Below are 96,799 nucleotides of genomic sequence, written 5' to 3'. Positions count from 1 at the left end.
ACGGCGTCGCCGTCGTACTTCACGACGGCCCCCAAGAAGTAGCCACGGCCTCGGCGACCTGGTCGCGGAGGTGAGCGGCCGGCGTCGGGCCCCCTGGTCCGACGCCGGCCGCTCGGCTCTCGCGGGCTCGTCGCCTGCCGCTCAGAGCACCTCGCGCAGGCGGGCGGCGAAGGCGTCGGGCTCGCCCGTCTGGCCGTACTCACCGCCCAGGAAACCCCCGTGGTCGCTGGGGAAGAGCACGGGCTCCGTGCCGAGCAGCGCGGCGACGGCGTCGGCGCCACGGGCGGCGAGCTGGGCGCCGGACTCCTCGCCGCGCGCGACGACGACCCGCGTCCCGGCGGCGCGGATCGCGTCGGTGTCCGGGACGTAGCCGGGGAGCGTGGCCAGGTTCACGCCGAGGAGCACGTCGTCGCGCGAGCCGTCGTCCTCGGTGGGCAGCCCGAACATGGCCGGGTCAGGCGTGTTCTGCTCCGCCCAGTCCTGGGGGATCGGTCCTTCGTGCGACACGATGGTGATGAACTGCGCCATCGCGGGCCCCAGACCCTTGGCCAGGTACGTCCGGTGGATGTCGATCATGGCTGCGTGCGCCGCGTCGCCGTCGGGCAGCACCCGGGGGACCGGCGGCTCGTGCGCCACGAGGGTGCGCACGTCATCCGGGTGGGCCTCGACCCAGGCGAGGGCGTTCACCGCGCCGCCGCTCGACGCGAAGACGTCCACCGGTCCGCCGCCCAGCTCGGCGACGAGCCGGTGCAGGTCGTCGGCGTGCGTGTGCGGTGTGGCGGGGGACGTGCCCGCCTCGACCGTGCTCCGCTCGATGCCGCGCGGGTCGTACGTGACCACCGTGCGGTCGGTGAAGTGGGTCGCGAGGGTCGTGAAGCCCGCCGCGCCCATCGGCGAGCCGACGAGGAGGAGGGGCGTCTCGTCGCCTGCCGTCTCGGCGGGCCGCACGTCGTAGGTGAGCACGGCGCCCGGGACGTCGAGCGTGGCGGTCTTCGGGTCGGTCATGGTGACTCCTCTGCCGGTCTGCCGGGCACTGCTGTGCCCCTGGGAGAAGAGACCGGGGCCATGTGCCGAACTCATCGGTTGCCGGCAATTCACCCCGGTGCGAGGGAGCGGGCGACGGCGGCCGCATGGGACCCTCGAACCATGAACCGCAGCGTCGTGCGCCCGGTGCGCCGGGCCACCGTCCTCCTCGCCGCAGCAGCCCTCACGGCGGCGCTCGCCGCCTGCAGCCCGCAGGACGTGGTGGAGGGTGCGGTCGAGAACGCCGTCGAGCAGCAGACCGGCGAGGACGTGGACGTCCAGACCGGCGGCAGCCTGCCCGCCGACTTCCCCGAGGACGTGGTCCCGCTCGTCGACGGCAAGATCTCCCACGGCGTCGGCAGCGACACGGGCACGGGCAAGATGTGGATCGTCGCCCTGGAGTACGACGGCACGGCGGACGAGGCCACCACCGCCGCGCGTGACGCGCTCACCGCCGCGGGCTTCGCCGAGCCGGAGGGCATGACCGGGATGGGGCTCCTCGAGAAGGACGACTACCAGGTCCTCGTGGTCTCGGCGGACCAGAGCGGCGTCACCGCGCTCAGCTACACCGTGACCCAGAAGACGGCGGGCTAGATCTCGCGGGGGTACGGGCGTGGCGCCCGTACCCTTGATGCGTGAGTCAGACCGCGCCCCCCGACCTGTCCCGCTTCCGCAAGCAGCCCGTCTCGTTCGTGCGGCGCAGCGGCAGGCTGACGGACAAGCAGCAGCGCGCCTGGGACACCCGGCGTGACGCGTACCTGATCGACGTGCCGCGGGCGATCGCCCGTACCTCGGTCGAGAGCGGCTGGGAGCTCGACGTCGCGGGAGCCTTCGGGCGGACCGCGCCGCTGGTCCTGGAGATCGGCTCGGGCCTGGGGGAGTGCGTCGCGGCGGCTGCGGCGTCCGGTCCCGACCGCGACTTCCTCGCCGTCGAGGTCTACGAGCCCGGTCTGGCGCAGACCGTCGTGCGCGCGGAGCGCGCGGGCCGCGAGCTCGCGCAGGAAGGACTCCCGAACCTGCGCCTCGTGCAGGCGAACGCCGCCGAGCTGCTGGACAGCGCCCTGCCCGAGGGTTCTCTCGACGAGCTGTGGGTGTTCTTCCCCGACCCCTGGCACAAGTCGCGGCACCACAAGCGCCGCCTCGTCAACGCGTCGTTCGCGCAGCTCGCCGCCCGGGCGCTGCGCCCCGGGGGGACGTGGCGGCTCGCCACGGACTGGGCGGAGTACGCGGAGCAGATGGTCGAGGTGATCGAGGCCTCGGGCCACTTCCGCAACGCGCACGGGGCCGGCGCTGCCGCGCCGCGGTTCCCGGGGCGGGTCCTGACGAGCTTCGAGCGCAAGGCGCACGCTGCGGGGCGCGGGATCACGGACCTGGAGTACGTCCGGGGCTGAGCCCGCGCACGCCCGTGTTACGGCTTGGTCAAATATTCAAACTCGCGGTGGCAAACGTTTGCTATCGCAGGGTGATCTACGGCACATTGTCCCCGGGCGCGAAGTACGCGCCCGGCCGCGCGTTGGCCGCGTGGCCCGCATGAGCCAATGGAGGCGTCATGAGCGACGTGCAGGCGGAAGAACCCGCCGAGACGGCCTATCAACGAGTACAGAGTTCGGACGAGTTCCAGGGTCTGCGCCGTACCTTCCGGAACTTCGTCTTCCCGATGACCGCGCTGTTCCTCGTCTGGTACTTCCTGTACGCGATCCTCGCGGCCTACGCGCACGACTTCATGAGCACGCCGGTGATCGGCAACATCAACGTCGGCCTGATCTTCGGCCTCCTGCAGTTCGTGTCGACCTTCGCCATCACGATGATCTACGCCCGGTGGGCCAACCAGAAGCTGGACGCCCGCGCCGCAGCCATCCGTGACGAGATCGAGGGAGAGGCAGCATGAGCCCCGTCATCCTGGCCGCCGCCCCGGCCACCGACATCGGTAACCCGACCCTCAACATCGCCATCTTCGGCGCCTTCGTCGCGGTGACGCTGTTCATCGTCTTCCGGGTGTCGAAGCAGAACAAGTCCGCCGCGGACTTCTACGCCGCAGGCCGCAGCTTCACCGGCCCGCAGAACGGCACCGCCATCGCGGGCGACTACCTGTCGGCCGCGAGCTTCCTCGGCATCGCGGGCGCCATCGCCATCAACGGCTACGACGGCTTCCTGTACTCGATCGGCTTCCTCGTCGCCTGGCTCGTGGCCCTCCTGCTCGTCGCCGAGCTCCTGCGCAACACCGGCAAGTTCACCATGGCCGACGTGCTGTCGTTCCGCCTCAAGCAGCGCCCCGTGCGCATGGCTGCGGCCCTCGCGACCCTCACGGTGGTCTTCTTCTACCTGCTCGCGCAGATGGCGGGCGCGGGCGGCCTGGTCGCCCTGCTCCTCGGTATCGAGGACAAGCCCGGCCAGAGCGTCGTCATCGCTGTCGTCGGTGCGCTGATGATCCTGTACGTGCTGGTGGGCGGCATGAAGGGCACCACCTGGGTGCAGATCATCAAGGCCGTGCTGCTCATCGCCGGTGCGGGCATCATCACGATCTGGGTGCTCGCGAAGTACGGCTTCAACCTGTCCGGCCTGCTGCAGGCCGCGGTCGACAACTCGGGTGACGCCGGCCGGACGATCCTCGAACCGGGCATGCAGTACGGCGTCTCCGAGACGTCCAAGCTCGACTTCCTGTCGCTCGCGCTGGCGCTCGTGCTCGGCACGGCCGGTCTGCCGCACGTCCTGACCCGCTTCTACACGGTGCCGGACGGCAAGGAGGCCCGCCGCTCGGTGGTCTGGGCCATCTGGCTGATCGGCATCTTCTACCTGTTCACGCTGGTTCTCGGCTACGGTGCCGCCGCGCTCGTCGGGCCGGAGGCCATCCTCGCGGCACCGGGCAAGGCCAACTCGGCGGCCCCGCTCCTGGCGTTCGCGCTCGGTGGCGAGATCCTGCTCGGCATCATCTCGGCGGTCGCGTTCGCCACGATCCTCGCGGTGGTCGCGGGCCTCACCATCACCGCCGCGACGAGCTTTGCGCACGACATCTACGCCTCGATCATCAAGAAGGGGCAGGTCGCGCCCGACGGCGAGATCAAGGTCGCACGCTGGACCGTCGTCGTCATCGGTGCTGTGGCGATCGTCGGCGGCATCTTCGCCAACGGTCAGAACATCGCGTTCCTCGTGGCGCTGGCCTTCGCCGTGGCGGCGTCGGCCAACCTGCCGACGATCGTGTACTCGCTCTTCTGGAAGCGGTTCAACACGTCGGGTGCGCTCTGGTCGATGTACGGCGGCCTGATCTCGTGCATCGGCCTGATCCTCTTCTCGCCGGTCGTGTCGGGCAAGGTCAACCCCGACGGGACCTCCGCGTCGATGATCCTCGACACGTCGGTGAACTTTGCGATCTTCCCGCTGTCCAACCCGGGCATCGTGTCGATCCCGCTCGCCTTCGTGCTCGGCATCGTGGGCACGTACCTGAGCAAGGAGAAGCACCACCCGGAGAAGTTCGCCGAGATGGAGGTGCGGTCGCTCACGGGCGCCGGGTCGGAGAAGGCTACGACCCACTGACCCCCTCGCCGAGACAGTGCCTCCGTCCGACGGAGGCACTGTCTCGGCGTTCTGCTGCCTGGAGCCCGGCCCGGTCAGACCAGGCCCTTCTCCTCCAGCCAGTCCGTCGCGATGGTCGCGGCCGGGAGCTGCTCCTCGACACTGCGCGAGTTGAGCCCGACGAGCTCCTCCGCGGTCATGGTGTCGCTGATCTCGTCGATGATCGCGGCGGCCTCGTCGTCCACGTCGTCGCTCGCGAGCGGCACCACGTGGGACGCGAGGAACAGGCCCTTGGTGTCCTCGAGGGCGACGAGCCCGTTCTTCTGGATCGACGGGTCGGCGGTGTAGATGATCGCCATCTGGATGTCACCGTCCTCGAGGGCCTTGACGGTCAGCGGGCCGCCGCTGTCCTCGATGGGGGTGTAGCCCACCTCGATGCCGTAGGTCTCGGCCAGGCCGCGCGGGCCGTTGGGCCGGGTCTCGCCCTCGGAGTTGCCGCCGAGGGTGAGCGGCTCGGTGACCTTGGCGAGGTCGTCGATGGTGGCCAGGCCCCACTGCTCGGCGAACTCGCTCGTGACGACGTACGCGTCCTGGTCGGTGGCCGGGGACTGGTCGAGCACCCGGAGACCCTCGGGGGTGGACTCGCCCAGCTCGGCGTAGACGTCGTCCGCCAGGCGCGCCGACGTGTCGGGAACCCAGTACTGCAGGAGCGGGCCCGTGTACTCGGGGAACAGGTCGATGCTCCCGGCCTCGATCTCCGGGAGGTAGGCCTCACGCTGCCCGATGCGGAACTGACGGTCGACCGTGTAGCCGCCCGCCTCGAGGGCCTGCGCGTAGACCTCGGCGATGATCTCGTTGGAGTAGTAGTCCTGGGAGCCGATGACGATGGTCTCGCCCGTGCTGCCGGCCGGCTCCTCGGTCAGCGGGTCTTCGGACGAGCACCCTGCGAGGAGCGCGACTCCGAGCAGGGTGGTGATGCCCGTGCGGAGGGTGTGGCGGTTCATCCGTGTCCTTTCGTTCGTCACGCGCGTGCGCGACGTTCGTGCGTGGGCGCCGCGGCCCGTGCGGCGGCACGCTGGATCGAGGCCAGGACGGCCTCGAGCACGAGGGCCAGCGCGATCACGAGCAGCGCGCCGGCGAGCATCTGTGGGTAGTCGCGGGTCTTGAGCCCGGCGAAGAGGTAGCGGCCGAGTCCGGTGTCGGACACGTAGGCGGCCAGGGTGGCCGTGGCAACGACCTGCAGCGTGGCGGCCCGGACCCCGCCCAGCAGCACCGGCATCGCGAGCGGCAGCTCCACCTGGCGGATCACCTGGGCCTCGCTCATCCCCGACGCGCGGGCGGCGTCGACGACGTCGGGCGCCACCGCCTCCACGCCGGCGTACGCGCCGGCCAGGAGCGACGGGATCGCGAGCACGACCAGCGCGGCGAGCGGCGCCTCCAGCCCGATGCCCATCATCAGGCCCAGGATCGTCAGCAGGCCCAGCGTGGGGACTGCTCGGGCTGCCCCGGCCACGGCGACGACGACGGCGCGTCCCCGGCGGGTGTGCCCCACGAGCACGCCGACGGGGAGCGCGACGGCCGCCGACGCCGCGACGACCGCCACCGTGACGGCGAGGTGCTGGGCGAGACGGGCAGGGATCCCGGCAGACCCCGACCAGTGGGCGGGGTCGGCGAGCCAGGCGAGCGCCTCGGTGAAGAGGTTCATCGGGCGGCCTCCCCGGTCGTGAGGCGGCTCGCGGCGCGCCCGCCCGCCGTCGGCCGCCCGCCCCCTGGCCGGGGCAGGACGCCCAGCGCCGGTGCCGCGCCGAGCCGGGTCCAGGGCGTGAGCGCGCGTCCCACGAGGAGGCAGGCGACGTCGAGCACGAGCGCGAGCACGACGGTCGTGACGATGCCGGTCACGACCTCGGCAGTGATGCCGCGCTGGAACCCGTCGGTGAAGAGGGAACCGAGGCTCGGGATGCCCACGAGGGCGCCGATCGTCGCGAGGCCGACGGTGCTCACCGTGACCACGCGCACCCCCGAGACCAGCACGGGCACGGCGAGGGGCAGCTCCACGCGCCAGAAGAGCGCGCGGGGGGAGTGCCCGAGGGAGACCGCCGCCTGGCGCACCGGGTCGCTGATCGAGGAGAAGGCGTCGGCGGCGGTGCGGACGAGCAGCGCCGTGCCGTAGACGGTCAGCGCGACGACCAGCGTGGCGGGCGACCGCAGGGGGATGCCGAGGACCGCCGGGATGACGATCAGCAGCGGCAGGGCCGGGACGGCGTACAGGATGCTCGCGCCGCTCAGCAGCGCGCCTCCTGCACGGGGCGACCGCTGCGCCAGCCGGCCGAGGGGCACCGCCAGGACGATGCTGAGGACGATGGCCGGGACCGACACGGCGAGGTGCCGCACGGTCAGGTCGACGACCTGTGGCCAGGCCGCGCTGAGCCAGGTCATGACGCCAGCACGCCTGCCGGGCGGCCGTTCGCGTCGACGACGAGACGCCGGCCGTCCACGTCCACGGTGGTGAGCAGCCGCTCGGGGCGGTCGGCTCCGACGAAGTCCCGGACGAAGCCGTCGGCGGGCCGGGTGAGGATCTCGCTGGGCGTGCCCGCCTGGGCGACGCGGCCGCCCTCGCGCAGGACCACCACCTCGTCGGCCACCCGGAACGCCTCGTCGATGTCGTGGGTGACCAGCACGATCGTCTTGCCCAGCTCGGCCTGGAGCCGCAGCAGCTCGTCCTGCAGCTCGCGCCGCACGATGGGGTCGACGGCGCCGAACGGCTCGTCCATGAGCAGGATGTTCGGGTCGGCGGCCAAGGCGCGCGCCACCCCCACGCGCTGCTGCTGCCCGCCGGAGAGCTGGGAGGGATAGCGGGGGCCGAGCGACGGGTCGAGCCCCACCCGGGCGAGCAGCTCGGTAGCCGCCGAACGGGCGGCCCGGCGAGGGGTGCCCGAGAGGACGGGGACCGTGGCGATGTTGTCGAGCACCGTGCGGTGCGGGAGCAGGCCGCCGGCCTGGAGCACGTAGCCGATCGACCGCCGCAGCACCACCGGGTCCAGGGTGCGCACGTCCTCGTCGTCGATGAGGACCGAGCCCGACGTGGGGTCGACCATCCGGTTGACCATCCGCAGGAGCGTCGTCTTGCCGGACCCGGACGAGCCGACGAGCGCCACGATCTTGTGCGACGGCACGAAGTGGCTGAAGTCGTCCACCGCGACGGTGCCGTCGGGATAGACCTTCCGGACGGCGCGGAACTCGATCGGCATGTCGACCACGGTATAGCTCCGAACGCCCGTTCGGGTGGTTCGATTCGTGCGTTTCGCTCCTGCCGAACATCGCGGCTCGAGTTAGACCGTGTACTCGTCCATCGCGTCGACCAGCGTCCGTGCGTGGCGCACGAGGAAGGCGCTCTGCTGCGGGCTGAGGAAGGACGTCCCGTAGTGCGCTGACTGCTTCTCCTCGAGGATCTTCCGTAGGCGGCTCGCGTGTGCATGGCCACCCGGCCGCACGAGTTCGAGGAGATCGGCGGCACGCATGTGGTCGCGGTCCTGGGCGCACTCCTGCAGCTTGCTACCGCAGATCGCGTCCGATGCCGCGATGGCAGCGAGGACGGCGAGGGCTCCGGCGACGTGGCGATCGGCGGCGTCCTCGCCCATGACCAGCTCGGCGACCTCCTGGTACTTGCGGGCGGCGGCCGCGCGGACTCGGACATCCCCCGTCGACATCGAACGCGTTCGGGGAGGGCTCTTAGGGCTCATCGGGGTCCTCTGAAGTAGGTACGTACATCCGGTCCGACGATCGTCTCGGCGTCTGACCTGAAGGACTCGATGATCGGATCGTCGACCTCGACCGCGTGGAGAAGGCGCCCCGGGTCGGTGAGGTAGACCTGGACACGCTGACCTGTCTTGCGCTCCAGGTCGCGAAGGCTGTCAGCCAGCTCTTGCGCGGGATCCGCGAACGAGTCAGGCGCGACGACGAGGAAGTCGATGTCCGAGTCGAGCCTCGCCTCCCTCCGTGCGACTGAGCCGAAGAGCGCGACTGAGACAGGCCATTCGGACTCAGGGCCTGCGAGCTCGAAGTGCTTGGCGGCGATGCGTTTGACGTCGTCACGGAGGTCCTGCCACGGGCGGAGAGCGTTGAACGCCGCATCGATTGCGGGGAAGGCGTAGTGCGCGCGATTGAGGCTGTAGAGCAGGGCTTGGCCAGCCTGTTCCACCGTGACGATGCCCTGCTCCGCAAGGCGCAGCAGAGCCTGCTGGACTCCACGGTCCGAGCCCTTCCTCGCAACCCGGTGGACCTGCGCGCCGGTCATCGAGCCGGTGGTTCCCCAGAGTGAGCGCAGGACGACAGGGTCCAGAGAGGAGCCGAACACGTGCTCCGGATGGTTCCAGTCCATCTCTATCCCGAACTATTGTGCGGATACCCGAAGGATTCTTCGGTTATCCGAAGAATAGTTCGGATCGGCTCGGGGCGCGACCTGATCGCGGCCGACGACGGACGATGCGACAACCCCACGACCTGACTGGCAGGATGCGTCGGGACTCGCAGGAAGGTGAGGTAACGGACAGTGCTGAGCATCAACCGGCGCATCGCGGACGAGCTGGGCGTGAGGGAGTCGCAGGTGGCCGCCGCGGTCGGCCTGCTGGACGACGGGGCCACGGTGCCCTTCATCGCCCGCTACCGCAAGGAGGTCACGGGCACGCTCGACGACGCCCAGCTGCGCACGCTGGAGGAGCGCCTGCGCTACCTGCGCGAGCTCGAGGAGCGGCGGGCGGCGATCCTGGCGTCGATCGAGGAGCAGGGCAAGCTCGACGACGCCCTGCGCGCCCAGATCCTCACCGCCGACACGAAGGCCCGGCTCGAGGACATCTACCTCCCGTTCAAGCCGAAGCGGCGCACCAAGGCGCAGATCGCCCGGGAGAACGGGCTGCAGCCCCTCGCCGACGCCCTGCTGGCCGACGCGTCGCTCGACCCCGCCGAGGCCGCCGCACCGTACGTCACCGGCGAGGTCGCCGACACCGCCGCGGCGCTCGACGGCGCGCGCGCCATCCTGATCGAGCGGATGGGCGAGGACGCCGACCTCATCGGCACGCTGCGTGAGCGGCTGTGGTCCAGCGGCCGCATGGTCTCCAAGGTCCGCGAGGGCAAGGAGGAGGCGGGCGCCAAGTTCGCCGACTACTTCGACTTCTCGCAGGCGCTCTCCAGCCTCCCGTCGCACCGCGTCCTCGCCATGTTCCGTGGTGAGAAGGAGGACGTGCTCGACCTGACGATCGAGCCGGAGGAGCCCACCGAGCCCGGCGTCCCGTCCAGCTTCGAGGGCGAGATCGCGCGCCGGTTCGGTATCGCGGCGCAGGGCCGTCCGGCGGACCGCTGGCTCGTGGACACCGTCCGCTGGGCCTGGCGCACGCGCATCCTGGTGCACCTCGGGATCGACGCCCGCCTGCGGCTGCGTTCCGAGGCCGAGGACGAGGCGGTCCGCATCTTCGCGGCGAACCTCCGCGACCTGCTCCTCGCCGCCCCCGCGGGCACCCGTTCCACGATGGGCCTGGACCCGGGGCTGCGCACGGGCGTGAAGGTCGCCGTGGTGGACGCCACCGGCAAGGTGGTCGCCACCGACACGATCTACCCGCACGTGCCGGCGAACCGCTGGGACGAGTCGCTCGCGAAGCTGGGCGCGCTCTGCGCCAAGCACAACGTCGACCTCATCGCCATCGGCAACGGGACGGCGTCGCGCGAGACGGAGAAGCTGGCCGCGGAGCTCATCAAGAAGGCGCCGCAGCTCGGCCTCACCAAGGCCGTGGTGTCGGAGGCCGGGGCGTCGGTGTACTCGGCGTCGGCGTACGCGTCGGCCGAGCTTCCCGACCTCGACGTGTCGCTGCGCGGCGCCGTGTCGATCGCGCGCCGCCTCCAGGACCCTCTGGCCGAGCTCGTGAAGATCGACCCCAAGTCGATCGGCGTGGGCCAGTACCAGCACGACATCACCGAGACCAAGCTGTCGCGCTCGCTCGACGCGGTGGTCGAGGACTGCGTGAACGGCGTGGGCGTGGACCTCAACACGGCGTCCGTCCCGCTGCTCGCCCGCGTCTCCGGCATCACGACCAGCCTGGCGGAGAACATCGTGGCCTACCGGGACGCGAACGGGGCCTTTCCCTCCCGCGCGGCCCTGAAGAACGTCCCTCGCCTCGGGCCCAAGGCGTTCGAGCAGTGCGCCGGGTTCCTCCGGGTCACGGGGGGCGAGGAGCCGCTCGACGCGTCGTCGGTGCACCCGGAGGCGTACCCGCTCGCGCGGCGGATCGTGTCGGCCGCCGGGGCGGACGTCCGGTCGCTCTTCGGCAACGCGGGCGCCCTGCGGACCCTCAAGCCCACGGAGTTCGTGGACTCGACCTTCGGTCTCCCGACGGTCACCGACATCTTCGCCGAGCTGGAGAAGCCGGGGCGTGACCCGCGTCCCGCGTTCACCACGGCGTCGTTCGCGGACGGGGTCGAGACCCTGTCCGACCTGGTCCCGGGCATGATCCTCGAGGGCCAGGTCACCAACGTGGCGGCGTTCGGCGCGTTCGTGGACGTGGGCGTGCACCAGGACGGCCTCGTCCACGTGTCAGCCATGTCCAAGTCGTTCGTGAACGACCCGCGCGAGGTCGTGAAGTCGGGCGACATCGTCAAGGTGAAGGTCCTCGACGTGGACCTCCAGCGCAAGCGCATCGCCCTGACCCTGCGTCTCGACGACGAGGTGTCGGTGGTCCCGGGCGGCGGCGCGGGCTCCGGCGGGGCGTCGTCGGGCGGCGCGGGCTCCTCGGGCGGCGGCCGCGGCGACGGCGGACGCGGCCGGCGCGACGGCTCCGGCCCGCGGGGCGGGCGCGACGGGCGGCCGGGCGGGTCCGGTGGCCGCGGCGGCCGCGAGCCCGCCCCGGCGAACACGGCGATGGCGGAGGCCCTGCGCCGCGCGGGCCTGGCCTGACCGGGTAGGTCCGCCTCGAGAACGTCATCAGGTGTCGCTTCCGGCGCGGAGGCGGCACCTGAGGACGTTCTCGAACCGGACAGCCCAGGGTGCCCGACGACGGCGCGCGGCCCGGGCGTGGTGAACCTCGGCCCGGCGGGGCAGGATGGCGGCATGGATCCTGCTGAGGAGCTCTTCGACGTCGTCGTGATCGGGGGCGGCCCCGTGGGGGAGAACGCCGCCGACCGCGCCTCCCGGACCGGCCTGACGGTCGCGCTGGTCGAGGCCGAGCTGGTGGGAGGGGAGTGCTCCTACTGGGCGTGCATGCCCTCCAAGGTGCTGCTCCGCCCGGGTGCCGCTCGTGCCCTGGTCCGCGACGTCCCGGGTCTCGCCGACCCTGGCGCGCCCGACCCCGCGGCAGTCCTCGCCTGGCGCGACCAGGTGACGCACGACTGGGACGACGCGGGCCAGGTCGAGTGGGTCGAGGGTGCCGGGCTCACGCTGGTCCGGGGCCACGGGCGCCTTGCGGGAGAGCGGCTGGTGGAGGTGCTGCCGCCCGACGACGCGTCCGACGCCGGGCAGCAGGCCGGGCCAGGGGCGGCGCAGGACCGACGGCTGCTGCGCGCGCGGCACGCCGTCGTCGCGGCGACGGGGAGCGTCCCCGTGCTGCCGGAGGTCCCCGGTCTGGTCGAGGCAGAGCCGTGGTCCAGCCGGGAGGCGACGTCGGCCAAGGACGTCCCGGAGTCGCTCGTGGTGCTCGGCGGGGGCGTGGTCGCCACGGAGATGGCCACCGCCTACGCCGACCTCGGCGCCCAGGTGACGATCCTGGCGCGCGGCGGCCTGCTCGGCGCGGCGGAGCCGTTCGCCGGGGAGGCGGTCGCGGCGGCGCTCCGCGAGGCCGGCGTGGACGTTCGCCTGGGCGTCGAGGCGCGGTCGGTCCAGCGGGCCGACGACGGGACGGTCACGGTGACCCTGTCCTCGACCGAGGGCGGGGCCGACGACGCCACCGTGACCGCCGCCGAGCTCCTGGTGGCGACGGGACGCGTGCCCCGGACCGGAGACCTGGGCGTCGGCACCGTCGGGCTGGAGCCCACCGGGCCGCTCGACGTCGACGAGTCGATGCAGGTGCGCGGCGTGGCCGGCGGCTGGCTGTACGCCTGCGGCGACGTGACGGGCCGCGCGCCCACCACCCACCAGGGCAAGTACCAGGCCCGCGTGGCAGGAGACGTGATCGCGGCGCGGTACGGGACCGGCGGCGGGGAGGACGCGCCGACGCGGGGAGACCGGGCCCCCGGCGTCGGGCAGGAGGGTGCGCGCTGGAGCCGGTATGCCGCGACCGCGGACCACGTGGCCCGCACCCAGGTGGTGTTCACGCGCCCGCAGGTCGCGTGGGTGGGGTACACCGAGCGCGAGGCCCGCGACGCGGGGCTGCCCGCCCGGGCGGTGTCGTACGACCTGGCCTCGGTGGCCGGTGCCACCGTGACCGGCCGCGGGTACGCCGGAGAGGCCCAGGTGCTCGTCGACACCGAGCGTCGCGTCCTGGTGGGGGCCACGTTCGTGGGGCCGGACGCGGGCGAGCTGCTGCACGCCGCGACGATCGCGATCGTGGGCGAGGTGCCGCTCGACCGGCTCTGGCACGCCGTCCCCGCCTACCCCACGGTGAGCGAGGTCTGGCTGCGCTTCCTCGAGTCGTACGGGCTCTGACGTCCGTCGCGACGGGGGCTGGACGGGCGGGAGGCCGCCCGCAGATAGTCTGGCTCCCGTGACTTCGAACGCCCGTGTTGCCCTGGCCACCTGCTCCGCGCTGCCCGACCTGGACGCCGACGACCGTCCCCTCCTCGGTGCCCTCGTCGCCCGTGGCGTGGCCGCCGAGGCCGTCGTCTGGGACGACCCCGCGGTGGACTGGTCGTCCTACGACCTCGTCGTCGTGCGCTCCACCTGGGACTACTCGCCCCGCCGCGACGAGTTCCTGGCGTGGGCCGACTCCGTGCCGCACCTCCTGAACAGCGCCGACGTGCTCCGCTGGAACACCGACAAGCGCTACCTGCGGGTGCTCGAGGAGGCGGGGGTCCCGGTCATCCCCACCATCTGGCTGGACCCCGAGCGCCACCTCTCGAAGCGTGCGATCCACACGCGCATGCCCGCGTTCGGCGACTTCGTGGTGAAGCCGGTCGTCAGCGCGGGGGCCCAGGACACCGGCCGCTACCAGCCCATCTCGGCCGAGTCGCGCGCGCTGGCCATCAAGCACGCGAACGAGCTGCTCATCAGCGGCCGCTGGGCGATGATCCAGCCCTACGTCACCAGCGTCGACACGGCGGGCGAGACGTGCCTCGTCTTCGTGGACGGCGAGCTCACGCACGCCGCGCGGAAGAACGCGCTCCTGACCGGGCCGTCGCGCCCCGCGCAGAACCTGTACCAGGAGGAGGTCATGACGCCGTTCGAGGCGTCCGAGGCGCAGGTCGAGGTGGCCCGCCGTGCGCTGGCCGCTGCCGTGCAGGAGCTGGGCACCAGCGAGCCGCTGCTCTACGCCCGCGTGGACCTGGTCACGCGTGACGACGGCACCCCGATGGTCATCGAGCTCGAGCTCACCGAGCCGTCGCTCTGGATGCAGTTCTCGGGCGACGCCAAGGCGGCCGAGCGGCTGGCGGACGCGATCGTGGCCCGCCTGGCCTGATCCCTCGTGTGCCGCCGCACCGCGGCGGCACGCGAAAGGCCCCCTCGCCGCAGCGAGGGGGCCTTTTCCATGGGGTGAGTAACGGGACTTGAACCCGCGACCCCCTGGACCACAACCAGGTGCTCTACCAGCTGAGCTATACCCACCATGTCGTACTCGATCTGGACGAGAATCCGATGACCTCGACCGTCGAAAAGTGTACATGCTCCGGCGGTCGGCGCAGACCCGATTACGAGGTGGTGGACCGCTTCGTGACGGAGGTCTCGGTCACGCTCGCCGCCACGGCGCGCGCGGTGGCCGTGTCGGGGCCGGGCTGGGGGACGAACAGCGCCTCACGGTAGTAGCGCAGCTCGTCGATGCTCTCCAGGATGTCGGCGAGCGCGCGGTGCCCGCCACCCTTCTTGGGCGAGGCGAAGTAGACGCGCGGGTACCAGCGGCGGGCGAGCTCCTTGATCGAGGAGACGTCGATGATCCGGTAGTGCAGGTAGCCCACCAGGTCGGGCATGTCGCGGTCCAGGAACATCTTGTCGGTACCCACGGAGTTGCCCGCCAGCGGGGCCTTGCCGGGCTCGGTGACCCACTCGCGCACGTACTCCAGCACACGCTTCTCCGCCTCGGCGAGGGTGACCCCGCCGGAGAGCTCGTCGAGGAGGCCCGACGTGGTGTGCATGGTGCGGACGAAGTCGTTCATCTGCTCCAGGGCCGCTGCCGGCGGGGCGATGAGGACGTCCACGCCGTCGCCCAGCACGTTGAGCTCGGAGTCGGTGACGACCGCGGCGACCTCGACCAGCGCGTCGGCGCGCGTGTCCAGGCCGGTCATCTCGCAGTCGATCCACACGATGCGGTCGTTCGGGGTTGCACTCACGGGCACACTCTAGGCCGACCGGCCAGGGTCGGGCGCCGGGACGCCGCCGGCCGGGACCGTCCGGGCCGGGATGCGAGAAGGCCCCTCCTCGTCGCGGTGGCGACGGGGGAGGGGCCTGTCGGGTGAGACCTGGCCGGGGTGCCGGGGCACCGGAGGCTCAGGCGGTCCGGGCGGGCTTGCGGGTGCTGGCCGCACCGCGCCGACGACGGTCGAGCCGTCGCTGGGCGCTCGCCGAGCGCTCGGCGTCGCGGACCTGCTCGCGCTGCTCGATCCGGACGGAGTCGAAGATGGCCTGGAGATACATGGTGTGTGTGTCCTTCGGGTCGATCCGCTGGGTGCGCGGGTCTGGTGGTGGGCCCAGGTCGGGCCGGGTGCGGCGGAGTGTTTCCGTCGTGTTACATCCTCACCGGAATCGGGCATGTCCACAACGTGACGTCGAGCACGGTGTGCCCGATATAGGGCGGGATGGCGCGCGCGAATGCCCGGCTTTCTGCCGGATTGGGGTGGCGCGATCCCTACTCTCGCAGGTTACGGCTGTGTTGCGCACGACATTTTCCGGAGGGCTCTCCGGGCCGCTCGGGGGGCGGTGACGGATCGATCAAGGTTCCTTGCTAAAGAACCCTTGCGCAAGGTGTCTTTAGCGTCCTAGGATGGGCGTCATGTCCGAGACCGTCGCGAGCAACCCCGAGAACATCCGGGCGCTCACCCACCCCATCCGGCTCAAGCTGCTCAACCTGTTCGGACCGGAGCAGGAGCTCACCGCGACCGAGTGCGCCGAGCGCATCGGGGAGTCCGTGGCGAGCTGCTCGTTCCACCTGCGCCAGCTGGAGAAGTACGGCTTCGTCGAGCGGGCCGAGCCGCGCGGGAAGGAGCGCCCGTGGCGCTCCTCCGGCAGCTTCAGCGTGCGGCCCGACTTCGCGGTCCCCGGGTCCGTGGACGCCGCCAAGGCGTTCGCCACCGTCTACCTCGCCGAGCAGTTCGCACGGATCCAGGGGTGGGTCGCGGCGGTGGACGGGGCCGACGCCGCCGAGGTCCTCGCGACGACCCAGACCAGCCAGGCGTTCTGGGCCACCCGTGAAGAGCTGGACCAGCTGTCGCGGGAGCTCGACCGGATCACCGACCGGTTCGCCGGGCGCAGCGACCCGGCGCAGCGACCCGAGGGCGCTCTCCGCGCCCACTTCTTCGGCGCCACCTACTTCGAGACCGAGGAGCGAGCATGAGCACTCCCGTCGACCCCGCGGCCGACACCGGGGCCACGACCCCCGGCGTCTCGGACGCTGCCGACCCCAAGGCCGCCCTGCGGACCCCGGTCTTCCGGACCCTGACCGTCGGCTGGGCGCTCTCGAACTTCGCCGACTCGGTCCTCACGCTCATCCTGGCGGTCTGGGTCACCGATCTCACGGGCAATGCCGCCCTGGGCGGCGCCACCTTCGCCCTGCTCGGCATCCCTGCCCTCGCCTCGCCGTTCCTCGGCCAGCTCGCCGACCGCTTCTCCCGCCGCCGGCTCATCGCCCTCGCCTACGCCGGTGGCGCGGCGTCCCTGGTTCCCCTGCTGTGGGTGCACGACGCGAGCCAGGTCTGGGTGGTCTACCTGGTGACGGTCCTGTACTCGTCGGTCGCCTACGTGACCGGGGCCTGCCAGTCCGGTCTGCTGCGGGACCTGATGCCGGACGAGGCCCTGGGGCACGCCAACGGGCGGCTGTCGATGATCGACCAGACGTTCCGGATCGGCATGCCGTTCGTCGGGGCCGGCGTCTACGCGTTCGCCGGCCCGGTACCGCTCGTGGTCAGCACGATCCTCGCCTTCGCCGGCGCGGCAGGTGTCTTCGCCCTGGTGCGCCTCACGGAGTCGGCGCACGAGCCCGCCGCCGAGGTCGAGCCGTACCTCGCGCGGCTCACCGCAGGCTTCCGTCACCTGTTCGGCACGCAGCCGCTCGCCGGCCTCACGGTGGCGACGCTCGGGGCCATGGCGGCGACCGGCCTCATCAACGCGGTCGCCTTCGCCCTCCTGGAGGGCGTGGGCATCCCCAGCGCCTGGCTCGGTCCGGTCACCGTGCTGCAGGGCATCGCCGGGTTCGTCGCCGGGCTCGTCACGCCGCGGCTCATGGACCGCTTCGGCCGGGTTCCCGTGCTCGCGGGCGGGCTCGTGGTGGCCGGGCTCGGCATGGCGCTGATGACGCTCGAGGTGCTGGTCGTGACGGTCGCGGCCATGGCGCCGCTGGGGTTCGGCATCACGATGACCGTCATCGTCTACGTGACGGAGCGCCAGATCAGCACCCCGGCGCGCCTGCAGGGCCGCACGGCAGCGGCGAGCCACCTGCTCAACAACTTCCCCGCGGTGATCTTCACGCTCCTGGGCGCGGCCCTGCTCGCCGTGGTCGACTACCGGGTCCTCGTGGCGGTGAACGCGGCGGCGCTCATCGCCTTCGGCCTGTTCGCGGCACGCCTGCGCCGCGCCTGACCCCGCTCGGGGAGGGGCAGGGCGTCAGGCCTCGCCCGGCAGCGCCTTGCGGATCACGAGCCGGGTCCAGCCACCCAGGAAGACCCGGTCGCCGTCGGCCACCTCGCGGCGCTGGCCGGGGGTGATCGGGTCGTCGGGCAGCGGCTCGCCCGCGGCGGCGACGTACGTCCCGTTCGCCGACTGCAGGTCTTCCACCCACCAGCGCTGCCCGTCCGACGACAGCTGGCAGTGCCGGCGGGACACCCCCGCGTCGGTGCCGCAGTCGATGTCGGGATGGATGCCCCGGGACTTGGACGGCCGGCCCACGAGCAGGCTGCGCTGCCGCAGCGTCACCAGGCCCGGCAGGCCCGGCGACGGCATGGGGTCCTCGGGTCGTTCGTGCGCGTACCAGTCCGGATCGATCCAGACCTCGGCCACCCAGGTGTCGGGGCCGGGAACGGCGGGCGCCGCGAGCCCGCCTGTGCCCGACGACGGCGCCTCGCCTCCCCCGGCGGACCCGCCAGGTCCCGGGGTCGCGCCAGAACCCTGGCCCGCGCCCGCCGGGGGCGGCGGGCTCACGACGGCCTGGCCGCTCTCCGGGGAGACCTCGGCCGGGTCGGCCGGTGCCCCCGGTGCGTGCACCGGGCCCGCACCGGGCCGGCCGAGGTCATCGAGGTCCAGGGCGGACGGCGGCGGGGTGGGGACGGCCGGCGTGCCGGTGGTGAAGTCGTATCCGCAGTTCTCGCAGAACAAGGACCCGGAGGGGGACAGCTCGTCGCACTGCGGGCACGTCACCGGGCCGCTGCCGCCCGAGCCGGCCGCCGAGGGCGCGGCCCCGCCCGCCGCCGGACCCGCCGCGGGGCCCGGTGCCGGGCCCGACGGCGCCGCGGACGCAGCCGCCGCGATCGGCGCACCGCAGACGTCGCAGTAGTCCGTCGACGTGCTGGTGTGGCCCTCCGGGCAGACGACGCTCATGACTTCCGGACCCGGGTGGTCTTGGTCGACGCGGTGTCCAGGGCCATCTCGTCGAGCTTGGCGGTGTTGCGCTTCAGCCGGACGGTGCCCTGCTCCTCGTTCTCCACCTCCACGATCTTGCGCAGGCGCGAGGTGGCCTCGTCGTTGCCCGTCTCGGCGGCGAGCTGGACCGCACGGCCGAGCTTGACGGTGGCCGTCGCTTCGTCGCCCGCGGCCTTCGCGGCGAGACCTTCCTGGATCACGGACGCCAGCTCCGCCTGGCCGGTGTAGTGCGCGACCTCGGGGCTGATGCGCGTGGTGAGCGCGTCGTCGTCGGACCACCTGGCCTTGACCAGGCCGGACGCGACCACCTCGCCGCCGACCGCGAGCTGGACGCGGGCCGCGAGCTGCTCGGAGCCCACCGGGCGCGACGCGACGCGGACCGCGACGTGATAGTCGCGGGACTCGTCGCCCCAGGCGCCCGTGGGGTACGCGCCGGTGAGGGGGTTGACCTCGCTGCGCCGCGCGGTGAGGTCTTCCACGGTGGGGGCGACCTGGCGCACGAACAGCACCTGCGCGCCCTGGGGCGCCCAGACCCGGAGGTCGGCCGCCGCGACGCCGCGCGACATGGACTTCTGAACCAGCGCGGCGAAGTCCTCCGCGATGTCCTCAGGCTGCGCGATGAGGTCCACGGTGCCGAGCAGTGCGGTGGAGATCTTCCGGAGCTCCTCCACGACCCAGCGGTCGCCGACACCCCGGGCGTCGCACTGGAAGTGGCCCGTGACCTGCTGGATCACGCGGTCGAGGTTGACCGTCGCCTCGGACTCGTTCTTGCCGTCGGTCAGGAGGATCGCGTGCTTCTGCGTGGCGGGGACCGTGGCGAACAGGTCGTCGGCCAGGCGCAGCCACGTGGAGATGGCGGTGCCGCCGCCGGGCGCCATGCGGGCGATCGCCCGCTTGGCCTCCTCACGCGCCCCGGGCTCCATGGCCACCATCGAGACGCGCGCGTTGGGGTAGGGGAAGATCCGCTCGGCCACGTGCGAGCCGCCGACCACGGCGAACCACGTGCCGTCGGCGATCTGGTCCACGGCCACCGCCGCGGCGTGCTTGGCCGACTCCATGTTGCGGCCCTGCATCGAGCCCGACGTGTCGACGATGATGATCTCGGCGGTGGAGCCGTCGCTGGTGGAGCCGACGCCCCCCGCGGTCCCCGCCCCCGAGCACGTGACGGTCACGATCGCGTGCACGTCCGTGGCGCCGTCGGAGAGGAACTCGTTCTGGAAGACCTCGGCGGTGAAATCGGCCACTGTGGGCTCCTTCGGGTTCAGGTGACTAGCAGGCTATCGAAGTCGGACGGTCACGGTGCGGCGGGAGCCGGCTGGCCCGTGGAGATCTGGTCGCGCCCCGTGGGGACGAGGCGTGCGAGCGCGGCGGTGATGTTGTCGCGCCCGCCCTGCTCGTTGGCCCAGCGCACCAGCGCGCCCGACATGGCGAGCGGCTCTCCGGCGTGCTCCTGCTCGACCCGGTGCACCAGGTCGAGCATGTCGCCCGCGGGCGAGCAGTAGTTCCAGAGCCCGTCCGAGCAGACGAGCAGCCAGCCGGGTCCCCGGGCCACCGTCGCGGCGCAGTGGGCGTCGGCGTCCGGGGCGTCCGGACCCAGCCACCGGGTGATGGCGTGCGCCTGCGGCGCGTTCTCGGCCTGCTCGCGCGGGATGCCGGCGGCGATCATCTCCTGCGCCCACGAGTCGTCGACGCTGAGCTGCTCGGCCTCGCCGGAGTCGGGGAGCCAGTAGACGCGCGAGTCGCCGATCCAGCCCGCGACCACCAGGTCGCCGTCCACGACGGCCGTCGCGAACGTGCACGACGGCGGCTCGCGGACCGGGTCCTGGGGGGAGCGCCCGGCCGCGATCGTCGCGGCGGCCTCCACGACCGCCGCGCTCGCCGCCCGCGACGAGGCCACGAGCGCGTCCGTCCAGCCGGCGATGCGCGCGGACGTGCCGCCGGCCACGGGCGCGCCCGATGCCGGGGAACCGCCCGGGCCGTAGGTCACCAGCACGTCGCGCGCCGCTCGCGACGCGGCCAGCGAGGCGACGTCGGAGTCCGGCGCGCTCGACACGCCGTCGCACACCACGAGCGCCGCGAAGCGGTCCGGGCTGGTGCCGGGGGCGGGTCCCGTCGCGAGCGCCATCGCGTCCTCGTTGCGCGCGTGCCGGATGCCCCGGTCGCACACGCCGGCCACCCAGGACGCGGGCTGCTCCTCGAAGTGGTCCCGCTCGGACTGTGCGGGCGTGCCGCACGCCTCGCAGTACCCGTCGGCCGCGACGCGGCCCCCGCAGGAGGCGCAGGGCCGGGCCGCGGCCACCACGCCGGAGTCGGGGTCGGGGTCGAGCACGGTGGCCGACGGCGGCGCCGCTGCCTCCTGGGCCTCGCCCGGGCGTGCCGTCAGGCCCGGGTGCGGGGGCCCGCCGGGGGCGCCGTCGGGTGCCGGAGGCGTGAGGCTGGTGCCGCAGCCCTCGCAGAACCGTGCTCCCGGTGCAGCGACCTCGCCGCACTGGGGGCACGTGACGACCGCGGCCGTGTCGGTGCTCATCTCGCTGCCTGTCTCCTTGCTGGTGGGATCGCTCATCGCAGCGTCCAGCGCCGGACGGCGTTGGCCCGGTCGACGAGCGTGACGCGCTCCGCCCGGTCCTCGCTGAGGTGCGCCAGGTGGCGCAGCGCCTGTTCGAGGCCGTCCCGGAGTGCCGGTTCCGTGGCCTCCGCGTCACCGACCCGCAGCCCCGGCTGGGCGCCCTCGCGGATCACCAGGTCTAGCGCCGAGGTGAGGGCGTCGACCGTGACGAGGGTGCGCTGGCGGTCGGGCACGGGAGCGCCCTCCAGCCCCGACACGCCGTCGGCCAGCGCGGGGAGCCCTCCGCCGGAGCCGACGAGGATCCGCGCGCGCTGGAGCCGCGAGTCACCGTAGGAGCTGCGCGTGGGGCCCACGAGGTCGAGCGCCCGGAGGGCGCCCTCGTGGTCGTCCGCACCGGAACGGATGCGGGCCAGGCCGAACGCGGCCGGGCCGATGTAGTTGGCGTCCGAGCGGGCGCAGACCATGTAGAGCTGCTCGGCGATGCCGGGCTCGCCCGAGAGCTCGCAGGCGGTGGCCAGCGCCAGTTTGGGTGCGAGCTCACCCGGGACCTGGCCGTAGACGGCGTTGAACGAGGCGCGTGCCCCGGTCGGGTCGCCGGTCGCCATGAGGTGCAGGCCCTGCATCCAGGCCGCGCGCCACTCCCAGGGGTCCTCCTCGAGGATCGCGGCCACGACCTGGGCCACCTGGTCGCCCCGGCGGGCCTCGATGGCCGCCCGCGCCGTGGCGAGCCGGACCTCGACGGTCTGCTCCGGAGCTCGTTCCAGGGCGGCGATCCGCGCCTCCGGGTCGGCCACGTTGACGCCGACGAGCCAGCTGGCCATCGGGTCGCCCGGGTCCACCTTGAGGGTGGGGAGCTGGTCCCACGAGAGGGGGTGGTCGGCCTCGTCGGTGAGCGGGGCGTCGAACAGCACGGACGTGGCCGACGCCGTCGCGGCGTGACCCGCTCCCTTGTCGGTGGCCACGACCTCGCGGAGGACGCCGAGCAGTTGGCCGCGGGCCTCGTCCACGGTGGCGAACCGGTCGGCCGGCTCCGGGGCGCACGCCTTGGCGAGCCAGCGGTAGAACGAGTCGTACTTCTGGAAGACGGGCGTCTCGGAGACGGGCGGGAGCGACGCCGCGTAGACGGTGGTGTTCCCGCGGAAGTCGAGCACCAGGGACGCGAGCGTGCGGCCGAGCGTGAAGATGTCGGACGCCACCGACGGGCCCAGCTCGGGCACCTCCGGCGCCTGGTAGCCCACCGTGCCGAAGATCGCCGACGTCAGGTCGTCGGCACGCCGGACGCCGCCCAGGTCGATCAGCTTCACGCCGTCGCCCTGCGCGATGATGTTGTCGGGCTTGAAGTCGCAGTACAGCAGGTCGTGGTCGTGGAGGTAGGAGAACGCGGGCAGCACCTCGAGCAGGTACGCGATCGCCTGGTCCACGGGGAACGGGTCGTTGACACCGTTGTTGGCGTCGCGCCGCTCCGCGAGCATCTGCTTGAGGGAGCGCCCGCCCACGTACTCCATGACCGTGTAGCCCGCGCCCTCGTGCAGCGCGAAGTTGTAGATCTCGACGATCAGCGGGTGCTCCACCTCGGCGAGGAACTGGCGCTCGGCCACCGCCGCCTCGTACGCGTCCTTGTCGCCCGAGTTCAGCAGGCCCTTGAGCACCACCCACCGGCCGTTGACGTTACGGTCACGCGCCAGGTAGATCCAGCCGAGGCCGCCGTGCGCCAGGCAGCCCACCACCTCGTACTGGCCGCCCACCAGGTCGCCCGGGTTCAGCGTGGGCGTGAAGTCGTAACGGGTGCCGCAGTGCCCGCAGAACCCCGCGGAGCGGCCGGGCACGCCCTCGCGCGACCGGCCCACGGGCTCACCGCACGAGGGGCAGTACCGCTTGCTCTCGGCCAGCTCCGGGACCGCCATGACAGCTTGGAGGGGGTCGGTCACCGGCGCCGGGGGGACCGTCGTCAGGCCCGCGCCGAGGCGGTGACCGCGCAGCCGGGTGGAGCCCGTCCCGATCCTGCGTGTCGCCCGCGTGCCGCCCGCCGTGGTGCGGGCGGAGCCGATCGCCACGCTCGCCAGCCGCGCCGAGCTCGTGCGCCCGGTGGCGGCCTCGCCCATGGGCGAGATCGCCGACGTGCCGAGCCCGGCGGTGCCCAGCCCTGACGTGCCCAGCGCGGCCGCGCCGCCCACCGGCGTGGTGGAGCTGCCTGCGGGGGCGGCCGACGCCGCCCCCGCGCCGCTGCCGCCCGCGGGCGACCCGCAGACGTTGCAGTAGCCGTCCTCGATGGTGCCGGTGCAGCCCGGCTCGACGCAGGTCTCGGTCGTCATCGGTGTCCTTCCGGGAGGTCGCGCACGAGGACCTCCAGCTGGTCGACGAAGTGGCGGGCGAGCGCCAGGTCGCACGGAGTGGTCTCGAGGGCCTCGCGGGCCTCCGCGGTGCCGGCGACCACGGTCGCCGAGGCCGCGCGGCCGTTGCGGTCGGCACGGTTCAGGAGCCCCTTGACGCGGAACCGCAGCTCGGCGCGCTCGCGGAGGGGCGAGGTGTACGCCTCTTCGCACGCGTCGAGGGCGCGCTCCACGGCGCCGAGGCGCTCCACGTAGGTAGCGAGGGCGTCCCGGTCGGTCGGCACCTCGCCCAGGCGGTGCACGTCGGGGACGGCGAGGCGCGGCGGCGCCACGATCTCGCGGCGGCACCGCTCGGCGACCTCCGCGAGGACGGGTGCCCTGGCCGCCAGGGTCTCGCGCAGCGCGACGGCGCGCTCCCGGTCCCGGGCGAGCGACCGGCGTCGGGCACCGGCAACGATCAGGTCGCGCTCCGTGCGGGCGATCTCCGCCTCGAGCTCGGCGAGCGGCCCGGTCACGTCGGCGCCCCGGGCCGCGTCCGCGCGGACCTTGCCCAGCCGGTCGCGCAGGCGGGCCACACGGGCCACGTCGTCACCGCGGGCCGCGTCCTCGGCGCGGGCGATGCCCGCCGCGACCGTGCGGACGCGGGTGGCGAGGTCGGCGGCGTGCGGGTCGTAGGAGAGGCGGGTGGCGAGCTGGCCCGCCAGCGCGTCGCACAGCCGGGCCGCCTCGACCAGCGAGAGCAGCGAGGTCGCGGGGTCGCCGCCCAGGCGGCCCCACACGAGCTGCGACATGCGTTCCCGGTCGACAGCGCTCGCCCGGCCCGAGTCCCAGACCCGGACCAGCTCGTCCGTACGGGTGCGCACCGCCTGCCAGAGCGTGAGCGCGAGGACCACGTCGGCGGTGAATGCCGACGGGTCTGCCGACCGGCGCGCGGCGGCGTCGAGCCGGTCGAGCTCCGCCCGGCGCGCGTCCAGCCACGCCTCGAGGTCGGTGAGGTAGGTGAGCAGGGCGCGAGGCTCCGCGGCGATGCCGAGGCCCCCGGGCGCCTGGGGGGCGTGGACCGCCGACCCGGCGCCCGCGGGAGCGCCCGGGCCGGCACCCACGGAAGCGCCCGGCGAGGCTGCCGAGGCGCTCTGGGTCACGGCACGCGTCCGTACACGGGCGTCGGCGGGGCCGGGGCGGCACCGAGCACACCCAGCCACGTGGAGTAGCTGGTGGCCCAGGTCCCGTCCGCCTTCATGCGCTCCAGCACGCCGTTCACGAAGCGCACAAGGTCCACCTGGTCGGCCGGCATCCCCACGCCGTAGGGCTCGTCGCTGATCGCGGCGCCCACCACCTTGGCGTACGGGTCCTGGGCGGCGAAGCCGGCGAGGACCGTGTCGTCACCCGTGATCGCGTCGACCTTGCCCTGCTGGAACAGGACCAGGCACCCGGTGTGCGTCGCGGCCGGCACCGCCTCGATGTCTTCCCACTGCGACAGGCGCTCCAGCGTGGTGGTGCCCTCCGGGGCGCAGACCCGCCCGCCCGCGAGGTCGGCCACGCCCGTGGCCGTGGAGTCACGCGGCACGAGCACCTTCTGCCCGGAGTGGAAGTACTCCGCGGAGAACGCGACGGACTCCCAGCGGTCGCAGTTGATGGTGAACGCGCGGACCACGAGGTCCACCTCGTGGTTCTCCAGGACGGGGAGGCGCTGGCCGGAGGTGATCACGCGGAACTGGATCCGGTTCGGGTCGCCGAAGATCGCGCGCGAGACCTCGCGCGCGACGTCCACGTCGAATCCCTCGATCTGGCCGGTGAGCGGGTTGCGCGCCCCCATGAGCAGGGTGTCCGCGGACACGCCCACCCTGAGCACGCCGCGGTCCCGGATGGCTGCCATGGTGCTCCCGGCAGGGAGCGCGTCGGGGCCGGGCAGCGGGCCCTCCGGTGCGTAGGACGCGACCGGGAGGGTGCCGTCGTCGCACGCCTCGACCGCGGCGGGGACACCGCCTGGCGTGGTTCCCGTGGCGGCCGCCGCCCCGGCCTCGGTCCCTGCCTCCGCCTGGGCCTGCGCCTGCAGCCGGATGGCGGCCACTCCCGCGGGCACCTCGGACGACGGCGCGCAGGCCGCGGTCCCGGCCAGCAGCGCGGTAGCGAGCGCGAGCGACAGCGTGCGCCTGATGCCCCTCATCGGTACTCCTTCATTCGCACGTTGACCCCGGACGCCGCGAGGACCGCGGCGACGAGACCTGCCAGGAGGGCGACCCACGCCGCCGTCGCCGAGGTCCCGGCGGCCGACCCGAGCCGGTCGTCGACCTCCTGCCCGGAGGCCGTGATGTCGTCGCGGACCTGCTGGGCGAGCGCGTCGAACGCGGCCGCCGCGGTGCTCTCGCCGGACGCGGTGGCCGCGGCGACCGCACCGTCCCAGTCGCCCCCGTCGTCCAGGGCCCGGATCTCCTGGTGCTTCGCCACCCACTCGTCGAGCAGCGCGGAGGACGTGCCGCCCAGCTGCCCGTCCGCGGTGGCCTGCTCCAGGATCTGCGCCGCGGAGAGCGGGCAGACGGCCAGCGCCTCGGCGAAGGCCTCGTCCGCGAGCTGCTCGGCCGACAGGGCCGACGTGTCGGTGCAGGCGACGAAGCGGTTCTCGTACGCCTGGCCCGAACCGCGCTTGATCAGGGTGAAGCTCTCCATGGATTTTGCGTCCGTGGCCTGGGCGAGGGCCTGCGACGACGTCACGACGGCGCCGTAGGGCCCGTCGTTGACGCCGCGTGCCACGCCGTTGCCTCCCACGACCGCCGCGGTCACGACCACGGCGCCGACGAGCGCCGCGGCGGTGCCCAGGACGAGGCGCACGTTGAGCACGCGGTGCGTGCGCCGGGCGAGCCACACCTGCACGCCGACGAGCACGACGAGGCCGAGCCACACGAGCGCGAGCAACGTCTGGGTGAAGGCGACCGACGACTGCCCGTCCTCGACGCGCTGAGCCGTCTCGCCGGCGACCTGGTCGAGCGTGGGCAGCGTGCCGGACCGGAGCGTCGCGGACGCCTGGTCGAGGTAGGCGGCCCCGACGGGGAAGCCCTGCCGGTTGTTCGCGCGGGCCGACTCGACCAGTCCCGCGTACTCCTGGATGGCGCTGCCGACGCTCTGCAGGCCGGTGTCCTCGGGCGCGCCGGCGGCGAGGCGGGGGACGGCCTGGGCCGCGGAGTCCATCGCGTCCTCGTACCGGGCGCGTGCCTCCGCGGGCTCGAGGCCGCCCACGAGGAAGGCGTTGGTGGCCGTCGCGTCGGCCGACACGAGGTCGTTGCGCAGCTCCTGCGTGCCCACCAGCTGGGCCGCGTCGGTCCGCACACCGTCGAGGGCACCTGACTGACCGATCCCCGCGACGAAGCCCATGGCCCCCAGCCCGACGCTCGCCACGACGGCGATCACCGACGCCAGGGCGAGCCGCCCGGGCGTGTCGCTGAGGCGGCGTGCGAGCCGCGAGCGGCCCGCGGGCGCGGTCCGGCCGGGCCCACCACCGGTTGCGGCGGGCGTGCCGGCCCCCGGTGCGGCTGCGGCACCGGCCGCGGCGGCACCGGGTGCCGCACCCTGCGGCGACGTGGTGACTGTCATGCGGGCTCCTCGTCCTCGGTGATGCTGTCGTGCTCGGTTCCCGGCTCTGTGACGGCCCGCACACTACCGGCCGCCTCCGACAACGCACCCGCTGGGGCGCGCTGGTCGCCGGACCCGATGTCGACGACGTCCTGCAGGTCCTCCGGCAGGAGGTGACGGAGCTGGTCCACGGTGGGCGCGGCGACGTCGCGCAGGCGCCACGCGTGGCGGGCCACCGCGGCGTCGAGCATGTTGCGCGCCCAGCGGCCGTTGCCGAAGCCCTCGCCCCGCGGCTCGTGGGCGACGAGCTCGGCGAAGCGCTCCAGCGTCTCCGGCAGCGGCTCGAAGTCGGCCTTGCGGGCGAGGAGCGCGAAGATGTCGCGCAGCTCGTGGTCCGTGTAGTCGTCGAACACGATCGTCTTGGCGAACCGCGACTCCAGGCCCGGGTTCGTCGCGACGAACCGCGCCATCGGCAGCGGGTAGCCGGCCACGACGACCACCAGGTCGTCCCGGTGGTCCTCCATGTCCTTGACCAGCGTGTCCACGGCCTCCTTGCCGTACTGGTCCTCCGCCAGGGCGTACGCCTCGTCGATGAACAGCACGCCGCCGAGGGCGCGCTGCACCACCTCGGTGGTCTTGGTGGCGGTCTGGCCCAGGTAGCCGGCGACGAGCTCCGAGCGGTCCACCTCGACGAGGTGGCCCTTCTCCAGGAGCCCCAGGGCGCGGTAGATCCCCGACACGAGCCGGGCGACGGTCGTCTTGCCCGTCCCCGGGTTGCCAACGAAGACCAGGTGACGGGTCATGGACGGCTTGGTCAGGCCCGCCTCGGTGCGCAGGCGCTCCACGCGGAGCAGCTCGGTCTGGCGCCGGATCTCGGTCTTCACGCGCGCCAGGCCGATCAGGCCGTCGAGCTCGGCGAGCAGCTCCTCCAGCGACTTCTGCGGCACCTCCGGCTCCGGGGGCGACGGAGGCTCGCCCGCCGCTGCGGTCTCGCCTCCCGTGGAGGGTGCGCCGGGCGTCGTCGGCCCGGGGTGGGCGGACGGTGAGGGCGGCGCGGTGCCCGCGGGGGTGTGGCGGCCGAGCGCGTCGAGGATGGAGTCGACGGACGGGACGCCGGGCGGCAGCGTGGAGCCGGTGAGGCGGCCGAGATCGAGGTCGGCCGCGCGCAGACGGCCCGGGCCGGACGTGCTCGGGGCCGGCCCGCCCGGTGCAGGCGTCGTGCCTGCCGCCGCCGACCTGTGGACCGCCTTGGTGCCCTCGGCCGCGGCGATCGCGCTGATGCTGGGCTCGCCGAGGGCTGCCGCGGCGTCGACCACCGTGGCCAGCGACTCGGCGTAAGCCGCGGCGTGCGGGGAGCCGTCGGCGAGCAGGCGGGCGAGCAGGTCGGTGGGCGCGGAGCGCCAGCGGCGGGCGGTGATCGCCGCGTCGAAGAAGGGCTGGAGCGACGCGGCGGCGCTGTTGCCGTGCGGCCGGCCGGTGGCCTCCAGCCAGGCCTGCGGGGCGCGGGGCGACGACTCCGCCACGGCGGCGGCCAGCCGCTCGGCCTCGGCGCGCGCGGCGTCCGGCCCTACTCCGGCGGTCTCGCCCAGGGCAGCGTGCGCGTCCAGCGCCGCGGCGAGGCCGGAGACGCTCACCGGGTGCCCTCGGATGCGCGCGAGACTGCTTCCAGAGCCGCGGAAGAGGCCGCAGACGATCCTGGAAGCAGCCTGGCGCGCACACCTCGTCGCGTCACTGCGTCGGCTCCGGCGGGCGGAGGGCGGAGCCGTCGTCGTCCCCCGAGCCCGTGCCCGGCTGCGGCGGCGTCGGCAGCGAGGGCAGGGAGAGCCCCGAGCTGCCGAACTTCTCCTGGAGGAACATGCCGTGCGCCACGAGCGCCACCGCGTCCTGGCGGGAGACGGCGTCGGAGATCCGGCCCAGCACGTTCGTCAGCAGGTCGAGCTGGTCGCAGAGGACGTACAGCGCCGGCTTGGCGCCGTTGACGGGCCGTGTGTTCGCGAACTCCCGCGGAAGGCGCGCGTAGTTGTTCACGGCCTCGGGCAGGTAGCTCGTCGCCGTCGCCACGACCGTGTGCGCCTGCTGCGAGCCGGCACCCAGCCGGTCGAGGCGAGGCGCCATCTCGTGGACCACCGCGGCCACGCGGCGCACGCGTGCCGTGATCACCGAGGGGACGCTGGCGGCCACCCGGGCCTCGACCGCGTCGACGGCGGCCAGCAGGTCGTCCGTGGTGGGCGGAGCCGGGACGCCCGGCTCCGGCGTGGTGCTGCTCGGCTCGGTGCCGGACAGCCGGCCGAAGAACTCATCCAGCCATCCCATGCGCGAGCGGTCCCCCTCAGAGCTGGTTCAGGTCGAGGGAGCCGCTCGCGACACCCTCGGTGCTCGAGCGGCGGGCCCGCTCCAGGTACTCCTGCGACTTGGCGGTCTCCGTCTGGAGCACGCCGATCGTCTGCGACATGGAGTCGAGGGCGCGCGTCTTGAAGTCGCTGATCGAGTCCATGGTGGCGTAGATGTTCTGGAACGCCGCCTGCAGCTGCGGCAGGCCGATCGTCGCGCTCGCTGCCTGCTCCTGGATGCTCGCGGACTGGTCGGCCAGCATCTTCGACGTGGCGGCGATCATGTTCGACGTGGTGGTGTTGAGCGCGCCGATCTGGTCCAGGACCAGCTTCTGGTTCGCGAGGGCCTGGGCCACGATGACCGCCGTGCGGAGCGCCGAGACGGTCGTGGTGGTGGCGCGGTCCACGCCCTTCACCAGCTCCAGGTTGTTCTTGATGATGATGTCGATCGCGAGGTAGCCCTGGATCGAGACCGCGAGCTGGGTGAGCAGGTCCTGGTGCTTCTGACGCACGTAGAACAGGACGTCCTCCGAGAGGGCCTTGGCCTTGTCGGGGTCGGCGACCTGGATCTCCGCGATCTTGGCGCTCAGCTGCGCGTCGAGCCGCTCGGCCACGTAGATGTACTGGTTGAGCCGGGCCATCGTGTCCCAGAGGTTCTGCTTCTCCAGGTTCAGCGCGGCGTTGTCCTTGCGCAGCTCGTCCTGCCCGTTGTAGAGGGCCTGGATGATGGCGTTGAGCTGGGTCTGCGCCGACTCGTAGCGGCGGAAGTAGTCCTGGATCTTGTCGCCGAACGGGATGATGCCGAGCAGCTTCTTGCCGACGCTCGCCTCGGACGGGTCGAGGTCCTCGACGGTGCGGCGCAGCTCGAGGAGGGTCTGGCCCACCTTGGAGCCGTCGGCGAGGCCGCCCTCCTTGAGCGCCTTGACGGGCGTCTGGAGCAGGCGGTTCGACGAGTCGGCGGCCTGGCGGATGTCCTGGTCGCCCATGGTCCGCACGTCGTCGGCCCGGGCGGCGAACTCGGGGGAGCGGGTGTCGCTCGACAGCAGCCCGTCCAGATACGTGGCGACCTTCTTGTCCAGCGCAGGCGCGACGGCGGCGTCCACCTTGGGGGCCATCGCCGGGGCCTTCGTCGCCGCGACGGGCGCGACCGGGTCGGGGGCCGTGAGCACCAGCGTGGGCGCGGGCGGCTCGAGCGGAGCGGGTGCTGCCTCGGTCATCGATGATCCTCCGGTCGTGCGGCCGATCGTGCCGCGAGTATAGCCGCGGCGGACCGTCCAGAGCTGGGGACTTCTCCCCTGGTGCGGCCGGCCGAGGCCGGGTTCTGGCAGGTCAACGCGCGGGGGAGCCCAGTGGTGCCCGGCGGGGTGGATGAAGGTTGGGCGCCGACGGGAACCTGCTCGCCGCGTGGCCGTGATCCCGCCCGGTCCCGACCGATAGCTACGATGTGACGTGCTGCCCCGGTAGCTCAGCGGATAGAGCAGGAGCCTTCTAATCTCCCGGTCGGGGGTTCGAGTCCCTCCCGGGGCACGCAGGTGATGACGCGGGACATCGTCCCGAGGTGTCTCGCGTCATCACGGACGGGACTGATCCCGCAGAAACACACATCGAACCCCAGATTCCCCGCCTCCCGGTTGGCATAACCATCCGGACCTATCAGGATGAAGCCGTGAACCTGGGAACCCGCAACGCAGCCCTCGGCCGTCGTGGCGGCGTGGACCCCGACATCGCGGACCAGCTGGGCTTCACCGTCCACGACGTGGTGCGTGACCTCCGACGGGACGTCGCCGCGGCAGCGCTGCCGCTGCCGATCGACGGCTCGGAGGAGGCGGAGGCCTCTCGCAAGCGGCTCCTCGCCCAGCTCGACGAGCACCTGCTGCCCCGCCTGGCCGAGCTCTCCAGCCCCGCCATGGTGGTGGTCGCGGGCTCCACCGGTGCCGGGAAGTCCACGCTCTTCAACTCCATGCTCGGCGAGGAGGTGTCCGACGCGGGCGTGCTCCGCCCCACCACCCGGGAGCCGGTGCTCGCCGTCCACCCGCACGACGCGGAGGTGCTGAAGCCGGGCCCGGTGACGGAGCTGGCGCGCATCGTGCACCACACCCGCGTCCCGCGCGGCACGGCGCTGCTCGACGCCCCGGACCTCGACTCGTTCCTGTCGGCGAACCGCACCACCGCCCACCAGCTGCTGGAGGCGGCCGACCTGTGGCTCTTCGTCACCACGGCGGCCCGCTACGGCGACGCCCTGCCCTGGCAGGCGCTGGGCCGGGCCAAGGAACGCGGCGCGAGCGTGGCGATGGTGCTGAACCGCGTGCCCCGGGAGACGCTGACGACGGTGCGCGGCGACCTGTCCGCCCGCCTGCGCGAGCACGGCATGACGGACGTGCCGCTCTTCGTGGTCCCGGACGTCGGGCCGCACGAGGGGATGCTGGAACCCGCCCTCGTGGCGCCGGTGCTCCGCTGGCTCACGCTCCTCGCCGGCCCGGACCGCTCGCGCACCGTCATCCTGCGCACCCTCAAGGGCGCGCTCGGCGCCCTGCCCGACTGGGTCACGACCCTCGCCGACGCCGTCGAGGAGCAGGGGGACGCCGCCCGCCGGCTCCGGCACACGGTCGACATGGTGGTGCCCGACGCCGCGGGGTCGGCCCGCCGCACGGTCACGGCGGGGACCGCCGGAGGGACGTCCGTCGCGGCCCGCTGGTCCGAGCTGGTCAGCACCGCGGCCCTGGAGCGGGTGGTCGTCAAGGACGGGGTCGCCCGCAGCAGCCGCCGGGCCGGCCGCGCCCGGGAGCAGGCGCTCGGCGGCCTCCGGACCGAGGTCGAGGCGGCGGCGGAGCGCGCGCTGGTGGCCGCCTCGGCACGCGCCGAGGAGCGGCTGCGCGCGGCGCTCGCGGGCCCGGGAGCGCCTCCCGGCGGGTCGGCGGTGGTGCCGCCCGGCAGGGAGCGCGGCGCACGGCGCGAGGTCTGGGCCAAGGGTTCGGTGGGCGAGTGGTCCCGGCTCGCTGACGACGTCGCGGCAGCCCTGGGCGCTCCGCCCGCCCCGGGAGCGGCGAACGACGTCGCGGGCGACGAGCACTCGAACGGCTACGTCCACCAGGTCCCCGACCTGGACGCGGCTCCCCGGGCCGAGGGCGCGCGCAAGGCGTTCGGAGAGTCCGGGCTGGCCGCGCTGCTGCTCGCCGCCGCGGTGGGCAACGCGGACGCCGAGCGCCTCCTGGACCGTGTGCTGGGCGACACCGCGGCCGACGCGGTGGCTGCTCTGCGGGGTGATCTGGCCGACAGAGCCGCCGCTGCGGTTGCGGAAGAGGCCCGTTCTGTCCAGAGTGCCCTTGAGGTCCCCGCCCTCGCCGACGACGCGGCCGCACCGCTGCGTGTTCGGCTCGCCGAGCTGAGGAGGCTGACATGACCAGCCAGGACGCCATCCTTCGCGCACGCACCGAGGACCTGGCCAGAGCCCTGCAGATCGCGGGCTCCCGCCTCGACGACGGCGTGTTCGGACGGGTGGCGACGGCGGTCGCGAGCGTGCGTGAGCGCCTGGTGCTCGGCGTGGACCACACGGTGGTGGCGCTCGCGGGCGGCACCGGGTCCGGCAAGTCGAGCCTGTTCAACAAGATCTCCCGGCTGACCTTCGCCGACGTGGGGGTCAAGCGGCCCACCACAGCGAAGGTCACCGCCTGCGCGTGGAGCGACGGGGCGACGGAGCTCCTCGACTGGCTCGGCGTGGAGCGCGAGCGGCGGATCACCCGGGCGGGCGAGCTCGACGCCGTGGGCGAGGAGTCGCTGGCGGGACTCGTGCTCCTGGACCTCCCCGACCACGACTCGGTGGCGCCGGGGCACCGCGAGATCGTGGACCGGGTGCTTCCGCTGGTCGACCTGCTCGTCTGGGTGGTGGACCCGCAGAAGTATGCCGACGACGCGCTGCACTCCGGCTACCTGCGTGACTCCGTGGGCCTCGAGGCCTCGATGGTCGTGGCGCTCAACCAGGTCGACACCGTCCCGACGGGCCAGCGCGAGACCCTCCTGGGCGACGTGCACCGTCTGCTGCGCGACGACGGGCTCGAGGGCGTGCCCGTCCTGCCGGTGTCCGCGCGGACGGGCGCGGGCCTGGACGACCTGCGCGAGCTCCTCGAGCGTGTCGTGGCGCGCCGGTCGGTGGCGGCCGGGCGGGCGGCGGGCGAGATCGACGCGGCGGCGCGGCTGCTGCTCGGCGAGACGCCTGCCGAGGTGCCCTGGCACACGGACGCGGCGGTCGAGCGTGAGGTGGACGCCCTCGCGGAGGCCGCCGGGCTCGACGCGGTGGCACGGCAGGTGGGGGCCGCCGTGCGGAACGGCTACGGCCGCCCGGAGTTCCCGAGCCCGGACCCCGACGCGATCGCCTTGTCGCGGTCCCGGTGGCTCACCGCCGCGGGCGAGGCCCTGAAGCCCGGGTGGCAGCGGTCGCTCGCGGAGTCCGTCGCGAGCGCCGAGACGATCGGCGGGCACGTCGCCGCGGCCCTGCGGGGGGTCGCGCTCGACACGCGTGGTCCGGCGTCGGCCCCGGTCACCAAGCGGCTCGCGATCGTGGTGGCGGGGCTCGCCGTGCTCTTCGGGGTGCTGACGGTGCTCGCGGCCACCGGGGTCCTGCTGGTCGACGACGCGCTGACGACGGTCCTCGGGGTCGTCGCCGTCGTGGCGGCGGTGGCCGCGCTCGTGCTGTTCGTGGTGCGGCTGCAGGTGCGCCGCACCCTGGCGCGGCGCCGCGAGCAGGCGGTCCTGGCGACCGGTCACGCGGCGGTGGCGCGCGTGCTCGCCAAGACGCTCGGCGAACCGACGCAGCGCCTGCTCGACGAGCACCGCCAGGTGCGTGAGCTGGCACAGGCCGCACGCGACGACAGCCCCTCCGCACCGCTGGAGCTGGCTCCGAGGCCGACCACAGGGGCCCATCTGGCAGTTCCGTCCCCAGGCACCGTCTCCCTCCCTGCGGAGCGCGTGCTCCGTCCCTGAGGCTGGGACCGGACGGCCGGCGGGAAGCGCGGGCCCGGACCCAGGGGGTACAGATGAGCGACGTGATGGTGACCGTGACCGGCTATGTCGGCACCAGGCCGGTCGTGTACCGGTCGGCGGCCACGGGGGCCGAGTGGACCTCGTTCCGTGTCGGGAGCACGCGGCGCGTGATCAACCGCGCCACGGGGGAGTGGGCCGACGGCCCGACCATCTGGTTCACGGTCAAGGCGTGGCGGGAGGCCGGCCGCAACGTGGCCGGGTCCATCGACAAGGGTGACCCGGTCCTGGTGCACGGGCGCCTCGCGGTCGAGCAGTGGGAGGGCCCCGACAACCAGCAGCGCACCACCCTCGTGGTGCTGGCCTCGTCCGTCGGCCCCGACGTCACGCGTGGCACGGCGCGCTTCACGCGCATCGTCACCACGCAGGCCCCGGCCCCGGACGGCGCGCTGCCCGACGACGGCGCGGCCGCCCGCGGCGTCCAGGTCACCGTGGTCGGGGGCCCGGCAGGCAGCGGGCTCACCGAGGGGCAGGACGGCTCGGCGGACCCGTGGCGGGTGGACGGCGCGGGCGAGCCCGCCGACCTCGGGGAGGACGCGGGCGAGGTCGGTGGAGACCTGCCCGACGCCGCTGACGCCACCGGCGGTGACGAGGACGACAGCGTCGAGGGCGACGTGACCGGTCGCGCAGGGCGCGCCGGGCGGCGGACCGCGTAGGCTGGGGGACCGACGACGCCCGCCGCGCCGCGGCGGCCGCCGGCACCGCGTCACTCGTGACCGCGGTGCACGGAATCCGTGCCGCGGGCGCGGCGGGCGATACCGACCTCCTCCCCAGTGAACGGTGGATCACAGGCAGTGGCTGAGTTCATCTACTCCATGTACAAGGCGCGCAAGGCGCACGGCGACAAGGTCATCCTCGACGACGTGTCGCTCAACTTCTTGCCCGGCGCCAAGATCGGCGTCGTCGGCCCCAACGGCGCCGGCAAGTCGACGATCCTGAAGATCATGGCGGGCCTGGACCAGCCGTCGAACGGCGAGGCCCGCCTGTCCCCGGGCTACTCGGTGGGCATCCTGCTGCAGGAGCCGCCGCTGAACGAGGAGAAGACCGTCCTCGGCAACGTCGAGGAAGGCGTCGCGGAGATCAAGGGCAAGCTCGACCGCTTCAACGAGATCTCGGCGCTGATGGCCGAGCCGGACGCCGACTTCGACACGCTCCTCGCGGAGATGGGCACCCTCCAGGAGGCCATCGACGCGGCCGACGCCTGGGACCTCGACACCCAGCTCGAGCAGGCCATGGACGCGCTCCGCTGCCCGCCGCCGGACGCCGACGTGAGCGTCCTCTCCGGTGGTGAGCGCCGCCGGGTCGCGCTGTGCAAGCTCCTGCTGCAGAAGCCCGACCTGCTGCTCCTCGACGAGCCCACCAACCACCTGGACGCCGAGTCGGTGCTCTGGCTGGAGCAGCACCTGTCGTCGTACGCCGGCGCCATCCTGGCCGTCACCCACGACCGGTACTTCCTCGACCACGTCGCGGAGTGGATCTGCGAGGTCGACCGTGGCCGCCTGTACCCGTACGAGGGCAACTACTCGACCTACCTCGAGAAGAAGGGCGAGCGTCTCCAGGTCCAGGGCAAGAAGGACGCCAAGCTCGCGAAGCGCCTCAAGGAGGAGCTCGAGTGGGTGCGGTCCAACGCCAAGGGCCGCCAGGTGAAGTCGAAGGCACGTCTCGCTCGCTACGAGGAGATGGCCGCCGAGGCGGAGCGCACGCGCAAGCTCGACTTCGAGGAGATCCAGATCCCGGCCGGCCCGCGTCTGGGCTCGCTGGTGCTGGAGGCCAAGAACCTGCAGAAGGGCTTCGGCGACCGCCAGCTCATCGACGGGCTCACGTTCACGCTGCCGCGCAACGGCATCGTGGGCGTCATCGGCCCCAACGGCGTCGGCAAGACCACGCTCTTCAAGACGATCGTCGGCCTCGAGCCGCTCGACGGCGGCGAGCTGAAGGTCGGCGAGACGGTGTCGATCTCGTACGTCGACCAGTCGCGTGGCGGCATCGACCCCAAGAAGACGCTGTGGGAGGTCGTGTCCGACGGGCTCGACTTCATCAAGGTGGGCAACGTCGAGATCCCGTCGCGCGCGTACGTCGCGTCCTTCGGTTTCAAGGGTCCCGACCAGCAGAAGCCGGCCGGGGTGCTGTCCGGTGGTGAGCGCAACCGCCTGAACCTGGCGCTGACGCTCAAGCAGGGCGGCAACCTGCTGCTCCTCGACGAGCCCACCAATGACCTCGACGTGGAGACCCTGGGCTCCCTGGAGAACGCGCTGCTCGAGTTCCCCGGCTGCGCCGTGGTGGTCTCCCACGACCGGTGGTTCCTCGACCGCGTCGCCACGCACATCCTCGCGTACGAGGGCACCGAGGAGAACCCGGCGAACTGGTACTGGTTCGAGGGCAACTTCGCCTCGTACGAGGAGAACAAGATCGAGCGGCTCGGCGCCGACGCGGCCCGCCCGCACCGCGTGACGTACCGCAAGCTCACGCGCGACTGACCCTCCCGCTCCGGCGTCCCGCTCCGGGTACGCGAATGGTCGCCCTCCGGCACCGGAGGGCGACCATTCGCGTACCCACAGCGAGGAGGCGTGTGCCAGCATGCAGGCCATGACCCGTGTGCGTCCTACCTGGTCCGACCTGCCCGAACACGTCCGGACGGCCGTCGAGGCGCGGCTCGGCTCCCGGGTGACCGGCTGGACCAGCCACGACGGCGGCTACTCCCCGGGCCTCGCCTCGACGCTGCGCACCGCCGACGGGCCCGTCTTCGTCAAGGCGGTCGCCACGTCGCACGAGGTGGCGACCCGGCTCTACCGCGACGAGGCCGAGCGGGCGGCCTCGCTGCCCGACGGCGTCCCGGCGCCGCGGCTCCGCTGGCACCTGGAGGTCCCGGGCTCCGCCCCCCAGCACCGTTGCGGGTATGGCTGTGGCGACAATCCGGCCGCGAATTCACGCCACATCCATACCCACAGCGAGGTGACCCACAGCGAAGGGGGCGACACCGCCTGGGTCGCCCTCGCGTTCGACGCGGTCGAGGGTCGCCCGCCCCGGACCGAGCCGTGGGACGCCGACGACCTCGCCGAGGTGCAGCGACTGGCCCACCGCATCGCGGAGCACAGGGTCTCCGCGGGCGGCGCCATCCCGGAGTTCCCCGCAGCCTGGGCGGACGTCGCACTCCTCGCCGACGAGCGACCGGCAGGTCTCGCCACCTTCGACCCGTGGTTCGCGGCGAACCTCGACCGGATCGCCGACCTGGCGGCACCCGCCCGGCAGGCCGAGGCATTCAGCGGCCCGCACCTGGTCCACGGCGACCTCCGGGGCGACAACGCCGTCCTGCTCGGGATCCCCGCCCACCCGAGTCCGCGGGGAGGCGCGGCGGTGCACCCGGCCGCGGGACCGGCGTCGGGCAGCGTGGCGGTGGACTGGCCCTACGCCGTACGCGGCGCCGCCTTCCTGGACCAGACGGGCATGCTCCCGGCCGTGCGGGCGGAGGGCGGCCCGCTGCCCGAGGAGGTGCTGGCCCGGCACCCCCTGCCCCCGGGGACCGAGCCGGAGGCGCTGACCTGCTGGGTCGCGGTCCTCGCGGCGTACTTCGTCCGCGGCTCTCTCCAGCCACCGCCGCCGGGCATCCCGCACCTGCGCGCGTTCCAGCGGGTGCAGGCGGAGACGGCCATCCCGTGGCTGCGCCGGCGGCTCGGCCGGTGAGGCGGGGCGTGGGACAGCGCCGTGTCCTGCGGGGTCGCCGGGACCGTGTGAGCCTGGGGGCCATGCACCCGCACCTGCCTGGCCCCGGCCGCCGCACCCCGGTGAGCACCTACCGGCTCCAGCTCGGACCCGACCTCGGGTTCGCGGACGTCGAGAAGGCGCTGCCGTACCTGGAGACGCTCGGCGTCACGGACCTCTACCTCTCGCCCGTGCTGCAGGGCGCACCGGGCTCCACGCACGGGTACGACGTGGTGGACCACACGCGGATCAGCGAGGAGCTGGGCGGCCGCGGGGGCCTCGAGGCGCTCGCGGCCACCGCCCACGGGCGCGGGATGGGCGTGGTGGTCGACGTGGTGCCCAACCACATGGCCGTCCCGACCCCGGCCTGGCACAACCGGGCGCTGTGGTCGGTGCTGCGTCATGGCCCGGCGTCGCCGTTCGCCCGGTGGTTCGACGTGGACCCCGACGACCCGGAGGGCCTGCTCATGCCGGTGCTCGGGTCGCGCATCGGCACGGTCCTCGCCGCGGGCGAGCTCGTGCTGGACCGCGCGGTCATCCCCACCGAGCCCGAGGCGGGGGAGCAGGCGGTGCTCCGGTACCACGACCACGTCTTCCCGGTGCGGCCCGAGACGGAGCACCTGCCGCTCGCCGAGCTCGTGGGCCGCCAGCACTACCGGCTCGCGTACTGGCGCGTGGCCGACGAGGAGCTGAACTACCGCCGGTTCTTCGACGTGGGCACCCTCGCGGCCATCCGGGTGGAGGACCCGGACGTGTTCGACGCGACCCACGCGCTGCTGCTCGACCTGTTCCACAACGGGGTGATCGACGGGTTCCGGATCGACCACCCGGACGGTCTCGCCGACCCGCGGGGCTACCTCCGGCGGCTGCGCGACGCGACGGGCGGTGCGTGGGTGGTGGCCGAGAAGATCCTGGAGGGCGACGAGGACCTCCCGGACGACTGGCCGGTCGCCGGCACCACCGGCTACGACACCGCCTGGCGGCTGCACGCGCTCCAGGTGGACCCCGACGGCGCCGCCCCGCTCGCCGCGCTCATGGCGGCGACCACGGGGGAGCACACGGACCTGCCGACCGTGGTGGAGCAGGCCAAGCGGCAGATCGTCGAGACGTCCCTTCAGGCCGAGGTGCACCGGCTCACCTCCCTGCTCACGGAGATCTGCCACGACGACGTGCGGCTCCGCGACCACACGTACCGGTCGCTCCAGGAGTGCGTGGTGGAGCTGCTGGTCGCCTTCCCGCGCTACCGCGCGTACGTGGTGCCGGGCGAGCCCGCGCCACCGGCGGCCGAGCGCGTCCTGGCGGAGGCGGCCGACGCGGCCCGCGCCCGCCTCGACCCCGACCGGCACGACACGCTCGACGTCGTGGTCGACCTGCTGCTCGGGCGCGAGGTGGGCAGCGCGGGGCGGCAGGGCGAAGAGCGGCGGGCCGAGCTCGTGGTCCGTTTCCCGCAGGTGTGCGGGGCGGTCATGGCCAAGGGGGTCGAGGACACGGCGTACTACCGCTGGACCCACCTCGTCAGCCTGTGCGAGGTGGGCGGTGCGCCGCAGCGCTTCGGCGTGGGACCGGACGAGCTGCACGCGTTCGCGCAGAAGACCGTGACGTCGTGGCCGGCGACCCTGACGGCGGGCTCCACCCACGACACCAAGCGCGGTGAGGACGTGCGCTCGCGGATCGGTGTGCTGGCGGCGCACGCGGACGCCTGGACGGCGCTCGTCCACCGGCTGCGCGCGGCGACAGCCGAGGAGCGGCCCGCCGACCTCGACGGTCGCACCGAGAACCTGTTGTGGCAGACGCTCGCCGGGACCTGGACCCCGGCCGGCCCCGTCGAGGCCGGCCGCCTCACGGCCTACCTGGTCAAGGCCGCACGGGAGCAGAAGGCCTGGACCACCTGGACGGCGCCCGACACCGCGCGCGAGGAGGGCATGACCGGCTACGCCACCACCCTGCTCGAGCACCCCGTGGTGCGCGACGAGCTCACCGCCTGGGTGGAGCGCGTCACGCCCACGGTGCGCCGCTCGGTGCTCGCCACCAAGCTGCTGCAGCTCACGGTCCCGGGCGTGGCCGACGTCTACCAGGGCACGGAGGTGACCGGCACGTCGCTCGTGGACCCGGACAACCGGCGGCCCGTGGACCTCGCCGGGCTGGCCCGGACGCTCGCCGCGCTCGACGCGGGCCGGGCGCCCGCCGACCTGGCCGAGGAGAAGCTCGTCGTGACGGCGGCGGCCCTGCGGGTGCGGCGGGAGGTGCCCGGCGCGTTCGTCGGGCCCGACGCCGGGTACGCGCCCCTCCCGGTCACGACCGGGCGGGCCGTGGCGTTCGCGCGCACGGAGGCGGGGGCGCCGCGGGTGGTCGTGGTCGCCACGCGGTTGTCCGACGGCGGCGCCTCCGACGGCGGCGCCTCCGGCCGCGTCGCCGCCGACGCGACGGTCGTGCTGCCCGAGGGCCGCTGGCGCGGGCGGCTCGCCCCGGGGCTGCACGACGGCGGTGCCGTGGTCCTGGGCGACCTGCTGGGCTCCTGGCCGGTCGCGCTCCTGGTGGCGGAGCCGGCCGATGGCTGAGCACGTGCGCGTGTGGGCGCCGTCGGCCAGGGCCGTGGACCTGGTGCTGCCGACGGGTGGCGGCCCCGGCTCCCACGCCGCCCGGGCTCCGATGACCGCCGAGACCGGCGGCTGGTGGCGCAGCCCCGACCCGCTGACGCCCGGGACGGACTACGCGTTCTCGCTCGACGGCGGCCCAGCGCGGCCCGACCCGCGCAGCCCCTGGCAGCCCGGCGGCGTGCACGGCCCGTCCCGCACGTTCGACGCTTCGGCACACCGCTGGAGCGACTCGGCCTGGTCGGGCAGGTCCGTGCTCGGCGCCGTGGTGTACGAGCTGCACGTCGGCACGTTCACGCCCGAAGGCACCCTCGACGCGGCCGTGGCCCGCCTGGACCACCTCGTCGACCTCGGCGTGGACCTCGTGGAGCTCATGCCGGTCGCCGCGTTCCCGGGCCGGCACGGCTGGGGGTACGACGGCGTCGCGCTGTGGGCGGTGCACGAGCCGTACGGCGGGCCGGCGGCGCTGCAGCGGTTCGTCGACGCCGCCCATGCCCGGGGGCTCGGCGTGTGCCTCGACGTGGTCTACAACCACCTGGGGCCGTCGGGGAACTACCTGGGCGAGTTCGGCCCGTACTTCACGGAGAAGCACCGCACCCCGTGGGGCGCGGCGGTGAACCTCGACGACGAGGGCTCCGCGGAGGTGCGGGCCTTCGTGGTCGGCAACGCGCTGCGCTGGCTGCGGGACTTCCACGTGGACGCGCTCCGGCTCGACGCCGTCCACGCGCTCGTCGACGACTCGGAGCGGCACGTGCTCGCCGAGCTGGCCGACGCCGTGGCCACGCTCGAGCGGGACGTGGGCCGCCCGCTGTCGCTGGTGGCGGAGTCGGACCTCAACGACGCGCGGATGGTCACGCCCACGGACGAGACCTTCGACGGCCGCCCCGGCCTGGGCATGACGGCCCAGTGGGACGACGACCTGCACCACGCCCTGCACGCTCTCCTCACGCGGGAGAGGCAGGGCTACTACGTGGACTTCGGCGCCCCGGAGACGCTGGCCAAGGCGGTGACGGAGGTCTTCGTGCACGACGGCGGCCTGTCCACCTTCCGCGGCCGGCCCTGGGGCGCGCCGGTCCCCGAGGACGTGGACGGGCACCGCTTCGTGGTCTTCTCGCAGGACCACGACCAGGTGGGCAACCGTGCGCTCGGCGACCGGCCGTCGCGCGTGCTGCCGGGCGGCCTGCTCGCCGCGAGCGCCGCCCTGGTGCTGCTGGGCCCGGGCACGCCGATGCTGTTCATGGGGGAGGAGTGGGGCGCCACGACGCCGTTCTGCTACTTCACCGACCACGAGGAGCCGGAGCTGGCGGAGGCGGTGCGCGCCGGACGGGCGGAGGAGTTCGGTACGCACGGGTGGGCGGAGCTGTACGGCCACGAGGTCGAGGTTCCGGACCCGCAGTCGGAGGAGACGTTCGCCGCGTCGCGCCTGGACTGGTCCGAGCGTGAGGCCCCCGAGCACGCCCGGCTCCTGGGCTTCTACCGGAACCTGGTGGGGCTGCGGCGCTCTGCGGCGGAGGTGGCCTCGGGCGACCGGCGGGCCACCACGGTACGGACAGGCGACGGGTGGGTGGTCATGACGCGCGGTGGCGCGCGGGCCGTGCACGTGGTCGTGGCGCTGTCCGACGGCGCCGCGGTGCCGCTGGACCTGCCGGCCGGTGCGTCCGAGCCCGAGACGCTGCTCGCCTGGGAGGCGGTGCGCTACGACCCGGAAGGCGGGACGGTGACCCTGCCCGGCCCCGGCACAGCGGTGCTCCGCGCGGGCTGACCTGGTGGTCGAGCCCGCCGAGAATCCTCGGCTGATCCGGCCGCGCCCGGACTGAGGCGGTTTGCCCCGCACGTCGCGGATCCGCCATCATGCCCGGCATGAACGCACAGCCACGGCCCGGTTGGCTGGACATGCCGCTCGCTGTGCGCGCGCGGATCGCGGAGCGGCTCGGTGGCCGGGTGACGGCCTGGAGCAACCGCGAGTCCGGCATGATGGCCGGCTATGCCCTCCAGGTGCAGACGCTCGACGGCCAGCTGTTCATCAAGGCCGCCAGCGGCGAGGACCCGCTGACCCAGCAGATGTACCGGCGGGAGGCGGCGGTGGCGCAGGTGCTCCCCGAGGGGACGCCCGCGCCGGACTTCCGGTGGGTGGTCGACGAGGACTTCGGCCCGTACGGCCCCTGGGTCATCATCGGGTACGGGATGCGCCCGGTCCGGATGGCGCGCGAGCCGTGGGACCTCGAGGACATCGCCGGGGCGGTGCGGGTCGCGCGTGCTGCGGCCGACATCGAGTCGCCGGGCGGCCCGGAGCTGCCCCCGGTCGCGACGCTGATGCCGCCCGACTCCTGGGTCGACCTCCTGGACCGGATGCCGCCCGGCCTCTCGGAGTACACCACCTGGCTGACGGGGCGGATGGACTACCTGGCGGACCTCGCGACGGGGGCGTCGGAGGCGATGCAGGGGACCAGGCTGGTGCACGGGACGCTCCGCCGCCCGACGGTCCTCCTCCCGTCCCTCCCCGGCACGGAGGGCATGGCGGTGGACTGGATCCGCGCCGGCACGGGGGCGCCGTTCGTCGACCTCGTGACCCTGCTGCGCTTCGTGCACGCCGAGGGCGGCCCGCCGCCGGACGCGCTGCTGACGCTCCACCCGCTGCCGCCGGGCACCGACGACGACGCCGTCAACGCCTACCTCGCTGCGCTCGCGGGCTACCTCGTCCGCGACTCGCTGGAGCCGCCACCGCCCACCATCCCCTTCCTGCGGTCGCTGCAGCGGGAGCAGGCGCACGTGGTGATCGAGTGGCTCCGGCGCCGGCTGGGGCACTGATCGTCAGGGCTCGGCATGGTGCCTGGGGCACCATCGTGGGAGGTCACCCGGGCGGCGACCCGTCGCCTGCGGCAGACTGAGCCGCATGACCGCGAGGCCCGACGACGTCCCGCCGCCCCCGCCGCCCGCGCACGTCGACGGGGGCGACGCTCTCGTGGACGCGCTCGAGCTGCTGCGCGCCCGGCTGGCGGCGCTGCGCCTGCCCCTGGAGTCCACCGGCGCCGACGGCGCGCGCGCGGACCAGGCGCGCTCCCTCGACCAGCTCGACGACTACCTCCTTCCGCGGCTGCGGTCCCGGCGCGCGCCGCTGCTCGTCGTGGTCGGCGGTTCCACCGGCGCAGGCAAGTCCACTCTCGTGAACTCGGTGCTGGGTGAGCGTGTCAGCCTGCCGGGCGTGCTGCGGCCCACCACGCGGGCCCCCGTGCTGGTGCACCACCCGCTGGACGAGCGGTGGTTCTCGACCGACCGCGTGCTCCCGGGCCTGGCGCGCACCTCGGGCTCCCCGGGCACGGCGAGCGCGCCCCCGGCGACGGCGCCCGGGGGAGCCGCGCCGTCGTCGGGCCGCACGGGGGGCGATCTGCCGCCCACCCGGACCCTGCGCCTCACGGCGAGCGAAGCGCTGCCGCGGGGGCTGGCGCTGCTGGACGCCCCGGACATCGACTCCGTCGAGACGGCGAACCGCGAGCTGGCCGCGCAGCTGCTCGGCGCGGCCGACCTGTGGCTGTTCGTCACCACCGCGGCCCGCTACGCGGACGCGGTGCCGTGGGACCTCCTCAAGCAGGCGTCGGCGCGCACGGCGCAGGTGGCGATGGTGCTCGACCGGGTGGACCCCGGCGCGGAGGCCACCGCCGACGACCTGCGCGGCATGATGGCGGAGCACGGGCTCGGCGAGGCGCCGCTGTTCGTGGTGCCCGAGGCGGAACTCACCGGCGGCTTCCTGCCGGAGACCGCGGTGGCTGAGATCTCCCGGTGGCTCACCGGGCTGGGCGGCGACGCGGGCGCGCGCGAACGGGTCATCGTGGCCACGCGCGACGGCGTGGTGCACGACCTCGTGCGCCGGTCCGAGCACCTGGCCGACGCCGCCGACGCCCAGGAGGCCGCCGACGCCCGCCTGCGCCTCGTGGTGGAGCGCGCCTACGCGGACGCGGTGTCGCACGTCCAGGCCGCGACGTCGGACGGCGCGCTCCTGCGCGGCGAGGTGCTGGCCCGGTGGCAGGACTTCGTGGGCACCGGCGAGTTCTACCGGGCCGTCGAGGAGGGGATCGGACGGTTCCGCGACGCGATGAGCGCCTTCTTCCGGGGCAAGCCCCGGCAGGTGCCGCAGGTGGAGCAGGCGATCGCCCACGGCCTGGAGTCCGTGGTGCTCGACGCCGCCGAGGAGGCCGCCGAGCGCTCCTTCCAGGCGTGGCGCGGCGACGCGGCCGGGGCGCCGCTGCTCGAAGGGCTCGGGCTCTCGCGCGTGCCCGCGTCGCTGCGTGCCGAGGTGGGCGAGCAGATCCGCGGCTGGCAGGGCGACATCCTCCAGCTCGTCAGCGAGCAGGGGGCCGCCAAGCGGGGCACGGCGCGGGCGCTGTCGTTCGGCATGAATGGCCTGGGCGTGGCGCTCATGGTCTTCGTGTTCGCCTCCACGGGCGGGCTCACGGGCGTCGAGGTGGGTATCGCGGGCGGCACGGCCGTTCTGGCCCAGCGGCTGCTCGAGGCGGTGTTCGGCGAGGACGCCGTGCGCCGTCTCGCCGTCCAGGCCCGCGAGCGCCTCCGCGCGCGCGTGCAGGCGGTGATGGACGGCCAGGCCGCCCGGTTCACGGCGCAGCTGGACGCCCTGGGCACCGATGCGGCGGGCGGCTCCGGCCTGCGGGCCGCGGCCCGTGAGGTCGAGGCGGCGGCGGAGCTCGAGCGCGCGTCGCGGGCGCCCGTGGCCGACGACGTCCCGGTGCTCGCGGGTGCACCGGTCCACCCCCTGCGCGGGGCGGGGCCCGGCGGGCCGGCGGGGTCGCCGCGCGGCTCCGGGGACGGCGGGGTCGCCGTCGAGGCTGCGGCCGAGCGCCGGCCGGGGTTCTGGAAGCGGCTGTTCGGTCTGGGCGACGAGCCCGCGCCGGAGCGGGCTGGCGCGCCGCGGGTTGTCGCGCCGCCGGCTGGCGCGCCGGAGGGTGACCGTCCGGCGGCCGACCGCCCGGAGGGCGAGCAGTGAGCCGGCTCGACCTCGGTGAGCGCACCTCCGCCCTGGAGACCGCCGCCGACGAGGGCGAGGGCCGCCTCGACCCGGGGCTGCTGGGGGAGGTGCGCGCGGTCGTGACCCGGGCCCGCGAGCGCGGCGGGCTGTCGGCGGAGCACACGGTCGTGGCGCTCGCCGGGGCAACGGGTTCCGGCAAGTCGTCCGTGTTCAACGCGGTCGTCGGCCGCGAGGTGGCGGTGCCGGGCGTCCGGCGTCCGACGACGTCGCACGCCCTCGCCGCCGTCTGGGGTGACGGGGCGGACCCGCTGCTCGACTGGCTGGAGGTGCCGCGCCGTCACCTCATGGCGGCGGGCGAGGTGGAGGACCACCCCGAGACAGTGACCTCGTCCGACGAGCTCACTGTCCCGGCGGGTCCCGGCCCGCGAGACAGTGAGCTCGTCGGACGAAGTCACTCTCTCGGCGAGCAGGTGGGGCCCGGCGAGCACGGCGGTGAGCACCGGGAGCACCGGGGGCTGCGCGGGCTGTTCCGCCGTCGGACCCCGGCGGGCGACGTGAGCGGGCTCGTCCTGCTGGACCTGCCCGACCACGACTCCGTCGTGACGGACCACCGGGTGCGCGCCGAGCGGCTGGTGGAGCGCGCGGATCTGCTCGTGTGGGTGGTCGACCCGCAGAAGTACGCGGACGCCGCCCTGCACGAGGGGTTCCTGCGCCCGCTGGCCGGGCGGAGCGACGTGGTGGTCGTGGCGCTGAACCAGGTGGACCGGCTCTCCGCCGCGGAGCTGCAGGCGATGCTCGCGGACCTGCGGAGGCTCGTCGCCGACGACGGGCTGTCCGGAGCGCGGGTGCTGGCGGTGTCGGCGAAGACGGGTCAGGGGATCGAGGAGCTGCGCGGCCTGCTGGCCGATGCGGCGGCCCGGCGGGAGGCCGCGACGGCGCGGCTCGCGGCCGACGAGCGGGCGGTGGCGGCGCGGGTCGTGTCGGCGTGCGGCCCGCCGCCGCCGGCGCGGGCCGGGGAGCGGGCCCGCACGGCCCTGCTCGTGGCCCTGGAGGACGCCGCCGGGGTGGCGACGGTCGTGGAGGCGGTCCGCGCGTCGGCCCGCCGTGACGCGCACGCGGCGACCGGCTGGCCGGTGACGCGATGGATCGGTCAGCTGCGGCGCGATCCGCTGCGACGGCTGGGCCTGCGGACGGGCGACCGCGGCCGGAGGGCCCCCGCCGACCGGCCGGACCTGGTGCGGACGTCCCTGCCGTCGGCGAGGCCGGCGGTGCGCTCGACGGCGTCGTCAGCCGTGCGGCGCTACGTCCAGGACGTGACCGACGGCGTCGCCGACACGTGGGTGCTCGCCGCCCGCGAGCGTGCCCAGTCGGCGATCGACGACCTGCCGGACGCCCTGGACCAGGCCGTGGCGACCACCCGGCTGGCCTCCGCCCGCCGCCCGCTCTGGTGGCGGGCAGTCAACGCGCTGCAGTGGTTCCTGCTGGCGGTGGTCGTCGCGGGCCTCGTGTGGCTGGCGGTCCTGTTCGGGTTCGCGTACCTGCAGCTCCCGGCCCCGCCCACGCCCGTCTGGACGGTGCCGTTGTGGACCACCGGCGAGGACGTGGTGTTCCCCGGGGCGTCACCGGGCGACGGCGACGGTGCGGGCGTGGACCCGTTCCGCATTCCCTGGCCCACGCTCATGGTGCTCGGCGGGGTGCTCCTCGGGATCCTGGTCGCCCTCGTGAGCCGGGTGGCCGCCGCTGTCGGGGCGCGCCGGCGCGCGGCCGCCGCCCGCAGGCGGCTGCGCGAGTCGGTGGCCGACGTGGCGGACCGGCTCGTGCGGCAGCCCGTCGGTGAGGAGCTCGCCGCGCTGGGCCGCTGCCGCACGGCGGCGGCGACAGCGGCGTCGTAGCGCGACGCCGCGCGCGTCACGACCAGGCGATCAGGCCCGGAAAAGTGGCCAGAACGGGGCCTGATCGCCTGATCGCGGTCGCGGTCGCGTCAGGAGGTCGACTCTGTGTAGGGCTCGAGACCGAGCGCGCCGCGGACGGCGTTCGCCTCCTCGCCGCCCAGCGCCGCAGCCGACCGCACGGCGGCGCTCAGGTCCTCCGGGGTGGCGGCAGCGGCGGCCTGCTCCCAGGCGGGCACGGCCTGCTCCGCCGCGGCGACGAGCGCGTCGACCTGCGGCTGCACGTCCTCGGGCCACGTCGTGGCGCGCAGGCCCTCGATCTCGGCGCGCAGCGCACCGGCGGTGGCGCCCGCGAGGCCGGCCTGCTCCTCCAGCGATCGGCCCTCGTTGACGGCTGTCTCCAGCGCCTCGAGCACCTCGTTGTACGGCTGGACCATCTCGGTGAACCGCTGGGCGGCCTCCTCCTTGGTCAGGGCCGCAGCGGAGGCGGTGGCGGACGTCCCGGGCGCGCTCCCCTCCGACGTGCCCACCAGCGAGCACCCCGACAGGGCCAGCGTGATCAGAACCCCACCCGCGACGATGCGGTGCATTGCTTCTCCTGACGTCCGGAACCGGATGAACCAGTCGCGGAACGTAGCACAAGGGGGTGAGCCGGTCGCCCCTGCCTGAACGTTTAAGTTCGCCCGGTCACGTGGGCGAGGATGAGTGCATGCGTCTGCACATCCCTGTGTCCCTCCGCTGGTCCGACCTCGACGCGTACCAGCACGTCAACAACGTCGAGATGTTCGGCCTGCTGCAGGAGGCGCGCATCACCGCCTTCTGGAAGCACGACGACGCGGAGGAGCCGTGGCCTACCGCCGTGATCGAGACCGGCCCCGGCGCGCCGAGCCACACGTTCGTGGCACACCAGGAGATCGAGTACCTCCGGCCGCTCGCGTACACGCGCACCCCGGTGCGGGTCGAGCTGTGGATCGGCAAGATCGGCGGCGCCAGCCTCGACGTCTGCTACGAGCTGCACGACGGCGCCCACCGCTTCGAGCGCGTCGCCCTGAGCACGGGGGAGGAGCCCTACGTGCGCGCCGTGACGACCATCGTCCTGGTGGACGCCGTGACGGGGAAGCCGCGGCGCATCTCGGCCGAGGAGCGTGCGGCGTGGGAGGGCATCGTCGAGGAGCCCGTGAAGTTCCGTCGACGCTGACCCGGGCCTCGCGAGCGACCAGGCTCGAGGCCCGGACCGGGGCCCTCAGTCCAGCGGCAGCCGGATCATGCCCTCCTGGGCGATCGACGCCACCAGCGTGCCGTCCTCCTGGTACACGCGGGCGTGGCCGAGCGCGCGGCCGCCCTGGGCCGACGCCGCGCCCTGCACGTACAGCAGCCACTCGTCGACGCGCACGTCTCGGTGCCACCACATCGCGTGGTCGAGGCTGGCCATGGGCACGGTGCCGCCCACGTCCATCCACGACTTGCCCGCGGTGCGGAGGATGGGCTCCAGCATGACCTGGTCGCACGCGAACGCGAGGAGCGCGCGGTGCAGCAGCTGGTCCTCGCTGGCGATCGGCCGGCGGGCGCGCATCCACACCATCTGGGTGTCGGCCGGCGGGCGGCCCTCGCGCAGCGCGGCGTCGGGTCCCATGTAGAGCGAGCCGCCCACGTGGCGCAGCTCGAACGCCGACCCCTCGGCCCAGAACTTGGCGGCCGGGTGGTCGATCCCGGCGAGCTCCTCGAAGGCGGAGCGCACCTCGGAGGGGGCCGGGACGCCGTCGGGCATCGGGGAGGTGTGCTCGAAGCCCGGCTGGTCGTCCTGGAACGACGCGATCATCGACAGGATCGGCTTGCCGTGCTGGAAGGCGTGCGACCGGCGGGCGCTGAACGACCGGCCGTCGCGGAGGCGCTCCACGGCGAAGTCGATCGGCACGTCGAGCGAGCCCTCCCGGAGGAAGTAGCCGTGCAGGGAGTGGATCTGGCGTCCGTCGGGCACGGTGCGGCCGGCGGACACGATGGCCTGGGCGAGCACCTGCCCGCCGTACACGCGCCGGGCGATGCCCGGCACGCTGTCGCCGCGGAACGCGTCGTCCTCGCCCCGGGGGCCCCAGCCCTCCAGGTGGCGCAGGTCCAGCACCTCGAGCAGGCGGTCCAGCGCGTCGGACGCCGGCGGGGCCGACGCCGGAGCGAGGGCCTGGGCGTCGGCGTCGCGCGGGACCTGGGTCAGGTTGTCGGCGGGTCGGTCCACGGTCCCGGTGCTCCCTAGTCCTCGAAGGTGTTGATCATGGAGAAGGCCGCGCGCTCCAGGTAGTCCCAGAGCTGCGACTCGTGGACCGGGGCCAGGCCCAGCGTGTCCACGGCGGTCCGCATGTGGGCCAGCCACCGGTCGCGGGCGTCCGGGTTCACCTTGAACGGCGCGTGCCGCATGCGCAGACGGGGATGCCCGCGCTGCTCGGAGTAGGTGGTGGGACCGCCCCAGTACTGCTCGAGGAACAGCGTGAGGCGCTCCTTCGCGGGACCGAGGTCTGCCTCGGGGTACATGGGACGCAGCACGGGATCGTCCGCGACGCCCTCGTAGAAGACGTCCACGAGCCGCACGAAGGTCTCGTGGCCCCCGATCGCGTCGTAGAAGGATGGAGCGCTGTCTGTCACCCGGACATCTTCCCATCCGCCCGGGACTGGGTCGCCCGCCCCGCGTGGCGACGCTGCTCACCCCTTGCGCCCACCGATACGCTGGTGGGAGACCTGCAACGAAGCATCGGTTTGGAGAGAGCACATGACGAAGGCGAACCAGATCCTCGAAGCTCTCGGCGGCACGTCGAACGTCGTCGACCTGGAGCCGTGCATCACCAGGCTGCGCGTCGAGGTGAGCGACCCGGGCCTGGTCGACGAGCCCGGGCTCAAGTCGTCGGGGGCGTTCGGCGTGGTGCGCTCGGGCCGCGTCGTCCAGGTGATCGTGGGCCCGGAGGCGGACAACCTCGCGGCCGAGCTGGACGTGCTGCGAGCCTCCTGAGACGTCCTGACCGGGATCTCTTGCGCGTTTGGTGAAGACGCGCAAGAGCGGTCCGGTGCGCCCTCCAGCCGCCGGTAGCGTGGGCGCCCGTGACAGACTCCTTTGCCATGCAGCTGTTCGAGAGCGCCGAGGACTTCTGGGCGTGGTTCGGCGACAAGCCGTTGCGCATCATCCTGATCCTGGTCATCGGGCTGCTGGCCCTCGGGCTGGTCAACCGGACCATCTCTCACCTCACGGAGCGGATCGCCCAGGGTGTCACCCGGGCGCGCAGCACGAGCGGGCCGCAGCACGGGCCTGGCGGGTCGCAGGCGGTCACGGACGCGCCGACAGGGACCCTGCCCGTCGGGACGACCACCGGGGCCCGGCCCAAGCGCCGCCGCACGGGCCAGGAGCTCGTGGCCGAGGCGTTCTCGTTCGCGAACCCCGTGGCGATCCAGCGCCGCGCGCAGCGCGCCCGGACCGTCGGGTCGGTGCTGCGGTCCACGGCCGACATCGCCATCGTCAGCCTGATGGCGCTGATGATCCTTGCCACCCTCGGGGTGAACGTCGCGGCGCTGCTCGGCGCCGCAGGCGTCGTGGGTGTCGCCCTCGGCTTCGGCGCCCAGTCGCTCGTCAAGGACTTCATCTCCGGCATCTTCCTGCTCATCGAGGACCAGTTCGGCGTGGGCGACAACGTCGACCTCGGCAACGGCGTGAACGGCACCGTGCAGGAGCTCGGCCTGCGCCTGACCCAGGTACGGGCCTTCGACGGCACCCTCTGGTACGTCCGCAACGGCGAGATCCTGCGGGTCGGCAACCGCACCCAGGAATGGAGCCGCGCGCTCGCGTCGGTCCAGGTCCCGGTCGGGGCCGACGTCGACGTGGTCCGCACCGCCCTGGGCCGTGCCGCCGACAAGGTGCAGAACGACCCCAAGCTGGCCGAGCACCTGCTGGAGGCCCCCTCGGTGCGCGGCGTGGACGCCGTCGACGCCGCGGCGCTCACCTTCACCCTGCACGTGCAGACGCGTCCGGCGAAGCAGTGGGAGGTGGAGCGGGCGCTGCGCCTCGCCGCCCACCACGAGCTGCTCGGCGCGGGCATCATCGCGAGCTCGGCGCCGGCCGAGGTGCCGGGGGTCCAGTAGGAGGCGATCCGCGCTCAGCGGCGTGGCGCGGCGCACCGGCGAGCCGTCCTCCGTCGTCCGGCCCGGGTGGGATGGCAGGATCGTTCCCGTGAGCGACGAGACGACGGCACCCGAAGGGCAGGTCATGCCGGAGGGCACGACCGGTGATGCCGTGCCGGGTGAGCTCCTCGAGCTCGCGGCAGCGCACGGCATCCTGACCGAGTACACCGACCAGGACGGCGTGCTGCGGCAGGTGCGAGCCTCCACGCTCGTCGCCGTGCTGGGCGCGCTGGGGGTGACGGCGACGTCGTCCGAGGCGGTCGCCGCGAGCCTCGAGAGCGCCCGGGACGCCGCCTGGCGCGCTGTGCTGCCCGACTGCGTGGTGGTGCGGCAGGGCGACGAGACGCAGGTGCCCGTCCACGTGCCGCGCGACTCCGGGGTCCATGCCTGGGTCGAGCTGGAGCCGGAGGACCACGCGTCCCTGCCTGCCAGCACCACTCCCTGGCGGGTGACGCCCACGGGGCCCTCGTTCGGTCACACCGAGCGACAGCGGCGCGACCTGGCTGCCGCCGACGTCGAGGCCGAGTCGAGGACGATCGGCTCCCGCACGCTGGAACGCACGCTGTTCACCGTCCCTGCGGACCTGCCGCTCGGCTGGCACACGCTGCACGCCCGTTGCGACGCGTTCGCCGTGAGCACCACCCTCGTGGTCACGCCCGACCGCCTGGGGCTGCCAGAGGGCCTCTCCGAGCGCCAGGCGTGGGGCTTCCTGGTCCAGCTCTACTCCGTGCGCTCCCGCGACTCCTGGGGGCTGGGCGACCTCGCCGACCTGTCCGACCTTGCCTGGCTCACCGCCCACAACGCGGGGGCGGACTTCCTCGGGATCAACCCGCTGCACGCCACCGAGCCCACGGTGCCCGTCACGCCCTCGCCGTACCTGCCCGTCTCTCGCCGGTTCCTCAGCCCGCTGTACATCCGCGTCGAGGACATCCGGGAGACCGCGTACCTGTCCGCTGCGGACCGCTCGCTCGTGGAGTGGGCGGCCGAGCCGGTCCGCGAGCTCGCCACCGACCCTGGGCCCATCGACCGCGACGCGGTCTGGGAGGCCAAGAAGGCGGCCCTGGAGGTCGTGTTCACGGCGCCGCGGTCGGCCGCGCGCCAGACCGCGCTGGACGAGTTCGTCCTCGAGCAGGGGCGCGGGCTCGCCGACTTCGCGACGTGGTGCGCCATCGCCGAGCACCTCGACGGGCGCGAGTGGCCTCCGGAGCTCGCCGACCCCGGCTCGCACGCCGTGACGCTGCTCCGCCGGTCCCTGGCCGAGCGCGTCCAGTTCTACATCTGGCTGCAGTGGGTGGCCGACGAGCAGCTCCGGGCGGCCCACCGGGCCGGGCTCGACGCGGGCATGCGCCTCGGGCTCCTGAAGGACCTGCCGGTCGGGGTACACCCCGAGGGCGCCGACGCCTGGGCCAACGCGTCGGTCCTCGCCCGCGGCGTGACGGTGGGCGCGCCACCAGACATGTACAACCAGCAGGGGCAGAACTGGTCCCAGCCGCCGTGGCACCCGGTCGCCCTCGCGAAGTCCGGGTACGCCCCGTACCGCGACATGCTCCGGACGGTCCTGCGCCACGCGGGAGCCCTCCGGGTGGACCACGTGCTCGGCCTCTTCCGCCTGTGGTGGATCCCGGGTGGCGCGAAGGCCTCGGCCGGTGCCTACGTCCAGTACGACCACGAGGCGCTCGTCGGCATCCTCTGCCTGGAGGCGCACCGCGCGGGAGCGATGGTCATCGGCGAGGACCTGGGCACCTTCGAGCCCTGGGTCCGCGACTACCTCGACTCCCGCGGCATCCTCGGTACGTCCGTGCTGCTCTTCGAGCGGGACGACGACGGGGCGCCCCGTGAGCCGGAGTCGTACCGTTCGCTCGCGCTCGCGACCGTGACGACCCACGACCTGCCGCCCACGGCGGGGTACCTCGCGGGCGAGCACGTGGACCTGCGCGAGCGGCTCGGGCTGCTCACCGAGGACGCCCAGGTGCTGCGCGGCCGGGCCAGGGCCGAGCGCGACGCCCTCGTCGACGCGCTGTCCCGGCGGGGTCTCACCACGTTCGACCCGTCCGAGCGCGAGCTCGTCGAAGGCCTGCACCGCTACCTGCGCGACACGCCGTCGGTGCTCGTGGGGGTGCACCTCACGGACGCGGTGGGGGAGCGCCGGGCGCAGAACCAGCCGGGGACGGACCAGGAGTACCCCAACTGGAAGGTGCCGCTCGCCGACTCGTCGGGCAGCCTCGTGCTGCTGGAGGACCTGTTCGACAACGCCCGGCTGCGGTCGCTCGTCGCGGTGATGAATGAGGAGCCGCTGCCGGAGGACCTCCCGCGGCTGGCGAAGAAGAAGTCCCGCTAGAACCTGGCCCCGCCGAGACAGTGACTTCGTCGGACGAGGTCACTGTCTCGGCGGGGAGGGTCAGGCGTCGGCCGCCTGCGCGGCCAGGGCCCGCTCGGTGCCGGCGAGTGCCTCGATCACCATGCGGCGCAGCGCGGGCGCCACGTCGGCGTGCGCGTCGAGCCACCCGCGGGTGGCCGTCGCCAGCTCCTGCGACGCCAGCGGTGCCGGGTAGAAGCCCTCGACGATCTCCTCGGCGATGTGGTACGTGCGCTCGTCCCAGACGCGCAGCAGCGCGTCGAGGTAGGGCTGCACCAGCCCGGCGAGCACCGACGGGTCGTTGACGTGGAGCACGCCGAGGCCCGTCTGCCGGATGATCGCGTTGGGCACGTCCGCGCTGTCGGCGACCGACGAGAACGCCGTCAGCTTGGCCTCGGTGCTCGGGATGGTCGCCCGCACGCGGGCGGCCGACTGGCGACCGGTCGCCGTGTCGTCGTCGGCCAGGGTGGCGTCGATCTCCTCGTCGCCCGCGGCGCCGTTGAGGACGAGGCCCTCGAGGAGCTCCCAGCGGAGGTCGGTGTCGATCTCCAGGCCGTCGAGCGAGCCGGTCCCGTCGAGCAGCCCGCGCAGGGCCGCCACGTGCGCCGGGGTGGAGGCGAGGTGCGCGAAGAACTTGACCAGCTGGAACTGCAGGTCGGAACCGGCGGCGGCACCCTGGGCGAGGGTCCACAGCGTGTCGCCGGCCTCGGCCAGCACCGCCGCCCGGCGGTCGGGCGCCACGTACTGCTTGGCGGCCAGGGCGAGCTGGTTCAGCGTGGTCCGGATGGTGGTGGACTCGGTCTCGGACGCGATGTTGCCGAGGACGAGACGCACGTAGTCGCTCGCGGGGGTCTCGCCGTCGCGGACCGCGTCCCAGACGGAGCCCCACACGAGCGAACGGGCCAGCGGGTCGGAGATCTGGGCCAGGTGCTCGATCGCGGCGGAGAGCGAGCTCGGGTCGAGCCGGATCTTCGCGTACGCCAGGTCGTCGTCGTTGAGGAGGACAAGTGCCGGGCGGTCCAGGGCCAGGAGGTCCTGTACGTCCGTGCGGGCGCCGTCGACGTCCACCTCGACGCGGTGCGTGCGCACCAGCGCCCCGTCCACCAGGTTGTAGAACCCGATGCCGAGCCGGTGCGGGCGCAGCGTGGGCCACTCCTGGGGCGCGCTCTGCAGCACCGTGAACGAGGTGATGCGGTCCTTGTCGTCCACCTCGACCTGCGGGCGCAGCGTGTTGACGCCTGCGGTCTCGAGCCAGAGTGCCGACCAGGAGCTCAGGTCGCGGCCGCTGGTGGCCTCGAGCTCGGTCAGCAGGTCGACCAGCTCGGTGTTGCCCCATGCGTGCTTGCGGAAGTACGCCGAGACCCCGGCGACGAAGGCGTCGCGGCCCACCCAGGCCACGAGCTGCTTGAGCACGGAGGCGCCCTTGGCGTACGTGATGCCGTCGAAGTTGACCTGGACGTCCTCCAGGTCGTTGATCGTGGCCACGATCGGATGCGTGGACGGCAGCTGGTCCTGGCGGTACGCCCAGGCCTTCTCCATCGAGGCGAACGTGGTCCACGCCGCCTCCCACTCGGTGGCCTCCGCGGTCGCGAGGGTCGAGGCGTACTCGGCGAACGACTCGTTGAGCCAGAGGTCGTTCCACCACTTCATCGTGACGAGGTCGCCGAACCACATGTGGGCGAGCTCGTGCAGGATCGTGACGACCCGGCGCTCGCGTACGGCGTCGGTCACCTTGGAGCGGAACACGTAGGACTCGGTGAACGTGACGCAGCCCGCGTTCTCCATGGCGCCCATGTTGTACTCGGGCACGAAGAGCTGGTCGTACTTCGTGAACGGGTACGGCACGCCGAACGTCGACTCGAAGAACGCGAAGCCCTGGCGGGTCTTCTCGAAGATGTAGTCGGCGTCGAGGTGCTCGGCGAGCGACTTGCGCGCGAACGCACCCAGCGGGATCTCCCGGCCGTCGGACGACGTGAGCGACGAGCGCTCGACGGCGTACGGGCCGGCGACCAGGGCCGTGATGTACGACGAGATGCGGGGCGTGGGCGCGAACGTCCAGGTCGCCGCCTCGACCGCGGGGTCGGTGGCGTGCTCCGCGGGGGCCGGCTCGGGCGTGGGCTCGTTGCTCACGACCTCCCAGGCGGCCGGCGCGGTCACGGTGAACTGGAAGGTGGCCTTCAGGTCGGGCTGCTCGAACACCGCGAAAACGCGCCGGGAGTCGGGCACCTCGAACTGCGTGTACAGGTAGACCTCGCCGTCGACCGGGTCCACGAAGCGGTGCAGGCCCTCGCCGGTGTTGGTGTAGGCGCAGTCGGCCACGACGACGAGCTCGTTCGCTGCGGCCAGGCCGTCCAGCGCGATGCGGGAGTCGGTGAAGACGGCCGCGGGGTCCAGCTCGCGGCCGTTCAGCACGATCGAGCGCACGGTCGGCGCCACGAGGTCGACGAACGTCGCGGCTCCCGCCGTGGCCGTGAAGCGCACGGTGGTGCTCGACCGGAAGGTGGTGGGCCCGGTGGTCAGGTCCAGCGCAATCTGGTACGACTCGACAGACACCACGCCGGCGCGCTCGGACGCCTCGGCACGGGTCAGGTTCTCTCCGGGCACGGACCCTCCACTCGTCACGGGCGACGACCGCCCTGTGAGACAAATCAGGGTCGATCATGCCACGGCCCGCCGACGTTCCCGGGTGCGGCGATGTCGTGGGGCGGTGGTGATCGGTTGGTGCCGATCGGTATCCACTTCCTCCTGAATCACGCCGAAATCGTGGGATCCTGGTTCGACCTCGTGGCCTCCGGCGTGAGACCCTGCCGGGTGGCCCTGGCGCGCTCCGTGCGCCTGCCTCGGCCGCCATCCATCGTCCGGAGGTCGCGGCGACCTACCCGACCGAATTACCAGGGAGACGAGATGTCCGGCACTGTGCCGCCTCCGCCGCCCCCGCCCGGGGGCCCGTCGTACGAGCCCTACGGCGGCGCCGGTGACGAGCCCCGCACGCCCACGGCGCCCACCGCGGCGCAGCCGGCCGTCGTGCCCGCGCCCGACCAGGCGCAGCAGCCGTCCGCCGGTCACCACGCCCCCGTGCCCCCGGCCCCCGGCTCCCACCAGGCGGCCCCCGCGCCGGCGCCCGGGGTCCAGCGCGTGTCCACCGCCACCCGCATGCCTCCCGCGATCTCGCCCGGCGCGCAGTTCGCCCAGGCCGTGACCCCGGCCCCGGCCCGGCCCGGCCAGCCGGTGGTGCACTCGCTCAACGCCCACGCGGGCCAGCCGCCGGCTCAGCCTCCGCAGGATGCGAGCCTGCAGCAGTACTTCCCCGAGCAGTACGACCAGCAGCAGGGCTACCCGCCCGCCCAGTACCCGCCTGCCCAGTACGCCCCGCAGGGCTATGCGGGCCAGTACGACCAGGCTCAGCCGCCGCAGTACGCCCCGGCCGGGTACGACCCGGCGGGCTATGAGCAGGCAGGGTACGACCAGGCCGGCTACGGCCAGGCGGGTTACGACCAGCAGTACGCCGCGCAGCCCGCCTACGCGGGCGGGGGCGGTGGCGACCGCGGCGGGCTGAGGTCCCGCCTCACGCCCGGGTGGATCGCCTTCATCGCCTTCGACATCGTGCTGGTCGTCGCGGCCGTCATCTTCGCGGTGAACCTCTTCGGTGACGACGCCCCCGAGTCCGCGACCCCCGGCTCGTCGGTGAGCGCGGGCGCGTCGCCCGAGGCGTCCGACGACGCCGCGGCCCAGGCGGTCACGTTCAGGTCCCCGTCCGGCAACATCAGCTGCTCCATCACGCCCGACGCCGCACGCTGCGGCATCGCGACGCTGAACAACCAGCCGGTGCCCGCGGAGAGCTGCGACGGCACCATCGGCTACGTGGTGACGGTCGACGCCGCGGGCAAGGTCGCCCAGCCGTGCGTGGCCGCGGCCGACCAGCCCGTGAAGGCGGGGAACGACGTCCCCGCCGTGGAGTACGGCCAGCAGCAGCGGGCCCACGGCTTCACCTGCACCAGCTCGGAGGCGGGGATGAAGTGCGTGTCCGACGCCACGGGCACCGGCTTCTCCATCGCGAAGGCGGGCATAGGCGCCGTCGTCGGCCGCTACCAGATGCGCACGCGCTCCGCGGGCGGGAGGTACAGCGCGTCGTCGGGCGTGACGCCGAAGGCCTCGTAGAACTCGTCCACGTTGCGCACCACTCCGTTGCAGCGGAACTCGTTGGGAGAGTGGGGGTCGGTCGCGAGGCGGCGCACCAGCTCCTCGTCGCGGCCCTTCGACTGCCACACCTGCGCCCAGCCGAGGAAGATGCGCTCGAGGGCCGTGAGGCCGTCGATCACCGGCGCCTCGTCGAGCGGCTTGCCGAGCGCGATCCGGTACGCCTTGATCGCGATCGACAGGCCGCCCAGGTCGCCGATGTTCTCGCCGACCGTGAGGCTGCCGTTGACGGTGGGGCCGTCCTGCGGAAGCTGGGCCGGGCGGAAGGCGTCGTACTGCGCGATCAGCGCTGCGGTCCGCTTCTCGAACTCGGCGCGGTCGGCGTCGCTCCACCAGTCCTCGAGGCGCCCGTCGCCGTCGTACTTGGACCCCTGGTCGTCGAAGCCGTGGCCGATCTCGTGGCCGATCACGCCGCCGATGCCGCCGAAGTTCACCGCGTCGTCGGCCTCCGGGAAGAAGAAGGGCGGCTGCAGGATCGCGGCGGGGAACACGATCTCGTTCATGCCGGGGTTGTAGTAGGCGTTGACGGTCTGCGGCGTCATGAACCACTCGTCACGGTCCAGCGGCCGGCCGATCTTGGCCAGCTCGCGGTCCTGCTCGAACGCGTTCGCCCGGCGGACGTTGCCCACCAGGTCCGTCGCGTCCACGGCGAGGGCCGAGTAGTCGCGCCACTTCACCGGGTAGCCGACCTTCGGCGTGAACTTCTCGAGCTTGGCCAGGGCCTTGGCCTTGGTCTCGTCCGTCATCCAGTCCAGGTTCTCGATGGACTCGCGGTACGCGGCCACGAGTGCCTCGACCAGCACGTCCATGCGCTCCTTGTGGGACGGCGGGAAGTGGCGTGCCACATACTCCTGCCCCACTGCCTCGCCCAGCGCGGCCTCCACGAGGGACACGCCCCGCTTCCAGCGGTCGCGCACCTCCTGGGCGCCGGTGAGGATGCGGCCGTAGAAGTCGAAGTTGGCCTCGACGATCTCGTCCGTGAGGTACGGCGCGCGGGCCGTGACCACGTGATAGGTCAGCCAGGCGGTCCAGTCCTCGACGGGCTGCGACTCCCAGAGCGCCGCGAAGCCGTCGGCGAACTCGGGCTGACGCACCACGAGCTGGTCGAGCGAACCCTCGGGCGCGCCGAGCGCCTCGGCCCAGGCTGTCCAGTCGAAGCCGGCCGCCCGCGCCGCGAGGTCGGCGAGGGTGGTCGGGTTGTACGTGAGGCCCGCGTCGCGGCTGCGCACCCGGTCCCAGTGGTGGCTCGCGAGCTGGGTCTCCAGCGCGACGACCCGCTCAGCAGCGGCCTGCGGCTCCGTGACCCCGGCGAGCCCGAGCATCCGGGCCACGTGCGGCGTGTACGCGGCGCGCACCGTGGCGTACTGCTCGTCGCGGTAGTACGCCTCGTCGGGGAGCCCGAGGCCGGACTGCGACAGGTACACCACGTACCGCTCCGGGTCGGTCGCGTCGTTGTCCACCCAGAAGGCGACGGCCGAGGCGCCTCCCGTGCGCTGGAGGGCGGCCAGCGCGCGGGTCAGGGCCGCCTTGTCCGTGGCGCTCCCGATCAGCGCGAGGTCCTCGGCGAGGGGTGCGGTGCCGAGCGCCTCGATGCGCTCGGTGTCCATGAAGCTCGCGTAGAGGGCACCCACCTTGGCCTGGGTGCTCGCGGGGTCGGCCCCGGGCGCGCCGGCCGTCGCCGCGGCGTCGAGGATGATCTCGCGGACGTGCTCCTCGGCCTGGTCGTGCAGGGCGCGGAAGGATCCGTCCATGGCCCGGTCGGCGGGGATCTCGTGGCCCGCGATCCAGCGCCCGTTGACGTGGAGGTAGAGGTCGTCCTGCGGCCGGACGGCCGGGTCGAGGGCGTCGAGGTCGATACCCGACGGAGGGACGGTGGCGTCGGTGGTCATGGCGCCCAGACTACGGCCAGCCCGGCGAGGCACGGCAGACATGGGAGAAGATGAGGGCATGCGCCTGCACATCGCCGCCGACCATGCCGGGTACGAGCTCAAGGTCCACCTCGTCGAGCACCTGCGTGCCGACGGCCACGACGTCGTGGACCACGGGGCCCACGAGTACGACGCCCTGGACGACTACCCCTCCTTCTGCATCTCCGCCGGTGAGGCCGTCGTCGCCGAGCCCGGGTCCCTCGGGATCGTGATCGGCGGATCCGGCAACGGCGAGCAGATCGCCGCGAACAAGGTGGACGGCGTGCGCGCCGTCCTCGCCTGGTCCCTCGAGACCGCGAAGCTCGGCCGCCAGCACAACAACGCCAACGTGATCGCCGTGGGTGGCCGCATGCACTCCGTCGACGAGGCGGTGTCGTTCGTCGACGCGTTCGTGGCGGAGCCCTTCTCCGGCGACGAGCGTCACGCCCGCCGCATCCAGCAGCTGGCCGACTACGAGAAGTCCCGCGGAGTCTGAGTGCCCGAGGGACACACCGTCCATCGCCTCGCCCGCACGTTCGGGTCGCTGTTCGCCGGGCAGCCCCTGGAGGTGACCAGCCCGCAGGGCCGGTTCGCCGACGGCGCCGCGCTGCTCTCCGGCCGGCGGCTCGAGGTGGCGGAGGCCTGGGGCAAGCAGCTCTTCCTCGGGTTCTCCGGCGGGCTGTGGCTCCGCACGCACCTCGGCCTCTACGGGGCGTGGACGTTCGCGGGCGACGGGTCCGCCGAGGTGGCGCACGCCATCGGGGCGCCGCGCAAGCGGGTGGGGGAGCGGGAGACCGTCGTCGCTGTTCCCCCCGACTCCGCCGGGCCGTGGGCGCCGCCCGGCCCGCGCGGCGCCGTGCGCGTGCGGCTGCTCGGCGAGCACGCCGTCGCCGACCTCACCGGACCGGCGGCGTGCGAGGTGATCACCACGGCGGAGAAGGTGGCGGTCGAGGCCCGCCTCGGGCCCGACCCGATCCGGGCAGGCGCCGACCCCGCCCCGTTCCTGGAGCGGGTGGGCCGGTCCCGCACCACCGTGGGGCAGCTGCTCATGGACCAGGCCGTCGTGGCCGGCGTGGGCAACATCTACCGCGCCGAGGTGCTGTTCCGGGCGGGGGTGGACCCGCTGCGGCCGGGCCGGGACGTGCCCCGCGCGGCCGTGCGGGCGGTGTGGGACGACCTCGTCGACCTCATGGCCGACGGCGCCCGCACCGGCGCCATCGTGACGACGCGGCCGGAGCACCGGGACGGGGCGGGTGGCCGGGACGGTGGCGGGTCGCGCACGCCGACCCGGCAGAACACCGACGGTGCGCCCGGCGCCGTCGCGGCGGAGGACGCGTTCTACGTCTACCACCGCGACGGACTGCCCTGCCGGGTCTGCGGCACGCCGGTGCTCGTCAAGGAGCTGGCGGGTCGCAACCTCTTCTGGTGCGGCGTCTGCCAGACGTGAGCCCGGTCAGAAGACCCAGCTGCACACCGGCGCCACCGGCCAGCCGAACGCCGCGCTCGCTCGCGCCAGGGTGCCCGGGGAGTGCTCGGTGACGAGCCCTGCCGTCGCCATCGCGGCGAGGGACATGCCACCGAGGTAGGCGGCGCCGAGCTCGCGCACGTCCAGCGACAGGTCGGCGGCGGCGTCGGTGCGCTCCGCCGTCGCCTCGCCGAACGCGGCGGCGCGCAGCCGGTAGGTGCCCGCGTTCCGCGGCACGCGGGTGTCGGTCACGGCCAGCGTCACGTCGACGTCCGCCGCGTACTGCCGCCCGGACAGGGCCGAGGCCACGTCGACGAGCCGGACCCAGACGTTGTCGGGCGTGCGCGGCACCACGGCCCGCGGGTTCACCAGGAGCTGCATGAGGACGTCGTCGACCGGGAGGGCGAACGGCGTGACCTCGCTCATCAGGTCGAGGTCGAGGAGCGTGCCCCACAGGACGCGGGCAGAGGCGGCGTCGAGCGCCACGGCCTCGCCCACGAACACCGTGCCGCTCGGGCCCGCGGGCTCCCAGTCGAGCTTGCGGCGGAACGTCGCGTAGGCCCGTGGTTCGCCGTCGCGCTCGACCACGACGATCCTGCGTGACTCCCGTCCTCCGCGGTAGGCCGCCGGGTCGGACCAGTAGTTCGCCTGCAGGCCCTCGGTCTCCCGGGCGGCCCAGCCGGGCCGGTTCAGGCCCGGGACGCCCGTGGGTGCCGCCCCCGCGGTGCGGTGGACGCGGTCCACGAGCGCGCCGTGCCGCTCCCGGCTCGCGCGCTCGATCCGGACGGTCAGCCCGTCGGTCCCCGGGACGTCACGGAGCGCGGCGCCGCGGGGGATCGTCGCGCGCAGGTCGTTCGCCGCCAGGCCGTAGCCGAACCGGCCGTAGATCGCCGCCTCCGCGGCGAACAGCACCGACAGCGGCTCGCCGCGCTCGGCACACTGAGCGAGGTGCAGGTCGATCATGGCGCTGAGCAGCCCGCGGCGGCGGTGCTGCGGGTGCACGCCCACCCAGGTGAGGCCGGCCGTCGGCAGCGTCCCACCCGGCACGGGGAACTCGGTGAACTCGTACGAGGAGTGGAGTCCCGCCAGGCCTTCGTGGCCGTCCGCCTCGATGCCCACGGTGCGGGCCAGGTCGAGGGGCGACGGGTGCTGGAGGGCGTCTTCGACCTCGACCGAGGACGGGAAGGCCCAGAAGTCGAGGTCGAGCCGGGCGCGGTGGTCGTCGTCGGTCAGGGTACGGAACCGGTAGCCGGCCGGGAGGGGGACGTCGGGGAAGGTCATGCGACCGATCGTCACCCGCGACGACGGGGGCCGCCAGGCATTTCCGGGTCGCCGTCCGGCTCCGGTACGTCCGCGTGGCCCAGGTCGCCCGCCGTCGGGAACCAGATCGCACGCCGCAGGTCGACCCGGCGGCCGTCCCTGCTGAGCGGGCACGCCTCGGCGCGGAGCGCGTCGAGGGCCGCCGTCAGGTGGTGTGCGGGCGGGGACCCCGCCGCGTTCACCACCCGCCACCACGGCAGGTCGAAGGAGTCCTGCGCCGGGCCGATCACCACGGCGTCGTCGGGCAGCAGGTGCGCGTACCGGTCCGCCGAGCCGGAGAGCACGCTGCCGACCTGCCGGGGACCTCCCCGGTGGAGCGTCTCGGCGACGATCTCGGCGATCAGGCCGTACGTCATCGCACGCCCCGGCGGGATCTGGCGCACCAGGTCCAGCACGGCGGCGGCGTACTCCTCGGCGCCCGTCAGGTCGTCGGCCATCCCGGCATCCTGTCAGACCTTGCGGGGCGCCACCCGGCTCAGCGCCGAGCCCGCGGCGGAGCGCAGGCGCCCGGCCGTGGTGGTGTCCTGGGCCGCGGCCAGCACCGTGAGCATCGAGGCCGGGTCACCCTGCACGAGCATCGTGTTCAGCGCGGTGGACTCCCACCGGGCCAGGTCGCGGCGCACCTTCGAGGCGGGCCCCACCAGGGCGATCTCCTCGACGAGCGAGGTGGGCACGGCCGCCGCCGCGTCGTCCTTGCGCCCCTGGAGGTACAGAGCCTGGACCTCGTCCATGGCGTCCTTGTACCCGAGCCGGTCCAGTGACGCCTTGTGGAAGTTGGCCTCCTTCGAGCCCATGCCACCCGCGTACAGGGCGATGTGCGGCCGGATCACGTCGGCAGCCTGCTCCACGTCGTCGCGCACCACCACCGGGACCGTGGCCATGACCTCGAACGAGCTCGCCGGCGACCGCTCCTCGGAGCGCGCCGCGAAGCCCTCGCTGAGGAGTGCGCGGAACTCGTCGTCCATGCGCGGGGCGTAGAAGCCCGCCATCCACCCGTCGGCGATCTCCGCGGCGAGCGCGACGTTCTTGGGCCCCTGCGCCGCGAGCACGATGGGGATCTCACGCCGGTACGGATGCACCGTCGGCTTGAGCGCCTTGCCGAGGCCCGTGGCGCCGGGCGTCTCGGGGGACAGGGGCAGGTGGTAGAACTCGCCGTCGATCGAGACCGGACGCTCGCGCGCCATCACCTGGCGCACGACGTCGACGAACTCCCGCGTGCGGGCCAGGGGCTTGCGGTACGGCTGGCCGTACCAGCCCTCGACCACCTGCGGCCCGGAGGCGCCGAGGCCCAGCACGAACCGGCCCTTGGACAGGTGGTCCAGCGTGATGGCCTGCATCGCCGTGGCGGTGGGAGTGCGGGCCGCCATCTGGGCGATCCCTGTGCCGAGCCGGACCTTCCGGGTGCGGGAACCCCACCAGGCGAGGGGCGTGAACGCGTCGGACCCGTAGGCCTCGGCGGTCCAGACGGAGTCCAGGCCCAGCTGCTCAGCGGCGACGATCGCCTGCTGGATGCCCGTCGGGGGCTTGCGGGACCAGTAGCCGGTCTGGATGCCGATGCGCATGGGATGTCCTCGTCGTCGAGCGGGCGGGGGTTATCCGGGACGCACGGTCCCGGGTAACGCTGGGAGCACCCTATCGCGCCGACGCCCGACGCCGAAGGGCCGGCCTCAGCCGGTCGTGTCGCCCGCGGCTGCGGGCCCCGGAACGCCGAACGCCGCCCCAGGGCTGGTGCCCCGGGGCGGCGTCCTGACACACTCCGCGTGTCAGATCACGTACTCGATGAGCTCCGACGGGTCCTCGACGCGCGGGCTCTCCGGCTCGCGGGGCTCGGGGAGCCGGACGCGGGCCGGCACGCCCACGGCGACCGCCCCCGTCGGCACGTCCTTGACCACCACGGCGTTGGCGCCCACCTGGGCGTCGTCGCCGATCCAGACGGGGCCGAGGATCTTGGCCCCGGCGCCCACGAGGACGCGGTCCCCGAGCGTGGGGTGGCGCTTGCCGCGGCGCATGGAACGGCCGCCGAGGGTCACGCCGTGGTACAGCATCACGTCGTCGCCCACCTGGGCCGTCTCGCCGATGACCACACCCATGCCGTGGTCGATGAAGAGCCGGTGGCCGATCCGGGCGCCCGGGTGGATCTCGATGCCGGTGGCCGCCCGCGACGCCTGCGAGAGCAGGCGCGCAGGCAGGCGCAGCAGCGGGATACGCCACAGGCGGTGGGAGACGCGGTGGACCCACACGGCGTGGACGCCCGGATACGCGAGCGCGATCTCCAGGCGCGAGCGTGCCGCGGGGTCGTGGGTGCGCGCGGCCTCCAGGTCCTCGGCAAGGACCCGGCCGAACGCGCGTACCCGGGCGAGGAAGGACATTAGTCGAGGAGGTCCTGGTAGAGGATCGTCGACAGGTAACGCTCACCGAAGTCGGGCACGACCGTGACGATCAGCTTGCCGGCGTTCTCGGGCCGGCGGGCCAGCTCGATCGCGGCGGCGAGGGCGGCGCCGGACGAGATGCCCACGAGCAGGCCCTCCTCCTTGGCGGCGCGGCGCGCGAAGTCCACGGCGGTCTCGGCGTCGACGTCGATGACCTCGTCGTAGACCTTGGTGTCGAGGATCTCGGGCACGAAGTTGGCGCCGATGCCCTGGATCTTGTGCGGGCCGGGGGCGCCGCCGTTGAGGATCGGCGACTCCTTGGGCTCGACGGCGACGATGGTGATCTCGGGCTTGCGCTCCTTGAGCACCTGGCCCACGCCGGTGATGGTGCCGCCGGTACCGATGCCCGCCACGACGATGTCCACCTCGCCGTCGGTGTCGGCCCAGATCTCCTCGGCGGTGGTGCGACGGTGGATCTCCGCGTTGGCCTCGTTCGCGAACTGGCGGGCCAGGATGGCGCCCGGACGCTCGGCGGCGATCTTCTCCGCGGCCGCGACCGCGCCCTTCATGCCCTCGGAGCCGGGCGTGAGCACCAGCTCGGCGCCGTAGGCGCGGAGCAGCGCGCGGCGCTCCTTGGACATGGTCTCGGGCATCGCGAGGACCACGTTGTAACCACGGGCCGCGCCGACCCACGCCAGGGCGATGCCGGTGTTGCCCGACGTGCCCTCGACGATGGTCCCGCCCGGCTGCAGCTCGCCGGACGCCTCGGCGGCGTCGATGATCGCCACGCCGATGCGGTCCTTGACGGAGTTGGCCGGGTTGTAGAACTCGAGCTTGGCCACGACGGTGGCCTCGAGCCCCTCGGTGAGTGCGTTCAGACGGACGAGAGGCGTGTTGCCGATCAGCTTGGTCGCGTCGTCGTAGATGCGGGCCATGGGTCTTCCTTCGGGTGGGTGCTTGCGGGACGGGGCACGAGGTACTCGGGTCGTGCGGGTCAGGAGGAGACCGGAGCGCCACGCGAGCGCTGCGGCCACGGGGCGCCGGCGGCGCTCGGGTGGTCAGGCGGGTCGCGGACGCTCTACCGACAGCATCGACAGCACAGCGCGGGCGCGCAGGTCGACGACGTCCCGGCCGGCAGGGAAGGCGTGCGGGGGAGCGTGGGGCGCGTGCTGCGCATGGCTTCCTCCCGGTTCACGTGACGGCCTTCCCTCGTGGTGCGAGCCGACACGGAGTCGGCTCGCGAGACGAGATTATCCAGGGCCCGGACTCTTCGACAAGCCCTGTCTCACTGATCGACCGTTTCGATGGACGGGACCGCCGAGCCTCGTCCGTTTCGCTACGGTTCGGACATGATCCCCGAGGACCCGCTGACCGTCGCCGCCGTGCAGTGCGTGCCCGTCCGGGACGTCCGGACGAACATCACGGCTGCGGCGCTCGCCGCACGGGCCGCGGCCGACGCCGGCGCCCGCCTCGTCGTCTTCCCCGAGCTGTCGCTCACCGGGTACGACCTGGCGGACCTCGGTCGGCCGGAGGCCTGGTTCACGTCCGGCGACCCGCGCCTCGAACCCGTCCGCGAGGTTGCCGCCGCCCAGGGTGCGACGGTCGTCGTCGGCGCCCCGGTGGAGCACGACGGCGCCCGGCACATCGCCTCGATCGCGATCACGGGCACCGGTCCTGACGTCGTCGCGGCGAAGACGCACCTCCACGGTGCCGAGTCGGACGTCGTCGTGCCCGGCCGCGGCCCTGTGGTGGTCGAGGTGGCCGGCTGGCGGGTCGCCCTGGCCGTGTGCCTCGACACCGCGTTCCCGTCGCACGCGGCGGCGGCGCGCGACGCCGGGGCAGACGTCTACGCCGCCTCCGTCCTGTACACCGAGGGTGAGGAGCGCCGCCTGGACGTGCGCCTCGCGGCGCGGGCGATCGACCACCGCTTCTACACGGTCGCGGCAAACCTCGGCGGACACCCGCTCGGGGTCCGCTCGGCAGGCGGCTCGGGGGTCTGGGCGCCCGACGGCGTCCCGGTCGCCACCGCGCGCAGCCGGGACGGGGAGACCGTGCTCGCCGGCCTCGACCCGGCGCGTCTCGCGAGCATCGCCTCGTGACTCACCCGGACATGACGGGCACCACCGCCGGCGAGCCCGTCTTCTCGCCCGACGCGCACCGGCTCGACCTCGGGCGAACCAGCCTGGTGGCGGTGGTCGTCGGGGTTGCCGTGACCGCGCCGCTCGCGTGGCTCTGCCTCACGGTCGTCGTCGATCCCGCGGCGGGAGCGGCCCGCTGGGTCGGCCTCTTCTTCGCGCTGCTGTTCGGCGGCCTGGCGGTGCTGTGCCTCCTCGCCGCGCGGACCGCGACCAGGCCCCGCGGCATCGTCGTCGACGCGGCCGGGATCTGGTTCTGGCACGGGAAGGACTGGGACCTCGTCGCGTGGAGCGGGATCGCCCGCGCGGGCGTCTCGTTCGAGCTGCCGCCGAGCGCTCCCGCGACGTCCGTCCAGGGCAAGGTGACCGGCTGGGCCACCGACAAGGCGATGGAGGCGCTGCACATCACCGACAAGCGGCGCACCGCCCTGGAGATCGTGCCCCTGCGCGAGGAGGACCTGACATCCGTGCCGCGACTGCTCCCGTACCGCAGGCCTGACAAGCAGCCGGTCCCCGGGCTGCCCGCCGTCCGGTGGTACGTGCCGGTCGTCCCCGGCTACCACTCGTGGAAGAACCTCATGGCCGCCGGAGAGCGGTTCGGCGGCCAGGCGTGGGTGGGTTTCTTCCAGCGTCCGTGGGGCAGCATCGGCAACGGCTGGGTCCAGCCGCGCGGCTGACCCCGGGGTCAGAGCGGACGAAAGCCTGCGTCGTCGTCGGACGGTGAGCCCAGGTAGGCCAAGGCGGTGACGACGAGGGCCTCGACGCCGATCCTCAGCGTCGGGTCGGGCACGGGCGCGAACTTCGGTGAGTGGTTCGACGGGATGTCCTGCTCGAGGGTCCCGGCGCGCTCCGCCGCGTGAAACGCCTCCGGGTCCCAGCCGCCGAGCAGCCAGTAGACGATCGGTGCGCCGACGGCCGTCGCGAGGAGGCTCACGTCCTCGCTCCCCGAGACCGGCCCGGGGTCGATGACCCTGTCTGCGCCGAAGTGGCCGGCGAGCACGGCACGGGTGCGCTCGGCCTCGGCCGGGTCGTTCACGACGGGCGGGAAGCTGTCGACGATCGTGATCCGAGGTGGCTGCGGCGCGCCCGCGGCGGCCGCCTCGCCCCGGACGATGCGCTCCACCGCCCCCAGGACCCGTGCGCGCACTGCCTCGTCGAACGAGCGGACGTTCACCCCGAGGTACGCCCCCTCGGGAATGATGTTCTCCTTGGTGCCCGCCTGGAGCGCGCCCACCGTCACCACGGCGGCCTCCGTCGCGGCCACCTCGCGCGCCACGATGGTCTGCAGGCGCATCACCGTCGACGCCGCCATCACCACCGGGTCGACCGTGGTCTCCGGCCGCGACCCGTGGCCGCCACGGCCCACGAGCCGGATGTCGAAGGTGTCGGTGCCCGCGAACGCCGCACCACCCCGGACGCCGAGCCACCCCGCCGGGTACGGCGCCACGTGCTGCCCCAGGACGATGTCAGGGCGCGGTACCAGGTCGTACAGGCCGCCGTCGATCATCGCCTGCGCACCGCGTCCCAGCTCCTCGGCCGGCTGGAACACCACGACGAGCGTCCCTGACCACCGGGACCGCCCCTGGGTGAGGAGCTCGGCTGCGCCCAGCAGCGCGGTGACGTGGACGTCGTGGCCGCATGCGTGCATCAGCCCCGACTCGATGCCGTCGGCGGTGGTGCCCCGCACGGTGCTGGCGTAGGGGAGCCCTGTCTCCTCGGTGACCGGCAGAGCGTCCATGTCGGCCCGGAGCAGGACGCACGGACCGTCACCCGCGACGAGCACTCCGACCACGCCGGTGCCCCCGACGCCGGTGTGCACCGTGAACCCGAGGGCACCGAGCCGGTCGGCCACCAGCGCGGCCGTACGGGTCTCCTCGAACGACAGCTCAGGGTGCGCGTGCAGGTCGACGTAGGTCTCGCGAAGGCGTGGCAGAAGCGCTTCCAGCGATCCGAGCACGGCACCGGCGTCGACAGGCGCCCCGGACAACGTCATGCCGCTCACGATGTCACCGAACCCCCGGATCCGCCTGGGAGACGGGGGTGCGGGCACCCGTCGGGGCCGGAGGTAGCGGCCAGCGGCCGGCCTGCACCTCGCCTAGTTTGACGATATGGACCAGATCGAGCTGCTACAGCCAGAAGGGCTCGTCAAGAGCCCAGCCTTCAGCCACGTCGCCGTCGTCCCGCCCGGCGCGACGACGATCCACGTCGGCGGGCAGAACGCCGTCGACGCCGCCGGCCGGCTCGTCGGGGGCGACGACGCCGCCGAGCAGACCCGGCAGGTGATGGCCAACCTGACGACCGCCCTCGCCGCCGCGGGAGCCGGGATCGAGCACCTGGTCAGCGTGACCGTACTCCTCGTCGAGGGCGTGGACCTCAACGCCGCCTACGGCGCCGCGGCCGCGGCGCTCGCCGCGGCGCCCCGGCCCCCGCTCGTGACGGCCGCGATCGTCCGAGGGCTCGGGGTTCCGGGTGCGCTGGTGGAGGTGTCAGCGCTGGCGGCCGTGGTGCGGTGAGCCGGCGCGCGGCTACCGGGAGCAGCCCAGGCGCTCGGTGTCGAACGCGATGTCGTCCATCCAGACGTCGAAGTGGTCCGGCGTCGGGCCGCCCTGGTAGAGCTGCCAGCCCACCTTGATGGTGTTCGCCACGGGGAGGACGAAGTCGGTGTCCGCCCCGCCGTGGTTGGTCGTGGAGACCTCCAGGTCGGGCTGCTCGACGCCGTCGAACCACACCGAGACGCGGTTCTCGGGACCGGACCACTGGAACTCGACGCACTGCCAGCGGTCCTCGACGGTCGGGGCCGACTCGCGCCAGCTCGTCCAGTCGCCGGTCGGGCCGCCGTCGGCCCCCACGCCCCAGAACGTCGCGTCCGGGCCGACGGTCGGCGCGAACTGGCCGCCGAGCGGCCGCACGATCTCGGAGCTGCCCGAACCGGTCGCCTCGACGAGGGTGAAATGGGCCCAGTCCGGTGCGGTGGGGAAGTCGTCGACCTTCAGCCGCAGGCGGCCGTAGAAGCTGTTCCCCGGAGCGGAGAAGTCGGTCACCTTGAGGAACGCCATGCCGTTCCCCTCGGTGTGCACGTGCAGGACCTTGCCGGCGCGGCCGGCCCGCTCGACGCGGAGCGTCCCGTTCCGGGTGTCGATGCCCCAGTCGAGGCTTGCGGCCCCGCCGGCGGGCAAGGACTCGAAGTCCTCGCAGAAGAGCGCGTCGGTGCGGGCGCACACGGCAGAGGGCGACCCGCCGCCGTGCGCCGCGACGGACGTCTGCCCGGGCGTGGCACCCGCCGCCGGTACGGCTGCCAGCGCCGTCACTGCCAGCAAGCCCATGGTCATCAACGCTCGGACCTTCTTCACGCGTGCACCAGCCGTTTCTTCAGGAGGGAGGGACGACCGGACGGTAGGGGCCGGACCGACGCGCCGGACAGGGACTGAAACGTTTGGTCTTATGATGCGGTAATGCCCGATATGCCCCTCGCTGCGTGGGAACTCGCTCTCAGCGGAGCCCCGACCGACGAGGACCGCATCCGGATCATCTGCGACCACTACATCGAGAGCCTGGACGAGGAACCGAATGCCTGGGTTGCGTCGTTGCCCGAGGTCGTCGAGCGTCATGGGCTCTCCGTCCACGTGCTGCGCCGGTGTGTCTCGAGCATCTCGTGGCGAGCCCGCGAACGCGGCCACGGCATTCCGGACGACCACCTTCTCGCGGCCGGCGCCGACAGCCAGAGCAACCACCTTCGCAACCTCACGTTGGCCTACGCGCAGACCTACCGTCTGCGCTTCGACTTCAAGTTCGCACAGCTGGAGGCTCTGACGCGGAGCTGGCGCAAGAAGTACCAGGACGACGCGCTCCTGCTCTCGCTCGCGGCGTTCGCTGCGCTCGGCAAGCGATCACCCCATGCCCTGGGCCTGCTCAAGGACATCGACCGGCTGCCCGACTACGACGCGTCCTGTCGCTGGATCTGCTTGCACGGGCTCTGGTTCTCGGCGAGCGTGAAGGAGCACGCGGAGCGCGCCCTCACGATCTCCAACGAGATCGTCCGCTCCGGGCACGAAGACGCGAACGTCCACTATTGGCGTGCTGGCGTACTACGACACCTCGGTCGGCTCGAGGACGCGCTCGTGTCCATCGACCTGGCGATCGACCAGCTCGGTCCTGGAGGCAACGACATCCATCAGGACTACATGAGAGAGCGCGAGCTGATCTCGGCGACCATCGCGACCGAGTCCCGTATCCGCACCGTCGGGGCCGACGTTCGTGCCGAGCTCGAAGCGCAGTTCGACGAGCGGCTCGCGGAGATCACCCGTGACATCGAGCGGCAGCACGACACCGCCCGGCGCATCGTCTCGGAGAGCCTTCTGGGACTCGTCGAAGTTCTCGCCATCTTCGTCACGCTCGCCGCGTTCCTCGTCGGCTCCGGCACGATCCTGACGCAGGCGAGCGGCTTCTGGCAGAACTTCGCTGCCGTGTCGCTGCTCCTTGCGGGCAGTGCCCTGTTGTTCTGGCTGTTGCGACTGATCGTCCAGCCCCCCAAGCGCGGCGTCGACGGCGCGGTCGCCATGCTCCGGCGATGGCTCAAGAGGTGATCGTCGTGCCCTGCCTTTCGTCTAGGGTCGCTGCTCATGGCGATCCTCCATCAGGCGACCCTTGTCCCGAGCAAGCGTGAGATCCTCGCGGGCTGGCTGCCCGACCAGCCCTGGTTCCCAGGCGGTGGTTTCGAGCCGGTCGGCAGCTTCCGGCTCGACGACCCCGACGGCGAGGTCGGTATCGAGCTCGCACTCGTGCGGACCGACGACGGCACGGTCGTGCACGTCCCGTGCACCTACCGGGGCGCCGAGGCGCCGGAGCTCGCCCACGCCCTGATGGGCACCTCCGAGCACTCGGTGCTCGGCACCCGCTGGTTCTACGACGCCGCCGCCGACCCCGTGTACCTGGCAGCCGTGCGACAGGCGATCCTGACCGGGGCAGCGCAGGCCCGGGAGGAGGTGCACCACGCGGACGGGACGGTCGTTCCGCGGGACAACCCGGTCCGGGCGAGGGGCGTCGCGGGCGGCGGTGCCGACGACGACGCAGCGGTGCGCACCGTCCGCGTGCCACGGCCGCCGGAGGATGTGGTCCCCTCGCTGGTCGCGACGTGGGAGGGCCAGGACGAGCCGCTGGCCGTGGCGGTCCTCGCACCCTGAGCGATCCGCACGAGAGGCCCGGACCCGCACGAGGTGCGGGTCCGGGCCTCTCTCAGGACCAGACGTGGGCGCCGACGGCGTCCTGGGCCGGCTCGGTCAGAGCGTCACGGTGGTGCCTCCGATGGTCACCACGAGCCGTCCGTCGGACGCGAACGACCAGTTCAGCGAGCCCGAGTACTGCGAGCAGCGGGAGCCGTTCGAGCCGGACCACCACTGGTTGCCACCCGCGTCGTTGCCGATGATCCGGTCGGACGACCCGCTGGTGCAGGAGGTGTTGTTCCGGAACGTCGACGTGCCGCCGTCGAAGTTGAAGTTGCGCTCGGTGTTGCCGATGCTCAGGTTGTTCTCGATGGTCATCGAGCCGGGGTTGCTGTTGAACGTGAACCCGTGCTTGCCGTTGTCGTAGGCGATGCTGCGCTTCACGGTGTGGTTCACCGCGATGCCTTCGCCGCCGAGCTTGTACCCGTTGCGGTCGCCCGCCCCGGCCTGGGAGCCGTCCGTCAGGGTGCCGTTCTCGAACGCGAGCGAGTCCTCGATCGTGACCGTCCCGATCGGGCCGGTGTCAGACTTGGTGTACAGGTCCCAGCCGTCGTCGATGTTGTTGTGCGCCACGGTGTACCGGAACACGTTGCCGGGGCCTACCGTGAGCTTCGGAGCGAACCCGTCGGCGTCCTCACCGTCGGAGTCGGCGTTGTCATGCGACACGGACGACACGATCAGGTTGTTCGCAGGCCACTCACTGGACGGAGCGCCGGCGGTGTAGCGGGAGAGCTGGAGGCCGGAGTCCCGGTTGAACCGGGTGATGACCCGCTCGATGACGTTGTTGCTGCCGCCGAGGAGGATGCCGTTGTCTCCGGCGCGCTCGACGACGATGCCGCGCAGGTGCCACCAGTCGCCACCGATGGCCAGGCCGCGGTTGGCGGGGTCCTCGGTCTGTGCCGAGAAGTTCAGCACCGGCGTCTCACCCGGGTAGGCGAACAGCTTGGTGCGGTTCCCGGAGAGCCCGTCCTTGCCCGGCGTGATGCTGATCGTCTGCGTGTAGCGGTAGGTGCCACCGCGCAGGTAGATCGTGCCGCCGGGAGCGATCCGGTTGATCGCCGAGGCCAGCGTCGTGGGGGCCGCCTCGGTGCCGGCGGCGCTGTCGGTGCCGCTCGGCGACACGTACAGGGCGTTGGCCGTGGGCGGGTCGGTCGGGTCGGACGTCGGGGTCGGGGTCGGCGTCGGCGTCGGCGTGGGGTTGCCGCCGCCGGACGGGGCGCTCGCATAGGTCTCGAACTCAGCCACCCGGGGGGTGCCGGTGGAGCTGGTGATGACGAGGCTGATCTTGGTCAGCGAGGCCGCCGGGAAGGTGACGGGGGTGGTGGTGAGTCCGGTGCCGGAGGCGAGGGTGGCGCCGGTGTTGTAGTTGACCAGGCGCCAGGCACCGATGTTGCTGGTCGCGCCGGAGGCCTGGCGGATCACGACGGCGCCGACGGTCTTGGCCGAGGACCACTTGACCGAGACGGTGCCGGTGGAGCTGGACGGGGACCAGTAGGTGCTGGCGTTGCCGTCGATCACGTTGCCGTAGCTGGTGCCGTCGGCCTTGCTGGAGCCGTCGGCCCCGGCGCCGAGGCTCAGGTTCGGCCCGGTCGGGACGCCCGGGGTGGGGGTGGGGGTCGGGGTGGGGGTGGGCGTCGGTGTGGGGGTCGGGGTGGGGGTGGGCGTCGGTGTGGGGGTCGGGGTGGGCGTGGGGGTGGGCGTGGGCGTCGGGGTCGGGGTCGTGGGGGTGCAGGACCCGTCAGAGACCTGCAGACCCTTGTTTGCGCCCGCGGTGGCGGCGACGACGGCCGGGACGCAGGACGCGGCGTCCAGGGTGTACGGGTAGGAGATCGACACGCTGGTGTTGGACGTGGGGTTGGGTCCGGCGGGGTTGTGGTCGGTAGAGCGCGGCGACCAGGTCACGTTGTCGAAGATGTTGCCCGCGACCTGCCAGTACCCGGCGGCGTCGGTGTAGAAGGTGCCCAGGACGTCCTTGGAGTCCTTGAAGTAGTTGTTGTCGACCTTGGCCTTCGCCCCCGCGCGGGAGTTGATGCCGGACTCGACGAGACCCACGTAGTGGTTGTTGTAGATGTGGGAGACGCCGCCGCGCAGCAGCGGGGTCCGGGAGTTGAGGTTCTGGTACAGGTTGTGGTGGAACGTGACGTTCCCGTTGGTCAGGTCGGTCTCGCTCGAGCCGATGAGGCCACCGCGCTCGGAGTTGCGCAGGATCGAGTACGACAGGGTCACGTACTGGGTGTTGTTCTTCATGTCGAACAGGCCGTCGTACCCCTCGGCCTCCCCGCCCGAAGCCTCGAGCGTGGTGTGGTCCACCCAGATGTTGCGGACGTTGGACTCCATCCCGATCGCGTCGCCACCGTTGGAGGTCGGCGAGCCGGACTTCTTGACGTTCCGGACGGTGACGTTCTGGATGATGATGTTGCGCGAGTCGCGGATGTGGATCCCGATCTGGTCGAACACCGCTCCGGCGCCGACGCCGACGATCGTGACGTTGCTGATCGACTTGAGCTCGATCACGCCGGCTGCGGTGGAGCACCCGGGTCCGGACACCGCGGTGGTGTTGCCGTGGTTGATGGTGCCTTCGACCTGGATGATGATCGGCGTGCTCGTGGTCGGCCGGGCGCACAGCGCAGCGTGGATCGCGGTCCCCGTGGTGGCCCGCACGGTCTGACCACCGGCACCGCCGGTGGTACCGCCGTTGAGGGTGGCGAATCCTGTGACCCCGCCGGTGGCGGCCTGGGCGTCCGGCGCAGTCGCCAGCGTGGTGATGCCGATCGTGGCGGCCAGGGCCAGGGTGGCCCCCGCCGCAAGGGCGCGTAGTCCCACTCGTGCTCTCATGTCATGCCTCACAGTTCCTCGTCGAAATGCGGGAGATGGTCGTGCACTTTTCTCCGAGCCCAGGGGGCACCCGCCCATAGCGGGCCACTGTGCCCACCCCGGCGCTGGACCAGGCACAGATCGCACAAAACCCTCGGGTAACCGGTTTCCCGCACTCTAGTAACCGGTTTCCCGACCTGGCAACCCCTACTGCGCATCTCATCGATTCGACGTGAGACAGGAGAGAGCGCAGGCCAGAGATGTCTCTGACCTGCGCTCTCGAACTGCGTCGACGGGCCGGTGGTGCGGTGGCGCGTTGACCCACGCGACGCCGTCAGCCCACTGACCTGGCTACTTGTTCAGGCCCGGCGGCGTGCGCGGGGACTTGCCCGGGGTTGCGTCGGTGAGGCTCTCGAGCAGCGAGTAGTACGCCGGCTTCTTCTCGAACTCCTCGGTCATGATCGTGGCGTAGCCCTCGGGGAAGACGCCCGGCACCCAGGAGCGCGCGTCGTCGAAGCCCCACACCGTGTAGCTCGTGCAGGACGCGACGTTGAGGCACGCCTCGAGCATCTTGTCGTACCGCTCCGCCTGGAGCGTGATCTGCTCGGGGGTCGGCTCGCCGTCCTCGCCGAGCGGCATGCGGACGTCGGCCTCGGTGACGGCCACCTTGAGTCCGAGGGCCGCGAACCGCTCGAAGTTCTCCTGGATGGTCTCGTCGAAGCCGTACTGCAGGCTCAGGTGACCCTGGGCGCCGAAGCCGTGCAGCGGCACGCCGTCGGCCAGCAGCTCCTGCGCCAGGGCGTAGTAGGCGTTGGTCTTGTTGTTGATGCCCTCCGCGTTGTAGTCGTTGAGGAAGAGCACCGCCTCCGGGTCCGCCTCGTGCGCCCAGCGGAAGGCGTCACCGAGGAGACCCACCGGGTCCTCGGAGCACGCCTTGAAGAAGGGGTTCGCCTCGGTGCGCAGGCGCACACCGCCCGCGTCCCAGTCGTCCTGGAAGATCTCGTTCGCCACGTCCCACTCGTAGATCTCGCCGGCGTAGCGGCCGACGACGGTCCGGATGTGGTCCTCGAGGACGTCACGTGCCTCGTCGCAGGTCCAGTCGGCGCTGGCGTCGATCACCCACTGCGAGTTCTGGCTGTGCCAGAGCAGCGTGTGCCCGCGGACCTCCTGGCCGTTGGCCTTCGCGAAGGCGACGACGGCGTCGGCACCCGAGAAGTCGTAGACGTCGGGCTCCGGGTGGATCTCGGCCCACTTCATGTCGTTCTCGGGGGTGAGCGAGTCGAACTCGGCCGCGAGGATGCGCTGGAACTCGGTGGGGTTCTTGGGGTCGTAGTCGAGGAGCTCGCGCTGGCCCCAGACGGCGCTGCCGATCTTGAGATCACGCGGCGTCTCGGAGCGCAGGGTCGGCTCGGCGGGGTTGGCCTGGGCCGCGGGCACCGCGAGCGCGAGGGCGGTGAGGGCCGTCGCCGACAGGGCGGCGAGCCGCCTCAGGGTGGGGGGATGGGACATCGTCGTTCCTTCCGATCGGGTTCCGGCGACGTCGACGTCGCCGAACTGTCCGGGCGGCATCACGTTAACGATATCGATAACGATTTCGCAAGCGGGAGGAGATGTAGGCCACAAGCGGACTAGCCCGCGCGGTCGGAAGGGGCGGGCGATAGAGGGGTGCCGGGTGTCGCCGGGCGGTTCGCGTTCCGGCCGGGGAAAGCGAGAAGCGCAGGCCAGAGGTGCTCTGACCTGCGCTCTCGGGGTGTGAGCGGGCGACGGGAATCGAACCCGCGTAGCCAGTTTGGAAGACTGGGGCTCTACCATTGAGCTACGCCCGCACAGCGTGCCCGACGACGTCCCGCGCACCCTCGCGAGTCGCCTCACCAGGGTGCGGACCCGTCGTGCAGACCGCGGCCATCACCCTAGCAAACCTGGTGGCCTGCGCGTACACGTTGTGCGCGGGGCACTACACTTGCGGCGGTGCACGCCGCCTTCGCGGCAGGCCACGGGCTGTAGCGCAGGTTGGTAGCGCGTCCGCTTTGGGAGCGGAAGGTCGCAGGTTCGAATCCTGTCAGCCCGACCGATGTTTTCCCAGGTCAGAGATGATCAGGGCGGTTCCACGCGCACAGCGGTAGCGTTCGGGGGTGCCGCCCTGTGTCGACGTGTACGTGTGGGTACGGGCCGCCGACCGTGACCGAGCGTCCGTGCTCGCCACGTTCATCGACCGCTACGTCGACACGGAGGCCCCCGGCGATCCGCGCTTCGCCTCGCTCGTGCGCGTCCTCGTCGACGAGCGGCCCGCTCCGGGGGACGCCGACGCCTTGGCCGGCCTCAGGCGAGGCCCCGACACTTCGCAAGCTTTCTCCATCTACCTCCGCGCGCGTGCCCACCACGCGGCGATCGTGACCCTCACCGAAGAGGGTGATCTGGTGCTCGGGCTCTCTCTGGACGACCCTGACGGGGATCCCGAGATCGTGGCTCCGGCCGGTGAGCTGATCGCTGAGCTCGAGCAAGGGTTTCGTGCTGCCGCCGGGATCGCCGGTGTCGAGCTGGCACCTCCTCAGTCGGTCTCGGAGTGGCGGATGGAAGGCTTGGCGCTGCTTCGGCGCGGCGAGCTCTGAGCCGGGCGCGGCTGCTTGATCGGGGGTCGGGTGATCAGCAGCTGGACCTGACGGCGAGGTGACCCCCGTCTGACCGGCAGTTCGTCGGATGATCGGCAGCCCGGGCTGCCGATCATCCGACGAACTGCCGGTCACGGCGGCGAGGAGTCAGAGCTCCCGGTAGTAGTGCACCACCGGCAGCGCGGTGAACCCGCTCGCCTCGTACATCGCTCGGGCTGGCGCGTGCCCGTCGTCGCCGCCGGTCCAGACGTCGGCGTACGAACAGCCGGCGTCGCGCATCAGCTCCAGGGCGGCGTCCAGCAGCCGTCGGCCGACGCCCTGGCGTTGCGCGTCCGGGTCGACGGCGATCATCTCCAGGGCCCCCGCGAGGGTCCCCTCGTCGTCGGGCGTGCCGATGACGACGACGGCGAACCCGACGACCGTGCCGCCCGCGTCCGCCACGATCGTCCGGTCGGCGTGCTGGGCGCAGGTGGTCCGGACTGTCTCCGACTGGCTCTGCCGCCAGTCGGGGTAGGTGAGGCCGTACAGGCGGGAGCCGAGGATCGAGCGCCACGCGCGGAAGGCCGGCTCCCAGGCCCGCAGGGAGAGGTCCACCACGGGCTCGAGGTCAGCGGGGCGAAAGGTGCGAAGCGCGACAGACACGGCCGTGACGGTATCCGCCGCGTGCCCGTCGTTCCACGCATTAAGACCGTGTCAGCGCCGCAGCGCCGCCTCGGCGATCCGCAGCGCCTCGTCCGCGTCGAGGCCGAGCGCGTGGACGGTCGCCGCGTAGGTCGCCGCGGCCCGCTGCGCCTCCGCGCGGGACCGGTCGCCCGCCGCGCTGACGAACGTCCCCTGCCGACCGCGCGTCTCCACGAGGCCGGCGGCCTCGAGCTCCTTGTAGGAGCGTGCGACCGTGTTCACCGCCAGCCCGAGCTCGGCCGCGAGCGCCCGCACCGTCGGCAGCCGGGTCCCGACGGGGAGGGTCCCGTCGCCGACCTGGCGCGCGATGCCCAGGCGTACCTGCTCGAACGGCGGGACGGGGGAGTCGGCGTCGATGGTGATCACGTGGCCCACGGTAGGCCGTCGGCCCGCGTGACGTCAGTCGCGCAGCGCCGCTGTGAGGTCCACCTCGACGAGCTGTCCGGGGAATCCGAGGCAGGTGACGCCGAGGAGGGTGCTCGCGGTGGTGAAGGCGTCGCCCAGGACCGACGCGGTCAGCCGGTCCCACACGGTCGCCAGGTCGGCGCGGTCCGTGGTCACCACGTAGACGACCGAGCGGACGACGTCCGCGGGCGTGGCACCGACGGCGGCCAGGGCCGCCAGCGCGTTGGCGGCGACCTGGTCGGCCTGCGCCGCGAGGTCGCCCGGGCCGACGACGGTGCCCGCCGCGTCGAGCGGGCACTGTCCGGCGAGGTGCGCGGTCCGTCCGGCCTCGACGACGGTGACGTGGTGGTACGTGGGGGTGGCGTGCAGGCCTTCGGGGTGGATCCGCGTGATGGTCATGGCACCACCTTCCCGACGTGACGCGCGTCGTGGCCAGCGGTTATCTGCGCTCAGGCCGCGTCCAGCACCGCCCGGAGGTCGTCGGGCAGCTCGAGGCGCATGGCGTCGAGCGCGGACGCGAGCTGGTCGGGCTTGCTGCCGCCGAGGATGGGCCGGATCGCCGGCGTGGAGCCCGCGAGCCACGCGAGCACCACCTGCCCGCGGGTCGCGCCGAGCTCGGCGGCCACCTTGTCGAGCGCCGCGAGCCGCCGGGTGGTGCCGGGGTGGTCGTGGGCGTCGGGGATCGCCTTGGCGGGGTTGTCGTACGCGCCGCTGAGCAGGGGCGTGTACGCCCAGGTCTCGAGCCCCGCGACGGCGGCGAGGTCCAGGTGCTCGTCGGTCAGCATGCCGAAGCGGTGCCCCTGGCCGGCCGGAAGCTCGAACGGGCGCGGGTGCAGGTAGCTGTACGAGTGCTGCAGCGCCGACCACGGCGCGCGGCCCTGGCGGATCGCGTGCTGACGCGCTCGCTCCACCAGCCAGGCGGGGTGGTTCGACGCCCCGAGGCGATGGGCGAGGCCCTCCTCGACGAGCTCCGCCATGGCGTCCGCCGTCTCCTCGACGGGGACGGCGCGGTCCTCGACGTGCGCCCAGGCCAGGTCCACGTGGTCGGTCCCGAGCCGCCGCAGGCTGCCCTCGAGCTGGGTCCGGATCGCGTCCCGGCTCAGCCCGGTGCCCGACGACGGGTCAGCCGCGTCGACCGGCTCCGCCCCGAACTTCGTGGAGATGAGCACGCGGTCGCGCATGCCGGGCCGGGCGGCCAGCCACCGGCCGAGCACGGCCTCGCTCTGCCCGCCGTAGCCGGTGTCCGAGAGCCAGAAGCTGTAGCAGTCGGCGGTGTCGAGCCAGCGGCCTCCGGCGTCGACGAACTGGTCGAGGAGCGCGAACGACGTGGCCTCGTCGACCAGGGTGCCGAACACCATGGTGCCGAGCACGAGACGTTCTGTCGGAGCAGGGGTCGTGGACATGGTTCCTCCGCGGGGTCTGGGTGTGCTCCCACGCTAGGAGGGCATCGGTCTGGTAGCACGGTCCAATCGGGCGGGCCAGGACCAGACCGATTCAGTCCAGCAGGGGGCTCAGGTGGACCGAGCCCAGCGCCCGCACCGCCTGGCGCGCACCCGCCCGCAGACAGCCCGCCGTCCCCTCGCCCCGGAGGTGCGCCGCGAGGAACCCCGCGAAGAACGCGTCGCCGGCCCCGTTGGTGTCCACCACGTCGGCGGCGTCGGCGGGGCACTCGGACCAGCCGTCCTGCGTCAGCGCCACGGCTCCGCGGGCGCCCAGCGTGCACACCACCGTCGTCGCACCGCGTTCGAGGAGCGAGGTCATGAGCGCGCGGTGGTCCGGCGTGCCGTCGTCGTTCAGGAAGACGAACGAGGCCGCGTCGGCGAAGGGCCGGTGGAACTCGGCCGCGCCGTCGTAGTCGTGGAGGTCGGTCCAGAGCGTGGCGCCGCTCGCACGGGCCGCCGGGAGCGCGTCGAGCCCGGCCTGGCTCAGGTCCAGCACGACGTGCGCGGCGCCGTCGAGCGCGCCCGGCTGCAGCCCGCGCCCGCCGGCCGTCGTCGACAGGTAGACGGAGACGCGCTCGCCGGCGTCGGTCATCAGGTTGAGGTGCTGCTCGGACGGGCCGGGCACCTCCTCGGCGGAGACGGTGAGCCGCCCGGGCGCGGCGTCGCGTGCCCGCCGGAGCGCGTCGGTGATCAGGCTGGCCTCCGGATCCGTCCCGACGGTGGTCGCCAGGGTCGTCGCCACGCCGAGCCCGGCGAGGTGCAGCGCCTTCCCGGCGCTGGTGCCGCCCAGGGTCCGCACCGTCCCGCGGGCGAAGACGGTGTGCGGGCGCGGTTCCGGCAGGCGGTCCAGGCGGACGAGGGTGTTCCAGGACACGGGTCCGACGACGACGACGTCGGAGGTCTGAGAGGTCTCCACGGCGAGAACTCTTCCACCTGGCCGCCCGGGGCCGGCGACCAGGTAGCTGTTCCCCGAATCGCCTCGACCAGGCATGCGTTCCCCTTCTCCGCTGCAGGCGGGGAACAGCTACCTGCTCGCGGGGCCCGGCCGCTCAGCGGGTAGCGGCCGGGCCCGTCCTGGCGACGAGGCCGGCGACCAGAAGCCGCGCCGGGAGCTCGTCGAGCGTGACGACCGGGACGCCGGCTCGGGCGAGCGAGGCGACGTCGTGCGTGCCGTCGTCGTCCGTGGTGAAGCAGACCACCGCGGCACCCGTCGCGCGCAGGCAGGCGACGAGGAGCAGGACGTCGACGTCGGCCGCGGGCGGGAGCTCGACCGCGACGGCCTCGAGGGGGCCGGTCAGGTGCAGCAGCGACCCCACCGTCGTGGCGGTGCCCGCCACGTCGAGCCGCTGCTCGGTGCCCAGGACGGCGGCAGCCCGGGCGGCGGTGACCAGGTCGCGGGCGACGACCCCGACCGTCACGGTGCGCGAGCGTGCTCCGGTGTCGGTCTGCTGCACGGCGCCACCATCCCCTGATCGATACCACACCCGGCGATAGCGAGGTACCTCGCGCGCGTGGTTTCACCTATGGTGATGGCCAACGCTACGGTCGCTATGTCGCACGGCGGTCGCACGGACCGGTTGGTGCACGGTTCGCACGATCGGTCGTGGGGGGAGGACGGTTTGCCGGACGGGGCGCACAAGGCTGCGCGGTACCTCGAGGAGCTGCTCACGCAGCCCGGCCCGTACCGTCGCCTCTGGCAGTCGCGGGCCACCAGGCTGCGCGGCACGGAGATCAACCACCGGGCGGTGTGCCGCGTGCTGGCGCCGGTCGTGTGGGCCGAAGGCCTCGAGATCTCGGAGGACTCCCTCAAGGATCGCGTCTCCCGCGCCCTGCGGGGCGACGTCCTCAGCACGCAGACGCTGACGTGGTTCGTGGAGGCGTTCGGCTTCGCCCAGCACGAGACCGAGAAGCTGTGGGCGCTGCTCCTCGGTTCGTCGCCGCGTCGCCGGGTCGTGGCGGGGAGCGCGCGGGCGCCACGAGGGAACCCCGAGCTCAGCGGGATCGAGCGGTACCGGTCGGTGACCGTGCACGAGACGCACCGGGTCGGCGCCGACGGCATCCCCCTGGACCACCGCACGAGCCAGGTCATCGAGGCGCTCGTCGACGGCACGGACCGTTACCTCTTCCGGTTCGACACCACGGACGTGGAGATCCAGGTGCTGCGCGGTGGCACCGCGACCGACCTCTACCGGCTCGACGAGCACTTCCACGCCGTCGACATCCTGCTGCGCCGGCCGCTTGCGTCGGGGGAGACGGCCTCCCTGGAGTACGTCACGTCGTTCCGGTACCCCGAGCCGCCACCCCCGGTGTACCGGCGGGCCGTGTTCCGGCGGCTGGAGAGCCTGCGCATGCAGGTCGAGTTCCACCCCGACCGCGTGCCCGGCCGCGTGTGGTGGGCGGAGTGGGACGACCTGGACGGTGACCCGGTGAGCCGCGAGGAGATCGAGCTCGACGACGAGCTCACCGCGCACCGCTTCCTGTCCGTGACCGAGCGGGCGATCGTCGGGTTCACCTGGGCCTGGTGACACCGTTCGGCGCATCCGGGCGCTGGGCGTACCATGGACGGGTTGCCCGTACGCCTGTCGTACGCACCCACATCCGCGCCGCACCGGTGATCCCGGCCCACGCCGCTACTGCCACGAAGCGTGCGCACCACCGACCATTCTGGAGACCATCGAAGTGAAGAGCGCCGTCGAGACCCTGGACCCCACCAAGGTCAAGCTGACCGTCGAGGTGGAGTACGACGAGCTCAAGCCGAGCATCGACCACGCCTACAAGCACATCGCGGAGCAGGTGAACGTCCCCGGCTTCCGCAAGGGCAAGGTCCCGCCGCGCATCGTCGAGCAGCGTGTCGGCTGGGGCGCCATCATCGAGCACGCCGTGAACGACGGGCTGTCGGGCTTCTACCGCCAGGCCGCGTCCGAGGCGAGCCTGCGCCCGCTCGGCCAGCCCCAGGTCGAGGTCACGGAGATCCCGGCGAAGGCCGGCGAGGGCCAGCTGAAGTTCACGGCCGAGGTCGAGGTGCGCCCGGAGATCGAGATCCCCGAGCTCGCGGGTCTCGACGTGGCCGTGGACTCCACCGCCGTGACCGAGGACGACGTGAACGAGCGCCTCGAGGCGCTGCGTGAGCGCTTCGGCACGCTGGTCGGCGTCGACCGTCCGGCCGCCGAGGGCGACTACGTCGTCATCGACCTCAAGGCCGTCATCGGCGACGAGGAGGTCGACTCCGTGTCCGGCGTCTCCTACCAGATCGGCTCGGGCAACATGCTCGAGGGTCTGGACGAGGCGCTGACCGGCCTGTCGGCCGGCGAGACCACCACGTTCAGCGCGCCCCTGGCCGGGGGCGAGCACGAGGGCAAGGACGCGGACGTCACCGTCACGGCCACCTCGGTCAAGCAGCGTGACCTGCCCGAGGCGGACGACGACTTCGCCCAGCTCGCCTCGGAGTTCGACACGCTGGCCGAGCTGAAGGACGACCTGCGCGCGCAGGTGGCCTCCGCCAAGACGTCGAACCAGGCCGTCCTGGCCCGGGACGCGCTCCTGGAGAAGCTCCTCTCCTCCGTCGAGATCCCCGTCCCGTCGGGCGTGGTCGAGGCCGAGGTGCACCGTCACCTCGAGTCCGAGGGCCGCCTCGAGGACGACGAGCACCGCGCCGAGGTGACCGTCGACGCCACCAAGGCCGTGCAGAACCAGATCCTCCTGGACACCCTGGCCGAGAAGCTCGAGGTCAAGGTGGCCCAGGGCGAGCTCATCGAGTACCTGGTGAGCGCCTCCCGCCAGTACGGCATGGAGCCGGGCGAGTTCATCTCGACCCTGGACCAGAACGGCCAGATCCCGGCCATGGTCGGCGAGGTCGCGCGCTCCAAGGCCCTGGCCGTCGCGCTGCGCCAGGTCGACGTGAAGGACGCCGACGGCAACGTCGTCGACCTGAGCGAGTTCATCGGCTCGGACGAGGACGACAAGGCCGCGGAGGCCCTCGAGGCCGCCGTCGCCGAGGCCTCGGACGCCGCTGAGGCGGAGTCCGCCAAGGCCTGAGCGCCCTGTCTGACAGCCGGACGCCCGCCTTCTCCGGAGGGCGGGCGTCCGCTGTTTTTCGCGCAGGGCAGCGCCGATGCGCTGTCGGCGAAAAGCAGGTGCACCAGGGAGTTCCGGCAGGGCCCTGCACGTTAGGGTCGAGCGAAACACAAAGACTGAACGAGCCTGAACCGAGGAGATGGACGTGAACGATCTGCTGCGGATGGACGCCGGGCCGGTGGCGCGGGCCGATGGGCCTGCCTTCGGACTCAACGACTCCATCTACAACCGGCTCCTCAAGGAGCGCATCATCTGGCTCGGGTCGGAGGTGCGTGACGAGAACGCCAACGCCATCTGCGCGCAGATGATGCTCCTCGCGGCCGAGGACCCCGACAAGGACATCTACCTGTACATCAACTCGCCGGGTGGGTCCATCACGGCGGGCATGGCGATCTACGACACCATGCAGTACATCCAGCCCGACGTCGCGACCGTGGCGATGGGCATGGCGGCGTCGATGGGGCAGTTCCTGCTGTCGTCCGGCGCCAAGGGCAAGCGGTACGCCACGCCCCACGCCCGCGTCATGATGCACCAGCCCTCGGGCGGCATCGGCGGTACGGCGACCGACGTGCGCATCAACGCGCAGCTCATCATGCACATGAAGCAGGTGCTCGCCCAGCTGACGGCCGAGCAGACCGGGCAGCCGCTCGAGAAGATCCTCAAGGACAACGACCGGGACAGCTGGTTCACGGCGCCGGAGGCCCTCGAGTACGGGTTCATCGACCACGTCGTCACCAACGCCTCGTCGGTCGCGGGCGGCGGCGGCACGGGTTCCTGACCGGTACCGGATCGCAGACACACCCAGATCTTCCGAGGAGACACCGTGAGCCCTGAAGCCCAGTTCGTCGCCGCCGCGCAGCGCCTTGCCGGCAACTACGCCCGTCCCGGGAGCGGCTACGGCCTGCCGTTCTCCGGCGGGGCCGCCCCGTCCAGCCGTTACGTGCTGCCCCAGTTCGAGGAGCGCACGGCCTACGGCTTCAAGCGGCAGGACCCGTACACCAAGCTGTTCGAGGACCGCATCATCTTCCTGGGTGTCCAGGTCGACGACGCGTCCGCGGACGACGTGATGGCCCAGCTCCTGGTCCTGGAGAGCCAGGACCCGGACCGCGACATCATCCTGTACATCAACTCGCCCGGTGGTTCGTTCACGGCCATGACGGCGCTGTACGACACGATGATGTTCATCAAGCCGCAGGTGCAGACCGTGTGCCTCGGCCAGGCGGCCTCCGCCGCCGCGGTGCTGCTCGCGGCCGGCCAGCCGGGCAAGCGCCTGGCCCTGCCGAACGCGCGCGTGCTGATCCACCAGCCGGCGATGGAGGGTGGCGGCTACGCCCAGGCGTCCGACATCGAGATTCACGCCAACGAGCTGATCCGCATGCGCGAGTGGCTCGAGGACACGCTGGCGGCTCACTCCGGCCGAACGGTGGAGCAGGTCCGCGACGACATCGAGCGCGACAAGATCCTCACCGCCGCCCAGGCCAAGGACTACGGCCTGGTCGACCAGGTGCTGGAGAGCCGTAAGGCAGCGGTCGCGGTCGCTCCGCGCTGAGCGGGCCGACGGCCCCTCTCCCGGTCGCAGAACGCCGGAGCCCGCCCCCGACGAGGTGGTGTGCTCCGGCGTCCTGCATCCAGGGTGCGGAGATCGCGACAAAGTGCTGTGATGTGGGGGAAAACAGACGTGAGCGACCCACCGGGGCGTCCTACTGACAACGGGCCCGTCGTGGTGTGGAATGGATGGTGGGAACGTCCACCGGCGGCGCGAGCGCATCCGGTCGGGCACTGAGGCGAGGAGACGGGTAGTGGCGCGAATCGGTGACGGCGCGGACCTGCTGAAGTGCAACTTCTGCGGTAAGTCGCAGAAGCAGGTCAAGAAGCTCATCGCCGGCCCAGGCGTGTACATCTGTGACGAGTGCATCGAGCTGTGCAACGAGATCATCGAGGAGGAGCTCAGCGAAGCTGCGGAGCTCGGCCTCACCGACCTCCCCAAGCCGCGCGAGATCTTCGACTTCCTCGAGCAGTACATCATCGGCCAGGACTCGGCGAAGAAGGCCCTGTCCGTGGCCGTCTACAACCATTACAAGCGGATCCAGGCGGGTGAGCTCGCCCGGCCCTCGAGCCCGGGGTCCGACGACGGGGACCACGTCGAGATCGCCAAGTCGAACATCCTGCTCATCGGCCCCACGGGGACGGGCAAGACGTACCTGGCGCAGACCCTGGCGAAGATGCTCAACGTGCCGTTCGCCATTGCCGACGCCACCGCGCTGACCGAGGCGGGCTACGTGGGTGAGGACGTGGAGAACATCCTCCTCAAGCTCATCCAGGCGGCGGACTACGACGTCAAGAAGGCCGAGACGGGCATCATCTACATCGACGAGGTCGACAAGGTGGCTCGCAAGGCGGAGAACCCGTCGATCACCCGTGACGTCTCGGGTGAGGGCGTCCAGCAGGCGCTCCTCAAGATCATCGAGGGCACCACGGCCTCGGTGCCTCCCCAGGGCGGGCGCAAGCACCCGCACCAGGAGTTCATCCAGATCGACACCACGAACGTGCTGTTCATCGTGGCGGGGGCTTTTGCCGGGCTGGACGACATCGTGGCAGCCCGCTCGCGCAAGCGCGGGGTGGGGTTCAGCGCCCCGATGGAGACGGGGGGCACGGAGAACCTCTTCGCCGAGGTCCGGCCCGAGGACCTGCAGAAGTACGGCCTCATCCCCGAGTTCATCGGCCGTCTCCCCGTCATCGCGTCGGTCGCGCCGCTGGACCGTGGTGCGCTCGTGCAGATCCTGACGGAACCCCGCAACGCGCTGGTGAAGCAGTACCAGCGCATGTTCCAGATCGACGGCGTCGACCTGGAGTTCGACGAGGGCGCCGTCGAAGCGATCGCCGAGCAGGCCCTGCTCCGCGGCACCGGCGCGCGCGGTCTGCGCGCCATCATGGAAGAGGTGCTGCAACAGGTCATGTTCGACGTGCCGAGCCGCGACGACGTCGAGCGGGTGGTCATCAACCGCGAGGTCGTGCTGGAGAACGTCAATCCTACCCTCGTGCCGCGCACCAGCCCCGTCCGGGGCCGGCAGCCGCGCGAGAAGAGCGCCTGAGGCGCCGGGCGGAACCGCGAAGCACCAGCTGATCGAAGGAGGCCCCGGGCACCATCGCCCGGGGCCTCCTTCGTGGTCGCGCCTCGGTCTACTGCGAGCCGACGGCGGAGAACGGGCTGGTCGTCGAAGCTGCCGGTCCGCCGGCGTACAGGGCGTCGATGGTCGGGGCGAAGTCGGCGATCACCTTGGCGCGCTTCACCTTGATCGACGGCGTGAGGTAGCCGTTCGCCTCCGTGAAGTCACCCTCCAGCACGGCGATCTTGCGGATCGACTCCGCCTTGGAGACGGCCTGGTTGGCGTGGTTCACGGCCTGGTCGAGCGCCGCGAGGACGGTGGGGTGCATGCGGGCCTCTGCGACGGAGAGCGGCGGCAGCCCGTTGGTGGCGCACCAGCCGGGCAGCATCTCGGCGTCGAGCGTCACGAGCGCGCCGATGAACGGGCGCTGGTCGCCGACCACGACGACCTGGCTGACGATCGGGTGCGCCCGGAGCCGGTCCTCGAGCTGGGCGGGCGCCACGTTCTTGCCGCCTGCCGTGACGATGATCTCCTTCTTGCGGCCCGTGATCCGCAGGTTGCCCCGCTCGTCCAGGCTGCCGAGGTCACCGGTCCGGAACCAGCCGCCGTCGAGCACCTCGGCCGTGAGCTCCGGCTGGTTGAGGTACCCGTGGAAGATGTGCGGGCCTGCGAGCAGGATCTCCCCGTCGTCGGCGAGCCGGACGGCCGTGCCGAAGAACGCCGGGCCCACGGTGCCCATGGCGACCCGGCCGGGCAGGTTCACCGCGGTGGGCGCCGTCGTCTCGGTGAGCCCGTAGCCTTCGAGGATCGTCACGCCGACGCCGCGGAAGAAGTGGCCCAGGCGCTCGCCGAGCGGGGCGCCACCTGACACCGCCCACCTGAGGTCGCCGCCCAGGGCGGTCCGCAGGTTCGAGAACACCAGGCGGTCGGCGACGCCGTGCTGGGTGCGGAGCCACCAGCCGGGGCCCGAGGCGGAGTCGAGCGCCCGGGAGTAGTCGCCCGCCACGCGGGCGGCCCACGTGAAGATGCGGTTCTTCACGCCGGAGCCGGCCTTCTGCTCGGCGCTGTTGTAGACCTTCTCGAAGACGCGGGGGACGGCCAGCAGGAACGTCGGCCGGAACGACCCCAGGTCGGGCACCAGGTTCTTGACGTCGGGGGAGTGGCCCAGCACTGCGCTGCCGCCGATGACGGCAACCTCGACGAAGCGCGCGAACACGTGCGCGAGCGGTAGGAAGAGCAGCGTGCGCGCGCCCGGCGTGCCCAGCAGCTCGGGGATCCCGGAGGCGGCGTTCATCGTCAGGTGCGCGAAGTTGCCGTGCGACAGGACGGCGCCCTTGGGGCGGCCCGTGGAACCGGACGTGTAGATGATGGTGGCGATGTCGTCACGGCGGACGGCGTCGCGCCGTTCGGAGACGGCCATGGGCGACAGGTGGGTGCCGCGGTCTCGCAGGTTCGTCAGCGCGCCGTCGTCGATGAGCATGACGTCCTCGAGCATGGGCAGGCCGTGCCGCCACGCCTGGTTCACCACCTCGGCGTGCTGGGCGGTCTCGACGAACGCCAGGCGGACGCCCGCGTCGCCCAGGATCCAGTGCACCTGCTCGGCCGACGACGTCTCGTACACCGGCACGGGGATGCCGCCGACAGCCCAGATCGCGAAGTCGAGCAGCGTCCACTCGTAGCGGGTGCGGGACATGATCGCGATGCGGTCGCCCGGGTTCACGCCGCGGGCGACGAGCCCACGGGCGAGGCCGAACACCTCTTCCTCGAAGGCACGGGCCGTGACGGGGACCCACGGGCCGGTCGGGCTGTCCCGGCGCTCGATGAGGACCTGCTCACCAGACCTGGCGACACGTTCCCGCAGGATCGTGTTGATGCTGGTGCTCTCAGGCACCTCCACGAGGGCCGGCGAGGAGGCGAAGGTCATGTGGATGGTCTCCCGTGGTGTCGTACGTCCGTTGTACGGCGCCCTGCGGCGATGAGCCGGTCCCCTGCGCGCCAGTGAGGACTGTACCCCGGACGATGGTGTCCTCCTGGAATCCGGCGGCCGCCCAGGGTCGGCCGGGATAGCCTCGTGACATGACCAACCCCGGCACCGTGCCGCCCGCGATCCACCGTCTGCGTGCCAGCATCGACAACATCGACGCCGCGCTGATGCACCTCCTCGCCGAGCGTTTCAAGCTCACGCGCGAGGTCGGCGAGCTCAAGGCGGTCGGGGGTCTCCCGCCGGCCGACCCGGCCCGTGACCAGCAGCAGATCGACCGCCTGACGCGCATCGCGGCGGACGCGGGCCTCGACCCGGAGTTCGCCGTCCAGTTCCGCCAGTTCATCGTGAGCGAGGTCATCCGCCACCACGAGCGGATCGCGCGCGAGCACGCGGACGGAAACCTCCCACAGCTGGACACCTATGCATGAAGAGAATGAGTGCCTGGGTGCGCGTCGCGATGGCGGCTTTACCTGTGTGAGGCGAGTCACGGTCGTCGGGCAATGGATCTCCCACGAACCCTCACGCCCAGGGGTGGCGGCGTACCCCGATCCGACCGACCCTGGAGGGACACCCCGGGGCCGGTGGTCCCGGTGGAAGCAGACCGGAGGTGCGTATGAAGATCGACTGGCTGCACCCGCTCCTCGGCCATCCCGGCCCGTTCGCGACCCTCTTCCTGGACGCCACGCCGGCGGCCGAGGCGGGGGACCGCGACGTTGCCAACAGGTGGCGAGCGGTGCGCAAGTCCCTCGCCCAGCAGGGCGCACCCGAGGGCGTCCTCGACGCCATCGAGGAGGTGGTGCTGCGGCCGCTGTGGCCGCGGGGCCTCCACGGCAGGGTCGTCATCGCCGACGACACCGGCGTTCTCGTGGACCGGCCGGTGAAGAGCCCGCCGGCCGTCGCGTCGGGCAGCTGGGGGCCGGTACCGGCCCTCCTCCAGGCGGCTCTCGCCGCCGACGAGTCCGTCGAGCTGCTGTGCGTCGCCGTCGACCGGCAGGGCGCAGACTTCCTGCGGTCCGGCGTGGCGGGCAAGGAGCGCTGGTCGTACGAGGCGCCGCACGACGAGATCAACAAGACCAGCTCCACCGGCTCCAGCCGTTCGAACATCGAGGCGCGTGCCGAGGACTCCTGGGAACGCAACGCGGAGGCGATGGCGGCCGAGATCGGCCGTCAGGTCGCCGAGAGCAAGCCCGAGCTGGTGATCCTCACCGGTGACGTGCGCGCCGTACCGCTCGTCCGGGCGGAGCTGGCCCGGCCCGTGGCCGACCGCGTGGTCGAGGTCGCGGGCGGAGGCCGCAACGGCGGCGTGCGCGCCGCGTCCTTCGACGAGCACGTGGAGGACGCCCTCGACAGCTACCGGGAACGGCGGCGGGAGCAGGTGCTCGCCGAGCTGCGGCAGGGCCTCGGCCGTGAGACGGGCGCGGTCACCTCGGTGGACGACGTGGTCGCGGTCCTCGCCCGCGGCCAGGTCAAGGAGCTGGTGCTCGCCGAGGAGCTCGGCAGCGGCGAGCTCGGCGCCGACACCACCGGGAACGGGCGGCTCGACGGACGCACCCTGTGGATCGGGCCGGACCCCCTGCACATCGCGGGCACGCGTGGAGAGCTCGAGGACCTCGGGGTCACCGAGGGGCTCGAGGAGCTGCCGGCCGCGATCGCGCTCGTCCGGGCCGCGATCGGCGAGGATGCGGGGCTGACCTTCGCGCCCGAGGGCTCGGTGGACCTGATCGACGGGGTCGGGGCCACGTTGCGCTGGCACGACGACTCCACGCCGACCGAGGCGCTGCTGTCGATGTCGGGCGACGACCAGCGCCGCTGAGAGCCCTCACGCCGAGACAGTGCGTTCGTCCGACGACGTGACTGTCTCGGCAGCCGGGCCGGATGCACGACGACGCCCGGGTCACCTTCCGTGGGGAAGGCGCCCGGGCGTCGTCGTGCTCGTCGCTGTCAGCCCTTCTTGCGGGCTTCCGGCTCGCCGAGCTCGCTGCTCGTGACCACGATGCCGCCCTGGACGGCGGCGTCGCCCTGGCCCTCGGCCGCCTCGGTGAGTGCGAGCTCACCGGTGACGCGACCGGCAGCCTTGACGTCGTCGATCGCCGCGGTCACCCCGGCGAGCGCCGAGGCCGGCACGGCCAGCGCGGCGCCCAGGATCGGCGTGCGCATCGAGACCTTGGCCTCCGACTTCACCTTGCGCAGCGCCGCGAGTGCGTGGCCGGCGGCCGCGAGGTCACCTGCGTACGCGTCGCCGGCGACGGCGCGGAGGGGCAGCGGGTCCGGCCAGGGGGCGCGGTGGACCGACCCCTCGCGCCACCAGGACCAGACCTCTTCCGTGGCGAAGGGGATGAACGGCGCCAGGAGGCGCAGCATCACGTCGAGCGCGATCGCCAGGGCGGTGCGGGCCGACTCCGTCTCGGGGGAGACCTCGCTCGCCTCTGCCCCGGCGCCGTAGGCGCGGTCCTTGACGAGCTCGAGATAGTCGTCGCAGAACGTCCAGAAGAACGTCTCCGTGACCTCGAGGGCGCGGGTGTGGTCGTACGTCTCCAGCGCCTGCGTGGCCTGCTCCACGACCGCCGCGAGACCGGCGAGCATGGCGCGGTCGAGCGGCTGCGTCACCTTGGCGCCGTCGAGCTCGATGACCGAGCCCGCCCCGCCGCCGAAGGAGAGCGCGAACTTGGACGCGTTGAGCACCTTGATCGCGAGGCGGCGGCCGATCTTCATCTGGCCCACCTCGAAGGCGGCGTCCGTGCCGAGGCGCGCCGCTGCGGCCCAGTAGCGCACCGCGTCGGAACCGTGCTCCACGAGCAGGTCCATGGGCGTCACCACGTTGCCCTTGGACTTGGACATCTTCTTGCGGTCGGGGTCCAGGATCCAGCCGCTGATGGCGGCGTTCTTCCAGGGCAGCACGCCGTTCTCGAGGTGCGCGCGCACCACGGTGGCGAAGAGCCACGTGCGGATGATGTCCTGGCCCTGGGGGCGCAGGTCCATCGGGAAGACGCGTGCGAACAGGTCCTCGTCGCGCTCCCAGCCGCCGACGATCTGCGGCGTGAGCGACGACGTGGCCCACGTGTCCATCACGTCTGCGTCGCCGACGAAGCCGCCGGGCACGCCCCGCTGGTCGTCGGTGTAGCCGGCGGGAGCCTGCGACGTGGGGTCGACCGGGAGCTCAGCCTCCGACGGCACGATCGGGTTGTCGTGGTCCACCTCGCCCGATGGCAGCACCGGGTACCAGAGCGGGATCGCGACGCCGAAGAAGCGCTGGCGGCTGATCAGCCAGTCGCCGTTGAGGCCACCCACCCAGTTCTCGTAACGCACGCGCATGAAGTCGGGGTGGAAGTCGAGCTCCTTGCCGCGGGCCAGGAGCTCCTCGCGGAGGCCGCTGTCGCGGCCGCCGTTCCGGATGTACCACTGGCGCGAGGTCACGATCTCGAGGGGCTTGTCGCCCTTCTCGTAGAAGTTCGCCTTGCGCTGCGTGGCCACGGGCTCGCCGTCCAGGTCGCCCGACTCCCGCAGGGCGTCCACGATCGCGGTACGCGCGGAGAACGTGGTCTTCCCGGCCACCGACTCCTCGAACAGGGCACGGCCGGAGGAGTCGGCAAGCCACTCCGGTGTCTCGGTGGTGATGCGGCCGTCGCGCTGCACCACCGAGCGCGTGGGCAGCTGCAGCTCGCGCCACCACTGCACGTCGGTGAGGTCGCCGAAGGTGCAGCACATCGCGATGCCGGCGCCCTTGTCGGGCTCTGCCGCCGAGTGGGCGAGCACCGGGATCTCCACGCCGAACAGGGGCGACGTCACGGTGGTGCCGAAGAGGTGCTGGTATCGCTCGTCGTCCGGGTGCGCGATGAGGGCCGCCGCCGCCGGGATCAGCTCCGGGCGGGTGGTCTCGATGTAGACCTTCTCGCCGTCAGGACGGTGGAAGGCCACCTTGTGGAAGAAGCCCGGATAGTCGCGCGCCTCGAGCTCCGCCTGCGCCACCGCCGTCTGGAACGTCACGTCCCACAGGCCGGGCGCCTCGGCCTGGTACGCCTCGCCGCGCGAGAGGTTGCGCAGGAAGGCGCGCTGGGCGGTGGCGCGGGAGGTGGCGTCGATGGTCTGGTACGTCTGTGCCCAGTCGACCGACAGGCCGAGACGGCGCCACAGCTCCTCGAAGAGCCGCTCGTCGTCCGCCGTGAGGCGCTCGCACAGCTCGATGAAGTTGCGCCGGCTCACCGGCACCTGGTCGCCCGGCTTGACGTTCTTGCCGTCCGTGCCCTGGTGCGGCGGTTCGAAACCCTCCACGTAGGGGAGCGAGGGGTCGCAGCGCACGCCGAAGTAGTTCTGGACCCGGCGCTCGGTGGGCAGCCCGTTGTCGTCCCAGCCCATCGGGTAGAACACCTCGAGGCCGCGCATGCGCTTGTAGCGCGCCACCACGTCGGTGTGCGTGTAGCTGAAGACGTGGCCCACGTGGAGCGAGCCCGACACCGTGGGCGGCGGGGTGTCGATCGAGAACACCTGCTCGCGGCTCTTGGACCGGTCGAACGCGAAGGTCCTGTCCTGCGTCCAGCGCTCGTCGTAGCGCTCCTCGAGGCCGTCCAGGCTCACCTTCTCGGGTACCTCCCGGACCACCGCACGCACGACGTCGGCACCCGCTACAGAGGGCGCGGGAGGGTTCGTGGCGGAGGTGGTCGTCGGGGCGTCCGCGGGCCCCGGGGAGGTGGGAGTGCTCATGGGTCCAAGTGTCCCAGATCCGCGCAACCTCTCCGGCACCTTTTCCACAGCCTGGAACGGTCTGCCGGAGCATCCGTTGACCGGGCGGAGGAACCCGGATAGTTTGTGTCCAGGTTCGGGGAGGAGGGTGCCATGAAGATGAGCGAGGGCGTCGAGTGGGCGGCGCACGTGTGCATCCTGCTGCACTGGCTCCAGGCCGACGACGCCACCCCCGTGCCCGCCGCCCGCCTCGCGGAGGCCTACGACCTGCCCGCCCCCTACCTCGTCAAGCAGGTCCAGGCGCTCACCCGCGCCGGGATCACCGAGTCGGTCGCCGGGGTGCGGGGCGGGGTCCGGCTGGCGCGCCCCGCCCACGAGATCTCGCTGATGGACGTCGTCAGCGCCGTCGAGGGGCGGGCGGAGGCGTTCGTCTGCACAGAGATCCGGCAGCAGGGCATGAATGCGGACCGCCCCGCCGCCGACTTCCGCGCGCCGTGCGGGATCGCGTACGCCATGCGCCAGGCCGAGCTGGCCTGGCGGCGCCATCTCGCGTCCGTCACCATCGCCGACCTCGCGGACTCGACCCCGCCGAGCGTGCCGCACGACGCGCGGCGGCACTTCTCCCGGGCCTGACCTGCACGAGGCTGCGCACCAGGCGAAGTCCTGGCCGCAGCGCCGTCGAACCAAAACTGGACACCGGATATCCACTATCGAAGGAGTGACAGTGACCCGCACCTCCACCCGCAAGGCCTCCCCGCAGACGTACCGCGCCCTCCTCGCCCTGGACCAGCGCATGGCCGAGTCGCTCGGCGACGAGCTCTACGGGCTCGTCAAGCTCCGGGCCTCCCAGATCAACGGCTGCGCCTACTGCGTCGACCTGCACGCCACCCACCTCGAGCAGGGCGGCCTGCCGAGCCGGACCCTCCACGGGGTCGCCGCCTGGCAGGAGAGCCCGTTCTTCGACGAGGCGCAGCGCGTCGCCCTCGCGTTCACCGAGGCGCTCGCAGGCGGGATCGGGCCGGTCGACGACGACCTCTGGGACGAGGCCGGCCGTCTGCTCGGCGAGGAGCGCCGGGCCGACCTGGTCGTCGCGGTCGGCGTCATCACCACCTGGAACATGTCCGGCATCACGACCCGGCTCCGGCCGGCTGCCTGAGGAGAAGCGCATGACCACCCTCGACACCCTGCGTCCGCGGCTCGCCGGCGCGATCCACCTGCCTGGCGACGACGTCTTCGACGAGCGGCGGCGACCCTGGAACCTCGCCGTCGACCAGCCGGTCGTGGCGGTCGCAGAGCCCGAGAACGCCGACGACGTCGCCGCCCTCGTCCGGCACGCCCGCGCCTCCGGCCTCACCCTGTCCCTCCAGGCGAGCGGTCACGGCGCGTCCGGTGGCACCGACGGCACGGTCCTGGTCCGGACCCACCGCCTCGACGACGTCGAGGTGCGGCCCCGCGAACGCGTCGCGCGTGTCGGCGCAGGTGCGCGCTGGGGCGACGTCCAGGCCGCTGCGGCCCGCCACGGCCTGACCGGGCTGCCCGGCAGCTCGCCGGTCGTCACGGTGGCGGGCTACACGCTGGGCGGCGGCCTGAGCTGGTTCGGGCGGGCGCACGGCTGGGCCGCGGACGCCGTCGTCGCGCTCGACGTGGTGGGGGCCGACGGCGAGCCCCGCCGCGTCACGGCCGACTCCGACCCGGACCTGTTCTGGGCGCTCCGCGGAGGCGGAGGCGACTTTGCCGCTGTCACGAGCCTGGAGCTGCGCCTCCACCCGGCGCCGGAGGTGTTCGGCGGGCGCATGCTGTGGCCTGTCGAGCGGGCAGCCGACGTCCTGGCCGCCTTCCGGCAGGTGGCGACCTCGGCGCCGGACGCGCTGACCGTGTGGTTCGAGCTGCTGAGCTTCCCGGGCGCGGACCCGGTGGTGGCTGTCGACAGCGTGCACCTGGGTGAGGAGGGCGAGGCCCGAGACCTCCTGGCCCCGCTCGACGCCGTGGCCGGGCGGCTCTCCGACACGCGCCGCACCCTGGGCGCGGACGAGCTCGGGTCCATCACCGCCGAGCCCACGGAGCCCGCTGCCGGGCGTTCGCGTACGGAGCTGCTGACGGACCTCGACGACGTCGTGGAGCGGGTCCTGCTCGCCGGCCAGCATGCTCCCCTCCTCGCTGTGCAGGTGCGCCGCCTCGGTGGCGCGCTGGCCCGGCCGTCGGACAGCCCCCACGGTGCGCTGGCCGAGCCGTACGCGCTGTACCTCTTCGGCGTTCCGTTCACGCCGGAGGCCGGTGCTGCCGTCCGGTCCCGGCAGCAGGAGATCGTCACGGCGCTCGGCGACCGGGTGAGCGGCCGCAAGCCGTTCACGTTCCTCGCGCCGGGCGAGTCGGCCGCCGCTGCTTTCGGGCCGGAGGAGCTCGCGAGGCTGCGGGCGATCAAGGCCGAGCGCGACCCACGGGGGGTGT

The 96,799-nt window shown here is 72.9% G+C and carries 83 protein-coding genes and 4 tRNA genes; 44 read left to right on the top strand and 43 right to left on the bottom strand.

What is annotated here, in order from left to right:
- Positions 1–141: 141 nt before the first annotated feature.
- Positions 142–1,005 (bottom strand): alpha/beta fold hydrolase, encoded by an 864-nt coding sequence (locus tag AC060K_RS13140; RefSeq protein WP_483765843.1) that lies wholly within the window; start codon positions 1,003–1,005, stop codon positions 142–144.
- A gap of 141 nt (positions 1,006–1,146) precedes the next feature.
- Between AC060K_RS13140 and AC060K_RS13135 the strand changes: the two genes are divergently transcribed.
- From AC060K_RS13135 to AC060K_RS13120, 4 genes are all read left to right on the top strand, one after another.
- Positions 1,147–1,617, top strand: a complete 471-nt coding sequence (locus AC060K_RS13135; protein WP_483765842.1) for a hypothetical protein — start codon at positions 1,147–1,149, stop codon at positions 1,615–1,617.
- A 41-nt stretch (positions 1,618–1,658) separates the two neighbouring features.
- Complete coding sequence (gene trmB / locus AC060K_RS13130; protein ID WP_483765841.1) at positions 1,659–2,414, top strand: tRNA (guanosine(46)-N7)-methyltransferase TrmB; 756 nt, start codon at positions 1,659–1,661, stop codon at positions 2,412–2,414.
- Between the two features lie 158 nt (positions 2,415–2,572).
- Positions 2,573–2,911: a DUF485 domain-containing protein gene (locus AC060K_RS13125; protein WP_483765840.1), complete on the top strand. Its 339-nt coding sequence runs from the start codon at positions 2,573–2,575 to the stop codon at positions 2,909–2,911.
- Positions 2,908–4,554 (top strand): solute symporter family protein, encoded by a 1,647-nt coding sequence (locus tag AC060K_RS13120; protein ID WP_483765839.1) that lies wholly within the window; start codon positions 2,908–2,910, stop codon positions 4,552–4,554. The genes AC060K_RS13125 and AC060K_RS13120 overlap by 4 nt, the downstream gene beginning before the upstream one ends.
- 74 nt (positions 4,555–4,628) lie before the next feature.
- Here the strand turns inward: AC060K_RS13120 and AC060K_RS13115 are convergent, their stop codons facing one another.
- From AC060K_RS13115 to AC060K_RS13090, 6 genes are all read right to left on the bottom strand, one after another.
- Positions 4,629–5,537, bottom strand: coding sequence for an ABC transporter substrate-binding protein (locus tag AC060K_RS13115; protein WP_483765838.1), 909 nt, complete (start codon positions 5,535–5,537; stop codon positions 4,629–4,631).
- A gap of 17 nt (positions 5,538–5,554) precedes the next feature.
- Complete coding sequence (locus AC060K_RS13110; protein ID WP_483765837.1) at positions 5,555–6,238, bottom strand: ABC transporter permease; 684 nt, start codon at positions 6,236–6,238, stop codon at positions 5,555–5,557.
- Complete coding sequence (locus tag AC060K_RS13105; RefSeq protein WP_483765836.1) at positions 6,235–6,969, bottom strand: ABC transporter permease; 735 nt, start codon at positions 6,967–6,969, stop codon at positions 6,235–6,237. The genes AC060K_RS13110 and AC060K_RS13105 overlap by 4 nt, the downstream gene beginning before the upstream one ends.
- Entirely contained in the window at positions 6,966–7,781 is an 816-nt protein-coding gene (locus tag AC060K_RS13100; RefSeq protein WP_483765835.1) for an ABC transporter ATP-binding protein, read from the bottom strand. The genes AC060K_RS13105 and AC060K_RS13100 overlap by 4 nt, the downstream gene beginning before the upstream one ends.
- Positions 7,782–7,862: 81 nt before the next feature.
- Entirely contained in the window at positions 7,863–8,240 is a 378-nt protein-coding gene (locus tag AC060K_RS13095; protein ID WP_483765834.1) for a hypothetical protein, read from the bottom strand.
- A gap of 29 nt (positions 8,241–8,269) precedes the next feature.
- The gene (locus AC060K_RS13090) at positions 8,270–8,911 is read right to left on the bottom strand and encodes a nucleotidyltransferase family protein (protein WP_483765833.1); all 642 of its coding nucleotides are present in this window, start codon (positions 8,909–8,911) and stop codon (positions 8,270–8,272) included.
- Positions 8,912–9,082: 171 nt separating this feature from the next.
- Here AC060K_RS13090 and AC060K_RS13085 point away from each other — a divergent pair, with 171 nt between their 5' ends.
- The 3 genes from AC060K_RS13085 to AC060K_RS13075 all read left to right on the top strand — a co-directional run bounded on the left by AC060K_RS13085 (position 9,083) and on the right by AC060K_RS13075 (position 14,126).
- Entirely contained in the window at positions 9,083–11,473 is a 2,391-nt protein-coding gene (locus AC060K_RS13085; RefSeq protein ID WP_483765832.1) for a Tex family protein, read from the top strand.
- Positions 11,474–11,626: 153 nt separating this feature from the next.
- Positions 11,627–13,156: a dihydrolipoyl dehydrogenase family protein gene (locus AC060K_RS13080; RefSeq protein WP_483765831.1), complete on the top strand. Its 1,530-nt coding sequence runs from the start codon at positions 11,627–11,629 to the stop codon at positions 13,154–13,156.
- A gap of 58 nt (positions 13,157–13,214) precedes the next feature.
- A complete protein-coding gene (locus AC060K_RS13075; protein ID WP_483765830.1) occupies positions 13,215–14,126 on the top strand; it encodes an ATP-grasp domain-containing protein in 912 nt (303 codons plus the stop codon).
- A gap of 70 nt (positions 14,127–14,196) precedes the next feature.
- On the opposite strand, the gene AC060K_RS13070 is transcribed toward AC060K_RS13075, so the two are convergent.
- From AC060K_RS13070 to AC060K_RS13060, 3 genes are all read right to left on the bottom strand, one after another.
- Positions 14,197–14,272, bottom strand: a tRNA-His gene (locus AC060K_RS13070).
- 83 nt (positions 14,273–14,355) lie between these two features.
- Complete coding sequence (gene orn, locus AC060K_RS13065; protein ID WP_483765829.1) at positions 14,356–14,991, bottom strand: oligoribonuclease; 636 nt, start codon at positions 14,989–14,991, stop codon at positions 14,356–14,358.
- A 157-nt stretch (positions 14,992–15,148) separates the two neighbouring features.
- The gene (locus AC060K_RS13060) at positions 15,149–15,295 is read right to left on the bottom strand and encodes a hypothetical protein (protein WP_483765828.1); all 147 of its coding nucleotides are present in this window, start codon (positions 15,293–15,295) and stop codon (positions 15,149–15,151) included.
- A gap of 355 nt (positions 15,296–15,650) precedes the next feature.
- On the opposite strand from AC060K_RS13060, the gene AC060K_RS13055 reads away from it, so the two are divergent.
- Together AC060K_RS13055 and AC060K_RS13050 are read left to right on the top strand one after the other, a co-directional pair.
- On the top strand, positions 15,651–16,211 hold the full coding sequence (locus AC060K_RS13055) for an ArsR/SmtB family transcription factor (protein ID WP_483765827.1): 561 nt from the start codon (positions 15,651–15,653) through the stop codon (positions 16,209–16,211).
- The gene (locus AC060K_RS13050) at positions 16,208–17,452 is read left to right on the top strand and encodes an MFS transporter (RefSeq protein ID WP_483765826.1); all 1,245 of its coding nucleotides are present in this window, start codon (positions 16,208–16,210) and stop codon (positions 17,450–17,452) included. Before AC060K_RS13055 ends, AC060K_RS13050 begins: the two co-directional genes overlap by 4 nt.
- Positions 17,453–17,476: 24 nt before the next feature.
- Here the strand turns inward: AC060K_RS13050 and AC060K_RS13045 are convergent, their stop codons facing one another.
- The 10 genes from AC060K_RS13045 to AC060K_RS13000 all read right to left on the bottom strand — a co-directional run bounded on the left by AC060K_RS13045 (position 17,477) and on the right by AC060K_RS13000 (position 30,458).
- Positions 17,477–18,406 (bottom strand): FHA domain-containing protein, encoded by a 930-nt coding sequence (locus tag AC060K_RS13045; protein ID WP_483765825.1) that lies wholly within the window; start codon positions 18,404–18,406, stop codon positions 17,477–17,479.
- Positions 18,403–19,692 carry a VWA domain-containing protein gene (locus AC060K_RS13040; protein ID WP_483765824.1) on the bottom strand — a complete coding sequence of 430 codons (1,290 nt, stop codon included), beginning with the start codon at positions 19,690–19,692 and terminating at the stop codon, positions 18,403–18,405. Before AC060K_RS13040 ends, AC060K_RS13045 begins: the two co-directional genes overlap by 4 nt.
- A 50-nt stretch (positions 19,693–19,742) precedes the next feature.
- Complete coding sequence (locus AC060K_RS13035) at positions 19,743–21,011, bottom strand: PP2C family protein-serine/threonine phosphatase (RefSeq protein WP_483765823.1); 1,269 nt, start codon at positions 21,009–21,011, stop codon at positions 19,743–19,745.
- Positions 21,008–23,326 carry a serine/threonine-protein kinase gene (locus AC060K_RS13030; RefSeq protein WP_483765822.1) on the bottom strand — a complete coding sequence of 773 codons (2,319 nt, stop codon included), beginning with the start codon at positions 23,324–23,326 and terminating at the stop codon, positions 21,008–21,010. Before AC060K_RS13030 ends, AC060K_RS13035 begins: the two co-directional genes overlap by 4 nt.
- The gene (locus tag AC060K_RS13025) at positions 23,323–24,486 is read right to left on the bottom strand and encodes a hypothetical protein (protein ID WP_483765821.1); all 1,164 of its coding nucleotides are present in this window, start codon (positions 24,484–24,486) and stop codon (positions 23,323–23,325) included. Before AC060K_RS13025 ends, AC060K_RS13030 begins: the two co-directional genes overlap by 4 nt.
- A complete protein-coding gene (locus AC060K_RS13020) occupies positions 24,483–25,511 on the bottom strand; it encodes a glutamate ABC transporter substrate-binding protein (RefSeq protein ID WP_483765820.1) in 1,029 nt (342 codons plus the stop codon). Before AC060K_RS13020 ends, AC060K_RS13025 begins: the two co-directional genes overlap by 4 nt.
- Complete coding sequence (locus AC060K_RS13015; RefSeq protein WP_483765819.1) at positions 25,508–26,932, bottom strand: hypothetical protein; 1,425 nt, start codon at positions 26,930–26,932, stop codon at positions 25,508–25,510. The genes AC060K_RS13020 and AC060K_RS13015 overlap by 4 nt, the downstream gene beginning before the upstream one ends.
- Positions 26,929–28,545 (bottom strand): AAA family ATPase, encoded by a 1,617-nt coding sequence (locus tag AC060K_RS13010; protein ID WP_483765818.1) that lies wholly within the window; start codon positions 28,543–28,545, stop codon positions 26,929–26,931. The genes AC060K_RS13015 and AC060K_RS13010 overlap by 4 nt, the downstream gene beginning before the upstream one ends.
- 94 nt (positions 28,546–28,639) lie before the next feature.
- A complete protein-coding gene (locus AC060K_RS13005; RefSeq protein ID WP_483765817.1) occupies positions 28,640–29,224 on the bottom strand; it encodes a hypothetical protein in 585 nt (194 codons plus the stop codon).
- A gap of 16 nt (positions 29,225–29,240) precedes the next feature.
- Positions 29,241–30,458: a toxic anion resistance protein gene (locus tag AC060K_RS13000; RefSeq protein WP_483765816.1), complete on the bottom strand. Its 1,218-nt coding sequence runs from the start codon at positions 30,456–30,458 to the stop codon at positions 29,241–29,243.
- A 237-nt stretch (positions 30,459–30,695) separates the two neighbouring features.
- On the opposite strand from AC060K_RS13000, the gene AC060K_RS12995 reads away from it, so the two are divergent.
- The 11 genes from AC060K_RS12995 (at position 30,696) to AC060K_RS12945 (ending at position 47,438) form a co-directional block, all read left to right on the top strand.
- Positions 30,696–30,768: transfer RNA gene (locus AC060K_RS12995), tRNA-Arg, on the top strand.
- A 139-nt stretch (positions 30,769–30,907) separates the two neighbouring features.
- Positions 30,908–32,641, top strand: coding sequence for a GTPase (locus AC060K_RS12990; protein ID WP_483765815.1), 1,734 nt, complete (start codon positions 30,908–30,910; stop codon positions 32,639–32,641).
- The gene (locus AC060K_RS12985; protein WP_483765814.1) at positions 32,638–34,218 is read left to right on the top strand and encodes a GTP-binding protein; all 1,581 of its coding nucleotides are present in this window, start codon (positions 32,638–32,640) and stop codon (positions 34,216–34,218) included. The genes AC060K_RS12990 and AC060K_RS12985 overlap by 4 nt, the downstream gene beginning before the upstream one ends.
- 53 nt (positions 34,219–34,271) lie before the next feature.
- The gene (locus AC060K_RS12980; protein ID WP_483765813.1) at positions 34,272–34,931 is read left to right on the top strand and encodes a single-stranded DNA-binding protein; all 660 of its coding nucleotides are present in this window, start codon (positions 34,272–34,274) and stop codon (positions 34,929–34,931) included.
- A 138-nt stretch (positions 34,932–35,069) separates the two neighbouring features.
- Positions 35,070–36,752: an energy-dependent translational throttle protein EttA gene (ettA, locus tag AC060K_RS12975; RefSeq protein ID WP_483765812.1), complete on the top strand. Its 1,683-nt coding sequence runs from the start codon at positions 35,070–35,072 to the stop codon at positions 36,750–36,752.
- A gap of 109 nt (positions 36,753–36,861) precedes the next feature.
- On the top strand, positions 36,862–37,956 hold the full coding sequence (locus tag AC060K_RS12970) for a hypothetical protein (protein ID WP_483765811.1): 1,095 nt from the start codon (positions 36,862–36,864) through the stop codon (positions 37,954–37,956).
- Positions 37,957–38,018: 62 nt separating this feature from the next.
- Positions 38,019–40,532, top strand: coding sequence for a malto-oligosyltrehalose synthase (treY, locus tag AC060K_RS12965; RefSeq protein WP_483765810.1), 2,514 nt, complete (start codon positions 38,019–38,021; stop codon positions 40,530–40,532).
- Positions 40,525–42,330, top strand: coding sequence for a malto-oligosyltrehalose trehalohydrolase (gene treZ / locus AC060K_RS12960; protein ID WP_483765809.1), 1,806 nt, complete (start codon positions 40,525–40,527; stop codon positions 42,328–42,330). The genes treY and treZ overlap by 8 nt, the downstream gene beginning before the upstream one ends.
- 98 nt (positions 42,331–42,428) lie before the next feature.
- A complete protein-coding gene (locus tag AC060K_RS12955; RefSeq protein ID WP_483765808.1) occupies positions 42,429–43,376 on the top strand; it encodes a hypothetical protein in 948 nt (315 codons plus the stop codon).
- 85 nt (positions 43,377–43,461) lie between these two features.
- On the top strand, positions 43,462–45,564 hold the full coding sequence (locus AC060K_RS12950) for a dynamin family protein (protein WP_483765807.1): 2,103 nt from the start codon (positions 43,462–43,464) through the stop codon (positions 45,562–45,564).
- Positions 45,561–47,438, top strand: coding sequence for a GTP-binding protein HSR1 (locus tag AC060K_RS12945; protein WP_483765806.1), 1,878 nt, complete (start codon positions 45,561–45,563; stop codon positions 47,436–47,438). Before AC060K_RS12950 ends, AC060K_RS12945 begins: the two co-directional genes overlap by 4 nt.
- 89 nt (positions 47,439–47,527) lie before the next feature.
- Here AC060K_RS12945 and AC060K_RS12940 read toward each other — a convergent pair whose 3' ends face one another.
- Positions 47,528–48,025, bottom strand: coding sequence for a hypothetical protein (locus AC060K_RS12940; protein ID WP_483765805.1), 498 nt, complete (start codon positions 48,023–48,025; stop codon positions 47,528–47,530).
- 119 nt (positions 48,026–48,144) lie between these two features.
- Between AC060K_RS12940 and AC060K_RS12935 the strand changes: the two genes are divergently transcribed.
- The gene (locus AC060K_RS12935; RefSeq protein ID WP_483765804.1) at positions 48,145–48,633 is read left to right on the top strand and encodes an acyl-CoA thioesterase; all 489 of its coding nucleotides are present in this window, start codon (positions 48,145–48,147) and stop codon (positions 48,631–48,633) included.
- Positions 48,634–48,678: 45 nt separating this feature from the next.
- On the opposite strand, the gene AC060K_RS12930 is transcribed toward AC060K_RS12935, so the two are convergent.
- Both AC060K_RS12930 and AC060K_RS12925 read right to left on the bottom strand, forming a co-directional pair.
- A complete protein-coding gene (locus AC060K_RS12930) occupies positions 48,679–49,572 on the bottom strand; it encodes an acyl-CoA thioesterase (RefSeq protein ID WP_483765866.1) in 894 nt (297 codons plus the stop codon).
- 107 nt (positions 49,573–49,679) lie between these two features.
- Entirely contained in the window at positions 49,680–50,069 is a 390-nt protein-coding gene (locus AC060K_RS12925; RefSeq protein WP_483765803.1) for a globin, read from the bottom strand.
- Positions 50,070–50,193: 124 nt separating this feature from the next.
- Between AC060K_RS12925 and AC060K_RS12920 the strand changes: the two genes are divergently transcribed.
- The 3 genes from AC060K_RS12920 (at position 50,194) to malQ (ending at position 53,928) form a co-directional block, all read left to right on the top strand.
- Positions 50,194–50,430: a PTS sugar transporter subunit IIB gene (locus tag AC060K_RS12920; RefSeq protein ID WP_125774944.1), complete on the top strand. Its 237-nt coding sequence runs from the start codon at positions 50,194–50,196 to the stop codon at positions 50,428–50,430.
- Positions 50,431–50,519: 89 nt separating this feature from the next.
- Positions 50,520–51,551 carry a mechanosensitive ion channel family protein gene (locus AC060K_RS12915; protein ID WP_483765802.1) on the top strand — a complete coding sequence of 344 codons (1,032 nt, stop codon included), beginning with the start codon at positions 50,520–50,522 and terminating at the stop codon, positions 51,549–51,551.
- A gap of 124 nt (positions 51,552–51,675) precedes the next feature.
- The gene (gene malQ, locus AC060K_RS12910; RefSeq protein WP_483765865.1) at positions 51,676–53,928 is read left to right on the top strand and encodes a 4-alpha-glucanotransferase; all 2,253 of its coding nucleotides are present in this window, start codon (positions 51,676–51,678) and stop codon (positions 53,926–53,928) included.
- 60 nt (positions 53,929–53,988) lie between these two features.
- Here the strand turns inward: malQ and pepN are convergent, their stop codons facing one another.
- Complete coding sequence (gene pepN, locus AC060K_RS12905; RefSeq protein ID WP_483765801.1) at positions 53,989–56,550, bottom strand: aminopeptidase N; 2,562 nt, start codon at positions 56,548–56,550, stop codon at positions 53,989–53,991.
- A 300-nt stretch (positions 56,551–56,850) separates the two neighbouring features.
- Here pepN and AC060K_RS12900 point away from each other — a divergent pair, with 300 nt between their 5' ends.
- On the top strand, positions 56,851–58,104 hold the full coding sequence (locus tag AC060K_RS12900) for a hypothetical protein (protein ID WP_483765800.1): 1,254 nt from the start codon (positions 56,851–56,853) through the stop codon (positions 58,102–58,104).
- Here AC060K_RS12900 and AC060K_RS12895 read toward each other — a convergent pair.
- Complete coding sequence (locus tag AC060K_RS12895; RefSeq protein WP_483765799.1) at positions 58,032–60,032, bottom strand: M13 family metallopeptidase; 2,001 nt, start codon at positions 60,030–60,032, stop codon at positions 58,032–58,034. The genes AC060K_RS12900 and AC060K_RS12895 overlap by 73 nt on opposite strands.
- Positions 60,033–60,090: 58 nt before the next feature.
- Between AC060K_RS12895 and AC060K_RS12890 the strand changes: the two genes are divergently transcribed.
- Positions 60,091–60,546 carry a ribose-5-phosphate isomerase gene (locus AC060K_RS12890; protein WP_483765798.1) on the top strand — a complete coding sequence of 152 codons (456 nt, stop codon included), beginning with the start codon at positions 60,091–60,093 and terminating at the stop codon, positions 60,544–60,546.
- Positions 60,547–61,497 (top strand): Fpg/Nei family DNA glycosylase, encoded by a 951-nt coding sequence (locus AC060K_RS12885; RefSeq protein ID WP_483765797.1) that lies wholly within the window; start codon positions 60,547–60,549, stop codon positions 61,495–61,497.
- Positions 61,498–61,503: 6 nt separating this feature from the next.
- Here AC060K_RS12885 and AC060K_RS12880 read toward each other — a convergent pair whose 3' ends face one another.
- From AC060K_RS12880 to cysK, 5 genes are all read right to left on the bottom strand, one after another.
- The gene (locus AC060K_RS12880; protein WP_483765796.1) at positions 61,504–62,796 is read right to left on the bottom strand and encodes a GNAT family N-acetyltransferase; all 1,293 of its coding nucleotides are present in this window, start codon (positions 62,794–62,796) and stop codon (positions 61,504–61,506) included.
- 11 nt (positions 62,797–62,807) lie between these two features.
- Positions 62,808–63,272: an MGMT family protein gene (locus AC060K_RS12875; protein WP_483765795.1), complete on the bottom strand. Its 465-nt coding sequence runs from the start codon at positions 63,270–63,272 to the stop codon at positions 62,808–62,810.
- Between the two features lie 12 nt (positions 63,273–63,284).
- A complete protein-coding gene (locus AC060K_RS12870) occupies positions 63,285–64,397 on the bottom strand; it encodes an LLM class F420-dependent oxidoreductase (RefSeq protein ID WP_483765794.1) in 1,113 nt (370 codons plus the stop codon).
- 201 nt (positions 64,398–64,598) lie between these two features.
- Positions 64,599–65,204, bottom strand: a complete 606-nt coding sequence (gene epsC, locus AC060K_RS12865; protein ID WP_483765793.1) for a serine O-acetyltransferase EpsC — start codon at positions 65,202–65,204, stop codon at positions 64,599–64,601.
- Positions 65,204–66,139: a cysteine synthase A gene (gene cysK / locus AC060K_RS12860; RefSeq protein WP_483765792.1), complete on the bottom strand. Its 936-nt coding sequence runs from the start codon at positions 66,137–66,139 to the stop codon at positions 65,204–65,206. The genes epsC and cysK overlap by 1 nt, the downstream gene beginning before the upstream one ends.
- A gap of 414 nt (positions 66,140–66,553) precedes the next feature.
- Here cysK and AC060K_RS12855 point away from each other — a divergent pair, with 414 nt between their 5' ends.
- Positions 66,554–67,303 carry a carbon-nitrogen hydrolase family protein gene (locus AC060K_RS12855; RefSeq protein ID WP_483765791.1) on the top strand — a complete coding sequence of 250 codons (750 nt, stop codon included), beginning with the start codon at positions 66,554–66,556 and terminating at the stop codon, positions 67,301–67,303.
- On the top strand, positions 67,300–68,016 hold the full coding sequence (locus tag AC060K_RS12850) for a hypothetical protein (protein WP_483765790.1): 717 nt from the start codon (positions 67,300–67,302) through the stop codon (positions 68,014–68,016). The genes AC060K_RS12855 and AC060K_RS12850 overlap by 4 nt, the downstream gene beginning before the upstream one ends.
- An 8-nt stretch (positions 68,017–68,024) precedes the next feature.
- Here the strand turns inward: AC060K_RS12850 and AC060K_RS12845 are convergent, their stop codons facing one another.
- Positions 68,025–69,332, bottom strand: a complete 1,308-nt coding sequence (locus tag AC060K_RS12845) for an amidohydrolase (protein ID WP_483765864.1) — start codon at positions 69,330–69,332, stop codon at positions 68,025–68,027.
- 115 nt (positions 69,333–69,447) lie between these two features.
- Here AC060K_RS12845 and AC060K_RS12840 point away from each other — a divergent pair, with 115 nt between their 5' ends.
- Positions 69,448–69,852 carry a RidA family protein gene (locus tag AC060K_RS12840; RefSeq protein ID WP_483765789.1) on the top strand — a complete coding sequence of 135 codons (405 nt, stop codon included), beginning with the start codon at positions 69,448–69,450 and terminating at the stop codon, positions 69,850–69,852.
- A gap of 12 nt (positions 69,853–69,864) precedes the next feature.
- On the opposite strand, the gene AC060K_RS12835 is transcribed toward AC060K_RS12840, so the two are convergent.
- Complete coding sequence (locus AC060K_RS12835; protein WP_483765788.1) at positions 69,865–70,668, bottom strand: hypothetical protein; 804 nt, start codon at positions 70,666–70,668, stop codon at positions 69,865–69,867.
- A 123-nt stretch (positions 70,669–70,791) separates the two neighbouring features.
- On the opposite strand from AC060K_RS12835, the gene AC060K_RS12830 reads away from it, so the two are divergent.
- Together AC060K_RS12830 and AC060K_RS12825 are read left to right on the top strand one after the other, a co-directional pair.
- The gene (locus AC060K_RS12830; RefSeq protein ID WP_483765787.1) at positions 70,792–71,922 is read left to right on the top strand and encodes a hypothetical protein; all 1,131 of its coding nucleotides are present in this window, start codon (positions 70,792–70,794) and stop codon (positions 71,920–71,922) included.
- A gap of 36 nt (positions 71,923–71,958) precedes the next feature.
- Positions 71,959–72,519: a maltokinase N-terminal cap-like domain-containing protein gene (locus AC060K_RS12825; protein ID WP_483765786.1), complete on the top strand. Its 561-nt coding sequence runs from the start codon at positions 71,959–71,961 to the stop codon at positions 72,517–72,519.
- A 96-nt stretch (positions 72,520–72,615) separates the two neighbouring features.
- Here AC060K_RS12825 and AC060K_RS12820 read toward each other — a convergent pair whose 3' ends face one another.
- The 3 genes from AC060K_RS12820 to AC060K_RS12810 form a co-directional block, all read right to left on the bottom strand.
- Positions 72,616–75,393: a pectate lyase family protein gene (locus AC060K_RS12820; RefSeq protein WP_483765785.1), complete on the bottom strand. Its 2,778-nt coding sequence runs from the start codon at positions 75,391–75,393 to the stop codon at positions 72,616–72,618.
- A gap of 330 nt (positions 75,394–75,723) precedes the next feature.
- The gene (locus AC060K_RS12815) at positions 75,724–76,881 is read right to left on the bottom strand and encodes an endo-1,4-beta-xylanase (protein WP_483764311.1); all 1,158 of its coding nucleotides are present in this window, start codon (positions 76,879–76,881) and stop codon (positions 75,724–75,726) included.
- Positions 76,882–77,127: 246 nt separating this feature from the next.
- Positions 77,128–77,198, bottom strand: a tRNA-Gly gene (locus AC060K_RS12810).
- A gap of 168 nt (positions 77,199–77,366) precedes the next feature.
- Between AC060K_RS12810 and AC060K_RS12805 the strand changes: the two genes are divergently transcribed.
- Positions 77,367–77,440, top strand: a tRNA-Pro gene (locus AC060K_RS12805).
- A 124-nt stretch (positions 77,441–77,564) separates the two neighbouring features.
- Positions 77,565–77,981: a hypothetical protein gene (locus tag AC060K_RS12800; protein WP_483764310.1), complete on the top strand. Its 417-nt coding sequence runs from the start codon at positions 77,565–77,567 to the stop codon at positions 77,979–77,981.
- Positions 77,982–78,128: 147 nt separating this feature from the next.
- On the opposite strand, the gene AC060K_RS12795 is transcribed toward AC060K_RS12800, so the two are convergent.
- The 6 genes from AC060K_RS12795 to AC060K_RS12770 all read right to left on the bottom strand — a co-directional run bounded on the left by AC060K_RS12795 (position 78,129) and on the right by AC060K_RS12770 (position 81,963).
- Positions 78,129–78,623 carry a GNAT family N-acetyltransferase gene (locus AC060K_RS12795; RefSeq protein WP_483764309.1) on the bottom strand — a complete coding sequence of 165 codons (495 nt, stop codon included), beginning with the start codon at positions 78,621–78,623 and terminating at the stop codon, positions 78,129–78,131.
- A 51-nt stretch (positions 78,624–78,674) separates the two neighbouring features.
- Entirely contained in the window at positions 78,675–79,028 is a 354-nt protein-coding gene (locus tag AC060K_RS12790; protein WP_483764308.1) for a GntR family transcriptional regulator, read from the bottom strand.
- Positions 79,029–79,061: 33 nt separating this feature from the next.
- Positions 79,062–79,466 carry a RidA family protein gene (locus tag AC060K_RS12785; protein WP_483764307.1) on the bottom strand — a complete coding sequence of 135 codons (405 nt, stop codon included), beginning with the start codon at positions 79,464–79,466 and terminating at the stop codon, positions 79,062–79,064.
- Between the two features lie 50 nt (positions 79,467–79,516).
- On the bottom strand, positions 79,517–80,470 hold the full coding sequence (locus tag AC060K_RS12780; RefSeq protein WP_483764306.1) for an aldo/keto reductase: 954 nt from the start codon (positions 80,468–80,470) through the stop codon (positions 79,517–79,519).
- A gap of 91 nt (positions 80,471–80,561) precedes the next feature.
- Positions 80,562–81,425, bottom strand: a complete 864-nt coding sequence (locus tag AC060K_RS12775) for a carbohydrate kinase family protein (protein WP_483764305.1) — start codon at positions 81,423–81,425, stop codon at positions 80,562–80,564.
- Positions 81,426–81,558: 133 nt separating this feature from the next.
- A complete protein-coding gene (locus tag AC060K_RS12770) occupies positions 81,559–81,963 on the bottom strand; it encodes a hypothetical protein (protein WP_483764304.1) in 405 nt (134 codons plus the stop codon).
- Between the two features lie 165 nt (positions 81,964–82,128).
- On the opposite strand from AC060K_RS12770, the gene AC060K_RS12765 reads away from it, so the two are divergent.
- From AC060K_RS12765 to clpX, 5 genes are all read left to right on the top strand, one after another.
- Positions 82,129–83,034, top strand: a complete 906-nt coding sequence (locus AC060K_RS12765; RefSeq protein ID WP_483764303.1) for a hypothetical protein — start codon at positions 82,129–82,131, stop codon at positions 83,032–83,034.
- Positions 83,035–83,188: 154 nt separating this feature from the next.
- Positions 83,189–84,544 (top strand): trigger factor, encoded by a 1,356-nt coding sequence (gene tig, locus AC060K_RS12760; RefSeq protein ID WP_483764302.1) that lies wholly within the window; start codon positions 83,189–83,191, stop codon positions 84,542–84,544.
- Between the two features lie 178 nt (positions 84,545–84,722).
- Complete coding sequence (locus AC060K_RS12755) at positions 84,723–85,361, top strand: ATP-dependent Clp protease proteolytic subunit (protein WP_483764301.1); 639 nt, start codon at positions 84,723–84,725, stop codon at positions 85,359–85,361.
- 45 nt (positions 85,362–85,406) lie between these two features.
- Positions 85,407–86,132, top strand: a complete 726-nt coding sequence (locus AC060K_RS12750) for an ATP-dependent Clp protease proteolytic subunit (RefSeq protein ID WP_483764300.1) — start codon at positions 85,407–85,409, stop codon at positions 86,130–86,132.
- A gap of 250 nt (positions 86,133–86,382) precedes the next feature.
- A complete protein-coding gene (gene clpX / locus AC060K_RS12745) occupies positions 86,383–87,675 on the top strand; it encodes an ATP-dependent Clp protease ATP-binding subunit ClpX (RefSeq protein ID WP_483764299.1) in 1,293 nt (430 codons plus the stop codon).
- Positions 87,676–87,763: 88 nt separating this feature from the next.
- Here clpX and AC060K_RS12740 read toward each other — a convergent pair whose 3' ends face one another.
- Positions 87,764–89,614: an AMP-dependent synthetase/ligase gene (locus tag AC060K_RS12740; RefSeq protein WP_483764298.1), complete on the bottom strand. Its 1,851-nt coding sequence runs from the start codon at positions 89,612–89,614 to the stop codon at positions 87,764–87,766.
- A gap of 152 nt (positions 89,615–89,766) precedes the next feature.
- Between AC060K_RS12740 and AC060K_RS12735 the strand changes: the two genes are divergently transcribed.
- A complete protein-coding gene (locus AC060K_RS12735) occupies positions 89,767–90,102 on the top strand; it encodes a chorismate mutase (protein WP_483764297.1) in 336 nt (111 codons plus the stop codon).
- A 185-nt stretch (positions 90,103–90,287) separates the two neighbouring features.
- A complete protein-coding gene (locus tag AC060K_RS12730) occupies positions 90,288–91,487 on the top strand; it encodes a baeRF2 domain-containing protein (protein ID WP_483764296.1) in 1,200 nt (399 codons plus the stop codon).
- Positions 91,488–91,615: 128 nt separating this feature from the next.
- On the opposite strand, the gene valS is transcribed toward AC060K_RS12730, so the two are convergent.
- Entirely contained in the window at positions 91,616–94,372 is a 2,757-nt protein-coding gene (gene valS / locus AC060K_RS12725) for a valine--tRNA ligase (protein WP_483764295.1), read from the bottom strand.
- Between the two features lie 132 nt (positions 94,373–94,504).
- Here valS and AC060K_RS12720 point away from each other — a divergent pair, with 132 nt between their 5' ends.
- From AC060K_RS12720 to AC060K_RS12710, 3 genes are all read left to right on the top strand, one after another.
- A complete protein-coding gene (locus AC060K_RS12720; protein WP_483764294.1) occupies positions 94,505–94,984 on the top strand; it encodes an RrF2 family transcriptional regulator in 480 nt (159 codons plus the stop codon).
- A gap of 91 nt (positions 94,985–95,075) precedes the next feature.
- Positions 95,076–95,507 carry a carboxymuconolactone decarboxylase family protein gene (locus AC060K_RS12715; RefSeq protein ID WP_483764293.1) on the top strand — a complete coding sequence of 144 codons (432 nt, stop codon included), beginning with the start codon at positions 95,076–95,078 and terminating at the stop codon, positions 95,505–95,507.
- Positions 95,508–95,517: 10 nt separating this feature from the next.
- Positions 95,518–96,799: FAD-binding oxidoreductase (locus tag AC060K_RS12710; RefSeq protein ID WP_483765784.1), on the top strand; the 1,282-nt coding region annotated here is incomplete at its 3' end.

It is taken from the genome of Antribacter sp. NEAU-D49 (assembly GCF_057158775.1).
This window is presented reverse-complemented; position numbering and strand designations above follow the sequence as displayed.

Excerpts from the sequence above, each read along its gene's own strand:
- AC060K_RS13140 (WP_483765843.1), bottom strand. The coding sequence starts at position 1,005 with ATGACCGACCCGAAGACCGCCACGCTCGACGTCCCGGGCGCCGTGCTC.
- AC060K_RS13135 (WP_483765842.1), top strand. The coding sequence starts at position 1,147 with ATGAACCGCAGCGTCGTGCGCCCGGTGCGCCGGGCCACCGTCCTCCTC.
- AC060K_RS13125 (WP_483765840.1), top strand. The coding sequence starts at position 2,573 with ATGAGCGACGTGCAGGCGGAAGAACCCGCCGAGACGGCCTATCAACGA.
- AC060K_RS13120 (WP_483765839.1), top strand. The coding sequence starts at position 2,908 with ATGAGCCCCGTCATCCTGGCCGCCGCCCCGGCCACCGACATCGGTAAC.
- AC060K_RS13115 (WP_483765838.1), bottom strand. The coding sequence starts at position 5,537 with ATGAACCGCCACACCCTCCGCACGGGCATCACCACCCTGCTCGGAGTC.
- AC060K_RS13110 (WP_483765837.1), bottom strand. The coding sequence starts at position 6,238 with ATGAACCTCTTCACCGAGGCGCTCGCCTGGCTCGCCGACCCCGCCCAC.
- AC060K_RS13105 (WP_483765836.1), bottom strand. The coding sequence starts at position 6,969 with ATGACCTGGCTCAGCGCGGCCTGGCCACAGGTCGTCGACCTGACCGTG.
- AC060K_RS13100 (WP_483765835.1), bottom strand. The coding sequence starts at position 7,781 with ATGCCGATCGAGTTCCGCGCCGTCCGGAAGGTCTATCCCGACGGCACC.
- AC060K_RS13095 (WP_483765834.1), bottom strand. The coding sequence starts at position 8,240 with ATGTCGACGGGGGATGTCCGAGTCCGCGCGGCCGCCGCCCGCAAGTAC.
- AC060K_RS13090 (WP_483765833.1), bottom strand. The coding sequence starts at position 8,911 with ATGGACTGGAACCATCCGGAGCACGTGTTCGGCTCCTCTCTGGACCCT.
- AC060K_RS13080 (WP_483765831.1), top strand. The coding sequence starts at position 11,627 with ATGGATCCTGCTGAGGAGCTCTTCGACGTCGTCGTGATCGGGGGCGGC.
- AC060K_RS13060 (WP_483765828.1), bottom strand. The coding sequence starts at position 15,295 with ATGTATCTCCAGGCCATCTTCGACTCCGTCCGGATCGAGCAGCGCGAG.
- AC060K_RS13055 (WP_483765827.1), top strand. The coding sequence starts at position 15,651 with ATGTCCGAGACCGTCGCGAGCAACCCCGAGAACATCCGGGCGCTCACC.
- AC060K_RS13050 (WP_483765826.1), top strand. The coding sequence starts at position 16,208 with ATGAGCACTCCCGTCGACCCCGCGGCCGACACCGGGGCCACGACCCCC.
- AC060K_RS13045 (WP_483765825.1), bottom strand. The coding sequence starts at position 18,406 with ATGAGCGTCGTCTGCCCGGAGGGCCACACCAGCACGTCGACGGACTAC.
- AC060K_RS13035 (WP_483765823.1), bottom strand. The coding sequence starts at position 21,011 with ATGAGCGATCCCACCAGCAAGGAGACAGGCAGCGAGATGAGCACCGAC.
- AC060K_RS13030 (WP_483765822.1), bottom strand. The coding sequence starts at position 23,326 with ATGACGACCGAGACCTGCGTCGAGCCGGGCTGCACCGGCACCATCGAG.
- AC060K_RS13020 (WP_483765820.1), bottom strand. The coding sequence starts at position 25,511 with ATGAGGGGCATCAGGCGCACGCTGTCGCTCGCGCTCGCTACCGCGCTG.
- AC060K_RS13015 (WP_483765819.1), bottom strand. The coding sequence starts at position 26,932 with ATGACAGTCACCACGTCGCCGCAGGGTGCGGCACCCGGTGCCGCCGCG.
- AC060K_RS13005 (WP_483765817.1), bottom strand. The coding sequence starts at position 29,224 with ATGGGATGGCTGGATGAGTTCTTCGGCCGGCTGTCCGGCACCGAGCCG.
- AC060K_RS13000 (WP_483765816.1), bottom strand. The coding sequence starts at position 30,458 with ATGACCGAGGCAGCACCCGCTCCGCTCGAGCCGCCCGCGCCCACGCTG.
- AC060K_RS12985 (WP_483765814.1), top strand. The coding sequence starts at position 32,638 with ATGACCAGCCAGGACGCCATCCTTCGCGCACGCACCGAGGACCTGGCC.
- AC060K_RS12980 (WP_483765813.1), top strand. The coding sequence starts at position 34,272 with ATGAGCGACGTGATGGTGACCGTGACCGGCTATGTCGGCACCAGGCCG.
- AC060K_RS12970 (WP_483765811.1), top strand. The coding sequence starts at position 36,862 with ATGACCCGTGTGCGTCCTACCTGGTCCGACCTGCCCGAACACGTCCGG.
- treY (WP_483765810.1), top strand. The coding sequence starts at position 38,019 with ATGCACCCGCACCTGCCTGGCCCCGGCCGCCGCACCCCGGTGAGCACC.
- treZ (WP_483765809.1), top strand. The coding sequence starts at position 40,525 with ATGGCTGAGCACGTGCGCGTGTGGGCGCCGTCGGCCAGGGCCGTGGAC.
- AC060K_RS12955 (WP_483765808.1), top strand. The coding sequence starts at position 42,429 with ATGAACGCACAGCCACGGCCCGGTTGGCTGGACATGCCGCTCGCTGTG.
- AC060K_RS12950 (WP_483765807.1), top strand. The coding sequence starts at position 43,462 with ATGACCGCGAGGCCCGACGACGTCCCGCCGCCCCCGCCGCCCGCGCAC.
- AC060K_RS12940 (WP_483765805.1), bottom strand. The coding sequence starts at position 48,025 with ATGCACCGCATCGTCGCGGGTGGGGTTCTGATCACGCTGGCCCTGTCG.
- AC060K_RS12935 (WP_483765804.1), top strand. The coding sequence starts at position 48,145 with ATGCGTCTGCACATCCCTGTGTCCCTCCGCTGGTCCGACCTCGACGCG.
- AC060K_RS12920 (WP_125774944.1), top strand. The coding sequence starts at position 50,194 with ATGACGAAGGCGAACCAGATCCTCGAAGCTCTCGGCGGCACGTCGAAC.
- malQ (WP_483765865.1), top strand. The coding sequence starts at position 51,676 with ATGCCGGAGGGCACGACCGGTGATGCCGTGCCGGGTGAGCTCCTCGAG.
- AC060K_RS12900 (WP_483765800.1), top strand. The coding sequence starts at position 56,851 with ATGTCCGGCACTGTGCCGCCTCCGCCGCCCCCGCCCGGGGGCCCGTCG.
- AC060K_RS12895 (WP_483765799.1), bottom strand. The coding sequence starts at position 60,032 with ATGACCACCGACGCCACCGTCCCTCCGTCGGGTATCGACCTCGACGCC.
- AC060K_RS12890 (WP_483765798.1), top strand. The coding sequence starts at position 60,091 with ATGCGCCTGCACATCGCCGCCGACCATGCCGGGTACGAGCTCAAGGTC.
- AC060K_RS12880 (WP_483765796.1), bottom strand. The coding sequence starts at position 62,796 with ATGACCTTCCCCGACGTCCCCCTCCCGGCCGGCTACCGGTTCCGTACC.
- AC060K_RS12875 (WP_483765795.1), bottom strand. The coding sequence starts at position 63,272 with ATGGCCGACGACCTGACGGGCGCCGAGGAGTACGCCGCCGCCGTGCTG.
- AC060K_RS12870 (WP_483765794.1), bottom strand. The coding sequence starts at position 64,397 with ATGCGCATCGGCATCCAGACCGGCTACTGGTCCCGCAAGCCCCCGACG.
- epsC (WP_483765793.1), bottom strand. The coding sequence starts at position 65,204 with ATGTCCTTCCTCGCCCGGGTACGCGCGTTCGGCCGGGTCCTTGCCGAG.
- cysK (WP_483765792.1), bottom strand. The coding sequence starts at position 66,139 with ATGGCCCGCATCTACGACGACGCGACCAAGCTGATCGGCAACACGCCT.
- AC060K_RS12855 (WP_483765791.1), top strand. The coding sequence starts at position 66,554 with ATGATCCCCGAGGACCCGCTGACCGTCGCCGCCGTGCAGTGCGTGCCC.
- AC060K_RS12845 (WP_483765864.1), bottom strand. The coding sequence starts at position 69,332 with ATGACGTTGTCCGGGGCGCCTGTCGACGCCGGTGCCGTGCTCGGATCG.
- AC060K_RS12840 (WP_483765789.1), top strand. The coding sequence starts at position 69,448 with ATGGACCAGATCGAGCTGCTACAGCCAGAAGGGCTCGTCAAGAGCCCA.
- AC060K_RS12835 (WP_483765788.1), bottom strand. The coding sequence starts at position 70,668 with ATGACCATGGGCTTGCTGGCAGTGACGGCGCTGGCAGCCGTACCGGCG.
- AC060K_RS12830 (WP_483765787.1), top strand. The coding sequence starts at position 70,792 with ATGCCCGATATGCCCCTCGCTGCGTGGGAACTCGCTCTCAGCGGAGCC.
- AC060K_RS12825 (WP_483765786.1), top strand. The coding sequence starts at position 71,959 with ATGGCGATCCTCCATCAGGCGACCCTTGTCCCGAGCAAGCGTGAGATC.
- AC060K_RS12820 (WP_483765785.1), bottom strand. The coding sequence starts at position 75,393 with ATGAGAGCACGAGTGGGACTACGCGCCCTTGCGGCGGGGGCCACCCTG.
- AC060K_RS12815 (WP_483764311.1), bottom strand. The coding sequence starts at position 76,881 with ATGTCCCATCCCCCCACCCTGAGGCGGCTCGCCGCCCTGTCGGCGACG.
- AC060K_RS12785 (WP_483764307.1), bottom strand. The coding sequence starts at position 79,466 with ATGACCATCACGCGGATCCACCCCGAAGGCCTGCACGCCACCCCCACG.
- AC060K_RS12780 (WP_483764306.1), bottom strand. The coding sequence starts at position 80,470 with ATGTCCACGACCCCTGCTCCGACAGAACGTCTCGTGCTCGGCACCATG.
- AC060K_RS12755 (WP_483764301.1), top strand. The coding sequence starts at position 84,723 with ATGGACGTGAACGATCTGCTGCGGATGGACGCCGGGCCGGTGGCGCGG.
- AC060K_RS12740 (WP_483764298.1), bottom strand. The coding sequence starts at position 89,614 with ATGACCTTCGCCTCCTCGCCGGCCCTCGTGGAGGTGCCTGAGAGCACC.
- AC060K_RS12735 (WP_483764297.1), top strand. The coding sequence starts at position 89,767 with ATGACCAACCCCGGCACCGTGCCGCCCGCGATCCACCGTCTGCGTGCC.
- AC060K_RS12730 (WP_483764296.1), top strand. The coding sequence starts at position 90,288 with ATGAAGATCGACTGGCTGCACCCGCTCCTCGGCCATCCCGGCCCGTTC.
- valS (WP_483764295.1), bottom strand. The coding sequence starts at position 94,372 with ATGAGCACTCCCACCTCCCCGGGGCCCGCGGACGCCCCGACGACCACC.
- AC060K_RS12720 (WP_483764294.1), top strand. The coding sequence starts at position 94,505 with ATGAAGATGAGCGAGGGCGTCGAGTGGGCGGCGCACGTGTGCATCCTG.